The organism is Natronorubrum halalkaliphilum (genome assembly GCF_009834785.1).
Taxonomy (GTDB): Archaea; Halobacteriota; Halobacteria; order Halobacteriales; family Natrialbaceae; genus Natronorubrum; species Natronorubrum halalkaliphilum.
In genome coordinates, this window is the sequence record NZ_WUYX01000053.1 from 72,656 (window position 1) to 186,522 (window position 113,867).

The following is a 113,867-nucleotide window of genomic DNA, read 5'->3' on the forward strand; positions in this document are numbered from 1 at the left end:
CCGTCATCTTCGTTGATCTCGAGGTCGTCGATCGTCAACTGATCGACGTCCATCGTTTCGATCGTGAGGTGCTGGATCGTGAGTTCGTCAGCGTCCTCGTCGATCAGATCCTGGCCGTTAGCGTCGTCGTTCTCATCGTCGACGCCGTTGTCGTCGTCAGCACCGTTTTCATCATCTGCGTCAGTGTCGTTCTCTTCTGCATCGTTTTCGTCATCTGCGTCGTCCTCGTCATCGGCATCATCGACGCCGTTGTCCTCGTCATCGACACCGGCGTCTTCCTCATCATCCGTTACGTCTTCACCATCGAGTTCGAGATCGTCGATCGAGACGTCCTCGAGTTCGAGGTGCTCGATCTCGATGTCGGAGATCGTCACCTGATCGCCGTCAGCGTCATCCTGTGCGCCGTTTTCGTCGTCAGCGTCGTCGTTTTCCTCCTCGATCTCGTCGACTTCCTCGTCGAGATCGTCCTCGTCAATGTCGAGGTTCTCGACGTTTATCTCCTCGATCGAGGCCTGCTCGACGGTGATGTTCTCGAGCTGGAGGGTCTCCACCTGTACGTTTTCGAGCGTTGCGTTCATGTCTCCGGCGTCGTCGTTCGCTCCCGACGTTGCGCCTGCGAGGGCAGGACCCCCCGACATCGCAACCATCAGCGCGACGAAGATGACTCCGAGTGTCTGCGATCGTGAAACCATGCATTCGTTCCTACCGGCGGATCACCGCTAAAACGAGCCGACTGTTACAGTCTTCAGTCGGCGAAACACGCTGTTGGAACTCGTGCGATAATCGCTAATCCGTCGTTCATCGTACTCGGCTCGATGACTCTCATCGCGGCCGGACGAACGATGCTGATCGAAGCGAATCGGTATTGTGCCTGCGCTCGCCACCGACTTATGGCAACTGCCGCAGAACGTCCCGTTACCGGCTTTTCACACTCTCCGATAACTGATACGGGACGATGCAGACTGGCCTGACCGGGCGATAGCAAGGATAGCGGCGTGTCGCACGAACCAGTACGGATTCGTCTCGAGGAGCGAGCCGTCGGCTCCAGGCTGTGACGATCGGTCGCAAAAAAAGCGCAAGCGGAAACCGGTCGGCATCGCGCCGACCGCTGCGGTAGTGCGTCGATCGGCGACGGTGTGCCGATCAGTTCAGGACGCCGAGGATGCCGTCGTCATCTTCCTCTTCTTCGTCATCCTCGTCGTCGTCATCGTCGTCGAGGCCGTTGTCGTCATCGTCGGCCTCGTCGTCATCGTCCATTTCGGTGTCGTCAGCGTCCTCGAGGTCGGCTGCGTCACCGAGCGTCAGGGATTCGGCGGTTGCGTCACCGATGTCGATCGAAGACGCGGAGGCGTGCTCGACGGTTTCTTCGTCGTCAGCCTCGTCGTCATCGTCGACACCGACGTCGTCATCGTCAGCATCGTCAACGCCGTTTTCGTCATCAGCGTCGTCCATGCCGTTTTCGTCGTCGTCGGCATCATCGACGCCGTTTTCGTCGTCAGCGTCGTCGTCATCTGCGAGACCGTTCTCGTCGTCAGCCTCGTCATCTTCCTCGTCCGCGAGGCCGTTCTCGTCATCGTCCATCGCATCGTCTTCCTCGACGTGCTCGACGGTCATCGAGTCGATGGTGATCTCGTCAACATCGAACTGCTCGATGGTGAGCTCGTCGATATGTTGCTCTTCGGTGTCAGCGTCGTCGTCAGCCTCGTCAGTGTCGTTGTCGTCAGCATCGTCGAGGCCGTTGTCGTCAGCCTCGTCGTCATCGTCGACACCAACGTCGTTCTCGTCGTCAGCTTCGTCGTCATCTGCGAGACCGTTCTCATCATCGTCGGCTTCGTCGTCATCTGCGAGGCCGTTCTCGTCATCGTCGGCTTCGTCGTCAGCCTCGTCGTCCTCGACGGTCAGCTCGTCGATGGTGAGCGTCTCGACGTCCATCGTTTCGATGGTGAGCTCGTCGATGGTGAGCTCGTCAGCGTCCTCGTCGATCAGATCCTGCTCGTCGTCGGCGTCATCGACGCCGTTTTCGTCGTCGTCGGCATCGTCAACGCCGTTTTCGTCGTCGTCGGCATCGTCAACGCCGTTCTCGTCGTCGGCGTCATCCATGCCGTTTTCGTCGTCGTCAGCATCGTCAACGCCGTTTTCGTCGTCGTCGGCGTCATCGATACCGTTCTCGTCATCGTCGGCATCGTCAACGCCGTTTTCGTCGTCGGCGTCATCCATGCCGTTCTCGTCAGCGTCCATCTCGTCGTCCTCATCGAGCTCGAGATCCTCGATCGAGACGTCCTCGAGTTCGAGGTGCTCGATCTCGATGTCGGAGATGGTCACTTCTTCGTCGTCGGCGTCATCGACGCCGTTTTCGTCATCAGCGTCGTCAACGCCGTTTTCGTCGTCAGCGTCGTCCATGCCGTTTTCGTCATCGTCGGCATCATCGACGCCGTTATCGTCGTCAGCGTCGTCGAGACCATTGTCGTCATCGTCGGCCTCGTCAACGCCATTGTCGTCATCTGCGTCGTCAACGCCGTTCTCGTCAGCGTCGTCGAGCTCATCCTCGAGTTCCTCCGTGTCCGCGTCGAGGTCCTCGACGTTCAGCTCTTCAATCGTGGCGTTCTCGATAGTGACGTTATCGAGGTCCAGTGTCTCTACCTGTACGTTTTCGAGTGTTACGCCCATGTCTCCGGCGTCGTCGTTCGCTCCTGACGTTGCGCCTGCGAGGGCAGGACCCCCCGACATCGCAACCATCAGCGCGACGAAGACGACTCCGAGTTTCTGCGGTCGTGAAACCATGCACTTTCTCCTACCGGCGGATCACGGCTAAAACGAGCCGACTGTTACAGGATTATCTCGGTGAAACACACAGTTAGAAATCCTGCAACGGTCCCTAATCAGTTGTTCATCCTGTCGGAAGCGAGGAGAGTCATACAGGCCAATTCGGCGACCCCGTTGATCGAGAATTGCTCTTGTGCCTGCGCTCGCCACTCCGATACCACAATCGCCGGAGAACGGAACGTTTACCGCGCGAGTGTCGCGTCGCGGGCCCAACCCTTATCTGCGTTCGATCGGCCGCTCGGACGGAATCTTCACTGACTTACGTCCGACAGCCCAACCCACGAGCAATGCGCGAGTGCTTCGAAGTCAGGGATACGGATGTCGGCGGCCGAATCGGCGAGCTCACCGTCCCGCGAGCCGACGTAACCGTCGAAACGCCGGCGCTGCTGCCGGTGATCAATCCGAACTTGGATACGATCAGCCCCCGCCGGCTCGCCGCGGAGTTCGGCGCCGAAATTCTCATCACGAACTCGTATATCATCCACGGTACCGAGGACGTCCGCGAGGCGGCCCTCGAGGACGGCCTGCACGACCTCCTCGATTTCCCGGGTGCGATCATGACCGACTCGGGCTCCTTCCAGCTGTCCGAATACGGGGAAATCGACGTGACGACCGAGGAAATCCTCGAGTTCCAGCACGCGATCGGATCCGACATCGCAACGCCCGTCGACATCCCGACCCCGCCGGACGTCTCTCGCGAGCGCGCCGCGGACGAACTCGAGACGACTCAGGAGCGCCTCGAGATCGCCGATGACGCCGAGACGGGCGAGATGCTCGTCAGCGCGCCCGTTCAGGGCTCGACCTACCCCGACCTGCGCGAGGCGGCCGGTCACCACGCGGACGGGACCGGATTGGACGTCTTCCCTGTCGGCGCGATCGTCCCGCTGCTGAACGATTACCGGTACGACGACATGGTCGACGCCGTCGCCGCCGCCAAGCGCGGCCTGGGCGCCGACGCCCCGGTCCACCTCTTCGGGGCCGGCCATCCCATGATGTTCGCACTCGGCGTCGCGATGGGGTGTGACCTGTTCGACTCCGCCGCCTACGCGCTCTACGCCCGCGACGATCGGTACCTGACGGTTCGGGGAACTCGCCACCTCGAGGAGTTAGACTACCTGCCCTGTTCGTGTCCCGTCTGTACTGAACACTCGCCCGACGACCTCCGCGCGCTCTCGGACAAGCCACGGGAGAAAGAGCTCGCCGCGCACAATCTCCACGTCACGTTCGAGGAGATCCGCCGGATCAAGCAGGCCATCCGCGCGGGCAACCTCCTCGAACTGGTCGAACAGCGCGCTCGCGCTCATCCGACGATGCTCGACGGCTACCGCACGCTGCTCGATCACGCCGCACAACTCGAGCGTTCGGATCCCGTCTCGAAAGGGGCCTTTTTCTACACCTCTCACGAGAGCGCCCGCCGGCCCGAGGTGTTGCGCCACCATCAGCGGCTCGATCGGCTCTCGGTTCCGGACTCGCTGTTTCTCACCGAGGGCGGCCCCGCGCGCGGCGACGAGTTCGACGACTCCTGGCGCGTCGAGCCGCCCTTCGGCCCCTTCCCGCGGTCGCTCTCGAAGAGCTATCCGTTTACGGCCGAACTGCCCGCCCGGACGGACCGCGCGGCCCTCGAGGCCGCGGCCGAGGGCGTCGCGCGACTCGCCGAGGCGAATCCGGACGCCGAGATCACGCTGGGCCACGACGGGTGGCCGACGGCGGTGCTCGAGCGGATTCCGAGCGGTGTCTCCCTGATCGATCTGACGGACGACCAGTAGTCCGCGTGGGTTCGTGACCGGGACCGAGTGTAAACACGATAACGACAGCCGGTCTTTCGATGCCGTTCTAGGCGTGTACCAGACGGTATATTTTGTACACGGCCCAAGGATCAGTCGTGCTCGACCTCTCGACGACGAACGTATTCCTCGGAGTGCTCGCCGTCGTCGTCCTCGCGAGCGTCGGACTGTTCGTCGTCGACCCCGGCTCGACGACGCCCGACCCCGTCGTGTTCGACGATACGGTCCCCGTCGGGCTGACGCTCGAGGCCGAACGAGGGCTCGACGACGACGTCGAACTCCCCCGAACACAGGTGTTCTACTCGCAGTATCGGTACGTCGTCGGCTACTACGGCGTCGAGACGTTCGTGGAAACCCAGCGCCAGCCCGAACACGAACAGCGGTTCGGCTATCCGATGACGGTATACGTCTCCGACTACAGCGATACGGGTGTCGAACTGACCGAGGAAGGGCATCCAACCGCGGATCGGCAACCGGGCTGGACCGACGCCGAGTCGACGTGGTTCGTCGTCGACAGCGACGCCGTGACGCCCCACGGGAAAACCGTCGTCCCCTTCTCCGACCGGGAAGACGCCGCGGCGTTTACCGACGAACACGGCGGCACCGTCCACGACTGGGCGTCGATCCTCGAGACGCGATTCGACGGCGACGACGCGACGGTTGCGCGCGACCGCGTCGACGACCGCCACCAGCAGGCCGACGAGCGGATCGAAACGGCCGAACCGCTCGCGGATCGGCCGACGTCGATCGTCGTCGGTGACGATACGGAGACCATCCAGGAAGCGATTGAGGAAGCGCCGGCGAACACGACGATCGAGATTCCGGAAGGAACCTACGAGGAGACCATCGAGATCGACCGCCCGGTCACGCTCGCCGGCGACGGTGACGTGACGCTTCGGGGCGACGGGAACGGGACGGTCGCGACGGTAATCGCCGATCGGGTGGCGATCACGGGCCTCGAGATCGACGGCGTCGGCAACGTGACGACTGAGGGGCGGGAGTTACCCGTCGATTTCGACGACGACGCGTGGGATGCCGCGCCCACCCAGTTCTACGCCGGCACGGACGCAGGAATCGCGACGTACGCGGCGGACGAACTGCTCGTCCAGGACGTCCGCATCGACACGCCCGCGAGCGGAATCATCACCTACGCGGGAGCGGACATCGTGATCCGTGATGTCACGGTGTCCGGACCGGAGGATCCGTCCGATGGGCTGGCCGGCGTGCTGTCGTTCCAGTCCGCAAGCGTGATCGAAGCCTCGACGTACCAGGGCGGGAGCAACGGCATCTACCTCTATCGGTCGCCGACCACCGTCATCCGCGAAAATACGCTCGAGGGGAATCGGCTCGGGATCCACCTGATGCACACGGACGATGCTCTCCTGGCTGACAACGTCCTCCGAGGGCAGCAAAACACCGGGATCTACATCATGACCGGGCCCCAGCGGAACGCGGTCGTCGGAAACACCGTCCGGGAGACGGCGACCGGCCTCAGTCCCGGCGGGAGCGATACGTACGTCGCGGAGAACAGCCTCGTGGAGAACGAACTCGGGTTGCGGGTCGATACGACCGCTTCGATCTACGAGAACAACGTCGTCGCCGGAAACGATGTCGGTGCGGCCGTGTCCACCATCCTGCCGACGAACCGGGTGGTCGGGAACGACTTTGTCGCCAACGGCGAACACGCCACCGCGAGCGCCGGTCCGCTTCGGATCTGGAGTCACGGCGGCGACGGAAACTACTGGCAGGGCGGTGCCGGCGTCGCCGACGGCGACCGGGCCGACCGGTCGTACACTCCAACGGACGCGATCGACAGTCGACTCCATCGGACCGACGGAACCCAAACGCTTGCCCGCGCGCCGGCCCTCCAGGCCTTGGCCGGACTCGAGGGGTCGGTACCGGGCATGCGAACCGGCAGTATCGTCGACCAGGCCCCGACCTGTGAACCGAACAACCCGGACCTGCTCGAGCGCACCGGGTGGGCCGACCACGCCTGGCCGTGTTACGAGACGACGCGCACGATAACCCATGACTGACCACGAAACCGTACTCGAGGCGACCGGTATCGATCACGACTACGGGACGGTCTCCGTCCTGCAGGACGTCTCCGCCACCGTTCGTCGGGGGACGGTGACGACCCTGATCGGCCCGAACGGCTCCGGCAAGACGACGCTAATCCGGGCACTCGCCGGGCTTCACGAACCGACTCGCGGCGAGGTCACGTATCACGGCCCCCAGACCGCCCGTCGGATCGGCTACCTGCCACAACACCCCGCGTTTCGTCCCGGGTTCACGTGCCTCGAGACGCTCGAATTTTACGCGTCGCTCGTGGGGATCGACCGCAAAGCCGCGGCGGCGTACTTGGAGCAGGTCGGCCTCGCAGACGCGACCGATAGACCCGTCGAAGCGCTTTCGGGCGGGATGACGCGACTGCTCGGAATCGCACAGGCGACGATCGGCGACCCGCCCGTCGTCGTGCTCGACGAACCCGGAAGCGGCCTGGATCCGGGAATGAGCGCCCACGTGTTCGACGTCGCGGCCGACCTCGCCGACGACGGAATCGCGGTGCTGTTGAGTTCGCACGATCTGGAACTCGTCGAACGCGTCGCCGATCGGGTGCTGGTGCTCTCCGACGGACGGATCGTCGAGCGGGGATCGACGGCGACCCTCGAGGCCGAGTACGGCGCCGACTCGCTGTGGTCGGTTTACGAAAGCGTCATCGAGGGCGACCTCGACACCGTTCGCGTTCAGGGTGAGCACGCATGAGCGAGGACGGAGCGACGATCGGCCGGGACGAACGGTCTCCGACCGACCACCGGCGATCGACGGCACCCGGGTCGACCCGGCTCCTCGAGACGATCGTCCGACGAGAGCTGCGAACGGTCGCTCGCACCCGGACGTTCTTCGTGCTCGGGGCGGCCTTCGCCGCGGTCGTACTGGGCATCGCCTGGGTCGGCGAGAGCGTGCGAGCGGGCTACGTTCCGACGCTGGTCGACCTGCTCACACCGCTTGAGTTGCTCGTTCCGATCGTGGCTGTCGCGTTCGGCTACCGGGCCATCATCGGCGACGAGCAGCGAGGCGAACTCGACGTCCTGGAGACCTATCCCGTCTCGAGTCGCGAGATCGTCCTCGGCGTCTACGTCGGGCGAGCGATCGGCCTCCTCGCCGTCGTCGTCGTCCCGCTCGTCCTCGTCGGACTCGTCGTTTCGGTCACCGAGAGCGACGCTCTGCGGACCTACGCTTCACACGCGGGTGCCGACTCGCCGATCCTGTTCGCCCGGTTCGTCGTCCTGACGGCGCTGTTCGCGCTGACGGTGCTCGCCGTCGCCATCGCGGTTTCGGCAATCGTGGGCGGGACGCGAAGCGCGCTCGCGCTCGCGATCGTCGCACTCGTCGTCCTCCTTGTCGGGTTGGACCTCGCGCTCGCGTACGGGTTCTCCGCCGGAGTGATCGGCGACGCCGGACTCGTCCACTCGCTGGCGATCAGTCCGCTCAGCGCGTACAGGGGACTCGTTTTCGAGAGCGCCGTCGTCGTCGCCGCGGGCACCGGTCCGGCGGTCGCTGCGCCCGTCTCGAGTCTGCTGAGTTTCGTCCTCTGGACGGTTGCCTCGCTCGCGGTTGCAACGTGGGCGGTCAACCGGTGACGTCTTCGCTGTCTTTGCCGTCTTTGCCGTCTTCGCTCGTCTCGAAAAGAGAACTCCCCGCTTGCCGCATTTACATCAAGGACATGACGAGGTCCTGCGTCACCTCGTCGTGATCGTAGATTTCGCCGCCGTAATCCGCCTGGAACTCCGCCGCCTCGTCGGCGTTGCTGAACGGGACGAGCGACGCCCCCATCGCCCCTCCCACCTCGCTGTCGGCGACCAGCGTGAGTCCCGCCGCGTCGCCGAAGGCGTCGGCCTCGAGATGGCGAGTTGCCACGAGACCGTCTTCGTCCTCCTGAATCTCGTAGTCGACCGCGGAGTAGTCGGTCAGGTAGACGACCGTCGGTTCGGCCTCGGCCTCGTTATCGAAGGTAAACGCGTACGTACACAGCGAACTGCAGAACCGTGCCGGACGGTCCTCGTCGAGGATCTCCGTCGGGTCTTCGTAGTGCGTCTGGCCGGCCGGTCCAGCGTGACCGCCGATCCGCATCGTACAGTTGTCACAGTCGTGGTCGTCGTCGACTTCGATCGCGTCGGGGACGCTCGCCTCCTCGCCGTCGAGACAGCCGGCGACCGCGCCGAGACAGACTGCCCCGACGCTACCCAGGACGGTTCGACGGGTCACGATCCGACCGGTCGTGTCGGTTGAATCCATACTCGAGGTTGGCAGTCTCGAGGTAAACCAGATCTGGTCTAGTTCACGAAACGGGGCGTCAGAACCGCTCACGATGGTCGTCTTCGATAGTCCTACCAGACGCTACTTGATCGGGTCGTCCTTAGAGACGACCGATGCACCGACGATCGATTCTCGCTGCAGGCGCAAGCGTCGGCACTGGGATCGTGGCGGGCTGTCTGACCGGACGAATCGCCGGCGACGAGACGGCCGACGAGGCAGTACTCGGGCCGCCGGAGGAGGAACACGCACACGGCGACGACTACGCGTACCCGACGTACGGCGATCCGTTTCCGATCATCGAACTCCAAGATCCGCTGGCAGAGACGACCGTCGATACCGGGACGATCGACGACGAGTGTCTGGTCTGTACCGCGTTCTACGCGACGTGTCCGGCCGAGTGTATCCCCCTGATGAACGCCATCGCTACGGTCCAAGAACAGAGCGTCGAGCAGGGGATCGACGACGCGGTCCGATTCCTGGCGATCACCTTCGATCCGGACCGAGACACCCCCGAGGAACTCCGCAACCACGCCGCGATGGTCGAGGCCGACCTCGAACGGGGCAACTGGCACTACCTCCGACCGGCCGACGCCGCGGAGGCCGAGTCGATCGTCAACGACGATCTCGGGATCCTCTACGAGCGCGAGGGCGACGGACCGATGGTGGAGTTCGCCCACATTACGGTCACGTTCCTCGTCAACCCCGATGGCTACGTCGAACGGAGCTATCGGGGCGAGAGCCCGGACGTCGACCGGATCAGTGACGACCTCGAGGCAGTCGTCGACGCGGTGGAATGACACAGACGTGTCACGACCCCGGGCTCGACCCGACCGCCGTCGAGCCCGTCGGACTCGTGGTCTTCGTCCTGATCGGGCTGTTCGGCGGAGCCCACTGTCTAGGGATGTGTGGCCCGCTCGTAACCACCTACGCGGATCGGCTCCGCGATGGGGACGACGGGGCCCGGGGCCGCCGGGACGATACCGTCACGCTCCGAGCGGTCCGCCAGCACGCGCTGTTCAACCTCGGCCGAACGATTAGCTACGCGCTTCTCGGCGGGCTCTTCGGCCTCGTGGGCTCGCTCGTATTCGTCACGCCGCGGGCGGTTACCGGCGTCGTAACGGACATCCACGCAGTTGCCGGGATCGTCGTCGGGGGACTGATCGTCGCGATGGGGGTCCACTACCTGTTCGGACGGGGCGTATTCGGCGGCTCCGTCGGCACGTCGCTTTTCGACCCCGTTCTCGGTCGCGCACAGCGGTGGCTGCTCAAGCGCATCGACGCGTGGGTGAACGATGGCCGTATCCTCGGTCTGGGCGCGGCTCACGGGCTGTTCCCCTGTCCCATCCTTTATCCCGCCTTCCTCTACGCGTTCGTCCAGGGGTCGCCGATGGGCGGGGCCGCCGCACTGGCTGCCCTGGGCGCCGGGACGATTCCCGCGCTGTTCCTCTACGGGACGCTCTTTCAGTCGCTCAGCGTCGAACGGAGGATCGCGCTGCACCGCGTCCTCGGCCTGGTGTTCGTCGTGCTCGGCTACATTCCGCTCCAGCACGGTCTCGCGGTCCTGGGCGTTCCCGCACCGTCGCTACCGATTCCCTACTACCAGCCGTTATAAAACAGGTAACACCGGACTCGATCCGATCTCGAATCGCCGCGCCATCGGAACCGCCGAGAGGGCCATCCTACCGGGTTTTCAGTTGGACCACAGCAGGGTCGCGGTTGCATCGGTACCGACGGACAACGGGCCGTCTCAGGCTTCGGGCTGGGACGTGTCGGCGGCGACCCTGGCCGGTTCGCTCGCCGGCGTGCCGTCGACCGTAATCTCGAGGTTGTCACCGCACTCGACGGCGACCTCGTGGCCGTCGTAGGTAAACTCGAGACGGCCGTGTCGCGGCCCGCCGGCTCGCGTCGATTCGAAGAGCGCATCCAGTGCGTCGGGGTCGATAAACTCGTATAACGGCGGAAGTTCCGTCTCGGAAACACCCCGCTGGGTCGCGATCGCAGTGACGACGGCGATGCTTACGGAGCCGTCGAACCCGCTGTCAGCCGAACCGATGATGGATTTACTCACGCCGTACTCCAACGTTCGGAGGCATAAAAGGGTAGCGCAAAACCCCATTTGACCCCACAGATCCGTTCCGATAGTTTCGGTTTCCGAGATTCAAAGCCGGTTATCAGTGGCAATTCGCAGCCGTCGGAGCGCTTCGGTCAGCTGTCGGTGGTCGTGGTTCCGAAGTGGTCGAACGGCTGCCGGTATTCGGCTTTGATGAGTTCTTCTCCCTCGATGTCGAGCCCTGCCCGCTGGAGGGAGCTCACGGTCGTCGTGATTTCGTCGGTGTCCTCGGCGACGATATCGACGCGGAGGTTTCGATGGCCGGTCATGAGTTCCCGGACGGCAACGACGCCGTCGAACTCCAGTGCCCTGGCGGCCAACTCCCCCCGTTCGTGGATCGGGACCGTACACTGGACGGACATGTACATCGACTTCGCCGTCCGCTCGTAGTTGATCAACGGGACGTAGCCGCTGATCACGCCTTCATCCTCGAGGCGCTGAATGCGGTTCCGGACGGTGTTTGCCGTTACGCCGACTTCGCCGGCGATATCCGTTGCCGTGGTGTGGCGGGCATCCCCCTGTAGGCGATGTAGAATTCCTCTATCGACATCGTCGAGTTCGATCATAGCATTCGTTTCGTATCCAGCAGCAAGCGCTTTTGGTTCGGCCGGCGCCGCGACGACGGACACACCAGAACAGCAAAGGTACCGGGGTCGTCTGAATTGAGTATGCTCGGGGTAGCATCGCTCCTCCTCGGAGCGATCGTCATTGTCCTATTCGGCTCGTGGCTGATCAAACGGGCTCGTGGCGACGGGCGATCGACAGCCCAACAGGAGTCGTTCGAACGTCACAAAGCGGCCCAGGAACGCGATCCGCCGGTCGATATCGGCGACGTCAGGCAAGTCGCCGTCCAGGAGTTTACCGAACACCACTCCGGCGAGCAGCAGGCGCTGTGCAAGGTCGAAGGGTTCGTCGTCTTCGCCGAAGACGTTCCCCCTGGCCTCGAGGTCGGCGACGTGATCGAGGTCAAAATCCTCTCGTTCAACCGGGGCCACACCTCCGCGACGGCGACGATTCTTGACACCGTTTGATCGCCTGGTTCGGCAGTTCCGTCGAGTGCTGTCTGGGATCGGCGTTTCCCGGCGATTATGGCTATTCACCCTAGGAGTACCACGCTCTGCGCGCTCGGCCGCCGCAGGATTTTCGTCGACGCCTCGCTCACCCGGAGAGGGAAACGAGCGTCGCACCAATCACGACGACGAACGCCGACGCGCCGACGCGCCAGGTGACTCGCTCGAGTCGCCGCGGCAAGAAGAGCACGGAGCAGACGACCACGAGCAACGGCGTGAGTTGCAATAGCGGCATGACGAGGACGACGGGTGCGATCTCGAGTGCGGCGAAGTAGGCGACGAAGCCGACGGTCGTCGAGATACCGCCTGCGACGTACCACGCGGTGGACGCGGTTCGAACGGGAATGCGTCGCAGCGAGCGAGTCCAGGCGAGATAGCCCACGAACCCGATCGTTGCGACGCCCGCCATGACGACGATTCCGGGGAGAATCGCCGTCCCCTCCGCAAGTCCTGTCGAGATGAAGATCGGTTCGATACCGATGCAAACGGCGGCGACGAGGGGGAGCACGAGCGTCGCCCCGGTCTCGCGGATCGACTCTTCGGGACCCGTCGCCGCCGCAGTTTCCCACGAAACGACCGCGAGTCCGGCGACGATCAGCACGACTCCTGCGAAGTGGGCGGCCGTCAGTCGCTCCTCGAGCAGGAGTACGGCGAACACCGTCGCGAAGAGAACGTTCGAGGCGATCACCGGAGACGTGAGATTCGCGCCGATCTCCTCGATACTCTTGAACATCAGCAAGCGCGCGACGAACATGCCGGCGACGCCGGCCGCGGCGAACGAAACGAACGACCGCGGCGTGAAGAGATCGGTGTAGGGCGGCGAGTACAACACGAGAACGGGCGGAACGACCAGCGCCACGTTACAGAGCAAGACGACGAGAACCGCGTCGGTCACCTCCCCGTCGTCGGTCCCGAGGCGAATACAGAGAAACTGTCCCGCAAACCCCGCCGCGCCGACCGTCGCTAACAGGATACCGAGTACCGAATCCGACACCTCGAGCATACCCTACCGGTTTCGCGCAGACGCGGATAACCGCTCTGATAACGCTCGCGCCGGGTTGATGTCGCCACCCGCCGAGCAAGCGACTGCGGAACTGCGAGCCGCGACCCGCGAAACACGAACAACGCGCCGCGACCCGCGACCGACAGCCTCTTTCGCCCTCCCCGATCCAGTTCTGGTATGACCGACTACTTCGAAATCCACGAGCGCGACGGGGCTGCGCGCGTGGGTGAGCTCCGCCTCGAACTCGACACACCCCGAACGACCCCCGCGCTCGTCGACGATATCGTCGAGGACGCCGGCTCGCTCTGGAGCGACGATCGAGACGTGCCCGACGGCGACGAGTCCCAGCTTACCGTGCTCCCTCACCGATCGTTCCCCGGCGGCACCGCCGACGAGGTCCGGGAGTCGTTCGCCGTCGACTACCCCGACGTCGACTACCCCAGCGTCGCCGTCGTCTCGAGCGAGAGCCCCGCCGACCACGGAACGGACGCCTACGCCGTCTCGAACGTCCAGTCGATCACGGGCCACGGCGCGGCGCTCGTCGAAGCCGTCGTCGCCGTCCGCGAGGCGATCCCCGCCGACACCGCACTACTGTTCTCCGGCGTCGCCACGCCGCGCAACGTCGCCCTGCTGGCCTACGCCGGCGTCGACCTGTTCGACGAGACCGCCGCCGTCGTGAAAGGAACCGAAGGGCGGTATCTGACGACCGACGAGGCCTACTTCCTCGAGGATCTCGAGGAGTTGCCCTGCACCTGTCCGGCCTGCCAAAAGCCCCGCGAAGAATTCACCCGCGAGGACTGCGCCGCACACAATGCCAACGCCCTCGCAGCCGAACTCGGCATCGTCCGCCGGCGCATACGCGACGGCCGGCTCCGGGATTACGTGGAGGGCCAGGCCCGCCACGACCAGTGGCTCACCGCCGCCATGCGCGAACTCGACTCCCAGTGGGGGTACCTCGAGGAGCGCACGCCGATCCTGCGGGACGCCCAGATCAACGCGGCGACCGAAGACACCCTTCGGCGGGTCGAGATCCAGCGCTTTGCCGACCGAATAACGTCTCGGTACCGCAACCGATTCCGAAACCCGCTGGTTCTGGTCCCCTGTTCGGCGACCAAACCCTACAGCGAATCCCAGAGCCACCGCCAGTTCCACGACGCCATCCAGTGGCGCGCCCACCTCGTCTCCATGACGAGTCCGATCGGCGTCGTCCCGCAGGAACTCGAGACGACCTACCCCGCCCAACAGTACGACACCGTCGTCACGGGTCGGTGGTCCGAAGACGAGAAACAGTTCGTGAGCGCGGTGCTCCGGCGCTACCTCGAGCGCAACGAGTACCCGGAGATCATCGCCCACGTTCCGGGCGAGGGCTATCGCGACATCGTCTCCCGCGTCGAAGACGAGTTGGATCTCGAGATCACCTACACCGTCCCCGAAGGCGGTCACCCGACCGACGAAGAGTCGCTTTCGAACCTCTCTTCGGCGCTGTCGGGCGAGTTAAAGTACTCCAAGCGAGAACGCGAGCACAACACCGTTCGCGCCATCGCGGACTACCTGCTCGGCGACGGGGCGGGCGACGAGCTCTTTCCCGACATTCAGACGACGAGCCGGTACCCCAAGATCCAGGTGCGCGACGCCGACGAAACGCAGCTCGCGACGATGGTTCCCCAGTACGGGACGCTTTCCTTTACCCTCGAAGGGGCCCGGCAGTGGGTCGATAGCGACGCGCCGACCAAGCGAGTCGAAATCGACGGCTTCGTTCCCCACGGGAGCGTGCTCGCGCCGGGCGTCGTCGACGCCGACGAGGAGATCCGCGTCGGCGACGAGGTCGTCGTCGAGGGACCGAAGGCGTTCGGCGTCGGCCGCGCGGAGATGTTCGGCCGCGAGATGCGCGAGAGCACCCGCGGCATCGCCTGCGAGATTCGTCACGTCGAAGAGAAGTGACGATCCGGCGACGGCCGTATCCGCTCATCGCGGTGCTCACCGACCCGGACACGATTTGAGCTGGTGCTCGCGGTAGACGGCCGCCGGAACGGTCTCGCCGCAGAGGTCGCACTCGCGACGATCGCGGCGACCGTCGTCGGTGTCGTCAGTCACGGTTTGGGGTTCGATCGACGGCTACCTCGTCGTTTCGGAAACGCGCTCGAGACCGGTTCCGTTTCTGCGCTCTTTTCGCCGTTCGAACGCCGTTTCCGGATCCGGTTTTGCCGGTTTACGATGCGTATTCTGTTTACATGCTGGCGCTAACTAAGGGTCGACCTGCGAATGTGCTGTCATATGGGTGAGGAGAGTCCGAAGACGGTTGGAGTCCTGGCCGAGCCGTATCTCCACGAGTGGCAGGTCCGTGCACTAGAACGGCTCCAATCGGAAACCGACGTCGACGTTTCGCTGGTCGTGTACAACGCCAGCAACACGGAGTACGAAGCCGAATCGTGGAACACCAAGGACCGGCCCAGTCTCGACGACGTCGCGCAGTTTTTCGACGCCTTCCGGCAGGAGAAGGCGTGGTCGCTCGTCCTCGCAGAGCGGAACATCGGCCGACTGTTCGGCGACGAGCAAGAGCTCTGGTACCGACACTCCCTCGAGAACGTCGACTGTCTCGCCGGTGCCGATTTCCGCCCGTGTGAGCCACGCGTCGAGAACGGCTGGAGCGAACTGCCGGACGATATCGTTAGCCAGCTTGCAGACCGGTGTGACGTCGTGATCCGATTCGGGTTCGGCCTGATCCGCGGTGAGGTCCTGACCGCACCGAAATACGGCGTACTGAGCTTTCATCCCGCAGACATTCGGACGTATCGGGGCATGGGGCCGCCGGTGATCTTTCGCGACGGCCGGGAGCGCGCCGGATCGACGTTACAGCGCCTGGACGAGTCGATCGATGGCGGCGAAATCGTCGCCTACGACGAGGTGCATCTCGGCAATTGCCACACGCTCTGGGACGTTTTCGACCGACTCGCAGCGTTACAAATCCGTCTCCTGGCCGAGGGAATTTCCAACCTGGGAAAGCCGGCGTTCGAACCCGAAGTCGTTCCTGATGAACAGTTAGGTGACTTTTACTACCGGAAACAGCGGCGTACACCCCCGTTTGCGGGACGTGTCCTCCTGAAAAATCTCTCCGGACGCGTCCGACGACGACTCGAGCGAACCCGGTCGTCGGAGGGGGTGTTCGAGTCGCCATCCGATATCCCCGGTGATTAATACGGACTGCTGCCAGCCCGACAGATCGTCAGTGGCTCTCAGCGGCCTCCTCTCGTTCGTCATCGTCAGGTCATCTGAGCCGGCTTCCCGGCCGATTCGGCCTGGGCCGCCGCCGTGCTCGTCGCTATCGGACTCATCGTGACCAGACTCTCGATGATCTTCGTCGCGGTCGCTATAGTAGCCACTGAAAGTCAATGCACTCCTGATCGCACGGCTGTCGTGCGGTCAGTGTGTTAATAGTTCCAGTTGTTGCTATCGTCGAAGCGAAACCGTCGACACACCGCAGGATCCGATCGCACCATGGAATGCCTGATTCGGTTTTTGATTCGACGGCGTCCTCGAAACCGCTGGAGCGACGGCAACGGGGACGGGAATGGCGGCAACGGGGACGGGAATACGACAACAACGGCAACGGGGACGACAACGGCGACATCTCGCCGACCGCCCTACTCTCCGAGCACCGAATTGAAGAACTTCCGTTCGGCCGTCCGGAGATGCTGATTGAACGTCGCCGGCGCGATGCCGAGTCGCTCGGCGATCTCCTCGCCGGTACTTTCGCGGGGCCAGTCGAAGTAGCCCGCGAAGTAGGCCGTCTCGAGGGCCGCTCGCTGTTTCTCGGTGAGCTCCTCCTCGAGAACCGACGCCGATCCCGTATCGTTGGGTTCGCTGCGCTCGCTGGTTCGCTGTGCGAGGTAGGTGACGTCGTCGCGCTGTTCCTGGATGAGTTCGATCATCTGGCGCGTGTCTCGGCCGCGGGGGAGTTCGACGACGAACCGGAACTCGCCGTCGTCGACCGTCGCGGACTGGACCCGGCCGCCGTGGGTCGCGATCGTCTCGAACAGGGACACCGCAGCCGGAGCCACGAGTTCGAACTCGAACGCGTCGCGTCTGACGGCGAGGAACCGAACCTCGCCGAACCCGTCGGTTTCCTCGATCGTCTCGCGAAACACCTCCTGATCGACGCCTTCAGCCGAGCCGTAGGCCAGCAGGGTCTCGTCGCCCCGAATCAGCTGATCGAGTTCGATCGTACACTCCTCGGACGTGGAAAGCTGGATCAACGGTTTGGCCAGTTCCTCGACGCGGAACTCGAGTTCGATGACCGCGTCGCTGACCAGTGCGTCCTTCCGCTCGATCGCCGTGATCGCGTGGGCGATGACGTCGCCGATCCGGGCGAGAATCGTCGTTTCCGGCCCCTCGAAGGACCGTGGTGACGATGAGTAGACGTTCAACACGCCGTAAACGAGATCCTCGTGAGTGATCGGAATCGCCGCGGACGATCTGTAGCCGCGATCGAGCGCTGCATCGCGCCACGGCTCGTACTCGGCGTTGTCCTCGAGGTCGTTTGCGACCTGGACCGATCCAGTTCGAATGGCCGTGCCGGACGGGCCCTGTCCGGCCGCATCGTCTTCGTCGGCGCTGATATCGACGTCGTCGAGATAGCCGTCTTCGAGGCCGGCTGCTGCCTTCGGGACGACGCGATCGCTGCCCGGGTTGACGCCGCCGATCCAGGCGAACCGGTACGCGTCGGACTCGGCGAGGCGGTCACAGACCCGCTGTTCGAGGTCCGCCCGCGTCTCGGTCGTGATCACCGCGTGAGTGATGTCGTGTCCGATCCGATTGAGCCGGTTGAGCGCCTCGAGTTGCTCGCGCTGGCGCTGGCGTTCGTGCTCCTGGCGGGCCCGTTCGATCGCGTGGTGGATCGTCCGCACGAGCAACTCGCTGGTCACCTCGTCTTTGACCAGGAAGTCCTGTGCACCGCGCTGGATCGCCTGTACACCGACCTGCTGGTCGCGGACGCCGGTCAACACGACGATGGGCGTTTTCCCGCTTTCCTCGTGGACGGTCTCGAGGGTCTGTAGCCCCTCGCTGTCGGGCAGGTTCAGGTCGAGCAATACGACGTCGGGACCGGACTCGAGTCCCTCGAGGCCGTCCTCGAGGCGGGTCTCGCGGTTGATCTCCGGAGTCCGCCCCGCCGATTCGGTCGCACTGACACGCTGGGCGAGCTCTTCGGTGTCTCGAAGCATCTCCTGAATCAGGCGTGCATCGCCGGGGTTGTCTTCGATCAGCAGGATCTGTAACGTGTCGATTTCGGCGTCGGATTCGGTTTCGGTTTCGGACTGGGTATTCGTTTCACTCATGGCTGTCCTCTTCTGGGGGGAGCCGCACGACCGAGAACCAGAACTTCTCGAAGGCGCGAACGGTTTCGATGAAGTCGTCCGGATCGACCGGCTTCGTGAGATAGGCGTTTGCGTGCAGTTCGTAGGATCTGACGACGTCCTCTTCGGCTCGAGAACTCGTCAGAACGATCACTGGAATCGATCGAAGGTCGGCGTCCGCTTTGAGCTCTTTGAGGACCTCCTCACCGTCCTTCCGGGGAAGGTTGAGATCCAACAGGATGAGATCCGGTCGCGGCGCGTCATCGTACTCGCCGCGCCGGGAGAGAAACTCGAGCGCCTCGTTGCCGTCGGAGACGACGTGGAGGTCGTTCTCGATACGGCCCTGTTTGAACGCCTCTTCGGTTAGTCGGACGTCACCCGGGTTGTCCTCGACTAACAGGATCTGTGCTGGTTCCGGCAGAGATTGTCTCGAATTACTCATTGCTGTCACATGTCTTCGTAGGACCTGGTTCGCCGGTTTCCGGCGGTGCTGGCAACGTTACCGAGAACGTCGACCCCTCGCCGGGTTCCGATTCGACGCGAATGTCGCCGTCGTGTCGCTCGACGATGCGCTGACAGACCGCGAGTCCGATTCCGGTTCCGGGGTACTCCTCGATGCTGTGAAGCCGATCGAACACCTGGAAGATGCGATCCGAATCGGCCGGATCGATTCCAATCCCCCGGTCGCGAACTGAGATACTCCACTCTTGTCCGTTCTTTTCCGCGAACACTGATATACGTGGGGTCTGCTCACCAGCGTACGTGATCGCGTTATCAAGGAGATTCTGGAACACCTGCCGAAGCTGGTCCGGATCGCCGTACACGGCCGGCAGCGACTCGACGGTGATCTCGGCGTCGGTCTCCTCGATTCGCACCTCGAGGTCGGTCAGCACGTCCTCGAGGACGGCTTCGGTGTCGACGACTTCGAACGGATCGCCCTGCGTGTCGATCCGGGAATACGCGAGTAATCCGTTGATCATCTCCTGCATCCGTTCGGCCCCGTCGACCGCGTACTCGATGAACTCCTCGCCGTCCGCGTCGAGTTCGTCCGCGTATCGACGCTCGACGAGCCGCAGGTAACTCGAGACCATCCGCAGCGGCTCCTGTAAGTCGTGGCTCGCAGCGTAGGCGAACTGCTCTAACCGTTCGTTCGACGACTCGAGGTCGGAGACGAGTTCTTCGAGCCTGCGCTGGTTTTCCTTGCGCTCGGAGATGTCTCGACCGATTCCTGCCAGTACGGTGTTTCCGGCCGGGTTCTCGAGTCCCGTCGCGATGAACTCGTAGGGGATCGTTTCGCCGTCTCTGGTCACGACATCGGCTTCGACACGGGCGTTTCCCGTCTCGAAGACGTCCTGAATCGCAGTCGCGATCCGCTCCTGATCCGCCCCGGCGAAGAAGTCGAGCGGCGTCATCGAGTCGACCTCGGCGTCGGTATACCCCGTAACGTCACACAGCGTTTCGTTCCAGCGCTGGAACGAGCCGTCCTCGCCGAGGACGTAGAACACGTCGTCGATCGCGTTCAGCACGTCGTCGGTGTACTTCTTGAACCGCTCGAGTCGGGCCTCGCGTTCGCGGAGTTTCCGTTCCTGTTCCTTGCGGTCGGTAACGTCTTGGACCATGATCATCCCCGCGAACACGTCGCCCTGCTCGTCCGCGACCGGAACCGTATACGCGAGCCACTCGCGGCCGTGTAACCGGTACTCGAAGGACGTTTGCTCACCGGCCAACGCAGCCCGAAGGTTCGATTCAAACGTCGCCCGCGTTTCGCCCTCGTACCGTTCTCGAACCGTTTGGCCGACGAAGTCGTCGACCGACGTATCGATCTCGTCGAGGATCTGCCCGCCTGCGAGGGTGTACTGGAGGTCGTCGTCGAACAGCGCGACGATTCCGTTGGGGAAGTGTTCGACCAGCGTCCGGTACCGACGCTCGCTCACCTCGAGTTCCCGTCGGTACTGTTGACGCTCGAGTTCGTAGCTGAGCCACTGAGTCACGAGTTCGACGAAGCTCCGTTCGGCGGGCGTAAACGCCGTCGACCGGGCGGCGTCGTCGGCAAAGCACAGCGTTCCGTAAAGCTCGCCGTCGACGCGAATCTGGCCGCCGAGATAGCTGTCGAAATCCCACTTTTCGTAGGCGTGATCGTCCGCCCAGCCCTCTTCGGGGGCGTTCGTGAGCACGAGCAGCTCGTCGGCTTCGATCGTCCGCCGACAGTACGTTTCCGACAGCGACGAGATCGATCCCGGCTCCAATCGATCGTCGTCGCCGGTGACGTAGACGACCTCGAAGCGATCGTCGCGTTCGTCGATATCGGCCATGAATCCGACGTCCAGTCCCAGCCGTTCGCGGCCGAGTTCGAGCAGTTGTTGGACCTTCTGTTCGAACGTCAGTTCCCGATCAGCGGTGATCGAGTACAGCCGCTGTAGGGTCCGATTGTTCTCGTGGAGTTCCCGCTCGACTCGTTTGCGTTCGCTAACGTCTCGAAAGTAGACCGACAGCCCCGTCTGGGAGGGGTACGCGTGGACCTCGAACCAGGTCTCGAGGGGCGGAAAGTACTCCTCGAAGGACGTCGGCTCCTGGGTCTTCATCGCGTGTCGGTACTCCGTTTCGAACGTCGAGTCGACGGCCGCCGGGAACGCTTCCCAGAGGGTCCTCCCGATCAGCCCCTCGTCGTCGGGATCGATCAACGCTCGTGCACGATCGTTGACGTACGTGATGGTCCACTCCGCATCCAGTCCGAAGAACGCGTCCGTGATCCGGTCGACCGTCGTCTCGAGTTCGCCCTCGAGGCGTTTCCGTTCGGTGATGTCTTCGATAGCAAAAACGGCCTTTTGCACCTCGTCGCCGCTGGTTCCCAACGGTGCCCCGTTGACCGAAATCCAGACCCGCGTTCCATCCGGCTGCCGAACGTTCAGTTCGACGTTGTACACCGATTCCCCGCAGTCGACGACCTGTCGGAACGGCATCTCGGATTCGGGGACGGGATCGCCCGCTTCGTCTCTGGCGTCCCAGTCCGGAGCATCGTGTCTGAGCGACGTGATCTCGTCGCGACTCCGGCCAAAAATTTCTTCGGCGCGTTCGTTGGCGAACGAGACCTCACCGTCGTCGGTGATGACGGTGATCCCCATCGGACTCGTTTCGACGATCCGATCCGTGAACGCCGCCTCTATCTGCTGACTCCGGTGAGCCCGCCGATTCTCGATGGCGGAGGCGACGATATTCGCGACGTTCTCGACGAACGAGAGGTCGTGTTCGGTGAACTCGCGGCGATCCGTCGTGTGGGCGCTGATGACGCCCCACGGCTCCTCGACAGAGCCGATAACGGCGCTGATTCCGCTCGTAACGTCGTGGTCGGCAAGCAGGTCCGTAACCGAAAATCGATCCTCCGTTTCGACGTTCTCGACGGCGACCGGGCCCTCGGCGGCCAGCGTGTACCCCACCTGCGAGTCGGAATCGGTTGCGATCGTCGCCGATCCAGTGAGATCGTCCCCCCAACCGATACCCCGTCTGAGCGAGACTGCGTCGTCCTCCGGACGGACCTCGAAAATCGCACCGTGGTCGGCATCGAGCGTCTCGCGGACGGCGTTCACGGCGTCGGTCAGCAGGGAGTCGATATCGGACGACTCGAGCGCCTGCTGGCCGAGTTCGGCGACGACCTCCTGCTGTCGGACGCGAGACCGAAGTTGGCCTGTTGGGGGGTCGGAGGTTGCCATAATCGATTGCTATTCACAAGTCGGTTGACGAGCATAAATGTAGTGTTCGAAGAGACCCGCGGCTGCCACTTTCGGTGATTCCGGACAGTCCGGATCGTCCCAACAGTCGGCATCCCGAACGAGAGCGTGTCGCCGATAGTTACCGTCCCCACGGAGTCTCTCCAAACTCAGTGGCCGGCCCAGCGAGCGTAGGTCAGACTCGAGCGATCGAACAGTGGCGACAGCGACCGATTCCGGATCGGACTGCTCGATGGGGATTTGGCGATTCTATCAACACGATATAACAACAGCTGGAACTATTTGTACACCGTATCGCACCGCCCGCGGTTCTCACCCTTTGGGCTCCGAACCGCGATCCCGCCGTGAGATTGGGATTGAACCGACTCAGAGACCGTTATAGACGGCGATCGCTCCTCGCCGAAGAACAATCGGTACCCGGACGCCCTACCCGTAATCGACCGCCTCGTCGTCGACGACCCGGTACGTCCGCCCGCGGCGCTCGCCGACGGCCTCGATGAGGTCGTAGTGGACCATCTTCGTCAGGTAGTTCCGCAGCATTCGGTTGGTCTTCGGATCGTCGACCCGCGTTTCGTACGCGTCGTAGAGCTCCCCCGGTTCGATCTCGCCCCCATCCGCGATAATATCGTACAGCACCCGCTGATGTTCGATCAGTCCCTCGACGGTCTTGCGCCGGATCGCCGTTCGGGCGTCCGGAATCGCCGCCTCGAGTCCCGCGTCGGATACCGACTCGCGGCCCTGCTGTGTCCCTCGTCTGGCGGCCGACCGAAGGATTCCGATTCCGACCCGCGCGTCGCCCGATGCCGCGTCGGCGATCCGTCGGAGCTGATCGTCGGAGACGGCTTCCGGCTCGAGGGCTTTGTCCGCCCGTTCGGCGAGTATCGCGACGAGTTCGTCGGTGCCGTAGCGGTCGAACCGAACGCGGGTTCCCGCCCGAAGGCGCGAGCGGACCCGGTCGTCGAAGCTCGCGAACAGTTCCTCCTCGCGGTTGGCGATCAGGATAAGCGAGATGTGACCCAGCCGGTAGAGGTCGTACAGTGCGGCCGTCTCCTCTAACTGGTCGACTTCGTCCAGAATGGCGACGACCGGCCGGTCGTCCGTCTCGCGCAGTCGATCGAACAACTCGTCTTTCGGGGACGAACGATGAATATCGGCCGTTCGCCCGACTGCCTCGAGAACGCTGTAGAGGACTCGAAACCGAGTGTACTCCTGCCAGCAGTTGACGTAGGCGACCCGAACGTCGGGGTTCTGTTCGCGCAACTGGGCGAGCGTGTAGCGGGCGATACAGGTCTTACCGACGCCGGTCGGCCCGAAGCAGAAGGCCGGATCCGCCCGCCGGTCGTCCAGCAGCGGTTCGAGCGTTTCCGAGAGGAGGTTCACCTCGTCGTGGCGGTGGACCACCTCGCTGGGCACGAAATCCTCGCGCAAGACGCGCTCGTCGACGATCACACCATCTCGGTTAGACGGAGAGCATCTTAAACGACGGCGTCCCGGTTCCGATACTTCCGAAAGGAGATTTTGTATCGCACTATGTGATTTATATCGCCAGTTTTCGTTCAGTTCGAGCAGAACCGAAGGCTGACAACGGAGCGATGTCTGCCGATCCAGAAGAGCAGTAGTGGAACGCACCGTCAGAGCGGAGGAAGCGGTATCGGAAATTAGGTTCCGAAACTCGAGAGACGGTCTCGGATTGGGGGGCGGCTGCCCTGTTCTATAGTAGCCACTGGAAGTCAGTGCACACCTGATCGCATGACTGCGATGCGAATAGTGTGTAAACAGTTCCAGTTGTTACTATAAACGCAAGCGGATCACGCTGTGTTCACCGTGGAACTGCAGGTCCTAATTCTCGCCCCGAGCGCCATCACCGATATTGCGTCGGCTCGTGTCTTCGCACTCGAGACGGTGGATATCTTCGAGCAGTCGTCCCGGCACGCAGCTGTCGATAGCAGAACACCGCGGGTCGAGTAGCGATTCGATCGATTCGGAACGACGCGAACGCGTCTGGTAAGCAGACATTCCGAGCACGGTTGGGAGAACGCACGGTAACTGGTTTGGATCGACGACTGTAAAACCGGTTGATGCGCCCATCGACCCCCGGACTCGAGGCAGTCAAACGGGGATCCACGAGAGGTATCAGTAGATCGTCGTCGGTATCCCGTTTGTTTCATACGCGCGCGAACGACGACGCGACGGCGACGGTTCATACGGATTGCTGAACCGGTGTCCTGGTCCAACCACCGAGGCTGTGGATGTGTCGGTACTGACTTCCAGTAGATCGTGCCAGGCAGTACCGGAGTGCGACTGATTCAATCGATTACGAGTCAGGATCCGGTGCGCTCCAGCGAATCGTCCGCGGTCAGCATGTGACTGGCCGTTCGGGCCCCGGGCTTGGGGTCCGATTCAGCATCCACGACCTTCCGTTTGATCGAACCCCATCGCTGACCGAGACGGTGACTCGAGGCGACGGCGGAGAGATTGGTCGGACAAAACAATACACCGTATCCCCGTTGAGCGAACGGTCGGTCGATTGTGGATGGGGGATCAGTACGAACGTGACTTTCCATTTCGAGGGTGATTTCGCCGCAGTAGCGAACCGACCATACCAGTGAGACTGTAGCGACGGTCTGTGGTAAACCCCGAACGTCGACTGAGCGTCAGTCCCCGCCCAATCGCGTTACATGCGATCGGCCGAAACGCGTTGCGGTTGGGACTATGCGCTCTATTTCCGTTTAGACGCGTTTTGTCGCCCGTTGAGAGGTGTTTCGAGCCTGATTCGTCGAGGGATCATCCCTCCCCGCAACAGGACATAAATCATATGGTGCGATATTAAATGTGCCCTCAACCGTCCAGATCCGAGAGTCAAATCACCTCAGTCGCCGCTCAGCGTCATCGATCACACAACATCAAACCGAGCCGCTGTGACCGTCATACCGCAAGAAAGGTGTGCAACCGACCGAGTTCGACGGTTACTCGAGAACGAGTCAGACTACAAATACGCAGCGAACGCGTCGGCGAGTTTCGCTTCGGCGCGTCGCAGGTGGTGTTCGGTCGTCCGGCGGCCGATGCCGACCGCGTCCGCGAGTTCGCTGGTTGTCGTTCCCCGCGGGATTTCGTAGTAACCGCGCTCGTGAGCGAGGAGGAACACCTCGCGTTGGCGATCGGAGAGCGTCGGCAAGATGGCGTTCACCGAAAGCACCGGCGTCTCCGATTTGATCGTGGACAGTTCCTGTTTCGACTCGACGACGACGCTGTGGGCGGCCGAAACGTCGCTGTAGAACGCGGTCAGATTCGCCGGATCGAGTGCGAGAACGCGAACGATCTTGGCGCCGTCCGCGTATCGGAGCGGAGGCAAGAGCAGACAGTCGTTGGCCGCGAGATGGGGTTCGATCGCGTCGTCCGCGTAGTGTCTGAGACAGGCGTCCGTGATGACGGTTCGATCGCTCTCGTTTTCGATCTGCTCGTGGACGCCAACTTCGGAACGGACGCGATCCACCACGTCTGCCTGGTGTTCGCCGGTGATGTGGAGCAGGTCGCAGTGGTCGTTACACCAGAGTTCGATGCCGGTATCGGTTCCGGCGGTCGAACTCGCGTACGGACTATCGCTCTCGATGCGGAACACGGCCTTATACATGTGGAGCCCATCCTCGCCAGATTACTTAAAGGGATTTCCAAAGGGAGCATCCCGATTATCACTCTTGGGAATGGTATGCAGACGCATGGAGAAACAGCAATCGACGGGCGACACCGAACAGGGAATCGGGTCCCCATCTGCACAGTGGCTCGAGTACCAGGGTGCGCCGACCGGAACGGATATCGAGTGCAACGGCTGGCGGCAGGAGGCCGCGCTCCGGATGCTGAACAACAACCTCGATCCCGAGGTGGGCGAACGACCGGAGGACCTCGTCGTGTACGGCGGGACGGGGCGAGCGGCCCGAAGCTGGGACGCTTACGACGCGATCCTCGACGAACTCCGCTCGCTCGAGGACGACGAGACGGTACTCATCCAGTCCGGGAAACCGGTCGGACGGTTCAGGACCCACGAACGCGCACCGCGGGTGCTCATCGCGAACTCTAACCTCGTCGGAAAGTGGGACGACTGGGACCACTTCCACGAACTCGAGGCGAAGGGGCTCATCATGTACGGCCAGATGACCGCCGGCTCGTGGGCCTACATCGGAACGCAGGGGATCATTCAGGGGACGTTCGAGACGCTCGCCGAAGCGGCCAGACAGCACTTCCCCGACCGGGACGGGCTTCGGGGAACGATCACCGTGACGGCCGGACTCGGCGGGATGGGCGGTGCACAGCCCCTCGCCGTGACGATGAACAACGGCGTCTGCATCGCGGCTGAAGTCGACGAAGGCCGAATCGACCGGCGGATCGAGACCGACTACTGCATGACGAAGACCGACGACCTCGACGAGGCCATCGAACTGGCACGAAAGGCCGCAGACGCGGACGAACCGCTCTCTATCGCCCTTCACATGAACGCGGCGGACATGTTCGACGGGCTCCGAGAACGGGAGTTCGTCCCCGACGTGGTGACCGATCAGACGAGCGCCCACGACGAACTCGAGGGCTACTATCCGTCGGGGTACACCGTCTCGGAGGCCGACGCGTTGCGCGAAGACGATCCGGAACGGTACGTCGAGGAAAGTCTCGAGACCATGGAACGCCACGTCGAGGGGATCCTCGAGCTGCAGGATGCCGGCGCGGTCGCCTTCGAGTACGGGAACAACATCCGCGGACAGGTACAGGAACACCGAGACGTAGCGAACGCGTTCGACTTCCCGGGATTCGTCCCGGCGTACATTCGGCCGCTGTTCTGTCGCGGAAAGGGCCCCTTCCGCTGGGTTGCCCTCTCCGGCGAGGAAGCGGATATCCACCGAACCGACGAGGCCGTCAAGAACCTGTTCCCGGCGAAAGACCACCTCCATCGGTGGATCGACCTCGCACAGGAGCGAGTGTCGTTTCAGGGGCTTCCCAGCCGCGTCTGCTGGCTCGGCTACCAGTCCGGCGACGACCCCGACGGGCTGACCGAACGGGCGAGGTTCGCGCTGCGGATCAACGAACTCGTGGCGAGCGGCGAACTGACAGCGCCGGTCGTCGTCACGCGCGACCACCTCGACGCCGGTAGCGTCGCCAGCCCGAATCGGGAGACCGAAGCCATGAAAGACGGCTCGGGCGCCGTCGCCGACTGGCCCATCCTCAACGCGCTGCTCAACGCCTCCGCGGGGTCTGACATCGTGAGCGTCCACGACGGCGGCGGCGTCGGGATCGGGAACTCCCTGCACGCGAACAACCACGTCGTCCTCGACGGGTCGGAGCTGGCCGCCGAGAAGGCGCGACGCGTGTTCACGACCGATCCCGGAATGGGCGTCGTTCGCCACGCCGACGCCGGCTACGAGGAAGCCCTCGAGGAAGCGGCCGAGTCAAACGTCCACGTTCCGATGGAAGAGCGATGACGCGACCATCACACTCCGTCTGGGAGTCTCCCTCGAGCGATCCGAACGATGAGACGGTCGCGGATATCGTCGAGCCGGCGGACGCGAGCGATCTGGACGCGTTCGACGCCGTCTTCGTCGGTGAACCGTTCGACGGGGCCGTCATCGGACGCAAAGGGGCCAGCGACGGGCCGGCGGCCATCCGCGAGGCGCTCGCCGGCGTGAAAACCCACCACTTCGAGAGCGGGCCGATCGCCGCTCTCGGCGACTACGGGGACGTACGGGCGTCGACTCCCGATCTCGAATCCGTGCGCGAGGCGGTCTCGGCGGTCGCCCGAACCGTCCACGACTCGGCCGCGACGCCGGTCTTCCTCGGCGGCGACAACTCGCTGACGGTCCCGAACGTGGGACCGCTCGTAGACCGCGACGACGCGGACGCGGCCGTGATCAACCTTGACGCCCACCTCGACGTCCGTGAGCGACGGGGGACGCCGACCAGCGGGACGCCGTACCGCGAACTGCTCGAGTCCGGCTTAGCCACCTACACGTGCGTCGGCGCGCGCCACTTCGAGACCTCGACCGCCTACGCGGAGTACCTCGATGAGCAGGGTGGAACGATCATCACGGCGGAAGCGGTCGGTTCGAATCTCGAGGAGGCGATTCGCCGCGCTCGAGAATCCGTCGCCGAAGTCGACTCGGTCTACCTCAGTATCGACTGTGACGTCCTCGACGCGGCCCACGCTCCCGGGGTGAGCGCGCCGACGCCGGGCGGACTCACGCCGCGTGAACTGTTCCGGTTCGTCCGCGACCTCGCGGGCCACGACCGCCTCGCCGGCGTGGAAGTCGTCGAGTGTGCACCGCCGCTGGACGAGGGCGGAAAAACGGTCGACGCGGCGGCCAGGGTCGTCGCCCACGCGCTGTCGGGGATGGCGGCCGGAACTGAGCCCGGCGCGGCCGCCGGAGGTGAGCCGCGATGACCGACGCCGATACCGTCGTCTACGGCGCAGCCGAACTCATCACCGGGCCGGCGTCGGGGACGACGGGCGAGGGCGGCGACCATCCCGGCGGCGACGACGCTCCCGCGGATCCGGACGCCGTGCTCGAGCGCATCGAGGACGGGGCGGTCGCGGTCGCGGACGGCGAAGTCGTCGCAGTCGGGCCGACAGAAGAGGTCGTCCGCGAGTATCCGCCGGAGAACGCGGCCGACGCGATCGATGCGAGCGGTAAGACCGTGTTGCCGGGGTTCGTCGACAGCCACACCCACGCCGTCTTCGCGGGCGACCGGTCCGACGAGTTCGCCGCCAAACTCCGCGGCAAGCCATACCAGGAGATTCTTGCGGAGGGCGGCGGAATCCTCCGAACGGTTCGGGCGACTCGAAACGCGAGCAAGGAGACCCTCCTCGAGAACCTGCTCGAGCGCCTCGATACGATGCTGGCGAGCGGCGCGACAACGGTCGAGGTGAAATCGGGGTACGGTCTGGACGCCGAAACCGAGCGCAAACTGCTCGAAGTCGTCGACCGGGCTGACGACGAACATCCCGTCCGACTCGTGCCCACGTTCATGGGCGCACACGCGGTTCCGGGGGAAGCGGAGACAACCGCCGATTACGTCGACCGCGTGATCGAAGAGCAGTTGCCGGTAGTCGCCGAGCTCGCCGTCTTCTGTGACGTGTTCTGCGAGGAAGACGTGTTCTCGGTGGCGGACTCGCGGCGCCTGCTCAAGGCGGGTCGTGAACACGGACTCGAGCCGAAGATCCACGCCGAAGAGTTCGCCCGTCTCGGCGGCAGTCAACTCGCCGCCGACCTGAACGCCGTCAGTGCGGATCACCTGCTGCAAGCGACCGACGAAGACGCGGCGGCGCTGGCCGACGCCGGCGTTGCGCCGACGCTCTTGCCGGGCACGGCGTTCGCGCTGGGGACGGCCTACGCGGAGCCGCGACGGTTCCTCGCGGCAGGCAGCGAGATCGCTATCGCGACTGATTTCAATCCGAACTGTTACGCGCCGGGGATGGAGTTCGCGGCGACGCTCGCCTGCGTCGGCATGGGGCTGTCGCCGGCGGAGGCGATCCGAGCCAGCACCTACGGCGGCGGCGTCGCCCTTGGTGCGGACCGCCCGCGAATCGACGCGGTTCCCAGCGACTCCGGGACGCTTCGCGAAGGCGGACCCGGCGATTTGCTCGTCCTCGACGCACCGTCGCACGCGCACGTCCCCTACCGATTCGGGGACTCGGTCGTCGAACACGCGTTCATCGCCGGCGACCGCGCGTACGCCTTCCGGTCGGGGGTGAACCGATGACGGTCACGCTAGACGGAAACTCGCTGACGATCGAAGAGGTCGTCGCCGTCGCGCGGGACGATCGGTCGGTCGAAATCGGCGACGACGCTCGCACCCGCGTTCGTGAGTCGAGAGAACGGGTCGAAGACATCCTCAAGGCCGGCGATCCGGTCTACGGAGTCAACACCGGCTTCGGCGAACTCGTCGACACGCAGGTACCGGAGTCGAGGGTCGCCGACCTCCAGACGAATCTCGTCCGGAGCCACGCCGCGGGGACGGGGCGGGAGCTCTCCCGCGAAGAAGTCCGCGCGATGATCGTCACCCGGATCAACGCCCTCCTGAAGGGGTATTCGGGGATCAGACTCGCCGTCGTCGAATTGCTGGCCGATCTGCTCAACGAGCGCGTGACTCCGGTGGTTCCCTCGCGGGGGAGCCTCGGTGCGTCCGGCGATCTCGCGCCGCTGGCCCACCTCGCACTCGTGCTCATCGGAGAAGGGGATGCGGACGTCGTCAGAGACAGAAGCGACGACGCCGCGAACGAAACCAGCGAACGGCTCTCCGGCGAAGAGGCGCTGGCGGCGGTCGGACTGGAACCGGTCGAGTTGCGGGCGAAGGAAGGGCTCGCCCTCATCAACGGAACGCAGCTAACCCTGGGGATCGGTGCGCTACTCGTCGTCGACGCCGAGCGGCTCTGCCGTGGAGCGGACGTCGCCGGCGCGCTCACGACGGAGGTGACGATGGGAACGACCGCCGCCTGCGCCGAACCGGTTCACGACCTCCGACCGCATCGCGGCCAGTCGGAGAGTGCACGCGCGGTCCGCCGATTGACCGCGGAGTCCGACGTTGTCGAATCACACCGCAACTGTGACCGCGTTCAGGACGCGTACTCGATCCGGTGTCTCCCGCAGATTCACGGTGCCGTTCGCGACGCCGTTTCCCACCTCCGGGAGGCGGTGTCGGTCGAACTCAACAGCGTCACCGACAATCCGCTGGTGTTTCCCCGGGCCGATCTCGACGACCGCGCCTCCGGAACGGATCGCGCCGCGGTCGTTTCCGGCGGGAACTTCCACGGAGCCCCGCTCGCACACCGTCTCGACTACCTCGTCGCAGTGCTGACCGATCTCGCCGCCGTCTCCGAGCGGCGCATCGACCGGATCGTCAATCCCAACCTCCAGGAGCCCCACCTCCCGCCGTTTCTCGCCGGCGATCCGGGCGTCGAATCCGGGTTGATGATCGCCCAGTACACCGCCGCCTCGCTGGTGACCGAGTGCCGAAGTATCGGCCGCGCGGCGACGGACAACATCCCCGTCTCAGGCGGCCAGGAGGATCACGTGAGCATGAGCGCGACGGCGGCGATGAACGCACAACGGGTGCTTGAGCGCGCCCGACAGGTCGTCGCGACGGAACTCCTCTGCGGAGCGGAGGCCGCCGAGTACGTGGACGAGAAGCTCGGAAACGGAACGAGCGACGCCTACGAAACGGTTCGCGAGGTCGCCCGGCCGTTGTCGGGAGACCGACGACCCGACAGGGATGTCGCGGCGGTCGAAACGCTGATCGAAACTGGGCTGCTCGCGGCGGCGATCGACGAAGGTAAACGTGAACGGGACCGTCAACGGGACCGATAGTGCCGCACCTCAGTTCGAGTGCAACCTCGAATTAGCCAGACGGCTCGGCGTCGAATCCGACGCGAAACGGTCGGCGGAGTCGTGGAATTCCAGATTGGGATGCGGGCGACGAACGATACGGGAAGCATAATTATGTCGTCCGTCGGCGGCGATGGTCGTATGAGCGTTCATCCGACGTTTTCGTTCGACGACGAGATTCAACGAACCGTCTACGAGTACGTCGAGCGAAACGGTGCTGTCACTCCCGGCGAGTTGGCGCGCTCGATCCGAATCGACTCGGGACCGACGCACTCGAAACCCGCTCGGTCGGGCTCGTACACCGAATCGGAGTGTCTCTCGACGGACGACCTCGAGTCCTGTCTCGACGCGCTGAAAACCCAGGGCTATCTCACCGAGACGAACGGAAAACTTCGGGTCTCCCTCGCGGCGACGACGACCGAACTCGACCTCGAGGACGGCACCGCGAGCATCAGGCCAGCCCGGGAGGAAGACCGGGCCGGCATCATCGAGACCATGCGCGAAGTCGCCGGCGAGGAAACCTATATCATCGCCGAGAACGTCGCGACGCAACTCGAGCGAGAGTCGGCGCTCGTTCGGGCTAACGAGGAACACTCGCGGGCGATTTTCGTGGCGACATTCGAGTCTGAATCCGAAACCGACGCTGGTGCCGACACTGACGCCGACGACGAATCCGTAACGGGCGACGCCGAACCGACCCACGACCGCGACGCAACGAGCCGCGGCTCGCCGTCGAACCGAACGGTCGCCGGCTGGCTCCACGTCGACGCCCCCGAACTCCCGTCGCTTCGCCACACCGCCGAAGTAACCGTCGGCGTCGATCCGGAGTTCCGCCGGCGGGGGATCGGCTCGTCGTTACTCGAGTACGGCCTCGAATGGGCCGACGACGCCGGGTACCAGAAGCTCTACCAGAACCTCCCGACGACGAACGAGGCCGCGATCGAGTTTCTCGAGGCCAACGGCTGGCAGCGCGAGGGCGTCCACGAAGGCCAGTACTGTATCGACGAGGAGTTCGTCGACGAAGTGATGCTGGCGACCTGGCCGTAAGGAGCCAGATCGTACAAACGTATAGTTTTCGGCCGTATCTGAAAACCTCTGACATAGAAACATTGGTAATGTTAACTGTGCACACAATCAGTAGTTCCCGGAGATGATTGTCCTATGGGCCGAAAAGCACAAATAGTCATCTCTGATCACCGAATATCATCTCTTCCTGTCATTAGTGCCGGCTGGCCAGAATGTTGAAAAGTCTCACGTGAGATACATCACTATGGACAACTGGTCAGGCTCGAGTACAGTCAGAAATCAGTGGGGCTGCCACGAATGACATCGATGATCGACAGACGGCGGTGTCTGTCCGCGATGACCGGAGCCGGAATCGCATCGCTGGCCGGCTGTCTCAGCAGCGCACTGAACGACGACGAGGACGCGCGACCGGCCCTCTCGGACCGAACCTTTCGGTACGGTGCCGTCCTCCCGCTAACGGGTGAACTCTCGTTCATCGCCGACCCGCTCCAGAACGCGACGGCGTTGCCGGTCACCGAACTCGAGGCGTCCGGTCTCGACCTGTCTTTCGAGTACGAGGTCGCCGATTCCCGGACCACGCCGGGCGGAGCGGTCGACGCCGCAACGACGTTGATCGACGAGGAGTACCCGGCGATTATCGGGGCGGCGGCGTCCGATGCGACTCTCCAGATGACACAGCAGGCGACGATTCCGGCGGAGGTCGTCAGCTGTTCGCCCTCGAGTACCTCGCCGACGATGTCGATCCTCAACGACCGCGGGTACTCGTTTCGAACGGCGCCGGACGACTCGATGCAGGCGGTCGTCGCGGCGCAACTCGCGTCCACGGAGCACGATGCCGAAACTGCGGCGACGATCTACACCGCCGGCGACTACGGACGGCAGCTCTCCGGCGCGTTCTCGGCGTCCTTCCGCGGCGACATTCAGCGACAGGTTTCGTTTACGCCGGGAAGCGAGTCGTACGCGGAGCCGCTGAGTCAGGCACTTGCGGACGACCCGGACATTCTGTTCGTGATCAGTTACGTCGAGAGCGGTATCGAGCTACTGCAGGAGTATTACGGCGACCATCGGGGCGACGAGACCGTCTTCATCAGCGACGGGTTACAGGACGAATCGTTGCCGAACGAGGTAAGCGAGGTCGTCGACAACGTGTTCGGAACGGCGCCGACGTCGACCGGACCGGGCCAAGACAGGTTTGCGACGCTCTATCGCGACGAGTACGGGGACGAACCCGCGCTGTTCACTGCGAACTGTTACGATGCGACGGCGACCGTCCTGCTGGCGAACGCCGCCGCAGGGGAAAACGACGGGACGGCTATCAGAGGGGAGATGAATAACGTGACGTCGGGCGACGGCGTGGAGGTTCTGCCAGGTGAGCTCGCCGAGGGGATCAAGATCGCCGCAACGGGAGCCCCGGTGCGCTACCGCGGTGCATCCGGTGAAATCGAGTTCGACGTGAACGGCGACGGCGGCTCGATTACGTACGAATACTTCACGTACGATAGTGGTGGAATCGCCGTTATCGACGAGCGGACTCCCGAGGGGGCCGCAGAATGACCGGGCAGAGTTCGGAGTCGAAGACGAATCCCGAATCCGCCCCTGCGTCCGAAACGTCGGGCCTGACTCAGCTCTCCCAGGCGATCGTGCCGTCGATAATCCGCGAGAGCTACCGCGCGAAGTTCGTCATCTCGATCCTGCTCATCGTCGTCGTGCTTTCCGTCGTGGGCGGGATCGGATACGTCGACGCCGAACGGACCGTCGAGAACGACGCCGAGCAACAGCTGACGGCGACGGTCGAGATGCACGCGGATTCTATCAACGAGTGGACGATCGCGATGGAGTCTCACACCCGATCGCTCTCCTCGGCCACCGCGCTATCCGGAACCGACGCCGAAACCGCCGAAGCGCACGTGATCGAGACCCAGGCCAAGTTACCGGTCGACGTCAGGGCGATTCATATCGTCGACATGAACGGCGGGGAGATACTGACCAGCACCAACGGCGAACTCCGGAGTCAATCGCTCTCGAGCGTCGACGAGCCCTGGACCGACATCGAGCCGGGCGTCGATCTGACGGCGGCAAACGACGTCTGGAGTTCGCCGACGGCCTACCGGGCCGGAACGTTCGACGATCAGGTGATCTCGTTCGCCAGTCCGATCGAAGGTGACGAGGCGCGGATCGCCGTCGTCGTCGGAACCATCGAGTACCGCGTGGACGGGCTTCGCCAGCTCCACGAGGACCAGGAAACGATGATCCTCAACACGGACGGCGACACGGTGCTCGCAAGCGACGAACTCGGTGGGAATCCGGATGAAGAAGTGGTCGAAGCCCTCGGGGGCGTCCGCGACGGAACCGCGTTCGAGCGCGACGGCGACCTGGTGACCGCCTACGCCGCGACCGCGGACAACGACTGGGTCGCCGTGACGACCGTGCCCGGCGAGCAGGCGTTTGCCGCCAGCAACGCGGTCGGATGGACCGTGCTCTCGATCGTCGGCACCGGACTCGTCACGCTCGTCGTCGGCGGGTTCTTCCTCGCTCGACACACGGTGACACCGCTGAAAGATCTCCGGAACCGCGCCGAGCGAATGGAGAACAACGATCTCACCGTCGATCTGTCGACGGATCGGGTCGATGAAGTCGGGCGACTGTATCGGGCGTTCGACGAGATGCGCGACACCCTCCAGGCCCAGATCACCGAAGCGAAATCGGCACAGGAGGAGGCCGAAACCGCACAGGAAGAGGCCGAAACTGCACAACAGGAGGCCGAGGAGGCCCGGGAGGCAGCCGAGGCGGAACGCGAGCGGATGGCCGACGTGATGGCCGAACTGCAACGGGCGGCCGACCAGTACAGCCGGACGATGCGAACCGCCGCAGACGGCGATCTCACCGTTCGAGCAACCGTCGATACCGACAACGAGCAGATGCGGGAGATCGGCGAGGAGTTCAACGCGATGCTCGAGGAACTCGAGACGACCGTTTCGAGGGTCAAACAGTTCGCGGACGACGTTTCGACGGAAAGTTCGGACGTCAAAGCGTCGAGTACGGAGGTCCAACGCGCCAGCGAACAGGTCGCCGATTCCGTCCAGGAGATTTCGGATGCGACCGAACAGCAAAACGAGCGACTACAGACGGTCGAAACCGAGATGTCCGATCTCTCGGCGAGCACCGAAGAGATCGCATCGACCGCGTCCCAGGTGGTTGGCGTCGCGGAGCAGACCGTCGAATCGAGCCAACGGGGCCGAGAAGCCGCGGAAGAAGCGATCGAGGAGATGTCCGAAGTCGAGACCGAGGCCGAACGAGCCGTCGAGACGATCCAGTCCCTCGAGGACGAGGTCGAACAGATCGACGAACTCATCGACGCGATTTCGGACGTCGCCGATCAGACGAACCTGCTGGCGCTCAACGCCAGTATCGAAGCGACTCGAGCCGGCGCCGACGGCGAGGCCGACGGGTTCGACATGGTCGCACAGGAGATCAAGGAACTGTCCGCCGACGCGAAGGAGGCGGCGGGGGAGATCGAGACCCGTATCGAGACGATCCGTGAGAAGACCGACGAGTCCGTCGCCGTGGTCGAGGGAACGAGCGACAAGGTCGAGCAGGGGACCGAAGCCGTCGAGCCGGCCGTCGAGTCGCTCGAAGAGATCACCGACTACGCCGAGGACACGAACCACGGCGTCCGGGAGATCTCCGAGGCGACCGACGACCAGGCCGCATCGACGGAACAGGTCGTCACCGCGCTCGACGACGTCGCGAGTCGCAGCGAGGAGTCGGCAGCGGAAGCCGGAAACGTGTCCGCTGCCGCCGAAGAGCAGACCGCGTCGCTAACCGACGTGACACAGAGCGTGACCGCGCTCGCGGAACGGGCGAGCGACCTCTCGGAGATGCTCGACCGGTTCGACACGGCGAACGATCGAGGCGACGAGTTGCGCTACGACGAGACCGACGCCGTCGCCGAGCAGCGGTCGCCGTCTCTCGAGCGGTAACGAGACCTGAGACGGATTGCTGTAACTATGTACCGCTGATCACCAGGGACGGGTCGGTGATCGGCGGTCATTGACTACAGTAAACCGTATGAGACGGGAGACGCTCGAGAGTGGCCGTGGCGGTGGACGTGGCTTCGACAGCGTCGAAATGCCGGCGCTGTGGCCGTAGGCGACGATAGCAGTCTTCGGTTCGGTCTTTTTTCGGTATCGAACGCGGTATTAATACCAGTCTTAGTCGCAGACACAGCCACACTCAGTTCCGATCTCAGTGGTGAGAGCGGTAACAAGACGACCGACAGTCCGCCTCCGTGCGTGCCGAGCGCGGGCGCGGGTTCGTCGTAGCCGTAGTTTCTTGCCGGTCCCCGATCTATCACGACTCATGGACGAGATTTCACTCGGCGTACCGAAACCGGTGCTCGATCGACTGCCGGCCGACGAGGAGAACGTCGCGGCGGACATGCAGGAAGCGGTTGCGGGCTGGGAGCAACGCCTGAACCGAGCGATCGAGGACGCCGAGGACGACCGCGAGGCGGCGAGTCGCGTCCTCGAGGCGATCGATCGGTTCGAACAGCGCCACGGGACCTACGACGACCTCGTTCCCGAACTGCGAGCGTGGGGGCAGTCCCCGATCTACGCGATCGCGTGGCGAACCCTCTACGCCGACGTGATCGCACAGCTGTACGCCCACGACGAACTCGGCGACCGCCTCGAACGGGAGCGAAACCAGCGACTCGTCGAGGACGGGATTCGGCTGCAGGATATGTAGCGGTCGGTGAGTTCACGCCACGCTATCCGGGCGTCCGAGATATCGCGTGCGTACAGCCCAAGCGTTCAAATCCTCGCGGTCGATAGGGGACTGTATGGAGTTTGCAGTTTCACGGGACGGAACGGCGCTCGTCACCTTGCAGGGCGGCAGCGACACGACCGCCTGCGACGACGCGACGGCCGATTTCACGTCGACGCTCGAGTCCCTCGAAGCCGACGGCACGGTGGTGGACTGGACGATCGACGAGGCGGAAATCTACGAACACCCCTCGGGGCCGTTCGACCCGTACACGATCGCCGTCGAGTTCGCGGTCACCGTGATCGTCGACGCCGGAGACGCGGACGAGGCGGCCGAAGTCGGTGCCGACACGATCGACGACACGCTCGAGCGCGCCGATATCGACGCCGTCAGCTACACGTCCGCACCGGCGGCCTCCGCGGCCTGATCGATCGGGTCGTCGGTCGAGGACGACGAGCCGCTCGGGACGTCGACACAGGCCCGTTCGGGACAGCGAACAGTATATCCCACCACGCAACAAGCATCGTGTATGGAGATCGACTTGCGATTTTTCGCGACCTTTCGCGACGCCGTCGGCGAGAAGGACCGAACGCACGCGTTCGACGATGACGCGACGGTCGGCAACGTTCTCGCCGCGCTCGAGGCCGAGTACGACGGGCTCGAGGGACAGTTGCTCGAGGACGGCGAGGACGGCGTCGCGATCAGGCCGCAACTGAGCGTGCTCAAGAACGGCCGCGACGTGGTCCATATGGCCGGCGTCGAAACGGAACTCGATTCGGGCGACCGGTTGTCGGTGTTCCCGCCGGTTGCAGGCGGGTAGTCGGCTCGGCCTTCGGTGAGCGCCGCGAGTGTCCGATACTGTGAGTGGTGTTCTCGTACCCGCGACGCTCGGGTGGTGTTGCGAACGGCCCGCGCGAACGCCGCCATCGATTCGAGAACGATTTACGCGGCGGTAGCCGGAGAGTGAGTGAGAGCTTCGAAATGGTGGCAGATCCCGAAGCGAACGAAAAACGTGCTCGAGAGCCGAGCGAGGCGGTAAGCGAAGCAGTCGGCGAAAGAACAAGCGGAGAGCGAGACCCGAAGGCGGAGCGCATGACCTTCGAGTGGGACGGGATCCGGACCGGGTTCGTCACCTGTCTCCCGGTCGCGTTCGGCGTCGCCGGCTACGGCGTCGCGTTCGGCGTCCTCGCCAATCAGGCCGGGCTGAGCGTGGCGGAGGCGGCGCTGATGAGCGCGACCGTCCTGGCCGGGGCGTCCCAGATCATCGCCGTTGAACTCTGGGCGGAGCCGCTTCCGGTCGCCGCGATCGTCTTCACGACGTTCGCGGTCAACCTGCGCTACTCGCTGATGGGGGCGGCGTTACAGCCCTGGTTTCGGCGACTCTCGCCGAGTCGGATCTACGGGAGCCTCTTCTTCATGGCCGACGAGAACTGGGCGCTGACGATGCGCGACCTCAAAGCGGGGAGCGGCCGCGGCGCGTTTCTGCTCGGGAGCGGGATCGCGATGTGGGTGTTCTGGGTCGGTGCAACGGTACTCGGCGTCCTCGCCGGCGAATCGGTCGGTGATCCAACCCAGTATGGCTTCGACTTCATTCTCGCCGCGGTCTTCGTCGCACTCGCGGCGGAACTCTGGGAGGGGCATTCGACGCTGGTTCCCTGGGTCGTCGCCCTCGGCACGAGCGTCGTCGCCGCGGACCTTCTCCCGGGCCGGTGGTACATCCTGCTGGGCGGGCTGGCCGCGGCCCTCGTCGAGGTGATTCGCCATGATCGATAACGCGCTCTCGCTCGACCCGCTCGTGGTGGGCGTCATCCTCGCGATGGCGGCCGTCACGGTCCTGACGAAAGTCGGCGGGATCTGGGTCGTGCGTCGAATCGAATTGAGCGACCGACTCGAGGCCGGTCTCAACGTTTTGCCGGGCGCGATCGTGATCGCCGTCCTCGGTCCGGAGCTCGCGGCCGGCGGCCCCGCCGAGTGGGGCGCGGCCGGGCTCGTGTTAGTCGTGATGTGGCGAACCGAGAACATCCTGCTCGCGCTGGTCGCCGGCGTCGCGGCCGTCGTGGCGTTCAGAGCACTCATCTGAACGGGCGCGCTCGTCGTCACCGCCGTTCATACGGTTTACTGTGGTCAATGACCGCCGATCACCAGAGCCGGGGTCGGTGATCGGCGGTACATAGTTACGGCAATCCGTATCAATGGGCGACTTTATCGGCGTGGCACTCCAACTAACGCTATGACAACGCGCATCGAGCGCTCCTTTCGCGGCATCTCCGAACGGCTCGTGGTTCGATACCTGACGAACCTGGGTGGCGAACGGATCGCCAAAGACACCGTCGAGGGCGAAGACTGGACGGCGACGTTTTCCTCGGAGACGGTCGCGATCGGGCCTTCGCTGACGCTGACGGAGGTGACGATCGTTTTCGAGGAAGAGGGTGAGAGTGAGGGCAAGGATGAAGGAGAGAGCGGAGAGACGAACAGCGATACGGACGACAGCCTCGAGTCCCTCGTCGATAAGTTCGCACAGAAAGCGATGCGAGCGGGCGGATAAATGGCGAGCGAACCGATCGAGGGACAGGTACTCGTGCTCACGGCCGCGAAGGCGAGCGTCCCGCCGACTCGACTGCCGGACCTGGTCGAACGCGCCCAGGCAGTGCTGGAACCGGACCTCGAGCGATACCGTCGCGAGTACGAACGGCTGTACGAAGACGACGATCTCGAGGCGTTCGCCGTCGAGTGGGGTCACTGGGAAGCCCTCGCGCTCGACGTGACAGACCGGGAGCTGTCGGCGATCCGGCGTGCACACGAGGAACAACTGCTGCGAATCGGCCGTCGGACCGATCGCGAGGCGGAGTTCGAGACGACACTCGAGATTCGGGAGCCAGTCTGTATCGGGACGAGCGACGGTGGCGACGGCGGCGGTGACGGCGACGAGAGTCAGTAGGCCGAGATCGAGTCCCGATCCCGCGGCGAGCGGGAACCGGTACCGGCGGTCGATGGCAACTATAAAGAGCGTGTTCCTCCTTGCACGAATCACTGAGACGATGGCTATCGACCAGGAAAGCGAAATGACCGATACGGAGATAGATGACTTTCTCGGTCGTCACGAGACGGGGGTACTGTCGCTCGCACGCACCGACGACCCGTACGCGATCCCGATCTCGTACGGCTACGACGACGGCGAGCGGGAGTTCTATATGCGGCTGGTGTCGACGCCGGAAAGCGAAAAACGGGCGTTCCTCGAGTCCTCGCCGGCGGCACGGCTCGTCATCTACGACGAACAGGAGTCAGCCTACCGGAGCGTGATCGCCACGGGCACCCTCGAGAACATCCCTCCAGCCGAGTTGACGCCGGGCCAGATCGCCCAGTACGGCGATGCGAAGCGACCGTTGTTCGAAATCTGGGCACAAGGGAAAGCCGAACTAGATATCGAGCTCTACCGACTCGAGCCGGACTCGCTCAGCGGTCGGCGGACGGAGATCGACCGCGAGGTGTAACGCGTAACGCGAGCACGGACACGGACAGTCATCGCGTCTCGAGCACTCAGTTCGTTTGTTGTTCCTGTTGCTCGGCGAAGTCCGCGGCCGTAACGTCGGCGCCACAGACCGGACAGCCGTGTGTCAACGTTGCGTCACGCATCGACTCGTTGACTTCGATTGCTTGTTCGCATTCCGGACAGGTAAATTCGTATCTGCTCATGAGAGGGGTGGGAGTGGATTCGTGTGAAACGTGGGTCGTCTACGTTGATAGCTGTGCGTCCACTATATATAGGGTTGCGGTTCACCGCCGACCACCAGTAGTTCCCGAAGCTTTCTTGTGGCCTGAGTCGCGACGACCGCGTTCAGGAGTCATCGTACTCGAGGATCGCATCCAACAGCTTCGTCTGTGCGGCCGCGAGATGCTCGGTGAAGGTCGTTCCGGTAATGCCGAGTTCGTCGGCAACTTCGCCGGCGTTCGCCCGCTTCGGATGCTCGAAGTACCCCATCCGATGGGCCGTCTCGAGGACCTCCAGCTGCCGAGTGGTGAGCGTGCTCCGATCGACGAAGACGAGGTTCTGTTCGCCGTGGTCTTGCTGTGACTGGAGGAGTCGCTGGACGTCGAGATTCGAGCACCGGCCCTGCAGGTCGCCGATGATCGCCTGTAAGCTCTCCATATCCGATGCGTGGAAGGTCAGGTACAGCGCCGCCCCCTGCGTTCGGACGTCGATCACCGGCGAGTCGTGGCGTTCGATACACTCGCAGGGACAGCCGTGACCGAGCGCACGAGTGAACCGGTACACCTCGCTCGAGCCGTAGGAGAAGACCTGCGAGAGTTCGACGTCCGCGTCGAGAGTGAACTCCTCGGGATCGGGATACTCGTCGGCCTCGAGCATGAACTCCTCGGTGACGCGCTCGGGCGCGTCCGGGTTCGTGCTCCTCGAGACCGACTGGACGCGGCCGCTGACCGCCGCGGAGGCCTGCGTCACGACGCAGCCAGCCGGGTCGTCGATCTTCACCTCCGCGCGAATCCCCGTAGCCATTAGCTATTGATGTGAGTTCAGGCCCCCTAAACCCTGTGTCCGCAGGGGATCGCCGACGGATCAGTCGCCGGTCGTCCGACGGTTCGGGTCTGATCGCGTGCGGCCCACCATTTGACCCGTGTTACCGCCTCCCAAATATTGGCCGTACACCGACTCGAGCGCCGGATTTTCCACACCCCATATAAAGCACCCTGTATTTATTGGGCCTCAATTGGAGGGGGCTCCCCCGTTACTATGGAGTGAAGACGATGTCCGCTACGAACTCCACTACGAAGCGAGGATGGCCAGCAAACGACGACCCAGCCGACCCACAGACCGTACTCGGTGCGCTGGACGACGACGCCTGCCGGGCCATTCTCGAGGCAACGACCGAGGAATCGCTGACTGCGACGGAACTCTCCGAGCAGTGTGACATTCCGATGTCGACGGCCTACCGGAAGGTCGAGAAGCTGACGGAGGCCGACCTCGTCGAAGAGCGAGTCCGAATCAACACCTCAGGCAAGCACGCGACCGAGTACCGCAAGTGCTTCGACGACGTTCGCGTCTCGGTCTGTTGCGATAGCGGCATCGAAATCGAGATGACGAAGCCGAGCGCCGAGGCCGAATCCGGCGCCACCTACGCCGTTGCCGACGACTGATCCGCCGACAGCTCACGACGTGAGTGTCTCTCCGCGCTCCACTCGAGTGCGCTCTCGGCCCACGTCGTAGCGGACCACACGTTGCAGACGGGTCGTCTGCACCACTTCTTGTTCGACCCTTCCGGCATCGATCAGTCTCCGTCTCGAGCGGCACGGAAACGTCGCGAGGATATCGGTCGAACTGCCAACGCCCCGGAAATCGAACGCTAGCGACGGCGAATCATGTACCCGTTACTCCCCTCCCACTGGTTTGCAAATCCCATACCGTTCGCAGTTAAGGTAGCCTCCAGGTATTTGCCGACGATCGATTTCAACCGAAAATTGCGTCCGAAAGAGCAGTACGGGTACAGCGGCCCGAGAACCGACGATCAGTCGTCGGCCGGAGCCGCGGAGTCTCCGGCGGAGACGCCCGTTCCCGGTCCGAGATCGATCTCGAGTTCCTCGAGTTTCTCGTCGGGGACGACGCCGTCGACCCAGCCGCGGTGATCGTAGTACTCCGCCTTCATCTCCTCGAGTTCGCAGTACTCGCCCTCGCTGGCACCCTGACCGCGGATGCCGTCTTCGAGGAACCGTTCCGGCAGGGAGTCGTCGCTTCCGTCGAAGCCGGCGAGGTTGTTGTAGTAGCGCTCTAAGTTGTAGATCCGTTCGCCGGCCTCGAGCAGTTCCTCTTCGCTGACGTCCAGTCCGGTCATGCCGTTGTACTGGAGTACGTACTCCTCGATGCCCTCCGCGAACGCGTTGAACTTGCAAATGTCGAAGCTGTCCGAGATGGCGTGAAGATCCTGGAACTGGGCGGTGAGTTCGCCCTTCCCCTCGTACTCGTAGGGGTCGACCTTCTCGGGAACGCCCAGAATCTCGGCGGCGGGGGTGTACCCCCGAAGGTGACAGGCTCCGCGGTTCGAGGTGGCGTAACCGATGCCCATCCCCTTCATACAACGCGGATCGTAGGCGGCGATTGTCTGGCCCTTGACCGCAAGCGAGTTGTCGTGGGCGTCTTTGGCCTCCGCGACGCGGCGGGGCCCTTCGGCCAGCAGATCCGCGAGATCGTCCTCGCGGCGGGCGACCCGTTCGATCATGTCGATCATGGTCTCGTGGTCGCCCCAGTCTAACTCGCCGACGCCCTCGAGTTTGCCCTCCTCGGTCATCTCCATGGCCATCGCCATCATGTTGCCCGCGTCGATGGTGTCGAGACCCATGTCGTTACAGCGGTCGAGCATGAGCGCGATGGCGTCGCGGTCGGTGTGACCGGAGTTCGGGCCGAGCGCGTAGGCGGATTCGTACTCGTAGGACTCGGTGCGGACGTTCATTTCCTCGCCCTTGTGCATCGCCTGGACTTCGACTTCCTTCTTGCAGGCGACCGGACAGGAGTGACAGGTCGGCTCGTCGACCAGGATGTTCTCGCGGACGTTCTCCCCGGAGACGCGCTCGGCGTCGATGTCGACGCCCTCCGCGTCGCGCATGGCTTCGGTTGAGGTGTACTGCCCGTTCTTCGTCGGCAACCCGTCCATCTCCTCGCCGATGTTCATCAGGACGTTCGTCCCGTACATCGAGAGGCCGCCCTCGTTGGGTGCGGTGACGTCGGACTCCGTGATGGCCTGCATCGCCTGCTGATGGCCCTCTTTGAACGTCTCCTGATCCGCGGGCTGGGGCATCTTCGTCGTCGATTTGACGACGACCGCCTTGAGGTTCTTCGACCCCATGACACAACCCGTCCCGCCGCGGCCGGAGGCCCGGTCGTCCTCGTTCATGATACAGGCGTACTTCACGCCGTTCTCGCCGCCCGGACCGATCCCCATCACGCTGAGGTTCTTCCCGTAGGAGCCGTCTACTTCCTCCTCGAGCGCGTCGCGGGTGTCGTGAAACCCTTCACCCCAGAGATGAGAGGCGTCCCGCAGTTCGACCTCGCCATCCTCGACGACGGCGTAGACGGGATCGTCGGCTTCCCCTTCGAACAACAGGCCGTCGAAGCCGGCCCACTTGAGTCGTGCGCCGGACCAGCCGCCGTGGTGGCTGTCGGTGACTGTTCCGGTCAGCGGCGACTTCGTACAGACGGCGATCCGGCCGCTCATCGTCACCTGCGTGCCGGACAGCGGCCCGTTCATAAACGCGAGCAGATTGTCCGGCCCGAGCGGATCGACGTCCGCTCCCTGTTCGAAGACGTACTTTACCCCGAGCCCGCGCGCGCCGATATACTTCCTCGCGTCCTCCTCGTCGATCGACTCGTACGCGACTGACCCCTCCGAGAGATCGATACGGGCGACGTTGTCCTGAAATCCGCCAAGTTCAGTCATGATAACTCCTCGCTGTTCACTTCGTCGCCTATCCTGTTAGTCGTTCTCACTCCCCCGTAACCGAGTGTGGTTACGTGCGCGTGCTCGAACGATCAGGAGTAGTCCCCACCGAGTACTGGCAAGGGTTCGAATCGGTGACGAACCGCCGGTAGCAAATACTGCCGAATCGTAACTAATGGGAGTCCCCAGACGGCGCTATTCGAGCGATATTTGGTGCTCTCGGGCAGCTGCTGTCGCACTCGAGAATGTCGTCGCTGGGTCGACCCGCTACTGGGCCGACAACGATACCGAGCGGACCGCCCGCCGTGGGGGACGGGCCGTGCTTATAACAGCAGTGCGACGACGGCAAGGATGATGAAGATCAGCACGAAGATCCGCGCGATCTCCATCGAGATGCCGGCGACGCCGCGGGCTCCGACCGCTGCAGCGACGATCGCGAGCACGAAGAAGATGATCGCCCAGTACAGGAAGCCGCCGCCGCCCATCTGAAGTGGTACCGACGTTGCGATGTCGAGCATAACTCGAGCTATCACGAGGTGGTAGATAAATCTCGGCGACCGTCCAGACGCTAACTCCGGGCTACAGCCGATTAAGATGCCGTTCCGCCGGCGATATCAAGCCGAAGATTGCTTATCCGTGAAGAAGGCTCCACAGAGCTTCGCTTCGGCCGAGCGCAAGTGTTCGTGGAAGGTCGGCCGGGAGACGCCCATCGACTGAGCCAGTTCCTCCCCAGTCGTCGGTCGGGGCCACTCGAAGTAGCCGCTCAGATAGGCCCGCTGTAACGCGGCGAACTGGCGATCGGTAAGCTCGGCTTCGAGCCTGGCGGCGAACTCCTGGTGAGTCTCTTCCTCGCGGTCGCGTTGTTCGAACGAAATGACGTCGGTGCCCGCATATCGGTCTTCGACGGCCTCCACGACCGACCGAACGTTGGCCGACCGCGGAATCTCGAGCGTGAGACGTGCCCGGCCGTCTTCGCTCTCGATCGATTGGGTCCGGACGCCGCGGTCGGAGAGCCAACCGACGAGGTCGTCACCGCCGGACAGTTCGATCAGGCACTCGCCGTCGCGTTCGACGATGACCCGGCAGTCGAGGTCGGGAATCTCGGCGACGGCCGCGGTGAGGTCGTCGGCGGTGGCGTCGGGCCCGGTGACGGTAAACAGCGATGCCGTCTCGTCGCCGGTTCGGTGGACCGATCGACGGTACTCGAGGCGACAGTCCGCAATCTCGGAGAGGGCGACGGGGCCGACGGCCGTATCGGTGAGCGCAAGTTCGACGGCAACGACCGCGTTCGTCGCGAGCACGCGACTCGTCTCCCGGGCGTTGACGCCGCTCGCGACCGCGCGCGCGAGCGCTGAGAGGATCACGGTCTCGCGTTCGTCGATTGGCGGGTTGCGGTCCGTACAGACTGTAAGGACCCCGTACTCGATCCCGTTGTACGACAGCGGGAACGAGGCGTGGGTCGTCCCCTCGAGCGAGTCGGTGGCGATGGCGTTCTCGGCGAGGGTTTCGGCGGCCGGATGGTCGCCGGTCGTCGACACTCCAGCGTTACCGGCACACGCGCCGGTACTCGCCCGAACGTCGATCGTTCCCGTTGCGGGGTTTCGCTCGCCGATCCAGGCACCCTCGTAGGCCGACTCGGCGGCAATCCGATCGCACACCGCCTCCTCGAGTTCGTCTCGCGTCGTCGAGCCCGCGACCACGTCGGTCACGTCCTGGATCAATCCCTCGATCCGTTCGAGGATGTACTCGAGTTCCTCAGTTCGGCGCTCGAGTTCGAACTCGGCCTCCTTGCGCGCCGTCACATCGTTCTGGAAGCCGACGTAGTGGGTGACCTCGCCCGCATCATCGCGAACGGGGGCGATCGTGACCTCGTTCCAAAACTCGGTGCCGTCCTTTCGGTAGTTCTTGAGTTCGACGGTCACCGGACGGTCCTCGTCGATCGCCGCCGCCATTTCGGCGATTGCGTCTTCGTCGGAGTCGTCGCCCTGTAGGAACCGACAGTTTCGCCCAATGACGTCGTCGTAGCTGTAGCCGGTCATTTCCTGATAGGCGTCGTTGATGTAGACCAGTGGATTGTCCTCGAGATCCGGGTCGGAGATCGTGATCCCGACCGGGGCTTCGTTGATCGCTCGCTCTTTGACCACGCGATCGGTTTCGCTGACCGTGGTTCCGTCAGTGACACCGGTGTTCGAGACTGTGTTATCGGTACGGTCCACGTCACCGACGCGTTCGAACACGATCGTTGCGCCCTCGGCCGAGCGATGGACGCGGGCGTTGAATCGCTTCCCGTCACCGCTCTCGGCGTCGTCAGCGAGCGCGACGTGGCGAACGGTCCCGACCGCCGTCTCGTCGATCGCTGTCTCGAGTCGCGTCCAGTGTTCGAGTGCAGTCGACGCGTCCCAGTTGCCAGCACCGCTACCGGTACCGGCATCAGCACCGACTTCCTCCCGTGCCTCCTCGACCGGAAGTTCGAAGAGATCCCGTGCCACACCGTTAGCGTACGTAATCGTCCCGTCAGCGACGGCGACGACGGGGTCGACTACGGCCTCGAGTGCGGTGGCTGCCGGGGTTGCACGTCCCCCATCATCAGACGCCGCATTGGCGTTCTCCATACCCGTTCTAGGGAAGGCGATACCCTAAGAACCCTGGTTATCGGACGGACGAATCAGTTATCGGACGGATCACCACGCATGTTATAAATCTCCGTGACCTATGATAGCACATGTCTAGCTTTCGATCACCGTTCGAGCGACTTCGAGCGAAGTTCGACGAGTCGGAGCTGAAATGCCCGGCGTGTGGCTACATGGATACTGACGGCGGCTGGCGCGTCAGTACCTCCGGCAGTCGCGTCCAATACCAGTTCATCTGTCCGACCTGCCACGCCATCGAGACGCGTGAAATGCGCCTCGAGTAGGGACCGATGCAGTCGGTCGTCGGAGGCGTTCGCTCGAGGGCGAGTCGTCCTTCGACGGCACTATCGCCGGTGAGCGAACGCGATTTTGTCGTCAGTTCCCAGACGAAGGCGCTTTAGGCGCTGGGCCGCTTGCCTCACACAATGAGTAAACCCACGCCCGACGTCTACGAGCAGGGCAAGGGCATGGACGCCCACAACCAGGCGATGCGGGAGATCCGCTCGCGCAAGGAGGCGAGCTACGACCCCCACGAGCCGACTCGCGTCTGGCTCGACGAGGACAACACCCCCGGCGGCGTCAAGCAGAGCCTGACGATCATCTTAAACACCGGCGGCTGCCGCTGGGCCCGCGCCGGCGGCTGTACGATGTGTGGCTACGTCGCCGAAAGCGTCGACGGCGGCAGCGTGAGCCACGAGGCGCTGATGGACCAGATCGACATCTGTCTGGAACACGAGCAGGAACACGGCGACGAACCCGCCGATCTCATCAAGATCTACACCTCCGGCTCCTTCCTCGACGAGCGGGAGGTCGGCGCCGAGAGCCGCCGCGCCATCGCCGAAACCTTCGGCGACCGCGAACGGATCGTCCTCGAGTCCCTGCCCGACTTCGTCAGCCGCGAGAAAATCGGCGACTTCACCCAGTACGGGATCGATACGGACATCGCCATCGGCCTCGAGACGGCGACCGACCGCGTGCGTCACGACTGTGTGAACAAGTACTTCGACTTCGCCGACTTCGAGGACGCCTGCGAGGAGGCCGCAGTCGCCGATGCGGAGGCGGGCGACGATGTCGAGGCGGGGATCAAAGCCTACCTCCTGATGAAACCGCCGTTCCTCACGGAGTCCGAAGCCGTCGCGGACATGATCTCGTCGATCGAACGCTGCGCCGACGTGGAGGGCTGTCACACCGTCTCGATGAACCCCTGTAACGTCCAGCGCTACACGATGGTCGACGAACTCTACTTCAACGACGGCTACCGGCCCCCGTGGCTCTGGTCGGTCGCACACGTCCTCGAGGAAACCGCGGACGTCGACGCCATCGTCGTTTCCGACCCGGTCGGACACGGTTCCGACCGCGGCCCGCACAACTGCACGGAGTGTGACGACCTCGTCCAGAAGGCGATCAAGGATTTCGACCTTCGACAGGATCCCTCCGTCTTCGAACAGGTTTCCTGTGAGTGTGAGCTTACCTGGGAGACGGTTATGGAGCGCGAGCGGAGTTTTAACCAACCGCTGACTCGATGACTCGCTACTCCGCTGACTCGCCCCCTCGCCACATCGGCACCTCGCCGACTCACCGGCCCGTGATGGCCCCTGGCGAGTGCGCGAAAGCCGGCCGCTCACCGTTCATTCTCCCATAAGATAGATTACCGCCCCCGGCTAGGAACGACGTATGTCCGGACCGGGGTATACGATGGCTGATACGGTTTGCTGTAACGATTTACCGGTGCAACCGCAAGACGGTTCGCGGTCGCACCGCCAATGACGGACAGTGGACCGTATGAGGGGTAATTCGATGGAGATCGACATTCGCTCCCTCGAGACGTACAACGAACTGGCGCGGGAGGGAACCGAATCCGCGGCGACTGCGCTCCGGGAGCTGACGGGCGTCGAGACGCGCGTCGACGTAACCGACGTCTCGCTGCTCTCGGTGTCGGATCTCCAGTACGAGTTCGCCGGTCGAACGTTTGCAGGCGTCGAGGTTTCTCTGGGTGCGCCGCTCTCCGGAGAGACCGTCCTCGCGTTCGACGAGGCCGGACGGGACGCCATCACGAGCGAGCTGGTGCCGACCGACGACCCGGAGCGGGTCGAGGAAGCGATCGCGGAGGCCGGGAACATCATGGTCAACGGGTTTATTAGCGGCTGGGCGGACCACCTGGACACGAAAGTCGAGGTCTCACCGCCGACGTACGTCGAGGGAACCGGAATCGACGTGCTCCCAGAGGCGATGCTCGCGGGCAAAAGCCAAAGCGAACGCAAAGGCGAGCGCGGCAGTCCCGACGCCACGACGAGCGAGCGCGACGACGTCGATGGCGAAAGCGAATCGAACGGAGAGTACGTTTTCGTCTTCCGCAGTCGCGTCGAAGCCATCGGCGAGGATATCGACTTCCGGATGCTGCTGTTTCCGAAAATCGAATCGATCGAGCAACTGCTCGAGAGCGACGGCGACGGCAACCCCGACACCGACGCCACCGGCGGGAACGACGGCGGAAACGGCATCTCGCTGGACAAACTCGAGGTCTTCACCGAGATGACCGAACGGGGCGCGACCAAGGCCGCCGCGAACGTGACGACGATGACCGGCCTCGAGACCGCCGTCGAGGTGAACCAACTGAGTTTCATCCCCATTGCCGACATCCCCGCACAGGTCGGCGACGACCGACGAGTCGGAACCGCCGTCGAGTACACCGGCTCGCCGAGTGGCTACCTCGCGATCCTGTTCGATCCGGCGTCGGCGCGGGAGAGCGTCGACGCGTTGTTGCCGGTCGAGAGCGACGGCGAGTGGGGCGAGCGCGACCGGGAGGCCCTCGAAGAGCTCTGCAACATCGTCGCGAGCGGCTTCCTCGACGGCTGGGCGAACGTGCTCGAGACCTCGATCAAACATTCCCCGCCGCGGTTCATCGCGGACATGGGCTCGTCGATCATGAGTCCGATCATCGCCGACATCGGCCGAACGGAGAACTACGCGTTCCTGCTCGACTCGACGATCAAAACCGGCGACAGCGACTCGCTCCAGTGTCAGCTGTTCGCGCTCCCACGCCGCGACGAGTTGGCGACCGCGCTCGAGGAGTTGCTCGTCAACCGGGCCGGCAAAACGCGCGCGGATCCCGACGAACTCTTCGAGTAGGTCCCGTAAACATTCGCTGTCTGCTCGCCGCCTTCGGCGGCTCCTTGAGGGAGGCGGCCCGATTTCACGACGTGACTTGCAGACCCAGCCCGCGTGTCCACACTCACCACAACCTAACAGGTCGTTTCTCCGTCTGCGGTCGTGATCTGCAACTCGCCCGTACTCGGATAGAACAGGACTTTTCGACCCGCGTCGCCGCCGACATCCGTACCACACAGCGGGATGTTCCGGGCCTCGAGAACGGTCTGTGCAGCCTCGACGTTGCGTTCTCCGATCGGCCGGTCGAAGCTGTCGAAGCCGATCATCGTCGCCCCGCCGGCGAGTTTCGCCCACGCCCGGGTCGAGCGACCGCCGGCGGATTCGAACGCCGAAAGCAACGCCGCGATACCGAGATCCGCGAACTTTGCGTCGGGATGGCCGCTGGTCCCGTCTGCGGCATCCGGTAACATGAAATGGAGGAGCCCGCTCACGCACGCCGTTTCGTCGTGGATCACGACGACGCCGCAGGAGCCGACGCCGCTGGTTCGTAACGGTCGCTCGTCCGTCGACAGGGCGTATTCGGCGACGCCGACCGGGATTGGGTTCGGATCTAATTCAGGCACACGACCACCGTGGAGCGAATCTCCGAGTTGAAGTCGTCGTTGCCCGGTAGTATGGTTTCTGGCCGCGATCGAGTGCCGACGGAGATTCAGTTGTCCGCTGGCGGTTCAGCGGCGCTACGCTGGGTCAGCGCAGTCTCCGCTCGCGGAACTTGAATCTCGACGACCGTGCCACGCGGCTGGTACTCGTCGAACGAAAGTTGGCCGCCCGATTGGGAGACCACCCAGTTGACCAGCCAGAGCCCGAGCCCGCTCGCGTGTCGCAACTGCGTAATCTCGCGTTCCTCCTGGAGCAACTCCCGTTCCTCGTCGGGGATTCCGGGTCCGTTATCGGTGATCGAAAGTGTGACGAAATCGTCGGTGGTGGGATCGGCCGCGTCGTCTGCTCGCTGCGTCGAGAGACGCACGTCGATAGTCGGTGACTCCGCGTCGTTGTGTTCGACCGCGTTCTCGAGCACCTGGAAAATAGCCGTCTGAATGTACTCGTCGGCGCGGACGAACGTGCGGTCGGGTATCGTACAGCTGACGTCGACGTCGCTGTAGACGGACTCGAGTCGATCGGTGGCCCGTTCGGTCGCGTCGGCGATATCGATCGGGCCGATCGTCGATTCGCTCCGCTCGAGCGTTCGTTCGACGGCTCGCGTCTTCTCCGCGAGACTGATGAGTTCGCTGGCTCGCTCCTGAATCGTTTCCACGTACTCGGTATCGTCGTCGTCGACGGCGTCGACGAGCATCTCGGCGCAGCCGTTGATGATGTTCATGCCGTTTCGCAGATCGTGGCGCAGGACACGGTTCAGTATCTCGACGCGTTTCTGTCGCTGTTTCCGCTCGGTGATATCGGTGTAGACGCCGAACGCGCGTTCCGACTCGTCGTCGATCTGCATCGGGACGACCCGCATCATGAAATCTCGCAGGCCGTCGGCCGTCCGCCGTTTGACTTCGGCTTCGACGGGGTCCCCGCTGACCCCGTGATGGTTCAGCGTCTCGGCGGTCTGGGTTCTGTTCGTTGGAACGATGAACTGATCGAGCGGTTTGCCGAGCACCTCCTGTTCGTCGTAGCCGAAGACGCGCTCGAAAGCCGAGTTGACGTCCTCGATAATCGGCCCGTCGTCGTGCAAACGCGTATTGACAACGGCGTCGGGGACGTTCTCGAACAGCGCGAAAAACCGGTCGCGCTCCTCGGTGAGCTCTGCCTCGAAGGCCAACCGGTCCAGAGTATCGGTCACGTGAGAGAGCAGTAATTCCGCGAGTTCTTCGTCGGCAGAGTCGAACGCGCCTCGCTCCGTCGAAACCGCCTGAAAGACACCGTGGTCACCGATCGGAACGCTGAGTATCGACCGGTAGGGGTCGTCATCTTCCGTGTCAGTCGCTTCGCGAATGTCGTCTATATGGTATGTTTGCTGATTTCGATACGTTTTCCCCGCGATACCCTCCTGGATGTGGGTCCGGTCGGAATACTCCCCGTCATCGATCGGCGGCGCAATCGCCTGCTTGACGAGATATTCGCCTTCGCGACGACCGACGAGGCACACGTCGAAGTTCAACACGTCTTCGGCCGCCTCGACCGAAAGATCGAAGACCGCCGCCTCGCTCTCACAGTCGTCGAGTCGCGACGCGATTTCGTGGAGGCTCTCGATCTTCGCCTTCCGGTCGACGAGTTCTCGTTTCATCCGTTTGCGGTCGCTGATATCGCGAACGATACCGACCGTTCCCACGAGGTCGCCGTCGGAGTGCAACAGCGTCACATTGACCTCGCTCGGGATGCGCTCGCCGTCGCTCGTTTCGACGGTTACCTCGTAGGTCGCGACGGAATCGTCGCCGGCTGAGACGAGTTCGCGAACCCGTCTCCCCGCGTGTTCGAGACTGTCCTCAGTGAGCGTCTTCGAGACGTGTTCGCCGAGGAGTTCGTCGCGGTCGTAGCCGGTCACTGCCGTCAGGGTATCGTTGACGCTAACGAAACGGCCGTCGCGATCCAGCGCGTAGACACTGTCACCGACGGCCTCCACGATCGCCTTCGTCCGCTCGAGTTCGCGTTCGCGGGCGGCCCGGTCGAGCGCCGCTTCGGCCGTCGCGGCCAGCACGTGAACGAGGTGCATGTCGACGATATCGAGTTCCGTCTCGCCCGTCGACGCGACCGTCAACAGGCCGTGCTCGCCGAGGGGGTGAACGATCGCGTTCCCGACGCTCGTCGCGATATCGTAGGGAACCATGTCCACCGCAGCGTCGTCGATGATCGACGGCTCCTGGTCCTCGTAGACGGTCCAGAGAATCCCGTCACCGGGTCCGATCGTGGGGAGGTCGTCGGTCTGTTCGTCGAGTTGGCCCGTCATCGCGGCGATCTCGAGGCTGTCAGTGTCTTCGTCGTAGAATCGAAGTCCCGCGAGCGACTCGTCGATGACGCGATCGGTCGCATCGACGACGAGGTCGCCGATTTCGGCCATCGATTCGGCCCGCATCAGATCGTGTGTCGTTCGCTGGAGCGCCTCGAGTGCGTTCGCTCGTTTGAGATCCCTGGTAACGTCCTGTGCGAACGAGAGGACGCTGACGACCTCGCCGTCGTCGTCGATCAGCGGCGTGTTGAACCACTCGCAGGTGATCGTCGTCCCGTCCTGGCGAACGTTTCGATTGACCTGGCGCTTGGCAGTTTCGTCCAGATCACCGTCGACGAGAGTCTCCCAATGATCGGCGACATCGTCACGCCTCGCGTCGGGAACGAGCAGCGACATGCCGGACTCGCCCATCGCTGCCTCGGCGGTGTAGCCGAACAGTTCCGTCGCCGCCGGGTTCCAACTACACACCTCGAACTCGAGCGTCCATTCGATGATCGCGAGCGGGGACTGATCGATAACGAGGTCGAGTCGGTCGATCGGATCGGCGAGTGATCCGCCGGATTCGGGCGTGGTCTCATCGCGGGAAGCTCCGCTGGCCGACGAATCGGGGATGAAATCGGGATCCCCGTTGCGTTCGCTCGCGGCCAGACGAGTCGGCGGGGGTTCGGATTCGGCTGGCACCGACTCGGCGTCGGCGAGCAGGTCGTCCACCCGCGTTACGAGGGTCTCGACGCCTTGTGAACGAGGGATGTAGCCGTCGGCGCCGGCAGCGATCACCTCGCCGGCGAGCGTTTCGCTTCCGTTCTCGGGGAAGACGACGATCGGTACCTCCGGTCTGCGGTCTCGAATCTGCGTGCAGAGATCGACGCAACTGGTGTCGGGGAGCGCCCCTGCGATCACCACACACGCAGCGGTCGACAGCCGGGCTAGACAGCCGGCTGCAGACCCGACCACTGTGGTCGAAAAGCCAGTGTCGCTCATGGCCCCACTTACGTCGAGTGTCCCCCCGGAATCGACGTAGATGAGGCGTGTCTCGTATTCCATAGTGCGAGTTCTCCGACAGGTCGCGTATCCCAACCAACGAGCCACGGCGGATTACGGTTTGACCTGCCCCCATTGCGGAGTCATATAGTAGCCGTTACTATCGGGAGTCTCGTCGGACACGGAATAAACATAGTGGCCGAATCAGACACCGGTTTCAGCCGATTCGAAACCGCGAAGGACGCCCTGCCCGTCGGTAGAACCGATGTCGGGCAGCGTCGCCCGCTCGGGATGGGGCATCAGGACGGCGACGGTCTCCCGCTCGCCGAGGACGCCCGCGACGTTATGCTTCGAGCCGTTCGGGTTGACCGCCGGCCCCGTTTCACCGTCTTCGTCGCAGTACCGGAAGAGGACGCGATTGTCGTCCTCGAGCGCATCGAGTCGGTCGTCGTCGATCTCGTACCGTCCCTCCCCGTGGGCGATGGGTACCTCGATGACCTCGCCCTCGTCGTAGTGGGCCGTCCACGGTGTGTCGTCGCGCTCGACGCGGAGATAGACGTGTTCACACTGGAAGCGGGCGCTCCGATTGGTCGTGAACGCGCCCTCGGTGAGTCCGGACTCGCAGCCGACCTGTGCGCCGTTACAGACGCCGAGGACCGGCGTACCGTCGGCCGCAGCCTCGCGCACGTCGTCCATGATCGGTGCGCGGGCCGCCATCGCACCCGCACGGAGGTAGTCGCCGTAGGAGAACCCGCCCGGAAGGACGACCCCCGTCGTTTCCTCGGGGAGGCCGTCTTCGTGCCAGACGATTTCGGCGTCGATACCGAGGTGCTCGAGCGCGCGCTCGGCGTCTCGATCGCAGTTCGAACCGCCGAACCTGATGATCGAAACGGTCATCTATCGCTCGTCGACCTCCACGTCGTAATCGTGGATGGTCGGATTCGCCAGGAGCCGTTCTGCCATCTCGCTCGCGCGCTCGCTCGCGGCGTCGGCCGACTCGGCCTCGAGGTCGATTTCGAAGCGGTCGGCCGAGCGCAGATCCTCGAGTTCGAAGTCCAGACGCTCTAAGGCCTGTTTCGTGGTTTCGGCCTCCGGGTCCAGCACACCGTGTTTGAGTCGAACAGTCACCGTCGCGGTGTAGGCGGTCATCAACTGATACCCCGTAACCGTGCTCAAAAACGCTTTCGCCTCGCGGCCGTGATACACGTTCGTGGATATCGTCGCCCCATTAGGCGGAAACCGGCGACTGACGTCGTTGGAGTGCGCGTCAGCTACTCTACCTACAGCTATACTGCTCGAGAGAACATTGCCTCGAGCGTGGTGACGGTCGAGTGGTACAGTTGGACGAAGTAGTACTATTACAGACACCAACTCTCGGGAGATGTGGATTTACTAAAAGGAGCCATTCAAACGGCGCATTTTCATACTATGGGCCGGATGCGCGGATCGTTGCTCGACGGAAACGAGCAGAGAGACGATCCGGCCGATCTCGGCGGGTGGTTTTTGTGTTGATTCGTGGACAATAACCTATGGCCGAGGAACGACCGGTGATCCGCGTGTCCACACCGGCGGTAGCCGTCACCGTCGTCGCGCTTCTCGGAACGCTCGTTACGCTCGCGACCCTCCAGTCGCCGGTCGCCATTCTGCTGGTGATCTTCGGATTCATATTCGGCGACAACCTGCTCAGACACGTCACGACGGCGATCGACGACAATAGCGCCGAGTCGATGGCCGAGCGCGAATCGGCCGCGAAAGCGGAGCCGGGAGACCCAGAGGACGCCCTCGAGCGATTGCGCGTTCGATACGCCGACGGCGAACTCTCCGAAACGGAGTTCGAACGCCGACTCGAGGTGCTCCTCGAGACCGAGACGGTCGCGGATGTCGAACGATACCTCGAGGACGACGGCGACCGAGCGAACGGTCGCGAACGGAAGACCGAACCCGAACCCAAACCGGACCGCGAACTCGAGCGATCCTCCGGGTGAGCACGGGGATGCAGACGGACTGCTGGACCGAGTTACAGCACGCGCAGAGCGGCCGCGGGGCCACCGGAACTGACGACGGCAGCCGTCTCAGACCAGGAGCCGTCCGACCCACGCGATCACGAGCGCGAAGCCGATTGCAGCGCCGACCTGTCGGGCGAGCATCGCCGCGACGAATCGGACCGAAACCTCCCGTGCGACCGTGATCGCGGTGACGAGACACGGGAGTAACACGCCGGCGAGGTAGACCGCCACGAGCACGTCGACGGGCGAGAGGACGGCCAGTCCCACCGTCTCCGCAGTCAGCAGCGCGATGCCGTCCTTTCGAATCGCCGCGAAGACGATCGGAAGCGCCGCCTCGGTCGGCAGGGCAAACGCGGTCATCGCCGGCTCGAGGACGGACCCGAATCGGTCGAGGAGACCGACGTACTCGAGCAGCGCGGCGGCGATACAGATCCCGACGAAGATGGGCAGTGCGGTCGTGACAAAACTCGCGATCGAACTGCGGGCCTCGCGCCAGATCGCGCTCGGACGGGGCCACTCGAGGAAGCTCCGACGATCGACGGCGAGATCGGTCGTTCGCGCGTTCGCCGGCGCGATTACCCTGACGTAGAGGAGCGTCGTCGCGACGAGGATCGCGAGGTACGGAACGACGAGCCAGGCCATTCCTACCGCCGCGAAGACGGCGAGAGTGGCGGGGAACTGGTAGGAACATGCCGAACCGAACGAAATCGCCGAGATGGTGGTACACCGGGTACAGTCCGAACACCCCCGCGTGCTCGTCACCGCCGGCACGTTACAGCCAAAGCCCATGACGACCCGAACGAGGTCTCGGCCGGTGAGTCCGACCCGGCGCATGAGCGGATGGAGCGCCGTCGTCACACACATCGTGAGGCCGCTCGCCGAGTACGCACCCATGAAGAGCGCGAAGATGAGCATCGTCGGGAGCGCCCAGACGAACAGAAACGGCCCCATCGAGAGCAGGCCGTAGTCGCCGCCGAGTACGGCCGCGAGCGGCCCCGGTAGTGTTTCGGCCCAGGCGACCGCGGGCTCGAGTGCGCTGCCCACGAGCGGGTCGAGTTCCCCGGCTACGGTATTGGCGAACCAGACGGCGACGGCTGCGGGTGCCAGCAAGACGAGCGCGCTTACGACCGGGCCGAGCAACGGGTGCTCGAAGATTCGCACGGGCGGTTCGATCGTCCACCCGGCCCGGACTGCGGTCCCGCCCGGGAATTCGTCCGCGTGGTGCAGTGCCTCGAGGATTCCCCGTCCGTCGGTGACCGGGGGCTGGCCGGCGGCGGGCGTGCCCTCGGCCGGTCCATCGTCGGCTGACCTGCCCCCTCGAGCGCCGCCGTCCGTCGCGACGCAGGAGAGCCGCCGTGCATCGACCGGTAACACGGGAACGCCGAGGTCACCCTCGAGAGCGGTGATCACGCTCGTCGCACCGTCGGTAGCCCGCACCTTGTCCCAGTGGGTGACGATCACCGCACCGAGTCGCCCCTGGACGAGGGGCAAGAGGTCGGCGAGTTCCCGGTCGAGGTCGGTCGCGGAGACGACCAGGGCAACGGTCTCCGCGCGCTCGAGGGACGCAAGCGCCTCGCGCGTCGTCTCGGTGTCCGCTTCGAGGGTGATCCCGGGTGTATCGATCACCTCGAGGTCGTCGGTCCGGTACCGTTCGCTCGCAACCGTCGAACCGCCGACGTTCGCGTCGGCCGGGATTGCGCCGGTGAGCCCGGCTGCGAGCGCCGATTTGCCGACGCTCTCTTTCCCGACCAGAACGACGCGGTCCCGGTTCGTCCGGCTCATGCGGGACGAATCACTCCTCGTGGCACGGCTGTGGAGTGAGTCGCGGCGAGAACGGGGAGATCTGAGTCTCAGATCATATTCGAGAAAACCGTCTCGCCGCCATATTAATAATGTTGCTAGTTCGAATAATAACTTCTATTACTGTGGTGGAGGTATTGTTAATCAGATGCCCGACAACTCGATTCCCGTCACAGTACTGTCCGGTATCCTCGGCGCCGGCGAGACGACCGTTTGCAACGTCCTGTGCGAGAGCGACGACCGCGACCTGCCCGTGCTCGTCAACGACACGGGCGAGGTGAACGTTGGCGAGATTCCGGAGGAATCTCGAGAAGACGAACGGGGAGTGAAGCGACCCGTGAGCCGCGCCGAACTCGCCCGCGAGCAGCAGTTCGACGGAATCGCCGTCGAGTCCACCGGCATCGCCGAACCGCTTCCCGTCGCCCAGAGGCTCACGCTCGGATTCGACTCTGCAAGGACACGGAAGAAACCGAAGCAGAGGCGTGGACAGAGCCAGAGTCAGTACCCGCTGACCAGCACAACCACGCGGAGGAACTCGGTATTGCGGACTGACGCGAGCCTACGATGACCGAACGAAACACCAAACCCGATGCAGACCAGCCGGCGACCCCCGACCCACAGTCGGCAGACGGCGATATCTCGCCGTGTTATCAGGCCTACCTCGAGCGCAACAACCACCGGCCGGATAGCTGTACCATCTACTCGGCGGTCACCGCAGGCACTATCGAAGAGACGTGGATCAAAGCTTACGGGTCGGCGTTCGTCTCTCGAGACGAGATGCGCTGACGAGACCGGCATCGAAACGCCCCGCGCGCCGAACGAGACAACTCGAGCAGCAATCGACCGTCCATCACACGGAGCGAGACGAGGCTATCGACCGTCTCGCGTCGCCGGGCGGCCGACCTCGACCGACCCAATCCGAACCTTGATGCCGGCGATAGCTCGGTTGTGCTTTTTATCCCTGCTCGTCGGTAGTCGATCCCGTATGTCCTACAGCTGTTCGAACTGCGACGAGTCGTTCCAGTCCGCGGCGGGCGTCACCCAACACGTCGCGTTGCATCACAACACCTGTGCCGTCTGTGACGACTCGTTCGACCAGACCGACGACTTACGCGAACACGTCCACACGACACACTGAGAAACCCCGGAGCCACCCCGTTGTCTTTTTTTGACGCGAGGATAGCTCACAACTCAACAGTCACAGTAGTCGGGGTCACAGCACTCGAGGTCCTCGAGAAACATCTGCTTCTCTCGATAGGCCTCGAGCGGCCCGGTATCGACGCCGAGCCGGTCGCCGATGGTTTCGGCGACGACGGCGAACCGTTGCCGGAACTTGTAGATGAAGCAAAACTTCTGGCCGTCGTGGGCGACCTGCGGTCCGGTAAGGAAGAGGCCGGGAGTCTCGGTCGATTCGTCTCGATCGGTCAGCTCCGGGGATCCGTTCCTCTCCATATCCTCCTCTTCGTCCCCCTCCCCACTTCCATAGTCGAACAGGTCTTCGACGAGTGCGAGGCTGCCGTCGAATCCGGTCGCCAGCAGCGGCGGAGCGCGGGAACGAAACCAGTCGCCCGCGGTCGTTCGGACGACGTAGCCGTCGTCGTCGGTTCTGACCGGCCCCGTTTGCGTGCGATCGATCGCGTCAGCCCGAGCGCCGGTGACGAGATCGAGTGCCCGACCGTCGGTCAGCGCCGCCTCGAGTCGCTCGCTCGTCCGCGGCGAAAGCACCTCGCTCGGATCCGGGCTGCGATACTGCCACGGACCGTCGTCGTCGAGAACCGTGACCGAACACCCGGCGTCGACGAGCCCCAGCGCCGCGTCGATCCCGCTCTCCGCGCCGCCGACGATGACGATATCGTCGGTGATGGGGCCGGCGGCACCCGCACCGTCGGCCGCGACGCGTTGTCGCCCGGACCGATCCGGTTCGGTGGTGGACGGCGACTCGGCGGCGTCGCCGGAGCGGTCGGCCGACCACCGCTCGGCGTAGGCCGCCCACGAGTCGACGGTCGAAACGTGGACCGCGTGCTCCGCGCCGGGAATCGAGCCGTTCGACGGGTAGCCGTACTGGCCCGCCGCCCAGACGACGTACTCGGACTCGATGGGGCCCTCGGTCGTCTCGAGCGTAAATCGACTGGTATCGGGTTCGACGTCACGGCTCGGATCCGGCGAGGCGCTTCGGTTAGGGACGACGCGGTCGACCTCGATCCCGGCGTGGATCGGGAGGTCGTGAAACGCCGCGACTGCCTCGAGGTAGTCGGCGTACTGGTCGCCGGTCGGATGCTCGCAGTCGAGTGCGAGCGCCGGCGACGTATCGAGCGTGATCGCGTTCAGATCGCGCACTCCGAAGGCGTTGGCGGGGAACGACGGGGTCAGGAGCCGCATTTCCTCGGGCCACTGCCGAAAGGAAGCGCCGATGCAATCGCGTTCGAGGACGACGAACTCGACGTCGATGGCCTCGAGTGCGACCGCGGTTCCGATGCCTGCAGGTCCGGCACCGATGATCGCGACGTCGGGCGTCGTGGGAAGGGTCATACGCTACTAGTAAGTCTCCTCTCCGTATTAATAATTCTTGGTTAGATGTTGCCAACTGTTCGTAAATAGCTACCACCCAATAGTAGTCTCTCGTTCGCAGGAACATCTACAGAAAGCAGGACTTTTGACCACACGTAGACTGAATTCCGTAGTGATGGAACGCATTTCGCTCGAGCGGAGGTGGTTGCGATGACGACTGACATAACCGAAATCACCGTAATCGGAGACGACGACACCGGGCTGGTCGCCAACGTGACCAGCCTCCTGTTCGAGCGCGGAATCAATATTGAAGACCTCGATCAGGCAGTTCGGGACGGCGTCTTCCGGATGTACCTCGCCGTCGACACCTCGGAGATGGTCTGTACGGAGGAAACCCTCCGACAGGACCTCAACGACCTCGGCGACGACCTCGGGCTCGACGTCCAGGTCCGGTTCCCCGCCGACCGGGAGACACAGCAGATCGCCGTCCTCGTCACGAAAGAGAGCCACTGTCTGGAGGCGCTGTTCGAGGCGTGGGCTAACGACGAACTCGGTGCCGACATCGGCGTGGTGATCGGCAACCACGACGACCTCCAGCCGTTGGCCGAACACTACGACGTGCCGTTCCACGACATCGGCGACGAAGGCGGCCAGCAAAACGAGGACGAACTCCTCGAACTCCTCGCCGACTACGACGTCGATCTGATCGTGCTGGCGCGATACATGCGCATTCTCAGCCCGAACGTCGTCTTCCGCTACGAGGATCGCATCATCAACGTTCACCCGTCGCTGCTGCCCGCCTTCCCCGGCGCGGAAGCCTACCGGCAAGCGATCGAGGAAGGGGTGCGCGTAGCCGGTGTCACCGCACACTACGTCACGACCGACCTCGATCAGGGGCCGATCATCTCCCAGCGAGCGTTCGACGTACCGGACGACGCTGACCTCGACGAGATGAAACGCCGGGGCCAGCCCCTGGAGGCCGACGCCCTGCTCGAGGCGGTCAAGCTTCACCTGAACGGCGACATCTCGGTCCACCGCGGTCGAACGTCGGTCCGAGAGAACGCCACGCAGTATCAGCTCGGTCTCCCCGAAGAAATCGACGAGTTCACGCCCGATCGGCCGGTCGACGGGATCGGCAGTGTGGTCGCCAAGGATCGGTAGCGGTCGGGAGTCTTCGATTCCCGCCATCACGGACCGCGTCGTTTCCGAACGTCCTCGAAGCGCTCAGTTCGTTTCCCCGCAGAGACGGCGAACCGCGGCCCGACGGGACGACGGTACTGTCCGTCAGGAACGGGCGACCGTCTACGGACGAGAGCAGGTTGCGGACCACTACGTCCGCGGTACGTCACGTATCCATTCGAACGGTCACGACGGGGACCGGACTCCTGCGCACGACTTTTTCCGCGACGCTCCCCATCACCAGCCTGCCCGCTCCGGACCGCCCGTGGGTCCCCATGACGATCGCGTCGATTTCCTCGTCCGCGGCGTACTCGAGGATCTCCACGTCGGGCTTGCCGTACTCGATGGCCTCGACTGTCTCGAGGTCGTGCTCCGCGGCCAGTTCGACGACCTCGTCGATAGCCTCCTGTCCTTCCGTTTTCTGTGCGTCCACGACCTCTCCGTGTTCGGCTGACGCCGGTTCCGGACCTGCGGTAAATCCTCCCAGCGGGATGGGTTCGACGGCGTACACGGCGTGGACCGTCGCGCCGTGTTCGGCCGCCAGTTCGACTCCTTTCTTCGCGGCGTTTCGTGCCGGTTCGCTCCCGTCCGTCGGAATCAGGATTCGCTCGAACATAGTAGGATTACCAATGCTACGAGTTACCATATATCTATATTCGGTTCCCAATTATTGGTACTACAACGCTTTGTCCGGGAGATTGAAACAAATCACTGCTATCTTTCAGCAGGGAAAGGGGCGTCAGGCTGTATTCGTCGTCTCCCAGACCTCGAGACAGTCGTCGCTACAGAAGTACTCGTACGCCGCTTCTCCCTCCTCGAGTGACGTCACGACGCGTTGGTCGGAAGACGATGCGACGAGTTCGCCACAGCTTCCACACGCCGGGGAATCCTCGTCAGTCGAATCAACCATCGAGTGAGTGAAAGGGCAAGACACACTTGAACGAACCTGTTGCGGCGGTATCAGCCAGCGGCTGGAATACGGCGTCTTCAACGCCGTGAACCGAAATCGAGTTTCGACGAATGGGCGATCGTTCAGCGAGGATTGACTTCGGGGGTGGGCACTCAGTTGCAAGGGTGGACGGCGGTCGCGAGCCAAACCCGGTTGCCGGCCGTGTTCGGACAACTCGAGTACGGATTCCGGCGGCAGTAGCCTTATCGAGGGCGACGGCGTAGTTTGGTATGCGATGTCACAGCAAGAAATCCAACAGGAGCTGAACGTCGACCAGTACACGCTCGGACTCGTCGGTCCCGACCAGGAGTGGGCGGGCACCGTCGCTGACGGCGGGACGATCACGACGTACACCCCGCCGGGCTGTTGGGGCCCGATGGTGACACCCGAGTTCCACGGCGGCCACGAGGTCACTCGTCCGGTTCGCGTCGAGGGCGCGGAGATCGGCGACGCCGTCGCGCTCCACATTCGAGACGTCGAGGTGACGAGCATGGCGACGAGCACCGGGTCGATGGCCGAGCGCGAGGGCGCCTTCGGCGACGACCCCTTCGTCGATCACCGCTGTCCCGAGTGCGGCACCGAATGGCCCGAGACGGTCGTCGAGGGGACCGGCGAGGACGCGATCAAATGCGCCGACTGTGGCGCGAACGCCTCCTCTTTCGGCTTCGAGTACGGCTACACCGTGGCATTCGACGACGACCACACCGTCGGGGTCACGGTCGACGAGAACGGCGCACACGAACTCGCCGAAAACGCCGACGAGGTGATGGATATTCCCGAAAACTCCCGTCAACACCCGATCTTGCTGTACGAGCCCGGCGAGATGCCCGGCACCCTCGGACGGCTGCGTCCGTTCATCGGAAACGTCGGGACGACGCCGCCGGTCACGATGCCGGACTCCCACAACGCGGGGGATTTCGGCCAGTCCCTCATCGGCGCCGAACACGACTACGGCGTCGAAACCGAAGACGACCTCGAGGCCCGCACGGACGGCCACATGGACATCCCGCAGGTCCGGGCGGGCGCGACGCTCATCTGTCCGGTCAAGGTCGACGGGGCCGGCGTCTACGTCGGCGACCTGCACGCCAACCAGGGCGACGGCGAACTCTCCCTGCACACGACGGACGTCAGCGGCACCGTCACGATGGACGTCGAGGTCATCGAGGACCTCGAGTTAGACGGCCCGGTTCTGCTGCCCCCCGAGGAGGACCTTCCATTCATCAGCAAACCCTACAGCGACGAGGAACGCGAAGCGGGGGAGAAACTCGCCGCCAAGCACGGCGTCGACCTCGCGGACGATATGGGTCCCATTCAGGTGGTCGGCTCGGGCGCGACCGTCAACGACGCGACCCAGAACGCATTCGACCGCGCGACGAAACTCCTCGACATGAGCGAAGGCGAGGTCCGCTCGCGGTGTACGTTCACCGGCGGCGTCCAGATCGGGCGCCTCCCCGGCGTCGTCCAACTCGATATGCTCGCGCCGATGGCCGTGCTCGAGGACCGCGGGATCGCCCACCTGGTTCGCGAGCAGTACGGGCTATAGTGTCGCGGCCCGACAAGAGGGGCACCGTCGTCAGTTCGTGACGGTGAACTCGTCCAGTCGCCCGTTCAGCTCCGTCGCGGTGTCCGACAGCGACCGTGCGGCGTCGGAAATCTCCGAAACCGTCGCGGTCTGTTCTTCGGCCGCCGCGGCGACGCTGTTCGTTTCTCTGAGGGTGCGCTCGCTCCGTTCGGTCGCCTCGTCGACCATCCCGACGACCTGCTGGCTCGTGTGTGCCTGTTCGTCGGTCGCCTCGTTGATCGACTGCACACCGTCGTTAGCTTCCTGGACGTGGTCTGCGACCTCGTCCAGCACGGTCAGGCTCTCCTCGATCGTTTCGGCACCCTCGACGATATCCCGCTGCATGCCCCGAATCTCCTCGACGGCCTCCTGGGCGGCTGTCTGGACGTCGGTCACCATCTCGTCGACTTCCCGCGTCGCGTCGCCGGTCTCGTCGGAGAGCGACTTGATCTCGTTTGCGACGACCGCAAATCGGCTCCCGTCCTGGCCCGACCGAGCGGCTTCGATCGACGCGTTGACCGCGAGCAAGTTCGTCTCCTCCGCGATCTCGTCGATCAGTTCGACCACGTCGCTGACTTCCGCCAGTTCCGCGTCGAGCGCTTCGATCCGATCGACGACCGTGCTCGAGCGACGCTCGATGCGCTCGAGTTCCGCGAGCGCGCTGGCGGCCGTCTCTCGGCCGGACTGTGATCGCTCGGCCGCCCGGTCGGAGAGATCCGCGACGCCGTCAGCCGTCGCGGCGATCTCCTCGATCGTCGCCGACAGATCTCCCATCTCCCCGAGGACTTCCTCGAAGCGCTCGTTTTGCTCCTCGGTCGCGATTGAGATTTCTTCCGACGAATCGCTGACCGCCGCGCTCGCGTCCTCCATCTCGGCGACGCTCGTCGAGACCTCCGTCCCGACCCGGTCGACTTCGTCCGCGAGCGTCTGGACGCCGTGGAGCGTCGCTTCGACGTCGTCGAGCATCGCGTTCAACCCGTCGGCGATCTCGGCCATCGCCTCGTGGTCGCTTTCGACCGTCGCGCGGTGGGTGAAGTCACCGTCTGCACAGCGCTCTAGGACCCGGCGAATCCGTTCAGCGTCGGCCTCCAGCGTTTCGTTTCGCTGCTCGACCGCCGTTCGCTGCCGTTCGATTCGTTCGCGGCTCGTCTCGAGGTCGTCGATCCGACGCTGGAGCCCGGTCTGCATCGCCGCCAGCGACTCGCCGAACTCGCCGGGGACGTCTTCGTCCAGCACGTCGGCCTCGAACTCCTCTCGAGCGAGGGCGTCGGCCTGGTTCGCAACCGTCGTCAGCGACGCGTGCATCGTGCCGAACGAGCGCTGGAGCCGGCCGATCTCGTCGGCCTGCTCCGTCTCCGGTGGCCGCCGGTCGAGATCGCCGTTCGCGACGTGGTCGGCGACGTCCTGTAGCTCCTCAAGCGGCCGGATGACGTCCGATCGCGCGATCAGAATCGTGTTGACGAACGCGACGACCGCGAGGACGAAGACAACGCCGGTGAGCACGATCTGTGCGGTCGGAAAGACGGTAAACGCCTCCCTCGGGCCGAGAAAGACGAGCGGTAGTGCGAACACCGCCAGCGTCGAGAGAAACTGTAGCAACACCGCTGCGGTCATCTTCCGCTCGACGCTCCCGGCGATTCCAAGCCGATCCATCGTTCCCCACAACAGCGATTCGTACCGGTCCCGGACCGACCCAACGGAGAGCGCTGACAGCTCCGTTCCCGCAGTAGAACGCGTTGACATACCAGCACAACTCGCGCTACGGTACTTATACTGGTCGAGAATTACCACGTTCGTGTAATATCCGGTACGGCGGGAGAAGAACGCGTGCGGGCGTTGTTTCCGGTGTGCAGCCTCCCCCGCCGCCGGCGAACGGGAACGGAGTGACTCGAGAACGAGTCGCTCGTCGGCCGGAAAGAAAACCGCCTCGAGAACGCTCCGAGACGCCTCGAAAAATCGGGATCAGTCGTCGCTCGGTTCGGCGCTGGTGGTCGGCGACGAGGAAGACGGCGCGTTCAACTGGTCGGCCCACGACGAGGAGACCAGCGGTGCGACGGCGAGAAAGACCATCGCGAGAACGAACACCGTAAGCATAACGCTCGCGACGACCGTGACACCGGCCGTGAGGTTGAACAGGACGATACTTGCGCCAATTCCACTGGAAGCGAGGGTCATCGACTCTCTACAGAGAGATATCGAGTCCTGGCATATGAGGATTACTGTGTCAGCCGGCGGATGGTAAGCGATACCGAAGTGCACACAGGTCGGTTCGAACGCGTGACTGAACGTCGGTCCCGGCCGTCGCCGGAGCCGGACACCCGTGACAGCATTCGGAGACGAACGCAGGAGCTGTGAGCAGGCAGGTGCGAGCGGCTACAGACGCTGCACCGCGCCGATCGCACTCGAGAGCGGCGGCGCCTCGAACAGTTCCTTTCCGGTGTAGGCGTTGGCCCCCGCACAGTACAGATCGCGAGCGGTTTCGACGACGCCCTCCTCGAGCGGTTCGGGTTCGACATCACAGAGCGACTTCCAGTCGGCGATATCCTCCCGTTTCGCCTCGGCCTTCGCGGCCTCGACGGCCTGGACCCACTCGGGTTGGGTGCGCTTGTGATACTGTCGAAGGACCTCCTTGGAGAGTTGGGTCCCCTCGTAGCTAAAGCGGTTTTCGTCGAAGGTGCCGACGACGTCGGCGACCCGAATCTCACCCTGGTAGTACAGACACTCGATCTTGCCGTCTTCGTGGACCAGATCGGCCGCCTCGGCCTGTTCGGTGACGATCCGATTGACTTCGAGCGCGACCGACTCGAGGTCGTCGATGCTCGCCTCGCCCGCGATCGAATCGGCTTCCTCGCGGTCGAGTTGTCGATCTCCCTCCTCGTACTTCGTGGTGAATTCGACGATCGGTTCCGCGAGATCGACGGCCTCCTCGGGCCACGCCTCGAGGTCGAGTCCGTGATCCGCCGGCTCGGTCCGGCGGCGGAGACTCGAGCCGACCGGAACGCGGTTTCGGAAGACGACCTCGAGCGGGATGAGATAGTTCTCGCCGGCCGCCTCGTGGTAGCGGTCGTAATCGTATTCCCGCCCGTCGTTGGGGAGATCGGGAACCTGCGTGAGGTCGATGGCCATCTCCCAAGGCGGGCGGGACGCATCCTCGAGTTGGAGTACGTCGCCGTTCTCGACGACGCCGCGGTAGTGGGTCGGGACGCCTTCGGACTCGAGGAGTTCGAAGTTGAACGCGCCCATCGTACAGAGGCTCGCACCCTTTTCGGGAATCTGATCGGGCATCTGTCCCCAGTCGAACACCGAGTACGCGTCGGTGAAGACGAACGAACCGCGACCGAGCGAGTCGGACGTAGCCGGTTCCTCGATTCGGAACTCCTTGACGCTCGTCACGAAATCCACCTCCGGAGCGTCGAAATCGACGTTCCTGCTGGACGGGTCGAAATCACGCCTGGCACCTCGAGTCGGAATGAGCAGCGTCGTTCATATCGAAATCCCCGGTGCGGTGACTCAAGAAGGTTTCAGTATCCGTCGGCTCGCCTCTTCGATAGGTATTTCGCCGCGCGTTCGTGTATGAGCGTGCCAAACTCGGGAGCGAAGGGGCCACAAACTCTTTTTGGTGACGGCGGAATCTTCACCAAAATGGCAACAGTATGGCAGCGGCTCGTCCCCGAACGGATTCGGGCGAGTTACGTCGCGAAGTTCGCGCTGGTAATTTGTGTTGTATTGATCGTTACTGTCGCTGCTGCGCTCTTTTTCTACGCAGACATCACCGGGCAGATCACGGACAACGCGCAAGACCAGATGGAGCTCACGGCCGAAGACGAGGCCGGCGAGTTCAGCGCGCTGATTGAGAATCACGAACAGACCGCGTGGACGCTTTCCTCGACCGAGGTGCTGCTCAACGGCTCTGACGAGGAAATCGAATCGAGACTATCGGACGAACGTCGGAACGCACAGGGAACGATACATTCGATACATCACTTCGATCTGGACACGAATCAAATCACCCACAGTAGCGATGCCAGTGCGGTCGGAACGGACGTGTCGACGTTCGAGATGGATATTCACGTGACGTCTCTGGGCGGCGACGAAATCGTCCAGCTAGAATACAGCGGCAATCTGAACGTCGATTCGACGTTCACCGATGCGTTCGAACACGACGGTGAGGAGTTTATCGCCTTCCTTAGCCCGGTCGAAGATCAGGATACCGCCGTGATGATTATGAGTTCCGCCACCGATCTGGCAGCAGCTTCCAGCGGATCGAACGAAGACGGCTACACCGAAATCATCGATAGCAGTGCCGGCGACGTGATGATGTCCGAAGACGAGACAGCCATCCGCGAACCGTATCGTGGGGGGCTCGAGAGCGAGGTACTGAGCGCGATGACGACCGAACTCGGCGAGGGCGGGCTCAACGAAACGGATAACGACGACTCCGGCACCATCGAGTACGAGGATACCGACGAACTCGCAGCCTACGCGACCGTCCCGGGAACGGACTGGGTACTCGTCTCACATACGCCCCAGTCGAACGCCTACGCGCTCGCCGATGACGTTGCGACCTCGTTGGTCGCCCTGATCGGGATCGCACTCGTCGGCTTCCTCGCCATCGGTGCGACGATCGGTCGCTCGACGGCGAACGCGATGGACGAACTATCCGAAAACGCCACCGCGCTCTCTCGAGGCGAGACGGACATCGATATCGCGACCGAGGGCCGGATCGACGAGGTCGGACACGTCCGCGACTCCTTCGAGGGAATCCGCCAGTACCTGGAGACGGCGTCCGATCAGGCCGACGCGATCACCCGTCAGGAGTTCGACGACCCCGTCCTCAAAAAGGAGGTCCCCGGCCAGCTCGGCGAGTCACTCGAGGTGATGCAGGCTGACCTCGAGGCGTACATCGACGATCTGGAGGCGTCCAAAGCCGATGTCGAGGCGTCCAAAGAGCGGGCGACCGAGGCGCGCCGCGAAGCCGAAGCGCTCGCCGACTCCCTCGAGCGGACGGCCGCCGAGTTCGCGGCCGTGATGAACGAGGCCGCCAACGGGGACTTCACGCAGCGACTCGACGCTGACGTCGACAACGAGGCGATGGCCGAGATCGCAACCGCGTTCAACGAGATGCTCGAGGATCTGGAGGGGACGATCGTCGACATTCAGGCGCTGGCCGAGGACGTCGATCGCGTCAGCGCGGACGTGACGGGACAGGTCGAGGAGATCGAGAAGGCGAGCGGAGAGGTCAGCCGCTCCGCCGAGGAGATCGCGACGGCGACGGCCGAACAGAGCGATCGGTTCCAGGAGGTCTACGGCGAGATGAACGATCTCTCGGCGACCGTCGAGGAGATCGCGGCCACGGCCGACGACGTCGCGAGCGTCTCCGACAAAGCCGCCACGCAGGCCGACGTCGCCGGCGACGCGAGCAGCGAGATCCGGACCGAAATGAACCACCTCGAGCAGCGGGCCGAGGCGATCACCGAACAGGTCTCCCAGCTAGACGCGGAGATGGGCGAGATCAGGGAGATCGTCGATCTGATCGACGACATCGCCGAGCAGACGAACCTGCTCGCGCTCAACGCGTCGATCGAAGCCGCTTCGGCCGGCGAGGACGGCAACGGGTTCGCCGTCGTCGCCAACGAGGTCAAGTCCCTTGCCGAGGAGACGGGCGACGCGACACAGGAGGTTGACGACCTGATCAGCAACGTCGAAGCGTCGGTCGATCAGACCGTCGCGGAGATCGATCGCATGCGCGAACAGGTCGACGACGGTGCCGACGTCGTCGACGACGGCATCGAAGCCATCGACGCGATCACCGAACAGGTCGCGGAGGCGAACGCCGGCGTCCAGTCGATCAACGAGGCGACCGACGAACAGGCTCGCGCCAGCGAACGGGTCGTCACTATGGTCGACGAAGCGACCGACAGCAGCGAGGAGACGAAAACCGAAACGGAAAACGTCGCCGCGGCGGCCGAAGAACAGACCGCGACCGTCTCCGACGTATCGACCGGCGCGCAGTCGCTCACCGAGATGGCCGACGACCTCCGGCGCTCTCTCGACGAGTTCACCGTCAGCGAGGCGGGCCACGATATCGACGAGGACGATATCGTACTCAGAGACGAGTTCGAGGACGACACCCGGAACTCAGACGGCGATATCGTGCTCAAACACGACGAGAACGAGCACTAACTCGAGGCGAACGAGGAGGGCCAACAGTTACGAGGCGACCGACGCTACCGAGCCACCGATCGGACACGAGGCTCGCCCCGTGTCAAGACACCACGCTTTTCTCACTGTACCGGTATCGTTTCACCGATGGAGCGACCGGTGACCGAGGCCGATCTCACGTTCGATCACGTTCCCCAGACCGATCAGTCGTTCGAGAACGCGCTCGCCAAAGCGCGCGCCGGCGACCGACTGACGGTCGCGGACGCGATCGAGTTACTGACGACGGGTACGGAGGACGGCGGCATCGACCAGCGACGCAAGGAAAAGGTCCTCGAGGCCGCCGACCGACGCCGCGCCGACATCGTCGGTGAGGAGGTCACCTTCACCGCGAACCTGAACAACAACGTCACGACCGCCTGCAACGTGGGGTGTCTGTTCTGTAACTTCAAAGACGCTGCACACACCTTCGAGCGTGACACCGAAATGGAGAGCGCGGGCTTTACGAAGACGCCGAGCGAGTCCCGCGAAGTCGTCGCCGACGCCGTTTCCCGCGGGATCTACGAGGTCTGTTCGGTCTCCGGTCTCCACCCCGCGTTCGCCCTCGACGAGGAACACCGCGAGATCCTCGAGGCCCACCCCGATCCGAAAGCGGTCAATTACAAGCCGCCCGAACGGTACGAGACCAGCCCCGGCACCTACGTCGAACAGCTATCGGCGATGAGCGTCGACGGCGTCCACGTCCACTCGATGACGCCCGAAGAGGGGTACCACGCCCGCCGCGGCACGGACTGGTCCTACGAGGAAGTCTACGGTCGACTCAAAGAAGCCGGTCTCGACACCGTTCCCGGCACGGCCGCCGAGATCCTCGTCGACGAGGTCCGGGAGGTCATCTGTCCCGGCAAGATCGGCACCGAGGACTGGCTCGAGGCCATGGAGGCCGCCGCGAACGTCGGACTGGGCCTCACGGCGACGATCATGTACGGCCACGTCGAGAACGAGGCCCACCGCGCCATGCATCTACAACGGATTCGTGACCTTCAGGAACGCGTCGACGGCGCGATCACGGAGTTCGTCCCCCTCTCCTTTATCCACCAGAACACGCCGCTGTTCGAACACGACGTCGTCTCCGGCGGCGCCTCCCAGGACGAGGACGAACTGATGATCGCCGTCTCGCGACTCTTCCTCGACAACATCGATCACGTTCAGTCCTCATGGGTCAAGTACGGCGACGAACAGGGGCTGAAGATGTTGAACTGCGGGGCCGACGACTACATGGGAACGATCCTCTCCGAGGAGATTACGACGCGGGCGGGCGGAACCCACGGCGAGTTCCGCTCGTTCGCGGACTACGTCGAGATGATCACGTCGATCGGTCGGATCCCGGTCGAGCGCTCGACCGACTACGAGTCGCGCCGCGTCATCGACCCCGACGACCCACCCTTCGGTCCGCAGCTCGGACCGAAGGCGGACGGGACGCCGTTGCTCGGTGCAGACGACCTCGAGGACGGAACGGTCGCGGCCGACGACTGAGACGGTTTGCTGTAACGATTTACCGGTGGGACCGCAAGCGTCCTGCGTCCCCATCGGAAATGACATGGATCAGGCAGTATGAGACGGACCGCTGTACGTCAGTAACGGGAACGATCACGAGCGGTCTTGCGGTCGTCCCCACAGGTCCTCACGGGACTCGCAGATGGAGCGAAACCGGCTGCCAGCAGTTCGCCCGAGGGCGACCTTTTTGCGGCTGTCGGTCGTGGCCCTCGATATGAACCACCTCTTCCAGACCGACGACGACAGCTGGCGACTCCCCAATCACGCCCACGTCGTCGTCTACGAGCGCGAGGAAAGCGATCGCGGCCTGCTGACGATCTACGACTGCGGGGCCGCCCAGAAGCCGCCGAAAGCGCAGTTGCTCGGCACCCTCGAGTCGATCGATGCACCCGCCGAAGTCGAACCGCAGCCGACGGGGAAAATCGTGAAACTCCGCGACGAAGCGACGCTCGAGGAATCATCCCCCGATCGATTCCGAATCGTCGAGTCCTGACGGTGTTGGCGGTTCGCGGACGGGACCGCTCATACGGCCGCCTGTACGTCGGTACCGGCGTAACCACGACGTCCGTGGTTCTCCGGGAACTCGATACACCAGTCCGTATCAGTCGGTAGTCTCGGTGGCCGACACGATTACCTCGTCCTCGAGCACCGCTCGATACCGCTCGCCGGACTCGGTATCGGCCTCGAGCGCCCGACGGATCGCCGGCGAAATCCACGTCCGATCCGCGTTCGGGTCGCGGTGGTCGGCTTCGCTCGCACCCGCACCTGCGGTCCCGTCTGCGGCCACGCCGTCGAACCCGTCGGTCCGCAGGTCGGCGGGCAGAAAGCGTTCGTAGACCGGTAACCGTTCACCGAGGGGGAGGTCGGCGGAGGCTGCGATCTCCTCGAGTTCGCGCAGCGCGGGCCACTTGTAGTCGGGGTTGATGTGGTCGTCCGTGATCGGCGACACGCCGCCGAGGTCGTCGACGCCGCAGTCGATCAGGTCGCGAGCGGGCGCGAGGTTCGGCGGCACCTGTACCGAAACCTCCTCGGGGAGGGCGACGCGGGCCATCGCCGTCGCCCGACGCATCGTCTCGAGGTCGGGCGAGCCGTCCGACCAGCGCTCGTTGTTCGCCACGGGCTGGACGATCACCTCCTGAATGTGGTCGTATCGCTCGTGCAACTCGCGAATTGCGAGCAGGCTCTCCGCGCGGTCGCGCCACGTCTCGCCGATGCCGACCAGAATCCCGGTCGTGAAGGCGACGTCGAGTTCGCCGGCGTTCCGGATGGTTCGCAGTCGCTGGCCCGGCGACTTCTTTCGGGGGCCGGCGTGAGCGCCGACCTCGGCGGTCGTCTCGAGCATCACGCCCATGCTGGCGTTGATGTCCGCGACGCGGGCCATCTGCTCGCGGGTCTGATCGCCCGGATTGGCGTGGGGCAACAGACCTTCCTCGAGGGCAACCTCGCAGGCCTCGCGCAGGTAGGTGTGGATCGAGTCGTGGCCCCACTCCTCGAGTTGGGCGTGAATCTCGGTGTAGCGGTCGTCGGGGTCATCGCCGAACGTAAAGAGCGCCTCCGTACAGCCCGCGTCGGCCCCGCGTTTGCAGATGTCGCGGACCTCCTCGAGGGTGAGCAGAGAGGCCTGGCCCGGTGCGTCGAAGTAGGTACAGTAGGTGCAGGTGTAGCGACACGCCGTGGTCAGCGGAACGAAGACGTTACGCGCGAAGGTCAGCGCTGGCGGCGCTTCGACGTCGGCGGGCGTGACGGAGAGCAGGTCGTCGGTCGCCGCGTCGTCGATCGCAATGTCGACACCGTACTCGCTCGCCCCGGGGAACATTACCTCGGGATCCCGTCGCTCGACACATAAGGGCTTCCTTCGGCCGAGGGTCACGTCGGTTTGGATTGGGACTGGTAACCATGGCGGTGACGAGCACCCCCGCAAAATAATCCTGCCTAACTTTGGGTCGACTCCCCGACCCGAACGACGCCGACGCGTCCATCCTGGGTCTCGAGTTCGAACCCGAGCTCGCGAAGACGCGTCGGCGCGCAGTTGGTTTCGTTCCCGTGGATGAGCACTTCGACAAGGTCCTCGGGCTCGTCGATATCCGTTCCGAGGCGGAAGGAGTCGACGGTCTCGAGGCGGAGTCCGCGCTCGCGAGCGATGGCGCAGTGGTCCAGATACGACGCGCCGTGGTAGTCCACTCGAAACGCGGGATGGCGAACGACGAGCGCGTTCGTGCCGCCGCCTCGTCCCGGCGCGATGGTAACCTCGGCGTCGTCACCGTGTGCAAAGAGGGCCTCGAGCGTCTCGGGCGTCGTCAGCGCGAGATCGGCCATGACGACGGCGACGGGGTCGTCGTCTTCGGCGCTCGGAAGGCGGTCGTTGACCGCCTCGGTCAGTGGCCGGTCGTCCACGACGACCGAAACCGACTCGAGAACGCGGTCGTCGACTGTGAGTTCGGCCTCGAGATCGAACGGTGCCGTCGCCACTACCGTCGGCTCGTGGCCCGCCTCGACGACCGCACACAGGACGTCGGCGAGCATGGCTCGGGCGACCGCCGAGCGCTCTACGGGCGACAGGACCGACTCGAGCCGCGTCTTCGGCTCGGTCGCGGCGAACGGGACGACGACGTGCATCGATCGGATCTAGTCAGGACACGGGCAAAAACACGTCGGACTCGCGCGAAAGCGGATAGAGAAATCGTCTTTCGCGTTGGGGAGCGACGCCGAAACCCGTCCGTCGTCTCACACTATCGAACGACCACCATCGTGCCCCCCGACACGAGTGCGGTCGCTGGCGTCGTCGGGTGTCGAAAGAAGTGCGAGCCTAGAACAGCGGCTCGAGTTCGTCCTCGTCGTCTTCGACGAGTTCTTCGAGGTTCTCCTCGCTTTCGTCCTGGATATCGTCCATGTTGTCCTGTGCTTCGATGGCGACCTGCTGGAGGCGCTTGATCCGCGGCACGTTCGTCACGCCCGAAAGCAGGATTGCCGCGGCGACTTCCGGCTCCCCGCGGGGGAAGTCGCCACCGCGGACTTCCATGCTCCCGGTTTCCTCCTCGAGCCACTTCCGCCCGCGCTCGATGCCTTTCCGGTTGAGATACTCCGATGGACCGGAGAGCACGAGCAGGGCACGCTCGGTTCCCTCGATCTCACACGGTAGCGTCAGCCGGCCGAGTGCGGCCTTGCGAACGAGACTCGTGATGCGGTTGGTCGTGTTCGCCGCGTCGAGATCGTCGTCGCCGCCGGCGTCACCGGTAAACCGCGAGAGGAGGCCGCCGCTCGAGTTCATGTCGACCTCCTCGCTTGCAAAGCCGACCGTGGAGACACCACCACCCGAGAGGGTGTTGATGATCTCGGAGGAGTCGACGACGCTTTCTGCAACCTCCTGTCCGTCGCCGACCTCCCCGGCGCCGAAGAGGATGCCGAATCGGCGGACGATCTCCTCGTTGATCTGATCGTACCCGCCTTCGACGGACTCGCCGGTCTGTCGCCACGAGTCGTTGTCGAAGACCATCAGATTGTCCACTTCGCGGACGAACGTCTGGAACGAGCGGGCTGCGTTAAGCGTATAGATGCCACCCTCGTCCGTTCCCGGCAGAACGCCGAGTCCGTAGACGGGGATGGTATAGATGCGTTTGAGGTGTTTTGCGAGGACGGGCGCACCACCCGATCCGGTCCCACCACCCATACCGGCGACGACCAGAAACGCATCGACCTCGTGGGTCGGAATCGCATCGATTGCGTTCTGGACCTCGTCGATGTCCTCTTCGGCGATTTCCGCGCCGAGTTCGTTGTCTGCACCCACACCGTGACCCTTGACGCGGGCCTGTCCGATGAGGACGCGATTCTCCTGTGGTATATTCTCGAGGCCGATCAGGTCCGCTTTCGCGGAATTAACAGCGATCGCCGCACGGACGATTCCGCTGTTCGTCCGATCGTCGTAATCGAGGAATCGATCGACGATCTTGCCACCAGCCTGTCCGAATCCGATCATCGCCAGCTTCATTGTTTGTCAGGGGGCTCCGTTGGATTGGTACCAGAGTGATCAAGGACATAAGTCTTTTGTTGACGTGAATTTCTCGTCTCTTTTTTAGTCCCCGAAAACCGCCAGACTGCGGCGGATTTCATCGAATTTTTATGATCGATAAATCGACACTTACCGTCGGATTTCCTGTTCTTATATTAATATTTGGGCCGAATAGTACACCCTTAAGTTAGCGGCGGTCCAGATCGTGTTTTTTCGGAGACAATTTGTGTGTGTTTCGAGCGTGACTCGAGCCCGGTCAGACGGATTTCGCTCGCGATTCGGGTCTCTCACGCGACCCCAGACCGAGGTACGCGCCGAGGGTCATCAGTTCGTCCTCGGTCACGTCGAACGCGACGACGTCGTTCGTGACGACGGTGTTGTTCAGTTCCAGCGCTCGAGCTTGATCCGGGCCAAAGGGAACGAACGGGACGGGACCGACCGCTGCGAGCCCGAGTTTCGCAACTGCCATCGGGACCGAGACGATGGTGACCGACTTCCCCGCTGCGGCGTAGGCGAGTTCCGTCGCGTCCGCCAGCGTCACGATCTGCGGGCCGGCGATCTCGTAGGTTTCACCGACGTGAGTACCGTCCTCGAGCGCGGCCGCGAGCATCGGAACCAGGTCGCCGACCCAGATCGGCTGGAACCGCGTCTCGCCGCCGCCCGGCAGGCCCGTCAGGTAGGGGGTCGTCAACTGTTTGGTGAACTCGAGGAACTCGGCGCCGTCGCCGAAGACGACGGAGGGGCGGAAGATCGTCCACGCGAGGTGTGAGTCCCGGACGATGTCCTCGGCCTTCCCCTTCGTCTGGAGAAACGCCGTCGGTGCGTCCGGATCCGCACCGAGTCCGCTCATCTGGACGAATCGATCGACGTCTCCGTCTTCGGCGGCCCGAACGAGATTCGCCGTGCCGCCGAGGTGGACGGTCTCGTGGTCGGTGTCGTTCGGCGGTTGGTACAGCGGCGAGAGCGAGACGAGGTTGACGACGGCGTCGTGGCCCGCGACGGTGTCGGCGATGGAGTCGTACGCGCTGACGTTCCCCATGGCGCGGTCGACCCCCGCGGGAAGATCGCCGTCGCTGGGATCGCGAGCGAGCGCCGTCACGTCGTGGCCGCGGTCGTCGAGTTCCGTACAGAGATTCGTGCCGATAAAACCGGTGCCGCCTGCGACGAGGACCTTCATACGTCGGATATGACCACGCAGCGATAAATAGCTGATCGCCTCCGTGGTTTGGCACGCGACGATTCTCGACAGATAGTTGTAGCTCTCTCTACGAGGTGTGTCCATGCTGGTCACGCTCGAGGGACTGGACGGGAGCGGGAAAACGACGGTCTGGGAGGCGCTACGGGACGATTACCCCGAGGCCACGTTCACGCGGGAACCAACGAACGACTCCTGGTACGGCGACGCCGTCTACCGATCGATCGAAGACGACGACGCCGACTCGCTCGCCGAACTCTTCCTCTACACCGCCGACCACGCCGACCACCTCTCGCGAAAGATCGAACCCACGCTCGAGCGCGGCGAACTCGTGATCTCGGACCGCTACTCCGACTCCCGATTCGCCTACCAGGGCGCGACGCTCGCGGCGTCGGAACGCCACGAACTCGAGGATCCGCTCGAGTACGTCGTCGACATTCACGCCCCGTTTTCGATCGAACCGGATCTGACGATCTACCTCGACGTCGACCCGGAAACCGCCGCGGAACGGGCGGGTGCGACGAACAAGTTCGAACGCGCGGAGTACCTCGAGTCCGTGTCCGAGAACTACGAACGGCTCCTCGAGCGCGATCCGGAACGATTCGTTCGCGTCGACGCGAGTCGGAAGCCGGATGCAGTCCTCGAACGGGTACGGGAAGCCCTGGCCGGCGCAATTCCCGACGCCTGACCGGCCGCGGGACGCGAGTCGGCGACGCGACATGACGAAATCACTTTTACCTGTCCGATACTCATCCCGCCCATGCACCGGGTTATCGGCGAGCAGGATATCGAGCAGACGCGGTGGTCGGTAGACGACGCCCTCGCGTGTTACCGGGATCTGGTACGCACGCGGCGGTTCGACGAGCGAGCACTGGCCCTGCAACGGCGGGGCTGGATGAGCGGCTATCCGCCCTTCAAGGGACAGGAAGCCTCACAGGTCGGGGCCGCCCACGCGCTGGCTGACGACGACTGGCTCGTCCCGACCTACCGATCGAACGCGATGCAGATCGCCTACGGCGTCCCGATGAGCGACATCCTGCTCTTTCGGCGGGGCCACCCCGAGTACGTTTCGGACCACGACCTGAACGTGTTCCCGCAAGCGGTGCCGATCGCCACGCAGATCCCTCACGCGGCGGGGATCGGGATGGCGATGGAGTACGACGGCTCGACCGACCGCGGCGACGGTCGGGGTGACGGACACGCAGTCTGCTGTTACTTCGGCGACGGCGCGACCTCCGAAGGCGACTTTCACGAGGGACTCAATTTCGCCGGGGTCTTCGACGCCCCGGTCGTGTTCTTCTGTGAAAACAACCACTGGGCCATCTCGCTCCCTCGAGAGCGACAGACCGCCAGCGACACGATCGCCCAGAAAGCCGCGGCCTACGGCTTCGAGGGCGTGCGCGTCGACGGCAACGATCCGCTCGCCGTCCGGTCGGCCGTCGCGGACGCCCTCGAGTCGGCACGGAACGGAGACCCCGTCCTCGTCGAGAGTCTGACCTATCGGCAGGGTGCCCACACCACCAGCGACGATCCCTCGCGCTATCAGGACGAGCGGGAGGACCTTCCAGACTGGCGGACCGCGGATCCGCTCGAGCGATACGGGACCTACCTCCGCGAGCAGGGCGTGCTCGACGACGAGTTCGTCAGCACCGTCGAGGCGGAGGCCGAAGCGGAACTCGACGAGGCGGTCGAGGTCGCCGAATCGACGCCGGAGCCGACCCTCGAGGACGTCTTCGAGCCCGTCTACGACGAACGACCGCCCCGGCTGACGGCACAGCAGCAGTGGCTCGAGGAGTTCACGGCCGACCGGGAGACGGAGGATCTCGAGCACTGAACGAGCCGCGTTCGACGGCGGTTCGGTTGGCGAAAGAAGGGGGAAACGAAACGTCTTCAGTCCATCGCGATGTATGTCTGCGTGTTCTCGACGCCGTCGATCCCCTGAATCTGGGTCGCGGCGATGTTTTTGACCGCGGCCGGAGTCTCGACCTGCGCTTTCGCGATGATGTCGACGTCCCCCGCGACGATGTGGGCCGATTGGACGCCCTCGATCGTCTCGATGCTGTCTCGGAGCCGATCCGCCTCGCCCGTGTTCGCCTTGATCATGACAAATGCCGTAACCATCAGTTGACACCTCCAGTGCCTGAGGTCGCGTCCGAGCCCGCGTTCGCGGCGGCTTTCCCCGGCGACTCGCCGACCAACAGCTGGCGCACCTCGCTCAACACGTCGAAGTCAGCGAGCACGACGAGTCGATCGCCGTCCTCAAGCGAGAGATCTTCGTCCGGAATGCCAAGCGGCTGGTCGTGCTTGCCGAAGGCGAGAACGGTCGCGTCGGCGGGCAGTTGCAGTTCGCTGATCGTGTAGCCGTTGACCGGGGCGCCGTTGGTGATCGTGAGTTCGACGACCTGTAAGTGCGGGGCGATGTCCGCGATCGCGCGAATCGTCCCACCGAGCAGGGCGTTTTTCGCGCCGATCGCGCCGAGCCGTTCGGGATAGATCACCTCGTCGACTTCGTCGGCGTACTCGCGGTAGATCTCCTCGCGGTAGGCTTCGTCGATCCGCATGATCGTCCGGCAACCGTAGTGGTTGGCGATCATACAGGCGGTGAAATTAACGTTCAGGTCGCCCGTCAGCGCACCGAGAGCGTCGGCGTTCGTCACGTCGGCCGCCTCGAGGATCTCCTCGCGGGAGCCGTCGCCCTCGACGACGCTAAACTCCTGTGTGCGGGCGCGTCGGATCTTCGACTCGTCCCGTTCGATCAGCGTCACCTCGTGGCCTTCATCGCGTAAGACGCGCGCGGTACGTAGGCCAACTCGTCCTGCCCCGATAATCACGAACCGCATGAACACGAGTACGCCCGCCCTCGTCAATAAGTTTGCCCCCGTATACCATGCCATTCGTTCGAACCGATCAGTCGGCCGGGCAAAGTTTTTAGTCGTGAGAAGCTGTACCACACTACCGACAGATGGTTCACGCGTTTATCATGGTGAAAACAGCCGCTGGAAAGTCCGAGGGGCTCCTTACGTCGATTAGAGACATTGAAGCCGTCTCCGCCGCCCACATCGTCGCCGGCGCCTACGACATCATCGCGGAAATCGACGCCCCCGAGGTCTACGACGTTCTCGAGACCGTTTCTACGAACGTGCAAGCGCTCGAGGGCGTGAGCGACACGAAGACGTACATCGCGATGGACTGATACGGTTTACTGGAGTCAATGACCGCCGATCACCAGGGACGGGGTCGGTGATCGGCGGGAAATAGTTACAGCAATCCGTATGAGACCGAATTTTGCGCTGCGCGGGTTGCTGTGGACCGAACCCGCCCCAAGTTCGATTACTCGCCTCCTCGCTTCCCGTCGACGCTCGCGTCGGCTCGAGCCTTTCGCTCGCCGGTGTGATACGCGTGGAACGGGTCGTCGATCATCGGCCGGTCGGAATTTTGGCAAGGGCAGAACCGACAGCGTAACCGTTCGCCGCCGGTTGCGGCGCGAAAAAACTGCATCAATTACCCCGGGAGGGTATCACATCGGCATGCCGCCGCTTTCCGTATCGCCGTCCGCGGCCTGCTGACCGCGGCTCTGAGCGTTCTCGAGCAGCGTCGCCGCTGCACCCTGATACTCGTATCCGGGAATGATTCCCTGCGCGTACGTTCCCTCGACGTACTCGATGAGGGCCTTGGCGTCTTCGACACCCTCCCCGGCGTCCCAGGCGACGTACTCGAGGGTCACGGTGACCTCGGTGGCGTCGCGGTCGACCACGGGCTCCTCGTGCGTGCTCGTGTGTGCGACGGTAAAGACGTCCTCCAGGCGGCGCTCGAGGGTCTCGAACCAGCCGTCCTCGACGACCGTGGCGACCGTTTCGTCCGCGACGGCGGCATCGAGCGTCGGCAGAGAGACGGTGACGTGGAACCGTCCGTCTCGTTTGCCGTCCGCCTCGGTCGCCCCGACGGTCGTGTCGAAGACGGTCGTCGTGAGTCGGTACGAGTCGGCGACCGATTCGAACGCGTCGTGAGACTCGAGTTGGCGCGCGACAGAATCTGGAACTTCGGTCATTGTCGAAATAACGGGCGTCAGTAAAAAGGGTGTTACGCACCGCCGAAGGATCAGCCCCGTCCGGGAAGGGTGAGCGAGGGCACGTCTCGGAGCTTGCATCGTGCTACTCCGTCATCGTACGAAACAGTTACAGCGTCGAAATCGCCCGACTGCGCCGGGATCGTTTCACGATCGTAGTCGGCGGTTTCCGTTGCAAATGCCCTGCATTACTACAACGGACATTGCCGTTTTCAGTTGGCATGAGTCTCGATAGACACGCCGCCGAACGCCGCCGGTTCGCCCGCCTCCTCGGTATCGACGGAGAACTCGGGTGTGGATTGCCGATCGGATCCCACTCGAGTCAGTCCGCCGAGGCGGACGGGGGGAACACGGACGACGCTCCTCGCGATGCCAGCGATGCGCCCGACGAAACCGACGACTCGATCGACCGACGCTCTCTCAGCTAGTCGATCTCGCGATCGCCGAGGAACGAATTAAGCGCCGTCGCAACTTCTTCGAAGTCCTTCAGCGTGAGACCGTCCGTCGTGACCAGCACACCCTCGCTGTCGTTGGTCACGCGGATCAGAAAGCCGTTGTCGAAGACGCGAATCGTGTAGTTGTAGTCGCCGAGTTCGGAGTTCTCGTAGGCCGTCTGGGCGGTCGTAAAACCCCGCCACTCGTGGCCGATAAACGTCGAGAGATCGGCATCCCGCTCTAAGTCCTCGCGGAGATACAGCTGTTCGTAGTCGTCACGAGTGAAGTAGGTCGCCGATCTGAGGCTATCGCCGACGGCCGTCCGGCAGGTCGTCACGATCTGCTCCGCCGCCTCGTCGGTAAGTAACCCTGTCGCCATATCCGATGGATCGAACCCCGACACCTTAACCGCAGGGGCTGTTGTCGGTCCGGTAAACCACTGAAATGCTGAAACGTTACCCACTGAAACACCGAAACCCTGAAAACGAAACCGAACGGCTACGCCGATCTCATGCCGACTCGAGTGCCTGCTCGAGATCCGCGATGATATCGTCGACGTCCTCGATGCCGACGGAGAGGCGCACGAGATCGTCCGTGGTGCCGCTTGCGAGTTTCTCCTCCTCGGTGAGTTGCTGGTGGGTCGTGCTCGCGGGGTGGATAATCAGCGACTTCGCATCGCCAACGTTGGCCAGGAGACTGAACAACTCGACCTCGTTACAGACCGTCTCCGCGGCGTCGTAGCCGCCCTCGAGTCCGAACGTGATCATGCCGCCGTAGCCACCTTCGAGGTACTTGCTCGCTTCTTCGTGAGTCTCGTGACTCTCGAGGCCGGGGTAGTTGACCCACGAAACCTGCTCGTGGCCTTCGAGGAACTCCGCGACGGCCATCGCGTTCTCGCAGTGTTTCTCCATTCGCAGGGGTAAGGACTCGAGTTTCTGGAGCGTCGTCCAGGCGTCGAACGGCGACTGTTGGTTACCCAGGTCGCGCAGGCCACGGGTTCGCGCGACGACGGAGAACGCCATGTCGCCGAAGGTTTCGTAGAAGTTGACGCCGTGATAGGCCGGGTTCGGCTCCGATATCTCGGGATAGTCGCCCTCGTCCCACGGGAACGAGCCGCCGTCAACCAGTATCCCGCCGACCGTCGTCCCCGCGCCGTGGATCCACTTCGTCGTCGAGTTCCAGACCAGATCTGCGCCGTGCTCCAGCGGCCGGCACAGATGCGGCGTCGCGAACGTGTTGTCGACGAACAGCGGCACGTCGTGATCGTGGGCGATGTCGGCAATGCGTTCGATGTCGGGCGTCACGAGCGCGGGATTCCCGATCGTCTCGAGGTGGACGAACGCGGTGTCGTCATCGATGGCCTCCGCGTAGGCGTCGTAATCGAGGGTGTCGACGAACGTCGTCTCGATGCCGCGCTTGGCGACGGTGTGCGTGAGATAGGTGTAGGTTCCCCCGTAGAGCGAGGACGCCGAAACGATGTTGTCCCCGACGTCGGCGAGGATGAACGTCGCGAGGTCGAAGGCGGCCATTCCCGACGCCGTGGCCAGCGCGCCGACGCCGCCCTCGAGCGTCGCGATGCGTTCCTCTAACATCGCGTTCGTCGGGTTCATGATCCGCGAGTAGATGTTGCCGGTCTCCTCTAACCCGAACAGGGCGGCCGCGTGATCCGTATCCTCGAACTCGTAGGAGGTCGTCTGGTAGATCGGCGGCGCTCGAGCCCTCGTCGTCGGATCGGATTCCTGGCCGGCGTGAATGCTGTTCGTGGCGAACTCGTGGCTGTCTGGATCGTCGCTCATACGAGTTTCCTGGTATCGAACCGTTGTAAAACCGACAGTGGGAGCAAAAACGGACGACATCTCGAACGACCGCGTTCCCGCCGAAAGACACGGCCGACCGATTACAGCGGCTTCGCCATGTGTAACACGTCGAACGGAGCATCCTCGAGCGGTCACACCCGCGTTTTCCGGTAGCCGCGTCGGCGGTAGAGAGCCGGCAGAAACGGGTGGCCGTCGAACGTCCGCAGCCGAATCCGCTCGGCGTCCGCCTCGCGCGCGGTATCCTGACGACGCGACCTGATCGAGCAACGCGCTCCCAATCCCTTCGCCGCGGGCCTGCGGCGGCACCGCGAAGCGGCCGAATTCTGGATCGCCCTTTTTCCCCGCCTCCCGGTAGCGGAGCATCCCGGCGAGTGCGCCCTCTCGAATCGCGACGTACACCCGCGCGTCGTGGATCCACTCCTCGAGGTCCGTGCGGGTGGTTCTCGCCGCCCGAGACGGAAAGCCGAGGTCCGCGTTCGTGGCGTACATCGCGACAGAGCCGCGCGAGCGCCGCCGTCTCCTCGAGCGTCGCGATGTGCTCTCTAACATCGCGTTTGTCCGTATCAGGACGGGTCGGGAGCCTGAACCGCGGCTTCGACCGATTCGCTCACGACCGGAAGGCGAACCGAAACCGCAGTCCCGGTTTCATCGGTATCGAACTCGAGGTCGCCGCCGAGCGCTGTCACGCACCAGGTGACGATCCACAGTCCCAGTCCGCTGCCGTGCTCGAGCGCCGTTTCTTCGCCCTGCTCGAGGACGCTGCGTTCGTGGTCCGGAAGTCCTGGCCCGTTGTCGCGGACGGTAACGGTGACGGTCCGGGCCGGCGAATCGCCGCTGACCTCGACCGTTACGCGGGGCTTTTCCGCAGTACTGTGGACGAGGCCGTTCTCGACGAGGTTCGCGAAGGCGAGTTCGAACAGGTCCCGATCCGCTCGCACCGCGAGGTCGTCGGGAACCGCCACCTCGACGCGGCCGTCCCGTGACGCCTCGATATCGGCGGCGACCGACTCGAGGACGTCCCGGACCGCGAGCGGTGGTGGCGAATCGGTCGCGGTGTCGATCGCTCGTTCGAAGTCGCGGGCCTTTTCGCCCATCTCGATCACCGCGTCGACGTCGTCGTGGACGGATTCGAGCGTCGCCGTGAGGTCGTCGTCGTTGGCGCGGTCGGCAGCCAGAGACACGTAGCCGCGGACGGCGGTCATATCGTTTCGCAGGTTGTGGCGCAACACCCGGTTCAGGATCGCGAGGCGCTGTTCGCGCCGACGTTGGTCGGTGATATCCTGTAAAATGACGGTGTGACCGACGGCTCGTCCCGCCCCGTTTTGCAGCGCGGACGTCGACGCCGCAAGCTCGCGGCGTTCGCCGCGACTGGTGTGCGTAACGACCTCCGTCCGGCCGTCGTCGATCGACAGTTCGGTGACGTGTTCAAACGGTTCGCCCAAGACGTCGGTCGCCGTGACGCCGAACAGGGCTTCGGCCGCCGGATTGCAGTCGACGATTCGCTCGTCGGTGTCGACGACGAGAAACGGGTTCTCGAGGTCTTCGACCGCCGACTGGTCGGCGGTTCGACGGACCGACGGGCTGTACGTAAACATCCGGCCGCCGACGAACGCGTAGGCGTCGAGTAGCACGTGCGGGAGGAACATGGCCGCAGAGAGGTTAAGCTGCGGAACCGGCCCGATTCCGAAAAGCCAGACGAGCAGAGCGATCCCCGGAGGCAGCGTGCTCAGGCCGACGGCGAGGGCCTCCGTTCGGTACAGCGGACCGTAGCTGACGACCGTGTCGAACAGGAGCAACGTCCCCGCCGCTGCGAACACCGTCCCGCTCATGATCGCGAAAAACGCCAACGCCTCGAACTCGTAGGCGACCGTTGCCGCTCCGAAGATCGGGTCCAGCCGGAACTCGCTCCAGACGAGTTCGTGGAGCGGGTTCGTCGCGACCAGCACCGTCGTGAGGACCGGGACGGACACCAACGCGCCGAACCACGGCGTTTGCACGAGTCGTCCACGACCGGTGTACTCGAGGCCGAACGCCAGAAACGGCAGCCCCGTCCAGGAAATCCCGACCCAGGTCGCGACCTCGAGCCACCACCGCAGGGTCGGATCGAAGACGAGCAGCGAGACGCCGTATGACAAACACCACACCGCTTGCGCGACGAGCGTGAGCAGAAACCAGTTCACGCCCGGTCTGCCGCGGTGTCGCCAGAGATACGAGAACAGGACCACTGTCCCGACTCCGGAGAGGATCGAGGCGGCGGCTGGCCACGGGATCGAGATCATGCGATTCGGACGTACGAGTAGAGCAACGTCGGTGTTATCCGTTGTGGCCAACCGGGGCGGTCGTGCGCGAGCACCAGACCGAGGACCGTAGCATGTGACCTGGAGGTCCCCCGGTTTGAACGGGTTCGATCGGCGAATCGCTCTCGAGTGGATAGCGACCCGCGCTGCTGGTACTCGAACTCACGAACGAACGGGAAAACGAACCCCCAACAGCCCCGAGCGCCTTACTCGAGCAGCGTCTCTCCGGTCATCTCCGGCGGTTGATCGAGACCGATCAGTTCGAGCATCGTCGGCGCGATATCGGCGAGCGTGCCGCCCTCGCGGATCGTTCGGCTGCCGTCGGTGCCGTCCGAAGCACGGTAGAGCAGCGGCACGAGGTTGTAGGTGTGTGCCGTGTGCGGATTCTCTTCGGTGCCCATATCGTCGGCGTTGCCGTGATCCGCGGTGATGAGAACGTGCGCGCCGGCCCCCTCGAGCGCATCGGTGAGTCGCCCGAGTTGCGCGTCGACGGCCTCGACGGCCTCGATGGCCGCCTCGTAGTCGCCCGTGTGGCCGACCATGTCGGGATTGGCGTAGTTGAGTACGAGCACGTCCGGATCGTCGGCTCGAACGGTGTCAATCGCGGTGTCGGTCACTTCGGGCGCGCTCATCTCGGGTTGTAGGTCGTAGGTCGGTACGTCGGGACTTTCGACGATCTTCCGAATCTCGCCGTCGAACTCGACCTCGCGCCCCCCGTTCAGGAAGTAGGTGACGTGGGCGTACTTCTCGGATTCGGCGATCCGGAGCTGCGTCTTTCCGTGATCGGCGAGCACCTCGCCGAGCACCTGTTCGGGCTGGTTCGGCGGGTAGGCGATCGGGAGGTCGAACGTTTTGTCGTACTGGGTCAGCATGACGACCGCCGTCTCCGGCGGGCTGGTCTCGAGTTCGTCGATCCAGTCCTCGGGTCGGATATCCGCGAGCATGCGAGTCAGCTGCCGTGCGCGGTCCGAGCGGAAGTTAAACCAGACGACCGAATCACCGTCCTCGAGCGCCGGCTGCTCCGAGATCACGGTCGGCTCGACGAACTCGTCCATCACGTCCCGGTCGTAGGACCGTTCGACCGCTTCCACGGCGGACTCGGCGGTCCAGTCGCCCTCGCGGTTGACGATAGCATCGTAGGCCCGCTTCGTCCGCTCCCAGTTCTGGTCGCGATCCATCGCGTAGTATCGACCTGAAACGGTGGCCACGTCGCCGGTTCCGTGTTCATCGACGACGTCCTCGAGCGCGGCGAGATACTCTCGCCCACCCGTCGGCGAGGTATCCCGGCCGTCGGTGAACGCGTGGGTGACGGCCTCGACGTCGCGGTCGGCCGCCAGTTCGATCAGGGCGTGGAGGTGCTCGTGATCGGCGTGGACCCCGCCGTCGCTGACGAGGCCGAGGAAGTGGACGCGGCCCCCGTTTTCACGGGCGTGATCGAAGGCCGAATTGATGGCGTCGTTCTCCCGAAACGAACCGTCCGCGATCGAGTCCGAGATGCGCGTGTACTCCTGGTGAACCACGCGTCCGGCCCCGATGTTCAGGTGTCCAACCTCGCTGTTTCCCATCTGGCCGTCCGGAAGCCCGACCCGTCGGCCCGCGACCTCGAGGGTGCCGTACGCCCCCTCGTCTGCCAGCCGGTCGAAGTTCGGCGTTGCGGCCGCTTCGACCGCGTCCCTGCTCGTCCCGTCGCCGAGTCCCCAGCCGTCGAGGATGATCAGCGCTGCGTCCATGTGCGACGGGTCACCTGCGCTCCGTAATTAGCTGTCGTTGTCGCGCGAACGGGTGCGGCGAGGCGAACGAACTCGCTCCCGGCCCGAATCGGGGCAACCGGAACGCTGAATTGTCGCTCGTCCCAACCTCCGGTATCCGATGGGCACGGACATTCCGGAGGGCGCTCCGATCGTCCTCTTCGACGGCGTCTGCAACCTCTGTCACGGCTTCGTGCAGTTCATCGTCCCGAGAGACACGGACGGGCAGTTTCACTTCGCGTCGCTGCAATCCGAGGTCGGGCAAGAACTGCTCGCCGAGCACGGCCTCGAGAACCACGACCTCGACTCCGTGGTCCTGATCGAGGGGGGCGACGCCTACGTCAAATCCGGTGCGGTGATCCGCATCGCCCAGCACTTGGGCGGGGTCTACCGGCTGCTCGGGCCCACCCGATTCCTCCCGCGTCGTTTCCGTAACTGGGTCTACGATCTCGTCGCCGAACACCGGTACCGGATCTTCGGCAAGAAAGAACAGTGTATGATGCCGACCGGGAACGTCCAGGAACGAATTCTCGAGTAAGCTGCCGGCGAGAGCCGGCGGTTAGTCCATCGATCCCGACCCCGCAGTCGCAGTAATATCTTCGCGCCAGGTGCCCGTCGCGGTCACGCGGTCGCCGTCGATATCGAGATCTCGCTCGTCGGCGGAGGTGCCGATGACCTCCTCGAGCGCCGCCTCGTCCGGATCGTCGACGAGCGCCGCGAACTCCCCGGTGGCCGTCTCCGCGTCTGCGGCAGTGAGCGACGAGACGACCCCCTCGGCGTCCTCGAGTCCGTCGAACGTGAACTCGGGGTCGGACGGGTCGCCGTACTGGCCGACGACGATGTCGCCGCCCCCGGCAGTCTCGAGGAGCCACTCGAACGGCTCTGACTCCTCCGTCGCCCGCTCAACGTCGCCCGCCGCGGCGCCGACGGTCGTCTCGAGCGCCGTCGTCGGCTCGGTCTCGCTGCCGAGTTCCGCTGCGGTGGCAACCGCGAGTGCATCGTCGTCAACGGCAATGGCGGCGTCATCGGTCCCGTCGACCGGAGTGTAGACATCCGCGCCTGCGATTTCGTCGGTCGACTCGAACTGTCTGATGAACTCCGCTTCGGGCTCGGCAGTGAGTTGCGCGTCGATCTCTTCCGGCATCAGGTCTCCCGTAACGACGAACGCGGCGGGCGTTTGCAACAGGCCGTCCACGGTCGATTCGAACGCGCCCTCCTCGAGGAGTCTGCCGAGCCGGAACTGGCCGAGCGAAAGCCCGACGAACAGGTACGTCGAGAGCGCGGCCTCCGAGACGGGCCCGACCATCGGGTCCGTCTCGTACTCCGACGGAACCTCCTCACCGGGGTCCGCCTCCTCGAGATCGGCCTGAACGACCTCGCTGAGGGCACCCCAATCGAGGTACGCGAACTCGAGCGCGCCGTCCTCGAGCGTGAGCCACTGGTCGTACGCCGGGAGATCGTCGTCGGGGTCGTCCTGAGCGACAACCGCGGGTCCGGTAACAGTCGCCGTCGCGGTGGCCCCTGCGAGCCGCAGCGCGTCTCTTCGACTCAGTATCATGAAACGATTCCACACCGCCGATCTGAATATAGCCCGTCCCCTCGTTCATCGCACGGTGAGTGTTAACGGGTGGGTGTCGGGAGCGACAGCACGTGGGCGAGAGAGTGGGCGGCGATTTCAGATGTCCCGGCGCGTGAAAACAACAGTGGCGACGACGATCAAAACGAGAAAGACCGCCAGGAGGAGGCCGGCGTCGAGGAACGCGTACTCCTCGTGGACGAGAATGTCCGTCTCCTCGTAGTATCGGCTCGGGGTGAGCGTACCGATCCACTCGTAGTCCGGATCCACGCGGGAGACGCTGTCGACCAGCCAGAGGACGAACACCAGGGTCAGTGCCGTCGCTCTGGCTCGTCTTACGTGATCAACGACGACGGACAGCACGAGGCCGATCCCGGCACAGACCAGCAGGTAGGGAATCGATAGCAGGTGGACCATCGCGAGCGCGACGGGGTTGAACGATTCGCCGATGACGAGCGCGCCGACGTAAACGATGATCGGGACCCCGACGTTCAATGCCACCACGGGGACCCACAGGGCGGCGACCTTCTGGAGGACGACCGACTCCCGCGAGACCGGGTTCGAAAGCGTGAGGTCCATCTTTCGGTCCTGGACGTCGCTTGCGATCAGTCCGGCCCCGACGTAGGCGAAGTAGATCGCGAGGAGGAGGCTCCAGAAGAACGAGTAGATCTCGGCGGCGATGAACCCCTCGATGGTGTGGAGTTGCTCAATCCCGAACATGTCGAACATGTACTCCGGGAACGCGTCCTCGAAGACGTCCATCTCCTCCTGTATCCCTGGGAACATCGAGAAATAAAGGGCCGATAGTACGGCGAAGACGGCGATCAGGACGACCGATCCACGGACGCGCTTTCTGGACTCGAGGCGGAGGATAGCCGTCATGCTAGATATCCCTCCGGACGAAGGCGAGGACGGCAACGCCGACCAGAACGAGGAACGTCACGAGGAGGATCGTAGCGTCTATCAGGGCATATTCCTCGCGGACGAGGATCGCCGACGGATCGTAGTACCGACTCGGAGTGATATCGCCGATCCATTCGAAGTCGGGGTTCATCTGAGAGAGGCCGTCGACCAACCAGAGCGCGAACACCAGGACCAACGCCGTGGTCTGGGCGGTTTCGACGCGATCGACAACGACCGAGAGGAGGATACCGATCCCGGCACAGACCAGCAGGTAGGGAACCCCGAGCAGGTGGACCATCGCGAGGGAGACGAGATCGATCGGCTCACCGAGGGCGGCCGCGCCGGCGAACAAGACGGCCATCATCCCAACGTTCAACGCCACGACGGGGACCCACAGGGCGGCGACCTTCTGGAGGACGACCGACTCCCGCGAGACCGGATTGGAGAGCGTGAGATCCATCCGTCGCGTCCGGATATCTCGCGCGATCATGCCCGCACAGACATATGCGAAGTAGATTCCGGCCAGTAGAATCCAGATGAACGGAAAAATGTAGCCGCCGATGAACCCCTCGATCGTGTGGAGTTCTTCGATCCCCAGGAGGGTGAGCAAGTAGTCCGGATACACCTCCTCGAACAGCTCCGCCTCCTCCTGAATGCTCGGGAAGACGACGAAGAAAAACGCCGAGAGCACGACGAGCAGTCCGGTCAGGATCACCGTTCCCCGGACCAGCTTCCGCGACTCGACACGCAGGATGGCCGTCATCCTGTCTCTCCGGGGGTGCTGTCCCCGTAATAGTGCTTGAAGATATCGTCGAGCTGTGGATCGGCGATCTCGACATCCTCGACATCGAACCGTACGAGGTGCCCCAACAGCGCGTTGGCCTCGCCGGTGTACGTGAACCGAACCGTTCGGTCGACGGTTTCGACGTCGATCATCGCCGGCGTCGTGAACCGCTTCTCGTCGACCGGCTCGGCCAGGTGCACGCGAACGTCCTTTCCGCCGCGCTCGAGCAAGTCGTCGATATCCTCGAGGGCGACCAGCCCGCCGTCGCGAATGATCCCCACCCGGTCGCAGACGCGCTGGACCTCGCTGAGGACGTGCGAGGAGAAGAAGATCGTCTTCCCGGCGTCTCGTTCGTCCTCGAGGAAGGCGTGGAGTCGGTCCTGTTTGAGCGGGTCCAGCCCTGACGTCGGTTCGTCGAGGATGACCAGCTCCGGATCGTGCATGAACGCCTGGACGATCCCGAGCATCCGCTTGTTCCCGTGCGAGTACGTCTCGACGGGCTTCTCGAGCGGCGGATGGAACAGCTCCAGCAGCTCCGCTCGCCGTTCGTCGCCGCGCATCCGGGCGAAGTAGTCGAGGACCTGCTGTCCAGTCAGGCGCTCCTCGAATCCGAGTGAATCCGGCAGATAGCCGATATCGGCTTTCACCTCGGTGAGCGCTCGTCGATCGGTAATGTCGGCGCCGAGCACGTCTGCGGTACCGGCGGTCGGTTTGATCAGGCCGAGCAGCAGCCGAATGGTCGTCGTCTTCCCCGCACCGTTCGGGCCGAGATAGCCGAATATCTCGCCGGCGTCGACGCTGAAGCTGACTGCGTCGTTAGCGGTGACGTTGCCGTATCGCTTGGTGAGGTCGTCGAGCCTGATCGTCGTCGCGTCGCGGTCCGAATCGATCTCGGCAGTTTCGGTCTGAGCGCACATAGCTGATCACTAATTCAACGGGACCGGAGAACCGTCCGTTCGTCTCACCCGAGCAAACGTCAACCAGCTATAAAATGCTCTTCACGCTAGCGGTGACTGTCTCTACGGGATGAAGACAACCGCTCAGACTCGAGACCCGGTCAGAAAAATCACGCCGAACAGTCAGTGTTCGAACGTCGCACCGCAGTCGCCACAGACGGTACCGTGACCGGGCGCGGTCCGCTGAGCGAGGACGGCGCCACAGTCGTCACAGATCATGTAGAGTCGGTGCTCCGGCGGGACGCCGGCTTCGAACGTCAGACTGATCCAGGCGTCGGCGTTGGCCTCGTCGTAGAGCGTAATTTCGGCACCGTCTCGCCGCCAGTTGATCGGATCGGCCTCGGTCTCGGTTTCGGCCGCTTTCACACCACGTTCGGACATCGGGATATCGTCGTTCATCCGCCACCCACATATAATTTTTCTGATAATAGTTTACACGCCCTCGAGTTAATACGAGACTACCGAGCCGACCGCTGACTTTTTGCGGGTGGACTGTGCGCCACAGCATATGACACTCGATCCGGTTCACTTCGACGGCATCGCGCGGCTCGCGAGACGGATCGATCACGGGGCCGACGAGCGCGACCGCCGCGCCTTCGCCGAGACGGTCTGGGCGGAGTTCCTCGACCCGCTGCTCGACGACGGGAGAGTGGTCGTCGACCCGGTCGGTGAACGGGTCCGCCGACACGTCGACTGCGAGGACGTTGCCCTCCACGACCGACCGTTCCCGACCGAGCACGGTCTCGACGCGGGGACGATCAATCCGACGACGTTCAAAAACGGCCTCGTCATCGACATCGCGCAGGCCGCGATGAGCGCGACGCCGAGCGACCTGGACCTCCACCGCTCGCGGACCACCGTGATGACGGTCCACTCGAACGACGAGACGATGACCGTCGACGAGGCGTGGGGGAAGTTCGACGAGGGCTACAGCCGGAGTCGCGCCGTGAAGATTCCGCCGCTACCGCGGTTTGCCGAAGGCGTCGTCCACGCACTCGCGCTCTACCTCGCCGAGAGCAAACACGCCCGCGATCACGCCGAAACTGTCGAAGACCTGCTCGTCCTCGACGGCCCGCTGTATCCCCGCGGACTGCTCCGCTGGGCCGACCAGCATCCCGACCTCGCGGACTTCCTGCTCGAGGATCCAAGGCCGACAACGGTCCTCGAGAACTACATTCGACTGGTCGAGGAGTTCGTCGACCGGGACGTGCCCCTCGTCGGGTTCGTCAAGAATCCGGCGACGCGCGTGATCACCCGAACGCTGAAGAACAAGCGCGATATTGACGTCGCCACCCCGTGGACCGACGATTCGGCGCTGTTTACCCGGCTGCTCGAGCGCGGCGAGTACGTCTCGGACGTCGACGGCGAGCGCTGGGAGCGAGACACGTCGGCGCTGACCTACACGAACTGGTTCCGCTCTCGGGGCGGCGTCGATCGGCCCCTGTCGGTCGACGGTGACGCGCTCGGCGTCGAGCGCAACCGTCCGCTCGAGGACTACGAGGTGACCTTCTGCATCGTCTACGATCCGCGCGACGATCTCATCTATCGGGTCGAAGCCCCCTACGCGTTCATCCGCGATCCGGAGACCCGCGAGGCGCTGACGATCCAGCTGTTACAGGACGTCGCCATCGCCCACGGACCGCCGACGATCATCGAGAAGGCCGACGAACTCGCCCGTATCGGCCAATCGGAGAAGCGATCCCTCCGCGAGACCCTCGAGACGCAGTTCGACACGTCCCAGGACCGGACCTACGACGATCACCGGTGGGACGAGGAGTATTAGGCGCCGGCATCGACTCGAGCCGACGGTACTTCTTCGGGGCGGCCACCGATGGTAACAGTCGCGTTCCCACCAACTACCACGAGCGTTTCGACGTACTCGAGCGGCGACGTGTTCGACCCGCGTACCGGTGGGACTTACCGCTCGGTGGCGACATCGCCCCGTTCAACGTCGAGTTCGACGGTGTCCGGATCGACGCCGATGCGGGCGAACTGCGTCCGGAGGTGTTCTTTGGCGCTCTCGATGGCCTGCTCGCGCGTATCGAACCCCCGCGGCATCGGCGATTCGAACGCGAGGTTGACCTCGCGGTCGTCGAGTTGCTGGATCGAACCGCCGCTGTCGACCTCGTAGAACTCGTCGCAGACCCACACGTACGCGGCGTCTTCGTCGGGTGCGCCGCGAAAGGAGGGCGCTTGTTCACCCCGTTCGTACAGCGTGCCAGTGAGTTCGGTCCCGCCGGCACGTCCGCGTACCAGAATCATACGCGGTACTAGGACTCGCGACCGCAAAAAGACCGCGGCGCATACCCAGACGCTGCGAGAGGACCCGCACTTTCGGCGGTCAAGTCCGAATCGGCGACGCGGAACCGCCGTCTCTTCCGACGATGATCGGTTGGAAAAACCGATTATGGGAATTATATTACGTTTTCAGGAGTCCGTACCATTCCCGCTATACAGGTATTTCAGCCGTCCTCGGGAGTTATTCTGGTATTACACGAGTAAGCTCTCGTTCTCGAGCCAAATCGTTTTGGAAACGGGCTTATGCCCACTGCACCAGTTGGAATGAGTAATGAGTTCGAAAGCCTACTTCGGCGGTGACCGCGAGCGGGACCCCCTCGAAAACGTCCCGACGGAGTGCTACGACGTGCTTCGTCACCCGCGACGGCTTCGCCTGCTCGAGGTTCTCGGTACCCACCAGACTCGTCTGTCGCTGACGGAACTGACGACGGCGATCGTCGAGAACGAGCAGTTCGACGTCTCGAACGGGCAGGCCCGACACCAGGTTCGGATCAGCCTCGTTCACAACCACCTCCCGCGGCTGGCCGAGTACGACATCGTCGACTGGGACACAGAGACCGGTGCCGAGCTCGTCGACGAGCCGCCGATCCACCCGGCCGACCTCTCGGCGCTGCTCGAACTGTGTGACGGCGAGGACGGGTCGGAGCTGCTCGAGACGCTCGTCCACCCGGTCCGAATGCGCGTGCTCTCCGTGCTCGCAAACCACGCCCAGCCGCTGTCGATCGAGCAACTCGCTTCGGAACTCGCCGAGTACGACATCGCGTCGCTGCCCGACGCCGAACGCGGGAAAATCTCGCTCTACCACTCCCATCTCCCCATGATGGCCGAACTCGGCGTCCTCGAGTTCGACCACGAGTCCGGACTGGTCTCCCGTCGCGACCAGCCGATGCTGATTATCCAGTAATCACCGCACTGGCCCGCCGTCGTGGCACCGGTCTTTCTCTCTATCTCTCTGTCCCCGTTCGCCGGCGTGTGACCCCCAGCACAACCGGGTAGTGGGCAGCCCTTGCTCGCCGAACGCTCGTTTTCTCGAGGATATGGTAGATTAGGCCCCGCTAATCGTCGACTACTGAGCGATAGTTCCGCCGGTCGCACTCGCGTTCGGAGGGAAACGCGTTTGAGGGCCCGGCCGGATGGACCTGATATGACCGATCTGGGTGACTTCGGCGAATTCAACGCCGATTCGGATGCCGATTCCGGTGCGACAGACGACGTGGCGACCGATACCGAGGAAACGGGATCGTCCGCGTCCAGTACCGACGCACCGACAGGTGAGAACGGGAACTCGAGCGACGACTTCGAACCCACGCCCGTCGAACCGCGCGGCGAGGACGTCGGTATCGGCACGATCTGCGTCTCCCAGGGACTGCGCATCGCCGAGGACGAAGACGACACGACGCTGCGCGCGTACGTCACGCAGGGGAACCGGTCGTCGATCCGCATCGGGAGCTACCTGCTCGCGCCCTATCCCGACGGAGAGACGCTTTTCTGTCGGATTACGGGCCTCGAGTACGCCCAGCAGTACCACGCCGACGATGCGACGGAGATCCACGCACGCCGGGCGATGCGAACGGACGAGGTCGACGAGGCCGATTACAAGTTCGTCGCGAGTCTCGAACCGGTCGCCGTGCTGTATGACGATGACGGCGAATTAAAACGGCGGATGACCGACCGCGTTCCCAAACCCCAGACGGTGATCCGGACGGCCGACGACACGGAAGAGATCAAGACCGGACTGAAAATGCCCGAAGACGGCGTCTTTCTCGGACACCTTTCGGTCGGCGGGGAGAAAGTGAGAACCGCGGCGTCGCCGCCGACGATCGATTACCGGCTGAAAGACGACTACGAGGCCGGCGACCCGCTCGTCTTTCGCCACACGCTGATCGCCGGCGGGACGGGCTCCGGGAAGACCCACGGCGCGAAGAACATTCTCCGACAGTATCTCGCCGACGGCCGGACGTATCCCATGGACGACGGCCGCGAGGTCGGTACCGCGGTCGTCCAGTTCGACCCCCAAGACGAGTACGCCCAGATGCACGACGACAACGCCGGGCTGGACGACGACTTCGCGCGGCGACTCGAGCGCGAGGGAATCGCCTACGGTGGTCACGAGGACACGACGGCGTTCGTTCCGAAGGTCGGATCGGCGTCGTACTCGGCCGGCCACCACCGCGCGGAGCAGGTCGAGTTCACGATCCCGTTTTCGATGGTCCACGAGAATCCGTGGCTGGTGGCGGGGAGCGGGCTGAACGACAATCAGTACGGCGCGCTCGTCAGCGTCCTCCTGCCGCGGTTCCGAAAGCAGTACGGGGACGGCGGCACCTACGAGGAGTTCACGACGTTCCTCGACGACCCCGCGCTGCGCGAGGAACTCGACGAGTCCGGGCGCGTTCACGAGGCGACCTTCGACGCCGTCCGCCGTCGCGTGCTCGGCTTCGGTCACGTCTTCGACCAGGACGCGCGGCCGATCACGGAACTCGTCCACGAGTTCGTCCGGCCCGGCGGGCTGACCGTCGTCCCGACCTACCACATCAACGATACCCGGGCGACGGAGGCGATCGTCCTCGCGGTCTCCTCGCTGCTGATCGACCAGAAGCTCTCGAACGATCCGACCTACGACCGGATCAAGGAGACGCCGCTCGTCCTCGGGATGGATGAGGCCCACAACTTCCTGACCGACGCCGATTCGGTGCAGGCGGGCAAGGTCATCCGGAAGTTCACCGAAGCGGCCAAACAGGGCCGCAAGGAGCGACTCGGCCTCTTTCTCATCACGCAGGATCCGCAGGACATCCACGACGCGGTCTTCAAGCAGATCAACACGACGATCGTCCTCAACCTCGGCGACGAGGACGCCATCAAGAGCGTGAACATCCCGAGCAACCTCGAGTCGAAGGTGCCCTACATGGAGAAGGGGCAGATGGTCGTCTACTCGCCGGACAACTCCGAACCCGTCGAGTTGATCGGGCTCTCGAAGTGTCTGACCCGTCACGGCCGAGAGTAAGCAGAAGGCCAAAATCGAAGCGGCATGCTGTAGTTCGAGCCGGGATCACCCCGACTCGAGCAGCGTCCGCTCGAAAAAGTCCCCGACTTCGTCGGCGATCGTCTCGTTCTTGCTGACGAAAAAGTGATCGGACGGCAGTGCGGTGACCGCGTCACCGCGCGCTCGAGCGCGCTCGACGATCGGTTCCCAGTCGACGGTCGAATCCCGTTCGCCGTAGCAAACCTGTACCGGACACGCGAGGTCCTCGAGGGCTGCGAGTGCATCGAGATCGGCGGCGATACGGGCCGTCGGTGCGAGGGTGGAGACGGCGGCGACTTCGCGGTCGACGTCGGCGGCTGCGAGCAGGGCCAGGCTCCCACCGAAGCTGTAGCCGAACAGGCCGATCGGGACGGCGGTATCGTAACGGTCGGCGGCCCATCGAACGGCGTTACGGACGTCTTCGCGCTCGCCGTAGCCGTCGTCCCACGGCCCGTAATCGAAGCGGAGACAGGCGACGCCGGTCTCGCGAAGCCGCTCGCTCACCGCGACGAGACGAGAGTCGGTTCGGCTGCCGCCGTGTTGGGGGTGTGGCGGACAGGCGACGACGATCGCATTCGGGTCACCACCGCCGCTGCCGCCCGGTTCCTCGAGCGTCCCGCGGACGTCGCGACCACCGGGAACGAGCACGTCGGTCATGGCTCACCCGTCACCGCGAGGGATAATCAAATCAGCGAGAGAGACCGGTCACGGGGTCGGTTTCGTCGCTGACTGTCGTTGATGTGATGTTTTTAAGGGTAACGAGCGATACGTACGAGTATGGGCATCCTCTCTCGGACCTCCTACGTCATCCGGTCGAAGATCAACTCGGTGCTCAACCGGGCCGAGGATCCGACCGAAACGCTCGACTACTCCTACGAGCAAATGCGCGACCAGCTCCAGCAGGTCAAACGCGGTATCGCCGACTTGACAACGCAGAAAAAGCGCCTCGAGATGCAGAAACGACGCCTCGAGGACAACGTCGATAAACACAACGAACAGGCCCGAACGGCGGTCCAGCAGGGCCGAGAAGATCTGGCGCGACGCGCCCTGGAAAAGAAGAAGACGAAGATGAACCAGATCGAGGATCTGGAACGCCAGATCTCGCAGCTTCAGAGCCAACAGGACAGCCTGATCGATCAGAAAGACGAACTCCAGACCCGCATCGAGGAGTTCCGCACGAAAAAGGAGACGATGAAAGCCCGCCACGAGGCCGCCAAGGCGAGTTCGACGGTATCGGAGGCCATGACGGCCACGGGCGAAGAGTTCGAAGACGTCGGCCGCGCGATCGAACGCGCCGAGGAGCAAACCGAGGACATGGAGGCGCGGGCCGCCGCCCTCGACGAACTCCACGAGTCCGGCGCGTTCGACGACGTGCTCTCGGACAAGGACAGCATCGACCGCGAACTCGAGGAGCTCTCGACCGGCAGCGGCGTCGAAGCCGAACTCGAGACGCTCAAATCCGATATGGGTCAGTCAGACTCGGAATCGGGAGCAGCGTCGGAGCCGGCATCCGATGTGGACGCCGAGGTCGACGAGGACGAACTCGAGGACCTCGAGGCCGACGTCGACGACAGCGAAGTCGAGGCCGAACTCGCGGAGCTACAGGACGAAGAAAACACGTAATCCACGCGCTCGAGAGAGTGGGTCTCGTCATGGCCCCCGATTGTGTCCAATGCCACGGCCGCTCGCTCACAATGTATAGAAGGGGAACGACTACCACGGTCGGCGTGTAATCGGTCCCTATGGCATCGGAACCGGGGTTCGATTCACTCTCGCTCACGAATCAGGTTGTCCTGCTCGGCGTCGCCGAGTTGCACCGATCTGACGAAACGCCAGTCCAGACGCACGTGCTTCGACACGCGTGTACGACCCAACTCGAGGCGATCGATACCGAGGTCGTCGGCACGCTCACCGAAGCTGACGTTATGCGCTCGTTGTACCGACTCGAAGACGAGGGGTTCGTCGAGGAAATCGAAACGGACCAGGTGTCACCGACCGGAAAGGGACGGCCGGCATACACCCTCGACGTGCCCGTCGAGACGGTCTACGAAAGTGTCGACGACGAACTCATCGAGGACGATCTCGACCCAGATCTCGAACTCGAGTGAGGCGACTCGAGTCGCAAACTACTACTCCCGCGCGTCTCGCGGTTTGAACCCGAACCGCTTGGCGAGCGTCGAGATAACGCGGTCGTGGAGATACCAGAGGATGGCGACGGCGACCACGATGATAGCCGCGTCCTCGATCCCGCCCATCAGGCCGAGCGCGACGATCAAAGTCGTCGCACAGGCCGCCGCGTGGTTCGTCTTCGTCAGGAGCATCGTGGTCGTCGTGAGCATCATCGCGATCGTCGCACTCGCCATCAGGTAGACGAGTTCCCACGAGAAGGCGATATCGGGACGGTCGAAGACGACGTACGCGCTCACTTCGTTGCCGACCAGCGCGTACGCGATCATCCCGCAGACGACGGCGACGGCGTGGCCGCCGATCACGTGGTAGCCGCCTTCCGCCCGCGGCTGTTCACCGGTCGCCATCAGATACGCCGACGGCCCGAGGCTCGGAAACAGAAACGGCCGACCGGTAACCAGCGTTATCATCCCGAGAACCGTAAAGTGAAGAAAGACGTTAACGGTCGCGCTATACTCGTCTTTCAGATCGAAATCGGCGTCCGGATCTTCGATCTCGAGATCGACGTCTGGCACGTGGGTCGAAACGACGATGTGGACGGTCAAAAACGCTCGCGCTGCAGGTCGATACGTCGGCTATCGGTGTTAAAATAGCGAATCGGCGAGCGGACACGCGGGGCGACGTAGCGTAGCGCCCGCGTTCTTTTGACGCTCGCCAACCAACCCTCTTTGTGAGCGGACGACGAACCCGACGACGGCTGTTGACGACGAGCGTCACCGCTTTCGCGACCGGTTTCGCCGGTTGTCTGAGAGGACCGGTGGGCGATGACGATCCCGATCTTGGGGACCCCAAACCGTACGTCGAGGTCGAACTCTCGAGCAGCGGCGACGAGCACGTCGATCCGCCGGTCGTCCACCTCGTCGACGGCGGAACCGTCGAATGGGTCGCCAACGACGGCGATCACGAGATCGCCGCGTATCATCCCGACAGCCACGGCACTCAACAGCGAATTCCCGGCGACGCCGAGCCGTGGACCAGCGGCGAGTTGGCTCCGGGGGACTCGTTCGACCGCATCTTTGACGTCGAAGGCGTCTTCGATTACGTCTCAACGCCCTACGAATCCGAGGGCGCGGTCGGCAGTATTGTCGTCGGCTGGCCGGATCCGGACGAAGCGCCGGCCCTCGAGGAACCGGTCGAGACGTATCCCGATGCCGCCGTTGACGCACTCGAGCAGCGCAACGACCGGGTTCGAGACCTGCTCGAGGAAGTCCACGAGTGACAACGGCGTCCAGACTTGGTTCCGTTCCTCGGGACCGAACGTCCGACGGGACTTACGTCGGCGTTCCGAGTGCCGTAATATCGTAGTCGGCGATATCCTCGGGCGACTCGAGGATGACGACCTGAAACTCCCAGTCCTCCTCGCCCTCCAGATCGCCGGTCGTATCGAGATAGCGGCCGAGTTGCTCGCCTTCGTCGTTGTACACCCGAACGCGGACCTCTACGAATTCGACTCGATCGCCGCCCGCGTTTTCGACGGTTCCCTGGACGGTCGAACCGTGGTAGTCGTCCTCGAAGACGAACTCGTGATCGGTAAGCGAAATTACGTCAAGCGGCGTGACCCCTTCGTTGATCTCCTGTTCGGCGAGGGACTGCGCCGCCGTCATCTGCTCGGGCGAACGTTCGTCGCCGTCGATCTCCCCGACGTCACCGGACTCGTACTCGGGATCACCGTCGATACTGGCGCCGTCGCCGGTACACCCAGCGAGGGCCGTTCCCGTTCCGGCACCGAGTGCGGCGAGGACGCGTCGGCGACTCAGTGCCGGTCGCGTCATCGTTTCCGACCCCGCGTTCGGCGCTGCAATCGCGGTAGCGGGCGTTTTGCGTGACTCGTCATGATCGGATCGACAGTACGGACGCATTTCAGTGTAGGCCTTGAACCGTCAGTTTCCGGCGGTACTCGATGACGACCGAGACCCCGGAATCGGTTCGAACTCGTCACAGTACGGCGACGAACACGATATCAGTGTGTGCAACGCAGGCGCTTATTGTCGGCTGCGGTAACTGTGAGGATATGGGGTCTTCCGAGGCCGACGAAACGCTAGAGTCCTACGGAGCCGACATCGGACAACGGACGGACTCGGCTACGCGAGTCAAAGAGTGGATACTGGTCGATGGGGACCGACTATTCATCGCATCACTCATCTCCCTTGTGGTCTTTTTGCTGTTTCTCTCGCTGAACGAGATCGGATTCATCTCCTTTACCAACGACGACTCGATCACGCGACTCGCCGGCGGAATGATCGCCGGAACGTTTTCGCTGGTCACGCTCGTCGTCTCGATCAACCAGCTGATCCTCTCTCAAGAGTTCGCGTCCGCCGGCGACGCTCGCGATCAACTCGAGGGAGTACTGAACTTTCGGACCAACGTCGCCGAAGCGGCGAACGTGCCGGCGAGTCCCGCTTCGCCGTCACGTCTCCTCGAATTGCTTGTCGAGTCAAACCGATCGTACGCGAGAGAGCTTGCCGAGGCCGTCAGCGACTACGACGATCCAGAAACGAGGGAGCTGATCGTTCGGTATGCAAACACTGTCGAAGAGAACGCCGATCGCGTAGACGAAACGCTCGAGCACACGAAATTTGGAACGTTCAAGTCGGTGTCGGCCGCAATCGGCTACGACGCCGCCTGGCAGCTGTATATCGCCAGAAATCTCCACGGACGGTACGAAGAGTCGCTGTCCGACGAGGCGCTCACGAAATTGGACGCGTTAATAAATTCTCTCGAGCTGTTCGTGACGACTAGGGAACATTTCAAGACCACCTATCTGCAGAAGGAGCTTACTCGATTCTCGCAACTAACCATCTACACCGGCGTGCCGGCGATTCTATCAGCGATGATGATCGGCTTTATTTACGCGGATCTCACCGGGCCAACGATCAGCGCCGTCTACCTCCCGGTCGTCATTAGTGCGCTCGTCGCGGTCGTGGTCTTACCTCTCGCCCTCCTCACGGGGTTTATTCTCCGAACGGCGACCGTCACTCGGCGAACGGCCTCCGTCGGCCCGATGTTGCCCCAGAAGGATCCGGACGCGGGTCCGTTCGACGTCACGGACGATACTGTCGATAGCGGTGCCAGTAACAGTAACACCAACAGTAACAGCGGTTAACATATCGGGCCACCGGCCTAACCACCGGTTCCGAAAACGGGTCCGTGATCGGCGTTCCGGCGTCGTTGCCCTGATCGAACACCGACCGCCCGACGGCCCGTGTGCCAACGTTGATCGTCGCCCTCGAGTTCGCGTCGATGGCCGTCGGTGTGAGTCGTCTCGTGGCCGCTGTCGTACCGTTCGTCTCGTTCCGAGGGATCATCGTCGATACGGACGCAAATCCCGGTTGGCTCGGGCCCAATGAGGGCGGATGTGCGGCCTGTGGGCCCCGAATACCGCGAAAGCGTTTTTGACGGTGCGTGGACACCCACAGTATGAGCGACGGCGAACGATTCGACGAGGAGGTGACGCGGAGCGACCTCGTTCACGAGCGGCTTCGCGAATCGCCGCTCAAGCGGTGGATCGTTCTCGACGGCAATCGGTACACGCTCACGGCGCTGTTCTCGCTCGCCGTCTATCTCGTCTGTATCGGCATCGGCTTCGCCGGCTGGTCTACACGTTCCGGATCGCCCCCGGTCGCGAGCCACACGGCCGACTTCGGGCCGTTCGTTCCGCGCGTCGATTTCGAAGAATGAGCGCGAAAAGCGCGAAAAGCGGGCGCTGCGGACCGACGGCCGGAACCGATCCGGCTACTCTCGAGGCGAGTCGCCGGCCTCCTCAAACGGGGCGTCGACCGCTTCCGCCTCGGCTGCGATTTCGACGATCAGCGCGAACAGCGCGCCGAGCAACAGGCCGTAAAGCAGGTGTCCGACGAGCGTCCCGAAGGCGAAGGCCGGGAAGCCGGCGTCGCCGATACCGAGGGACATCCAGATCGGCAACACGATCACCGGAAGGACGGCCCAGACCGCCAGCCCGTAGACGAACCCGGCGAGTGTCAGTCGCAGGCCGGGACCCATCGCGTCGATGAAGCCGGTCTCGACGTCCGCCATGAGCGTCCCGAAGATCGGGCGTCGGGTGACGAGGAGCCCGAAGATGCTCCCGAGGACGAGTCCGTGTCCCAAGTGGAACAGCCACCCGGCGGTGCCGGCGGGCTCCAATCCGTAGATCGCGGGAATCCCTTCGGAGATGATCGTCGGATCGACCAGCCACAGGAGGACGCCGAACAGGAGCGAGCCGATCGCCCCGCCGACGGCGCCGCCGACCAACCAGTTGAGAGAGCCGCCGATACCGAACGTGGTCGGACTGTTTACTTGGAAGCTCATCGTACCGATGGAAGGACAACGACTGCAAAAAGTTCGTCACCCGTTCATCGGTTCTACGGTCCCTTACTATCGACCGGTCACGTCGATTGATCCGGTTATCGCGTATTAACTCGAGCCGGTCGACCGCCATCGACGTTCCCGGCAATGATTTCGACGGGTGACTGATACGGTTTACTGTAGTCAATGACCGCCGATCACCAGGGACGGGGTCGGTGATCGGCGGTACATAGTTACAGCAATCCGTATGAAACGACCCCGGAGCCGTCGTCTTCCGGGAAGGGTATTTTGCCCGACGATATCGTCCCGTTCACTCGTTGATGAGCGACGCGAACTCGAGCGACGATGACGGGTCGGAGGGAAAGGGTAGACTGGGTGGCCCTCGGTTGTGGGTACTGCTGCAACTGAACCGGTGGGCGTTTACGGCGACGATTCTCCTGATCGTGTACGTTGTCCTCGTCGCGTTCAGTCTGGTCGACCTCACGCCGTTGCGGACGATCGTCGAGAATCAGGACGGGATCGAATTCCTCTTTTCGGCGTTTATCGGCGCGATCATCACGGGCACCTCGATCGTCGTCACGATCAACCAGCTCGTGCTCTCCCAGGAACTCGGCGCGGTCGGCCAGCAGCGCGATCGAATGCAGGAGTCGATGGACTTCCGGCAGGACGTCGAGGATACGATCTCCGAGGACGCGAGCCCGCCGGAACCAGCCGCCTTCCTCTTCGAACTCGTCGACGGCGTCTCCGAGCGGGCAACGGAACTCGAAGAGGAGATGGAAGACGAGCGCGACGAGGAGTTGCGAGAGAAGATCGCCGACTACGTCGAAGACACGACTGGGAACGCAGAAAGCGTCAAAGAGGACCTCGAAGACGCCCAGTTCGGTTCCTTCGAGGTCATCTGGAACGCGCTCAACTTCAACTACTCGCGGAAGATCTACGACGCGCGCAAGATCCGCGACGAGCACGACGACTCGCTCTCGGACGAGGCGAGCGAGAAGATCGACCACATGATCGACACGCTGAAACTGTTCGGGCCGGCCCGCGAACACTTCAAGACGCTGTACTTCCAGTGGGAGCTGATCAACCTCTCGCGGGCGCTGCTGTACATCTCGGTGCCTGCGCTGACGGTCATGGCGATCATGATCATGTACGTCGACGGGAGCACCTTACTGGGGACGACGCTCGGCGTCGACAACCTCGTCTGGATCACCAGTGCGGGCTTCGTCGTCGGCATCTCGCCGTTCGTCGTCTTCATCACCTACATCCTGCGGATTGCCACCGTCGCCAAACGAACGCTGGCGATGGGGCCGTTCATCCTCCGGGAGTCCGAGCGGGACGAGGATCTGGGCTGATTCGCCCCGCTGTCCGGACACTGAATCACCTCGCGTCGCTGGCTGCGAGCCTGCCGTAGCTATTTCCGCCCAATCGTGGTATCCCCGCGAGCAATGAGCGGCGACGGCTCCCAGCCCAGCGACACGATGGCCGAGCGCAGCGAGGATCCCACCTGGAAACACGAGCTTCTACTGAACGCGAACCGGTGGCTCGTCACCGCGGTTCTCATGCTGTTCGTCTTCGTCGGTCTGCTCGTCATCAGCGAGGGGAGCCCCGTCTCGCTTCGGGCGCTGATGGGCGAAAAGGAGCCCGTCCACACCCTCTTCCAGGCGCTCGTCACGGCGCTGATCACCGGCGTCACCCTCGTTGTGACCATCAACTCGCTGGTGCTATCCCAGGAGCTCGGAGCCGTCGAAGACCAGCGCGGACGACTCGAGGGAGCCATCGACTTCCGCGAGGACGTCGAAAGTTCGATCGACGCGCCGATCAGCCCGCCGGAGCCGGCGTCGTTCGTCCAGTCGATCATCGCCGCCTCCGAGGAGCGCGCGACCGACTTTCGCGAGGCCGTCTCCGACAGCCGCGACGAGGAACTCAAAGACCGCGTCGACGACTTCGTCGACAACCTGACGACCCACGCCGATTCGATCCGGGACGATCTCGGCAACGCACAGTTTGGGACCTACGACGTCGTCAAAGCCGCACTGGACTACAACTACTCCTGGAAGATTTTCCGGGCGCGGCGGATCAAGAACGCCCACGTCGACTCCTTCGACGACGAGGCCCGCGAGGCCTACGACGAACTCCTCGAGTCGCTCAAACTGTTCGGCCTCGCCCGCGAACACTTCAAGACGCTGTACTTCCAGTGGGAGCTGATCAACCTCTCGCGGGCGATGATGTACGTCGCCGTTCCCGCGCTGGTCGTGGCGATGTCAATGTTGCTCTTTTTCGACGCCGACGCCGTGACCGGAACCGTACTCGGCATCGACGCGATCGTCTGGATCGTCGCCGTCACCGCGACCATCGCCGTCACGCCGTTCCTCCTGTTGATCGCCTTTATCCTGCGGATCGCGACGATGGCCAAGCGGACGCTGGCAATCGGTCCGTTTATCCTGCGGGACTCGAGTCGGGGCGAGGAGATCGACTGGGAGTAGGGTTGCTGTTAGCCCAATTACTTCGGACTCGTCGCCCAAGATATCGACATGACGAGTACCGCGTCCGATACCGTTCGCGTCTGGTTAGTCGAACGAACGTACTCCGACGACGAGCAGAATCTGATCATCCTCACTTACGCGACCACAGACGGCGAGCGCTACTTCCGCAAGGAACGCGCACTCACCTCGTTTACGGACGCTCGAGACACAACCGCCGCGGTCGACGCCGATCCCGATAATCTCGGGAGCGTCGACGATTCGGATCTACGGGAGCAGTACGCCGCCGAAGCCCGACGAATGGCGGATGCTCACGATCCTGACGACGTCATCTAACTGGTCTACCCGATTGGATCTTCCGCTGGATCAGCGAGTGACGGCGTCAACGAGAGAATCGATTGAGAGGCGGCGACACTCTCCCTTGCCAGTGTGAGCAGTACGTTCGTTTGCCGCTACACTCCGGAACAGAACCGATGGCGGCCCTGTGTCTGTCGAAAACGCGGTTACAGCGGCGCGCCGACCAACACCAGTTTCACGCGTTCGTCGCTTCGGTTGCAGATCTGGCGAGACTCCCCGGGATCGATGCGGATCAGTTCGTCTTCCTCGAGGGTCACCGTCTCGTCCGCATCGGGTAACTCGATCTCGGCGGTGCCGACGGCCACGTAGTAGATCTCTTCCTGGCCGCTGTCACTTTCGTCGTGTTCCATCCCCTTCCCGTCGGGCTCGAGTTCGAGGATCGAGAACCCGACGTGGTCGGATTCGAGCGTCTCCTTGAGGAACCACATGCCGCCCCACTCCTCGTCGATGACTGATTCCGGATCGGTTTTGGCTGCGGTGTTGTAGCCCATACGCGAGGCATCGACCGCAGCGGATAAATCGGTGGGGAAGCGGAACTCGAGACGGGGACACAGCGGGACACTACCGAACGGAGCAGTGACGAACGGCTCAACAGCGACTGGTTCGACTGATCGGTGAGAGCGGGTTCGCGGTCCGGTACCGAACTGGCAGACAGTCGGTGGTCGGGACCCAATAGGTGATCGGAACGGCTGCAACCGGTCCGACTGCTGGCGGAAGCGAACGAATCCGACGACTGTTAGGGCCCGACCCCGCTATCACCACACGTGACCGTGGCGTGATCCTCCTGATCTGCGGACCGCCGGGTGCGGGGAAGACCACGATCGCCGCGCGACTCCGTCGGCGACTCGAGTCCCGCGACCGGCCGGTTCGACTCCACCACTCCGACGACTTCTCGAGTCGGACCTACGAGCAGTTGTACGAGCGGGTCAGCGACGACCCCGCGGACGCGATTACCATCGTCGACGGGACCTTCTACCAGCGCGAGTGGCAGGTGCAGTTCGAAACGCTCGGAACCGTCCGGTTCGTCCACGTCACGGCGAGCCTCGAGACCTGCCTCGAGCGAAACCGATCGCGGTCGGATCCGATCGAAGAGCAGGGCGTCCACGTCGTGTACCGGGAGTTCGACGACCCAGAGGACGCACTCGAGATCGACACGGACGCGTGTGGGGTCGAAGCGGCCGTCGATCGGATCGTCGCTTCGCTCGATGCGTGAAACGCACCCCGTTCTCACCGCTTCCGAAGGCTACAGCCCTGGTATCAGCGCCGCGAGATCCTCCGGCCGCTGTTCCGGGACGAGGTCGTCGGGAAGGACGTCCCAGCCGAGTTCGTCGGAACCGGGCTTGGCGTCGGTTTCGAAGCCGGGATCGTCGGCGGGTTCCTGCTCGCGGTACGCCGCGGGCGGGCCGTCGTGGGCGTAGACCCCCTCGGGATGATCGACCGACCAGACGTGCATCATACACGGCGTTCGGCAGGGCAACTGCAGGTCGCCGTCGGCGAAATCCTGCTCGTAGGCCTGTCGGTAGTACCACCACGCGAAGCGTCCGGGGAGGCCGGCGTGGTAGTGCCACGGCGAACAGCGGTCGTCGCTCCCGTGGCCTTCGTGATCGTCGCTCCCGTGATTCTCGTGATCGTCGTGACCGCTATGGCCTTCGTGATCAGTCCCACCATCGGATCCAACGTCGTCTCCGTCGTCCGCATCCCCCTCGTCGTACACCGCCGGCGGCGACTCGAGCGACTCTCCGCCTCGAGTCGCGACGAACATGACACCGATCGAGCGCCACGACTCGTTGTCGACCAGCACCGACTCCGGCCGGTCGGGGTCCATGACGGTATCGTCGCCGACGTAGTCCGGATTGATCCAGTGAGACCAGCCGTCCGCGTCCCGATCGAGCGTATCGAAGTACGGTTTGTACCCCGCCTCGACCAGCGCGCCGGCATCGGGATAGCGCTCCTCGAGCGACGCCCGAACCGCCGTCTGTAGTTCGACGGTCTCCGGGTGGTCGTCGTCGCAGCCGTCCGTGCTCGCCCCCGCGCAGTGACCCATACTCGGTTCGAGCGTCGCGTCGGGACAGCGACGGTCGAACCAGTCCCGAGAGCCTCCGGTACCGCCGTCGGCACTCACCAGTCCCGTTCCCACCGCCGAAAACGCGGCCGTCCCCGCCGAAACTCGCAGAAGCGCCCGCCGCGAGACGTTCAGACTGCCGTTGCTGTCGTGCATACCAGCAACCCCACACCGACGGTCGTGGTAAACCCCAGTTAGGGATTCGCGTGACTTTCTGCTCGCGTGGCTACTCGAGCGTCGCGCCCGTTCCCGATCGGTCGAGCCCGGCGAGGTCGATCCGACCGTCGGGCATCGCAACGCCGTCGTAGGGGTCGCGGTCGAGCAACAGCGATCCGTCGAGGTCGGCGTAGTCGAGCAGCGGCGCGAGGTGTGCAGCCGCGGCGATCGAGGCGTTAGACTCGGACATACAGCCCAGCATGACCTCGAGGCCGTGTGCGCGAGCGGTGTGGATCATCCGCATTGCTTCGCGCAGCCCGCCGCATTTCATCAGTTTCAGGTTCGCGATATCGCAGCGGTCCGCGATCTGTGGGATGTCCTCGAGTGTTACACAGGACTCGTCGGCGGCGATCGGCAGCGCTGAGCGCTCGGTGACGAACCGCAGTCCCTCGGGGTTCCCGGCGGGGACGGGTTGTTCGACGAACTCGAGGTCGAACTCGGCGAGGCGGTCGATCTTCGCGACGGCTTCGCGCGGGGACCAGGCCTCGTTCGCGTCGACGAAGAGGCGAACGTCGGGGGCGACCGAGCGAATCGCTCGAACGATCTCGATGTCACGATCCGTGCCGAGTTTGACCTTCAGGACGTCGTGGCCGCGTTCGAGTGCGGTTTCCGTCTTCTCGCGCATCGTCTCGATGTCGTCGATGCCGATGGTGTAGGAGGTCTCGAGCGTGTCGGCGGGGTCGAGTCCCCAGTAGCGGAACAGTGGCACGTCGAGTCGCTTTGCCACGAGGTCGTGGAGTGCGATGCTGACGGCACAGCGGGCCGCCGGATTGCGCTCGATCGTCTCGCGCATGCGACGTTCGATCCGCGCCAGACTGTGCGGGTCGTCGACGTCTTCGACGACGGCGAGCAAGTCGGGGAGCACGGCTTCGACGGTGGCCGGGGTTTCCCCGTAGTGGGGAGAGGGGCCGGCCCCGCCGATCCCCACCCGTCCGTCCTCGTCTTCGATGTGTACCGTCACGACCTCGGCCTCGGTTTCCGTCCCGCGAGCGATCGTGAAGGGGTACTCGAGGGGCAACGAGCGCCGCTGGAAGGAGGTCTCGAGGGGCATCTCAGAGCACCTCCTCGAGGACCGCGTCGGTTCCAAAGCGGATGACGTCGGTGGCGGGGACGCCGAGGTCGCTGGCGTACTCGTCGACGGCCTCGCGGGCGGCTTCCTCGTCGTCGAGACCGGACGTGTTTATCGCGCCGGCGACGACCTCGCTGTCCGCGACCGGCGCAGCCAGTCCTTCGTAGAGATCGACGTACGTCTCGAGGGCGGGAAGCGAGAACGATTCGTAGCCGTGGATCGCCTCCTGACCGGCGTTGTGACAGAGGACGAGCGTGTCCGCCATCGAGCCGTGGAGAATGCCGCAGGTGACGGCGGAGTAGGCCGGATGGACGATACTCCCCTGACCCTCGACAAAAAGGTAGTCGTGATCGTCGCCCTTCTCGAGGATCATCTCTTCGACGGCTCCCGCGGTGAAGTCCGAAACGACGCGATCGATCGGGTTCCCCCACCCCTCGATCATGATCCCCGTCTGGCCGGTCGGGATGACGACGGCGTCGTGGCCCGCGTCGCGGGCCGCTCGAGCCAGTTCCATCGTTGTCGTCATCTTGCCGACCGAGCAGTCGGTGCCGACGGTGAGCACGATTTCGGCGTCGACCTCGCCGGCGACGCCGTCGCTGACCGTGAGATCTGCCGGCGGTTTCCGAACGTCCCGCAACTCGCAGTCGTGTTCGGCCGCGAGTCGAGCGAACTCCGCGTCGTCTTCGAGGAAGTAATGGAGTCCGGAAATGACGTCGCAGCCGTACTCGAGGGCGGTTCGGACGTCGTCGCGCCAGCTCTCGTCGAAGCCGCCGCCGATGGGTGCGATACCGATCAAGAGAGCGTCGACGTCTGCGGCCGCGAGATCCGCCATCGATTCGTAAATCGGTGCGTCCTGAACGTCAGGAACGAAGTCAGAGACCCGCCGTCCAGCGTTGTCGCGGTCGAGAACGCCGACGGCTTCGTAGTCGGCGTATCGAAGCACACCGAGTGCGGTTTTGGCCCGGCCCGGAAACATCTCGTGAGCGAGAATTGCGACGCGCATACCGGATCATTGCGGACGACCTATTTATGAGATACGAGTTCGCTTGACAGGCCCGCTCCGCAGTTTGCCGGGCGTTCGCTCGCCGCGACACACCCCTCGAGACGGACGTCGTACGGACTGTTGTAGGCCATCGTCGGTGCAACCGTGATACGCCGGCGGTTGCACCGGACCATCGGTACAGCAATCCGTATCAGAGAAGTCGCAGTTCGGTCGTCCAGAACGATCGGTGGGCGTCCTCGAGTGCCGATTTCGGCTCGCCAGTCGCGTCGACGGCCGCGGTGCCGGCCGGCTCGAGGGTCGCCTCCTCGACGAGGGTGTCGACGACGCCGCGCTGGCCGACGACGAACAGGCGATCGGTATCGTCTTCATCCGCGTTCGCATCCGTTGTGAGACCGTCCGCAAGGGCGTCCGCACAGCGCTCGAGGTGGTCGTCGATCTGATCGTCACGGATGCGTTCGAACCGGGCCTGCGAGAAGCCCCCCTTCGAGTGGCTCCCCTTGACGTCGCTCTCGAAGCCGCGGTAGTCGACGCGGTCGTCGCCCTCGTAGACGCCGAGTGCGAACAGATCGGTCCGGACGAGCGCGAGCGCGTACCGACCGGTCGGCAGGAACCACTCCCGCTCGAGGGAGAACCGATCGTTCCAGGCGATCGCCTCGGTTGCATCGCGGTCGGGGACCGCCGGTGGGTCGAGCGTGGCAGCGACGAGGCCCGCGTCGTCGACACACAGCACGCAGGGAGCAGCATCGTCGACGAGCGCGATTCGGGAATCCAGGACGCCCTCGAGATCGCCATCAAGCTCCGTCTGAAGGGTATCGACGCCGTCGTCTTCGTCGATAACCGCCGTCAGCGCACCTTCCGGCTCGGTCCGAACCGACGTCAGCCGATCGAACACCTCCGCGAGTCGGCTGCCGCGAAGCTGTTCGCGACGGCGAAACTCGAGGCCGGTCTCGTCTTCGGTTACCCGCTCGAGTTCACCCTCGAGCTGGGCGATACGGTCCTCGAGTCGGTTCAGTTCCTCCTCGGCGTCCTGTCTGGCCGTGGCCGCCTCCGACCGGCGTTCGGATTCGGCTTCGTAGCGGTTTTGCAGTCGCTCGTTTTCCTCCTCGAGTTCGTCGATGCGCTCTTTGAGCGAGGCGCGGCCGAGCAACTCGTCGAGCATCTGGTCGAAGGGGCGAAGCGAGAATACTTCTAGGTTCCGGCGTTTCGCAGTTCGTCGTCCGAGTCGGACCAGTCGGACCAGTCGCCGGGGCAGGTGAATCTGAGCAACTGTTTGGCGCGCTCGCGTCTGGCGAGCCACACTTCACGGAGGGAGGGCGGGTTCCGAACGTCGGTCCCCTCCAGCATCGATTCGGGCAGCGCGAGCGTGTTCGTGGGGACGTTCTCGTTGCCGTGGACGGGGAAGTGTCGGGACTCGAGTTTCATTACCAGCGGCGTGTCGAGGCGTTCGACGCCGTCGCCGGTCGCGTACACTTCCTCGTTGATCCGTTCGTGCTGGTCGCTGTGCATGAGGGCGTGGTCCCCGTCCGTCGGGGTCACGTAGAGTCGTCCGAGATAGTAGCTCTGCGAAAAGACCTCGAACATGCTACTTGTACACATGGTCTCGCGAGATATAACTATTTCCGGATAGATTTAAACCGGAGGACAATCAGTGCAGTAGGTCGATACGGATCCAGTATAATAGCAAACGATCGGTCACTATTTCTGCGGCCTAGTCATCAAATAACCACACCGTGAACAGTTCAACAACCGTGCGAACAGTTGCCAGTGTTTTCGGATCCGATCCGACAGTGTTCGCTACTGTGCTCGGTACGCGATTCGGCTCGCGATTACTCGCATTCGGACTCGAGTTCGGACGATTCGGTATTGAAACGACGATGACTCCGGACGCCTTGAACGCTCGGATCCGATCTGTGCCGGTTTCGGTCTCGATTGAACGGTCCGAACGAAGGTCACTCTTTTTAGTATGTTCGCTACTACGGAACGAGTAATGACGACCACTCGGTTGGTTGTGCTCCTCGTGCTGGTCACTACCGTCGGACTCACGGTCGCTCCCGTTGCGAGCGGTGCCGTCGCAGACGCGCTTGTCGATACCGACGACGCTGGTGACGGTGCCTCGGAGACCAACACCACTGTTTCGACGTTCATGCAATCCAGTGCAGCCGATACCGAGAACGCGGTCGAATCCGGAATGTTCGACGCGAAGTACAACGCTGCCGAGGACGACGAGCAAGGCGACATGGTAGTCGATCGAACGGCGACGCTCGAGAACCGACTCGACGAACTCGAAGCCGAACGCGAGGCTCTCAACGAGTCGGGCGACGACCTCCACCCCGGTGAGTACCAGGCCCGGTTGGCGAAACTCGGTGCCGAGATCCGGTCGCTCGAGACCGAACTCGATAAAACCGAGCAGCGAGCCGTCGAGACCGGTGTCGACGACGAGCGACTCGCCAATCTCCAATCGAACGCCTCGAATCTCACCGGGTCCGAAGTGGCCCAACTCGCACGCGGCCTCGCCGGCGGGAACGGGACGCCCGGTGGACCACCGGACGACCCCGGGAATCAATCGGCTGGTAACGGTCAGGGACAAGGACAGGGGCACGCGAGCGGACCGCCGGGGAATGCAAACGGACCGTCGGACGGTGATTCGGGAAACAGCTCGCACCCTGGTTCTGGCTCCGGTAACGGTCCACCGGGGGACGGTTCCGACGATGACTCTAATCCCGGTGCTGGATCCGGTAATGGCCCACCAGGAGATGATTCCGACGATGACTCTAACCCCGGTTCCGGCTCCGGTAACGGCCCACCAGGGGACGGTTCCGACGATGACTCTAACCCCGGTTCTGGCTCCGGTAACGGCCCAGATAGCGACACCCAGTAGCCGCCTGCAACCAACGACTCGGACGCAGCCGACGCGCGGTCGCATTGT

Annotated in this window: 107 protein-coding genes and 3 pseudogenes; 55 read left to right on the forward strand and 55 right to left on the reverse strand. The window is 63.7% G+C overall.

The genetic code is table 11. The annotated features are described in order from the left end of the window. Positions 1-692: pseudogene (locus tag GS429_RS22250) on the reverse strand (hypothetical protein); the annotation flags it as partial. Positions 693-1,143: 451 nt separating this feature from the next. Next, positions 1,144-2,781, reverse strand: a complete 1,638-nt coding sequence (locus tag GS429_RS15975) for a hypothetical protein (RefSeq protein ID WP_160066338.1) — start codon at positions 2,779-2,781, stop codon at positions 1,144-1,146. A gap of 329 nt (positions 2,782-3,110) precedes the next feature. Here GS429_RS15975 and tgtA point away from each other — a divergent pair, with 329 nt between their 5' ends. The 4 genes from tgtA to GS429_RS15995 all read left to right on the forward strand — a co-directional run bounded on the left by tgtA (position 3,111) and on the right by GS429_RS15995 (position 8,251). Continuing rightward, on the forward strand, positions 3,111-4,589 hold the full coding sequence (gene tgtA, locus GS429_RS15980) for a tRNA guanosine(15) transglycosylase TgtA (RefSeq protein WP_160066339.1): 1,479 nt from the start codon (positions 3,111-3,113) through the stop codon (positions 4,587-4,589). Between the two features lie 116 nt (positions 4,590-4,705). Then, positions 4,706-6,643, forward strand: coding sequence for a NosD domain-containing protein (locus tag GS429_RS15985; protein WP_328821435.1), 1,938 nt, complete (start codon positions 4,706-4,708; stop codon positions 6,641-6,643). Beyond that, on the forward strand, positions 6,636-7,373 hold the full coding sequence (locus GS429_RS15990; protein ID WP_160066341.1) for an ABC transporter ATP-binding protein: 738 nt from the start codon (positions 6,636-6,638) through the stop codon (positions 7,371-7,373). Before GS429_RS15985 ends, GS429_RS15990 begins: the two co-directional genes overlap by 8 nt. After that, on the forward strand, positions 7,370-8,251 hold the full coding sequence (locus tag GS429_RS15995) for an ABC transporter permease (protein WP_160066342.1): 882 nt from the start codon (positions 7,370-7,372) through the stop codon (positions 8,249-8,251). The genes GS429_RS15990 and GS429_RS15995 overlap by 4 nt, the downstream gene beginning before the upstream one ends. 70 nt (positions 8,252-8,321) lie before the next feature. Here GS429_RS15995 and GS429_RS16000 read toward each other — a convergent pair whose 3' ends face one another. After that, positions 8,322-8,906 (reverse strand): nitrous oxide reductase accessory protein NosL, encoded by a 585-nt coding sequence (locus tag GS429_RS16000; RefSeq protein WP_160066343.1) that lies wholly within the window; start codon positions 8,904-8,906, stop codon positions 8,322-8,324. 134 nt (positions 8,907-9,040) lie between these two features. Here GS429_RS16000 and GS429_RS16005 point away from each other — a divergent pair, with 134 nt between their 5' ends. Together GS429_RS16005 and GS429_RS16010 are read left to right on the forward strand one after the other, a co-directional pair. Next, entirely contained in the window at positions 9,041-9,724 is a 684-nt protein-coding gene (locus GS429_RS16005) for an SCO family protein (protein WP_160066344.1), read from the forward strand. Further along, positions 9,721-10,539, forward strand: coding sequence for a sulfite exporter TauE/SafE family protein (locus GS429_RS16010; protein ID WP_160066345.1), 819 nt, complete (start codon positions 9,721-9,723; stop codon positions 10,537-10,539). Before GS429_RS16005 ends, GS429_RS16010 begins: the two co-directional genes overlap by 4 nt. Before the next feature lie 135 nt (positions 10,540-10,674). Here GS429_RS16010 and ddfA read toward each other — a convergent pair whose 3' ends face one another. Continuing rightward, positions 10,675-11,043 carry a DdfA family disk-determining factor gene (ddfA, locus tag GS429_RS16015; RefSeq protein ID WP_160066346.1) on the reverse strand — a complete coding sequence of 123 codons (369 nt, stop codon included), beginning with the start codon at positions 11,041-11,043 and terminating at the stop codon, positions 10,675-10,677. A gap of 89 nt (positions 11,044-11,132) precedes the next feature. Further along, positions 11,133-11,603 (reverse strand): Lrp/AsnC family transcriptional regulator, encoded by a 471-nt coding sequence (locus tag GS429_RS16020; protein WP_160066347.1) that lies wholly within the window; start codon positions 11,601-11,603, stop codon positions 11,133-11,135. A 102-nt stretch (positions 11,604-11,705) separates the two neighbouring features. Here GS429_RS16020 and GS429_RS16025 point away from each other — a divergent pair, with 102 nt between their 5' ends. Further along, positions 11,706-12,068: a TRAM domain-containing protein gene (locus GS429_RS16025; RefSeq protein WP_160066348.1), complete on the forward strand. Its 363-nt coding sequence runs from the start codon at positions 11,706-11,708 to the stop codon at positions 12,066-12,068. A 127-nt stretch (positions 12,069-12,195) separates the two neighbouring features. Here GS429_RS16025 and GS429_RS16030 read toward each other — a convergent pair whose 3' ends face one another. Further along, entirely contained in the window at positions 12,196-13,110 is a 915-nt protein-coding gene (locus tag GS429_RS16030) for a DMT family transporter (protein ID WP_160066349.1), read from the reverse strand. A gap of 177 nt (positions 13,111-13,287) precedes the next feature. On the opposite strand from GS429_RS16030, the gene arcS reads away from it, so the two are divergent. Both arcS and GS429_RS16040 read left to right on the forward strand, forming a co-directional pair. Next, entirely contained in the window at positions 13,288-15,051 is a 1,764-nt protein-coding gene (gene arcS / locus GS429_RS16035) for an archaeosine synthase subunit alpha (RefSeq protein ID WP_160066350.1), read from the forward strand. Positions 15,052-15,384: 333 nt separating this feature from the next. Beyond that, on the forward strand, positions 15,385-16,305 hold the full coding sequence (locus tag GS429_RS16040) for a formyltransferase family protein (RefSeq protein ID WP_160066351.1): 921 nt from the start codon (positions 15,385-15,387) through the stop codon (positions 16,303-16,305). Between the two features lie 446 nt (positions 16,306-16,751). On the opposite strand, the gene GS429_RS16045 is transcribed toward GS429_RS16040, so the two are convergent. From GS429_RS16045 to GS429_RS16065, 5 genes are all read right to left on the reverse strand, one after another. Next, positions 16,752-18,443: a bacterio-opsin activator domain-containing protein gene (locus GS429_RS16045; protein ID WP_160066352.1), complete on the reverse strand. Its 1,692-nt coding sequence runs from the start codon at positions 18,441-18,443 to the stop codon at positions 16,752-16,754. After that, complete coding sequence (locus GS429_RS16050; RefSeq protein WP_160066353.1) at positions 18,436-18,903, reverse strand: response regulator; 468 nt, start codon at positions 18,901-18,903, stop codon at positions 18,436-18,438. The genes GS429_RS16045 and GS429_RS16050 overlap by 8 nt, the downstream gene beginning before the upstream one ends. After that, the gene (locus GS429_RS16055) at positions 18,896-22,168 is read right to left on the reverse strand and encodes a PAS domain-containing protein (RefSeq protein ID WP_160066354.1); all 3,273 of its coding nucleotides are present in this window, start codon (positions 22,166-22,168) and stop codon (positions 18,896-18,898) included. The genes GS429_RS16050 and GS429_RS16055 overlap by 8 nt, the downstream gene beginning before the upstream one ends. Before the next feature lie 444 nt (positions 22,169-22,612). Then, complete coding sequence (locus GS429_RS16060) at positions 22,613-23,635, reverse strand: Cdc6/Cdc18 family protein (RefSeq protein ID WP_328821437.1); 1,023 nt, start codon at positions 23,633-23,635, stop codon at positions 22,613-22,615. A gap of 1,537 nt (positions 23,636-25,172) precedes the next feature. Next, positions 25,173-25,817, reverse strand: coding sequence for a helix-turn-helix domain-containing protein (locus GS429_RS16065; RefSeq protein ID WP_160066355.1), 645 nt, complete (start codon positions 25,815-25,817; stop codon positions 25,173-25,175). Positions 25,818-25,902: 85 nt separating this feature from the next. Here GS429_RS16065 and hutU point away from each other — a divergent pair, with 85 nt between their 5' ends. From hutU to GS429_RS16140, 15 genes are all read left to right on the forward strand, one after another. Further along, positions 25,903-27,651 (forward strand): urocanate hydratase, encoded by a 1,749-nt coding sequence (gene hutU / locus GS429_RS16070; protein WP_160066356.1) that lies wholly within the window; start codon positions 25,903-25,905, stop codon positions 27,649-27,651. Next, positions 27,648-28,607, forward strand: a complete 960-nt coding sequence (gene hutG / locus GS429_RS16075; protein ID WP_160066357.1) for a formimidoylglutamase — start codon at positions 27,648-27,650, stop codon at positions 28,605-28,607. The genes hutU and hutG overlap by 4 nt, the downstream gene beginning before the upstream one ends. Beyond that, on the forward strand, positions 28,604-29,926 hold the full coding sequence (gene hutI, locus GS429_RS16080) for an imidazolonepropionase (protein WP_160066358.1): 1,323 nt from the start codon (positions 28,604-28,606) through the stop codon (positions 29,924-29,926). Before hutG ends, hutI begins: the two co-directional genes overlap by 4 nt. Then, the gene (hutH, locus tag GS429_RS16085; RefSeq protein ID WP_160066359.1) at positions 29,923-31,530 is read left to right on the forward strand and encodes a histidine ammonia-lyase; all 1,608 of its coding nucleotides are present in this window, start codon (positions 29,923-29,925) and stop codon (positions 31,528-31,530) included. The genes hutI and hutH overlap by 4 nt, the downstream gene beginning before the upstream one ends. A 159-nt stretch (positions 31,531-31,689) precedes the next feature. Then, positions 31,690-32,595: a GNAT family N-acetyltransferase gene (locus GS429_RS16090; RefSeq protein WP_160066360.1), complete on the forward strand. Its 906-nt coding sequence runs from the start codon at positions 31,690-31,692 to the stop codon at positions 32,593-32,595. Between the two features lie 276 nt (positions 32,596-32,871). Continuing rightward, positions 32,872-34,128, forward strand: a complete 1,257-nt coding sequence (locus GS429_RS16095) for an ABC transporter substrate-binding protein (RefSeq protein ID WP_160066361.1) — start codon at positions 32,872-32,874, stop codon at positions 34,126-34,128. Continuing rightward, positions 34,125-36,554: a methyl-accepting chemotaxis protein gene (locus GS429_RS16100; RefSeq protein WP_160066362.1), complete on the forward strand. Its 2,430-nt coding sequence runs from the start codon at positions 34,125-34,127 to the stop codon at positions 36,552-36,554. Before GS429_RS16095 ends, GS429_RS16100 begins: the two co-directional genes overlap by 4 nt. 379 nt (positions 36,555-36,933) lie before the next feature. Beyond that, on the forward strand, positions 36,934-37,320 hold the full coding sequence (locus GS429_RS16105) for a DUF7971 family protein (RefSeq protein WP_160066363.1): 387 nt from the start codon (positions 36,934-36,936) through the stop codon (positions 37,318-37,320). 94 nt (positions 37,321-37,414) lie between these two features. Beyond that, entirely contained in the window at positions 37,415-37,765 is a 351-nt protein-coding gene (locus tag GS429_RS16110) for a hypothetical protein (protein WP_160066364.1), read from the forward strand. A gap of 102 nt (positions 37,766-37,867) precedes the next feature. Then, positions 37,868-38,158 (forward strand): ubiquitin-like small modifier protein 1, encoded by a 291-nt coding sequence (locus GS429_RS16115; protein WP_160066365.1) that lies wholly within the window; start codon positions 37,868-37,870, stop codon positions 38,156-38,158. Positions 38,159-38,319: 161 nt separating this feature from the next. Then, on the forward strand, positions 38,320-39,111 hold the full coding sequence (locus GS429_RS16120; RefSeq protein ID WP_160066496.1) for an AzlC family ABC transporter permease: 792 nt from the start codon (positions 38,320-38,322) through the stop codon (positions 39,109-39,111). Then, positions 39,101-39,418, forward strand: a complete 318-nt coding sequence (locus GS429_RS16125) for an AzlD family protein (protein ID WP_160066366.1) — start codon at positions 39,101-39,103, stop codon at positions 39,416-39,418. Before GS429_RS16120 ends, GS429_RS16125 begins: the two co-directional genes overlap by 11 nt. A 150-nt stretch (positions 39,419-39,568) precedes the next feature. Further along, entirely contained in the window at positions 39,569-39,883 is a 315-nt protein-coding gene (locus GS429_RS16130; RefSeq protein WP_160066367.1) for a MoaD-like domain-containing protein, read from the forward strand. Then, complete coding sequence (locus tag GS429_RS16135; protein ID WP_160066368.1) at positions 39,884-40,276, forward strand: DUF8048 family protein; 393 nt, start codon at positions 39,884-39,886, stop codon at positions 40,274-40,276. Positions 40,277-40,376: 100 nt separating this feature from the next. Further along, a complete protein-coding gene (locus GS429_RS16140) occupies positions 40,377-40,829 on the forward strand; it encodes a pyridoxamine 5'-phosphate oxidase family protein (protein WP_160066369.1) in 453 nt (150 codons plus the stop codon). A 46-nt stretch (positions 40,830-40,875) separates the two neighbouring features. Here GS429_RS16140 and GS429_RS16145 read toward each other — a convergent pair whose 3' ends face one another. Together GS429_RS16145 and GS429_RS16150 are read right to left on the reverse strand one after the other, a co-directional pair. Further along, positions 40,876-41,031 (reverse strand): DUF7560 family zinc ribbon protein, encoded by a 156-nt coding sequence (locus tag GS429_RS16145; RefSeq protein WP_160066370.1) that lies wholly within the window; start codon positions 41,029-41,031, stop codon positions 40,876-40,878. 142 nt (positions 41,032-41,173) lie between these two features. Next, positions 41,174-41,851 carry a helix-turn-helix domain-containing protein gene (locus tag GS429_RS16150; RefSeq protein ID WP_160066371.1) on the reverse strand — a complete coding sequence of 226 codons (678 nt, stop codon included), beginning with the start codon at positions 41,849-41,851 and terminating at the stop codon, positions 41,174-41,176. Positions 41,852-42,099: 248 nt separating this feature from the next. Here GS429_RS16150 and GS429_RS16155 point away from each other — a divergent pair, with 248 nt between their 5' ends. Further along, entirely contained in the window at positions 42,100-42,489 is a 390-nt protein-coding gene (locus tag GS429_RS16155; RefSeq protein ID WP_160066372.1) for a winged helix-turn-helix domain-containing protein, read from the forward strand. A gap of 368 nt (positions 42,490-42,857) precedes the next feature. On the opposite strand, the gene GS429_RS16160 is transcribed toward GS429_RS16155, so the two are convergent. From GS429_RS16160 to GS429_RS16170, 3 genes are all read right to left on the reverse strand, one after another. Further along, positions 42,858-44,780, reverse strand: a complete 1,923-nt coding sequence (locus tag GS429_RS16160) for an aldehyde ferredoxin oxidoreductase family protein (RefSeq protein ID WP_160066373.1) — start codon at positions 44,778-44,780, stop codon at positions 42,858-42,860. Between the two features lie 323 nt (positions 44,781-45,103). Beyond that, the gene (locus GS429_RS16165; RefSeq protein WP_160066374.1) at positions 45,104-45,298 is read right to left on the reverse strand and encodes a DUF1328 family protein; all 195 of its coding nucleotides are present in this window, start codon (positions 45,296-45,298) and stop codon (positions 45,104-45,106) included. Positions 45,299-45,394: 96 nt separating this feature from the next. Next, the gene (locus GS429_RS16170; RefSeq protein ID WP_160066375.1) at positions 45,395-47,392 is read right to left on the reverse strand and encodes a bacterio-opsin activator domain-containing protein; all 1,998 of its coding nucleotides are present in this window, start codon (positions 47,390-47,392) and stop codon (positions 45,395-45,397) included. A 110-nt stretch (positions 47,393-47,502) separates the two neighbouring features. Between GS429_RS16170 and GS429_RS16175 the strand changes: the two genes are divergently transcribed. The 3 genes from GS429_RS16175 (at position 47,503) to GS429_RS16185 (ending at position 50,539) form a co-directional block, all read left to right on the forward strand. Beyond that, positions 47,503-47,694 carry an HVO_0649 family zinc finger protein gene (locus GS429_RS16175; RefSeq protein ID WP_160066376.1) on the forward strand — a complete coding sequence of 64 codons (192 nt, stop codon included), beginning with the start codon at positions 47,503-47,505 and terminating at the stop codon, positions 47,692-47,694. Between the two features lie 141 nt (positions 47,695-47,835). Continuing rightward, the gene (locus GS429_RS16180; RefSeq protein ID WP_160066377.1) at positions 47,836-48,936 is read left to right on the forward strand and encodes an archaeosine biosynthesis radical SAM protein RaSEA; all 1,101 of its coding nucleotides are present in this window, start codon (positions 47,836-47,838) and stop codon (positions 48,934-48,936) included. A 271-nt stretch (positions 48,937-49,207) separates the two neighbouring features. After that, complete coding sequence (locus tag GS429_RS16185) at positions 49,208-50,539, forward strand: chemotaxis protein CheC (protein WP_160066378.1); 1,332 nt, start codon at positions 49,208-49,210, stop codon at positions 50,537-50,539. A 113-nt stretch (positions 50,540-50,652) separates the two neighbouring features. On the opposite strand, the gene GS429_RS16190 is transcribed toward GS429_RS16185, so the two are convergent. The 4 genes from GS429_RS16190 to purS form a co-directional block, all read right to left on the reverse strand. Next, positions 50,653-51,141: a chemotaxis protein CheD gene (locus GS429_RS16190; RefSeq protein ID WP_328821438.1), complete on the reverse strand. Its 489-nt coding sequence runs from the start codon at positions 51,139-51,141 to the stop codon at positions 50,653-50,655. An 86-nt stretch (positions 51,142-51,227) separates the two neighbouring features. Further along, complete coding sequence (locus GS429_RS16195) at positions 51,228-54,512, reverse strand: PAS domain S-box protein (RefSeq protein ID WP_160066379.1); 3,285 nt, start codon at positions 54,510-54,512, stop codon at positions 51,228-51,230. A 141-nt stretch (positions 54,513-54,653) separates the two neighbouring features. Then, a complete protein-coding gene (gene purQ, locus GS429_RS16200) occupies positions 54,654-55,346 on the reverse strand; it encodes a phosphoribosylformylglycinamidine synthase I (protein ID WP_160066380.1) in 693 nt (230 codons plus the stop codon). Then, a complete protein-coding gene (gene purS / locus GS429_RS16205; RefSeq protein WP_160066381.1) occupies positions 55,347-55,598 on the reverse strand; it encodes a phosphoribosylformylglycinamidine synthase subunit PurS in 252 nt (83 codons plus the stop codon). 380 nt (positions 55,599-55,978) lie between these two features. Between purS and GS429_RS16210 the strand changes: the two genes are divergently transcribed. After that, positions 55,979-56,434, forward strand: coding sequence for an SHOCT domain-containing protein (locus GS429_RS16210; RefSeq protein WP_160066382.1), 456 nt, complete (start codon positions 55,979-55,981; stop codon positions 56,432-56,434). 87 nt (positions 56,435-56,521) lie between these two features. On the opposite strand, the gene GS429_RS16215 is transcribed toward GS429_RS16210, so the two are convergent. After that, positions 56,522-58,237: a nucleoside recognition domain-containing protein gene (locus GS429_RS16215; protein WP_160066383.1), complete on the reverse strand. Its 1,716-nt coding sequence runs from the start codon at positions 58,235-58,237 to the stop codon at positions 56,522-56,524. A 166-nt stretch (positions 58,238-58,403) separates the two neighbouring features. On the opposite strand from GS429_RS16215, the pseudogene GS429_RS16220 reads away from it, so the two are divergent. From GS429_RS16220 to GS429_RS21960, 3 genes and pseudogenes are all read left to right on the forward strand, one after another. Beyond that, a pseudogene (locus GS429_RS16220) lies at positions 58,404-58,709 on the forward strand (GTP-binding protein); the annotation flags it as partial. A gap of 110 nt (positions 58,710-58,819) precedes the next feature. After that, a complete protein-coding gene (locus tag GS429_RS16225) occupies positions 58,820-59,041 on the forward strand; it encodes a DUF7511 domain-containing protein (RefSeq protein WP_160066385.1) in 222 nt (73 codons plus the stop codon). 199 nt (positions 59,042-59,240) lie between these two features. Further along, positions 59,241-59,393 (forward strand): C2H2-type zinc finger protein, encoded by a 153-nt coding sequence (locus GS429_RS21960; RefSeq protein WP_201294039.1) that lies wholly within the window; start codon positions 59,241-59,243, stop codon positions 59,391-59,393. 53 nt (positions 59,394-59,446) lie between these two features. Here GS429_RS21960 and GS429_RS16230 read toward each other — a convergent pair whose 3' ends face one another. Beyond that, positions 59,447-60,784 (reverse strand): NAD(P)/FAD-dependent oxidoreductase, encoded by a 1,338-nt coding sequence (locus GS429_RS16230; protein ID WP_160066386.1) that lies wholly within the window; start codon positions 60,782-60,784, stop codon positions 59,447-59,449. Between the two features lie 189 nt (positions 60,785-60,973). On the opposite strand from GS429_RS16230, the gene GS429_RS16235 reads away from it, so the two are divergent. Then, positions 60,974-61,924 carry a formyltetrahydrofolate deformylase gene (locus tag GS429_RS16235; RefSeq protein ID WP_160066387.1) on the forward strand — a complete coding sequence of 317 codons (951 nt, stop codon included), beginning with the start codon at positions 60,974-60,976 and terminating at the stop codon, positions 61,922-61,924. 184 nt (positions 61,925-62,108) lie between these two features. On the opposite strand, the gene GS429_RS16240 is transcribed toward GS429_RS16235, so the two are convergent. After that, complete coding sequence (locus GS429_RS16240; RefSeq protein WP_160066388.1) at positions 62,109-62,558, reverse strand: universal stress protein; 450 nt, start codon at positions 62,556-62,558, stop codon at positions 62,109-62,111. A 123-nt stretch (positions 62,559-62,681) separates the two neighbouring features. After that, a complete protein-coding gene (locus GS429_RS21965; RefSeq protein ID WP_201294040.1) occupies positions 62,682-62,852 on the reverse strand; it encodes a DUF7576 family protein in 171 nt (56 codons plus the stop codon). 274 nt (positions 62,853-63,126) lie between these two features. On the opposite strand from GS429_RS21965, the gene GS429_RS16245 reads away from it, so the two are divergent. Next, positions 63,127-64,434: an acetamidase/formamidase family protein gene (locus GS429_RS16245; RefSeq protein WP_160066389.1), complete on the forward strand. Its 1,308-nt coding sequence runs from the start codon at positions 63,127-63,129 to the stop codon at positions 64,432-64,434. Between the two features lie 30 nt (positions 64,435-64,464). Here the strand turns inward: GS429_RS16245 and GS429_RS16250 are convergent, their stop codons facing one another. From GS429_RS16250 to GS429_RS16260, 3 genes are all read right to left on the reverse strand, one after another. Then, complete coding sequence (locus GS429_RS16250) at positions 64,465-66,195, reverse strand: methyl-accepting chemotaxis protein (RefSeq protein ID WP_160066390.1); 1,731 nt, start codon at positions 66,193-66,195, stop codon at positions 64,465-64,467. Positions 66,196-66,414: 219 nt separating this feature from the next. After that, positions 66,415-66,627 carry a hypothetical protein gene (locus GS429_RS16255; RefSeq protein WP_160066391.1) on the reverse strand — a complete coding sequence of 71 codons (213 nt, stop codon included), beginning with the start codon at positions 66,625-66,627 and terminating at the stop codon, positions 66,415-66,417. Between the two features lie 198 nt (positions 66,628-66,825). Beyond that, a complete protein-coding gene (locus GS429_RS16260; protein WP_328821439.1) occupies positions 66,826-67,845 on the reverse strand; it encodes a phosphoribosylaminoimidazolesuccinocarboxamide synthase in 1,020 nt (339 codons plus the stop codon). 249 nt (positions 67,846-68,094) lie between these two features. Here GS429_RS16260 and GS429_RS16265 point away from each other — a divergent pair, with 249 nt between their 5' ends. The 3 genes from GS429_RS16265 (at position 68,095) to GS429_RS16275 (ending at position 72,658) form a co-directional block, all read left to right on the forward strand. Beyond that, positions 68,095-70,635 carry a methyl-accepting chemotaxis protein gene (locus tag GS429_RS16265; RefSeq protein WP_160066392.1) on the forward strand — a complete coding sequence of 847 codons (2,541 nt, stop codon included), beginning with the start codon at positions 68,095-68,097 and terminating at the stop codon, positions 70,633-70,635. A gap of 126 nt (positions 70,636-70,761) precedes the next feature. After that, positions 70,762-72,144 (forward strand): 7,8-didemethyl-8-hydroxy-5-deazariboflavin synthase subunit CofH, encoded by a 1,383-nt coding sequence (gene cofH / locus GS429_RS16270; RefSeq protein WP_160066393.1) that lies wholly within the window; start codon positions 70,762-70,764, stop codon positions 72,142-72,144. Positions 72,145-72,379: 235 nt separating this feature from the next. Next, a complete protein-coding gene (locus GS429_RS16275) occupies positions 72,380-72,658 on the forward strand; it encodes a hypothetical protein (RefSeq protein WP_160066394.1) in 279 nt (92 codons plus the stop codon). Positions 72,659-72,766: 108 nt separating this feature from the next. Here GS429_RS16275 and cofG read toward each other — a convergent pair whose 3' ends face one another. From cofG to GS429_RS16295, 4 genes are all read right to left on the reverse strand, one after another. After that, positions 72,767-73,981: a 7,8-didemethyl-8-hydroxy-5-deazariboflavin synthase subunit CofG gene (cofG, locus tag GS429_RS16280; RefSeq protein WP_160066395.1), complete on the reverse strand. Its 1,215-nt coding sequence runs from the start codon at positions 73,979-73,981 to the stop codon at positions 72,767-72,769. 116 nt (positions 73,982-74,097) lie between these two features. After that, positions 74,098-74,781, reverse strand: a complete 684-nt coding sequence (gene cofC, locus GS429_RS16285; RefSeq protein WP_160066396.1) for a 2-phospho-L-lactate guanylyltransferase — start codon at positions 74,779-74,781, stop codon at positions 74,098-74,100. Between the two features lie 190 nt (positions 74,782-74,971). After that, positions 74,972-76,150 carry a tubulin/FtsZ family protein gene (locus GS429_RS16290; protein ID WP_160066397.1) on the reverse strand — a complete coding sequence of 393 codons (1,179 nt, stop codon included), beginning with the start codon at positions 76,148-76,150 and terminating at the stop codon, positions 74,972-74,974. A gap of 277 nt (positions 76,151-76,427) precedes the next feature. Next, on the reverse strand, positions 76,428-77,348 hold the full coding sequence (locus GS429_RS16295) for a complex I NDUFA9 subunit family protein (protein ID WP_160066398.1): 921 nt from the start codon (positions 77,346-77,348) through the stop codon (positions 76,428-76,430). 103 nt (positions 77,349-77,451) lie between these two features. Between GS429_RS16295 and tmk the strand changes: the two genes are divergently transcribed. Both tmk and GS429_RS16305 read left to right on the forward strand, forming a co-directional pair. Then, the gene (gene tmk / locus GS429_RS16300; protein ID WP_160066399.1) at positions 77,452-78,054 is read left to right on the forward strand and encodes a dTMP kinase; all 603 of its coding nucleotides are present in this window, start codon (positions 77,452-77,454) and stop codon (positions 78,052-78,054) included. 72 nt (positions 78,055-78,126) lie between these two features. After that, complete coding sequence (locus tag GS429_RS16305; RefSeq protein WP_160066400.1) at positions 78,127-79,200, forward strand: thiamine pyrophosphate-dependent enzyme; 1,074 nt, start codon at positions 78,127-78,129, stop codon at positions 79,198-79,200. Between the two features lie 56 nt (positions 79,201-79,256). On the opposite strand, the gene GS429_RS16310 is transcribed toward GS429_RS16305, so the two are convergent. Then, the gene (locus GS429_RS16310; RefSeq protein WP_160066401.1) at positions 79,257-79,487 is read right to left on the reverse strand and encodes an Lrp/AsnC family transcriptional regulator; all 231 of its coding nucleotides are present in this window, start codon (positions 79,485-79,487) and stop codon (positions 79,257-79,259) included. Next, positions 79,487-80,206 (reverse strand): potassium channel family protein, encoded by a 720-nt coding sequence (locus GS429_RS16315; RefSeq protein WP_160066402.1) that lies wholly within the window; start codon positions 80,204-80,206, stop codon positions 79,487-79,489. The genes GS429_RS16310 and GS429_RS16315 overlap by 1 nt, the downstream gene beginning before the upstream one ends. A 122-nt stretch (positions 80,207-80,328) precedes the next feature. Between GS429_RS16315 and GS429_RS16320 the strand changes: the two genes are divergently transcribed. Beyond that, positions 80,329-80,559: an Lrp/AsnC ligand binding domain-containing protein gene (locus GS429_RS16320; protein WP_160066403.1), complete on the forward strand. Its 231-nt coding sequence runs from the start codon at positions 80,329-80,331 to the stop codon at positions 80,557-80,559. 324 nt (positions 80,560-80,883) lie between these two features. On the opposite strand, the gene GS429_RS16325 is transcribed toward GS429_RS16320, so the two are convergent. Further along, the gene (locus GS429_RS16325; RefSeq protein ID WP_160066404.1) at positions 80,884-81,414 is read right to left on the reverse strand and encodes a DUF5813 family protein; all 531 of its coding nucleotides are present in this window, start codon (positions 81,412-81,414) and stop codon (positions 80,884-80,886) included. 239 nt (positions 81,415-81,653) lie between these two features. On the opposite strand from GS429_RS16325, the gene GS429_RS16330 reads away from it, so the two are divergent. Further along, a complete protein-coding gene (locus tag GS429_RS16330) occupies positions 81,654-81,860 on the forward strand; it encodes a hypothetical protein (protein WP_160066405.1) in 207 nt (68 codons plus the stop codon). On the opposite strand, the gene GS429_RS16335 is transcribed toward GS429_RS16330, so the two are convergent. From GS429_RS16335 to gpmI, 5 genes and pseudogenes are all read right to left on the reverse strand, one after another. Next, positions 81,857-82,246, reverse strand: a complete 390-nt coding sequence (locus GS429_RS16335; RefSeq protein WP_160066406.1) for a DUF7522 family protein — start codon at positions 82,244-82,246, stop codon at positions 81,857-81,859. The genes GS429_RS16330 and GS429_RS16335 overlap by 4 nt on opposite strands. Positions 82,247-82,376: 130 nt before the next feature. Next, positions 82,377-83,663, reverse strand: coding sequence for an O-acetylhomoserine aminocarboxypropyltransferase/cysteine synthase family protein (locus GS429_RS16340; protein ID WP_235920835.1), 1,287 nt, complete (start codon positions 83,661-83,663; stop codon positions 82,377-82,379). A gap of 276 nt (positions 83,664-83,939) precedes the next feature. After that, positions 83,940-84,233: pseudogene (locus GS429_RS22710) on the reverse strand (GNAT family N-acetyltransferase); the annotation flags it as partial. Between the two features lie 14 nt (positions 84,234-84,247). Continuing rightward, a complete protein-coding gene (locus GS429_RS16345; protein WP_160066408.1) occupies positions 84,248-85,963 on the reverse strand; it encodes a histidine kinase N-terminal 7TM domain-containing protein in 1,716 nt (571 codons plus the stop codon). Between the two features lie 224 nt (positions 85,964-86,187). Then, positions 86,188-87,711 carry a 2,3-bisphosphoglycerate-independent phosphoglycerate mutase gene (gene gpmI, locus GS429_RS16350; protein WP_160066409.1) on the reverse strand — a complete coding sequence of 508 codons (1,524 nt, stop codon included), beginning with the start codon at positions 87,709-87,711 and terminating at the stop codon, positions 86,188-86,190. A 139-nt stretch (positions 87,712-87,850) separates the two neighbouring features. On the opposite strand from gpmI, the gene GS429_RS16355 reads away from it, so the two are divergent. Next, complete coding sequence (locus GS429_RS16355; RefSeq protein WP_160066410.1) at positions 87,851-88,267, forward strand: thiol-disulfide oxidoreductase DCC family protein; 417 nt, start codon at positions 87,851-87,853, stop codon at positions 88,265-88,267. Positions 88,268-88,288: 21 nt separating this feature from the next. Here GS429_RS16355 and GS429_RS16360 read toward each other — a convergent pair whose 3' ends face one another. From GS429_RS16360 to GS429_RS16380, 5 genes are all read right to left on the reverse strand, one after another. Then, positions 88,289-89,287 (reverse strand): hypothetical protein, encoded by a 999-nt coding sequence (locus tag GS429_RS16360; RefSeq protein ID WP_160066411.1) that lies wholly within the window; start codon positions 89,285-89,287, stop codon positions 88,289-88,291. A 117-nt stretch (positions 89,288-89,404) separates the two neighbouring features. Further along, complete coding sequence (locus GS429_RS16365) at positions 89,405-90,187, reverse strand: ABC transporter permease subunit (RefSeq protein ID WP_160066412.1); 783 nt, start codon at positions 90,185-90,187, stop codon at positions 89,405-89,407. Position 90,188: 1 nt separating this feature from the next. Beyond that, entirely contained in the window at positions 90,189-90,971 is a 783-nt protein-coding gene (locus GS429_RS16370; RefSeq protein WP_160066413.1) for an ABC transporter permease, read from the reverse strand. Beyond that, complete coding sequence (locus GS429_RS16375) at positions 90,968-91,909, reverse strand: ABC transporter ATP-binding protein (protein WP_160066414.1); 942 nt, start codon at positions 91,907-91,909, stop codon at positions 90,968-90,970. Before GS429_RS16375 ends, GS429_RS16370 begins: the two co-directional genes overlap by 4 nt. Positions 91,910-92,071: 162 nt before the next feature. Then, positions 92,072-92,347: a hypothetical protein gene (locus tag GS429_RS16380; protein WP_160066415.1), complete on the reverse strand. Its 276-nt coding sequence runs from the start codon at positions 92,345-92,347 to the stop codon at positions 92,072-92,074. Positions 92,348-92,456: 109 nt separating this feature from the next. Between GS429_RS16380 and GS429_RS16385 the strand changes: the two genes are divergently transcribed. Then, a complete protein-coding gene (locus tag GS429_RS16385; protein WP_160066416.1) occupies positions 92,457-93,731 on the forward strand; it encodes a DNA double-strand break repair nuclease NurA in 1,275 nt (424 codons plus the stop codon). 134 nt (positions 93,732-93,865) lie between these two features. Here the strand turns inward: GS429_RS16385 and GS429_RS16390 are convergent, their stop codons facing one another. After that, positions 93,866-94,210 (reverse strand): DUF7113 family protein, encoded by a 345-nt coding sequence (locus GS429_RS16390; RefSeq protein ID WP_160066417.1) that lies wholly within the window; start codon positions 94,208-94,210, stop codon positions 93,866-93,868. Positions 94,211-94,517: 307 nt separating this feature from the next. Between GS429_RS16390 and GS429_RS16395 the strand changes: the two genes are divergently transcribed. Beyond that, complete coding sequence (locus GS429_RS16395) at positions 94,518-95,150, forward strand: DUF7344 domain-containing protein (RefSeq protein WP_160066418.1); 633 nt, start codon at positions 94,518-94,520, stop codon at positions 95,148-95,150. Positions 95,151-95,390: 240 nt separating this feature from the next. Then, positions 95,391-97,247 carry an ATP-binding protein gene (locus GS429_RS16400; RefSeq protein ID WP_160066419.1) on the forward strand — a complete coding sequence of 619 codons (1,857 nt, stop codon included), beginning with the start codon at positions 95,391-95,393 and terminating at the stop codon, positions 97,245-97,247. Between the two features lie 45 nt (positions 97,248-97,292). Here the strand turns inward: GS429_RS16400 and GS429_RS16405 are convergent, their stop codons facing one another. Continuing rightward, the gene (locus tag GS429_RS16405) at positions 97,293-97,922 is read right to left on the reverse strand and encodes an alpha/beta hydrolase (protein WP_160066420.1); all 630 of its coding nucleotides are present in this window, start codon (positions 97,920-97,922) and stop codon (positions 97,293-97,295) included. Between the two features lie 120 nt (positions 97,923-98,042). On the opposite strand from GS429_RS16405, the gene GS429_RS16410 reads away from it, so the two are divergent. Both GS429_RS16410 and GS429_RS16415 read left to right on the forward strand, forming a co-directional pair. Next, positions 98,043-98,888 (forward strand): PspA/IM30 family protein, encoded by an 846-nt coding sequence (locus tag GS429_RS16410; protein ID WP_160066421.1) that lies wholly within the window; start codon positions 98,043-98,045, stop codon positions 98,886-98,888. A gap of 119 nt (positions 98,889-99,007) precedes the next feature. After that, positions 99,008-99,373 (forward strand): hypothetical protein, encoded by a 366-nt coding sequence (locus GS429_RS16415; RefSeq protein ID WP_160066422.1) that lies wholly within the window; start codon positions 99,008-99,010, stop codon positions 99,371-99,373. A 21-nt stretch (positions 99,374-99,394) separates the two neighbouring features. On the opposite strand, the gene GS429_RS16420 is transcribed toward GS429_RS16415, so the two are convergent. Then, positions 99,395-99,967 (reverse strand): HPP family protein, encoded by a 573-nt coding sequence (locus GS429_RS16420; RefSeq protein WP_328821440.1) that lies wholly within the window; start codon positions 99,965-99,967, stop codon positions 99,395-99,397. A 242-nt stretch (positions 99,968-100,209) separates the two neighbouring features. Between GS429_RS16420 and GS429_RS16425 the strand changes: the two genes are divergently transcribed. Then, on the forward strand, positions 100,210-100,671 hold the full coding sequence (locus GS429_RS16425) for a cupredoxin domain-containing protein (protein WP_328821441.1): 462 nt from the start codon (positions 100,210-100,212) through the stop codon (positions 100,669-100,671). Positions 100,672-100,723: 52 nt separating this feature from the next. On the opposite strand, the gene GS429_RS16430 is transcribed toward GS429_RS16425, so the two are convergent. After that, complete coding sequence (locus GS429_RS16430) at positions 100,724-101,224, reverse strand: FxLYD domain-containing protein (protein WP_160066424.1); 501 nt, start codon at positions 101,222-101,224, stop codon at positions 100,724-100,726. A 239-nt stretch (positions 101,225-101,463) separates the two neighbouring features. On the opposite strand from GS429_RS16430, the gene GS429_RS16435 reads away from it, so the two are divergent. Together GS429_RS16435 and GS429_RS16440 are read left to right on the forward strand one after the other, a co-directional pair. Further along, the gene (locus GS429_RS16435; RefSeq protein ID WP_160066425.1) at positions 101,464-102,555 is read left to right on the forward strand and encodes a DUF7972 family membrane protein; all 1,092 of its coding nucleotides are present in this window, start codon (positions 101,464-101,466) and stop codon (positions 102,553-102,555) included. A gap of 314 nt (positions 102,556-102,869) precedes the next feature. After that, a complete protein-coding gene (locus tag GS429_RS16440) occupies positions 102,870-103,130 on the forward strand; it encodes a DUF7972 family membrane protein (RefSeq protein ID WP_160066426.1) in 261 nt (86 codons plus the stop codon). A gap of 54 nt (positions 103,131-103,184) precedes the next feature. On the opposite strand, the gene GS429_RS16445 is transcribed toward GS429_RS16440, so the two are convergent. After that, positions 103,185-103,757, reverse strand: coding sequence for a hypothetical protein (locus tag GS429_RS16445; protein WP_160066427.1), 573 nt, complete (start codon positions 103,755-103,757; stop codon positions 103,185-103,187). A gap of 317 nt (positions 103,758-104,074) precedes the next feature. Here GS429_RS16445 and GS429_RS16450 point away from each other — a divergent pair, with 317 nt between their 5' ends. The 3 genes from GS429_RS16450 to GS429_RS16460 all read left to right on the forward strand — a co-directional run bounded on the left by GS429_RS16450 (position 104,075) and on the right by GS429_RS16460 (position 106,570). Then, on the forward strand, positions 104,075-105,106 hold the full coding sequence (locus GS429_RS16450; RefSeq protein WP_160066428.1) for a DUF7972 family membrane protein: 1,032 nt from the start codon (positions 104,075-104,077) through the stop codon (positions 105,104-105,106). 93 nt (positions 105,107-105,199) lie between these two features. After that, positions 105,200-106,237, forward strand: a complete 1,038-nt coding sequence (locus GS429_RS16455) for a DUF7972 family membrane protein (protein ID WP_160066429.1) — start codon at positions 105,200-105,202, stop codon at positions 106,235-106,237. A 48-nt stretch (positions 106,238-106,285) separates the two neighbouring features. Further along, on the forward strand, positions 106,286-106,570 hold the full coding sequence (locus tag GS429_RS16460) for a DUF7967 family protein (RefSeq protein WP_160066430.1): 285 nt from the start codon (positions 106,286-106,288) through the stop codon (positions 106,568-106,570). A gap of 167 nt (positions 106,571-106,737) precedes the next feature. Here the strand turns inward: GS429_RS16460 and GS429_RS16465 are convergent, their stop codons facing one another. After that, entirely contained in the window at positions 106,738-107,082 is a 345-nt protein-coding gene (locus GS429_RS16465) for a cupin domain-containing protein (protein ID WP_160066431.1), read from the reverse strand. A 263-nt stretch (positions 107,083-107,345) separates the two neighbouring features. On the opposite strand from GS429_RS16465, the gene GS429_RS16470 reads away from it, so the two are divergent. Beyond that, the gene (locus GS429_RS16470; protein WP_328821447.1) at positions 107,346-107,804 is read left to right on the forward strand and encodes an ATP-binding protein; all 459 of its coding nucleotides are present in this window, start codon (positions 107,346-107,348) and stop codon (positions 107,802-107,804) included. Between the two features lie 30 nt (positions 107,805-107,834). Here the strand turns inward: GS429_RS16470 and GS429_RS16475 are convergent, their stop codons facing one another. From GS429_RS16475 to GS429_RS16495, 5 genes are all read right to left on the reverse strand, one after another. Then, on the reverse strand, positions 107,835-108,809 hold the full coding sequence (locus tag GS429_RS16475) for a hypothetical protein (RefSeq protein ID WP_160066432.1): 975 nt from the start codon (positions 108,807-108,809) through the stop codon (positions 107,835-107,837). A gap of 70 nt (positions 108,810-108,879) precedes the next feature. Continuing rightward, positions 108,880-109,920 carry a dipeptide epimerase gene (locus GS429_RS16480; RefSeq protein ID WP_160066433.1) on the reverse strand — a complete coding sequence of 347 codons (1,041 nt, stop codon included), beginning with the start codon at positions 109,918-109,920 and terminating at the stop codon, positions 108,880-108,882. A 1-nt stretch (position 109,921) separates the two neighbouring features. Next, positions 109,922-110,941, reverse strand: coding sequence for an N-acetyltransferase DgcN family protein (locus tag GS429_RS16485; protein WP_160066434.1), 1,020 nt, complete (start codon positions 110,939-110,941; stop codon positions 109,922-109,924). A 190-nt stretch (positions 110,942-111,131) separates the two neighbouring features. Further along, positions 111,132-112,100, reverse strand: a complete 969-nt coding sequence (locus GS429_RS16490) for a Vms1/Ankzf1 family peptidyl-tRNA hydrolase (protein ID WP_160066435.1) — start codon at positions 112,098-112,100, stop codon at positions 111,132-111,134. Between the two features lie 29 nt (positions 112,101-112,129). After that, a complete protein-coding gene (locus tag GS429_RS16495; RefSeq protein WP_160066436.1) occupies positions 112,130-112,522 on the reverse strand; it encodes a DUF5802 family protein in 393 nt (130 codons plus the stop codon). Positions 112,523-112,928: 406 nt separating this feature from the next. Here GS429_RS16495 and GS429_RS16500 point away from each other — a divergent pair, with 406 nt between their 5' ends. Beyond that, positions 112,929-113,819, forward strand: coding sequence for an ABC transporter C-terminal domain-containing protein (locus GS429_RS16500; protein ID WP_201294041.1), 891 nt, complete (start codon positions 112,929-112,931; stop codon positions 113,817-113,819). Positions 113,820-113,867 lie beyond the last annotated feature (48 nt).

Coding starts and splice junctions, on each gene's coding strand:
- GS429_RS16005 (WP_160066344.1), top strand. CDS start 9,041: ATGCACCGACGATCGATTCTCGCTGCAGGCGCAAGCGTCGGCACTGGG.
- tmk (WP_160066399.1), top strand. CDS start 77,452: ATGCTGGTCACGCTCGAGGGACTGGACGGGAGCGGGAAAACGACGGTC.
- GS429_RS16325 (WP_160066404.1), bottom strand. CDS start 81,414: ATGACCGAAGTTCCAGATTCTGTCGCGCGCCAACTCGAGTCTCACGAC.
- GS429_RS16030 (WP_160066349.1), bottom strand. CDS start 13,110: ATGCTCGAGGTGTCGGATTCGGTACTCGGTATCCTGTTAGCGACGGTC.
- GS429_RS16375 (WP_160066414.1), bottom strand. CDS start 91,909: ATGTGCGCTCAGACCGAAACTGCCGAGATCGATTCGGACCGCGACGCG.
- GS429_RS16215 (WP_160066383.1), bottom strand. CDS start 58,237: ATGAGCCGGACGAACCGGGACCGCGTCGTTCTGGTCGGGAAAGAGAGC.
- GS429_RS16440 (WP_160066426.1), top strand. CDS start 102,870: ATGAGCGACGGCGAACGATTCGACGAGGAGGTGACGCGGAGCGACCTC.
- GS429_RS16100 (WP_160066362.1), top strand. CDS start 34,125: ATGACCGGGCAGAGTTCGGAGTCGAAGACGAATCCCGAATCCGCCCCT.
- GS429_RS16250 (WP_160066390.1), bottom strand. CDS start 66,195: ATGTCAACGCGTTCTACTGCGGGAACGGAGCTGTCAGCGCTCTCCGTT.
- gpmI (WP_160066409.1), bottom strand. CDS start 87,711: ATGGACGCAGCGCTGATCATCCTCGACGGCTGGGGACTCGGCGACGGG.
- GS429_RS16345 (WP_160066408.1), bottom strand. CDS start 85,963: ATGATCTCGATCCCGTGGCCAGCCGCCGCCTCGATCCTCTCCGGAGTC.
- GS429_RS16295 (WP_160066398.1), bottom strand. CDS start 77,348: ATGAAGGTCCTCGTCGCAGGCGGCACCGGTTTTATCGGCACGAATCTC.
- GS429_RS16095 (WP_160066361.1), top strand. CDS start 32,872: ATGACATCGATGATCGACAGACGGCGGTGTCTGTCCGCGATGACCGGA.
- cofC (WP_160066396.1), bottom strand. CDS start 74,781: ATGCACGTCGTCGTCCCGTTCGCCGCGACCGAGCCGAAGACGCGGCTC.
- GS429_RS16185 (WP_160066378.1), top strand. CDS start 49,208: ATGGAGATCGACATTCGCTCCCTCGAGACGTACAACGAACTGGCGCGG.
- GS429_RS16310 (WP_160066401.1), bottom strand. CDS start 79,487: ATGGTTACGGCATTTGTCATGATCAAGGCGAACACGGGCGAGGCGGAT.
- GS429_RS15990 (WP_160066341.1), top strand. CDS start 6,636: ATGACTGACCACGAAACCGTACTCGAGGCGACCGGTATCGATCACGAC.
- GS429_RS16265 (WP_160066392.1), top strand. CDS start 68,095: ATGGCAACAGTATGGCAGCGGCTCGTCCCCGAACGGATTCGGGCGAGT.
- GS429_RS16370 (WP_160066413.1), bottom strand. CDS start 90,971: ATGACGGCCATCCTGCGTGTCGAGTCGCGGAAGCTGGTCCGGGGAACG.
- GS429_RS16140 (WP_160066369.1), top strand. CDS start 40,377: ATGGCTATCGACCAGGAAAGCGAAATGACCGATACGGAGATAGATGAC.
- GS429_RS16125 (WP_160066366.1), top strand. CDS start 39,101: ATGATCGATAACGCGCTCTCGCTCGACCCGCTCGTGGTGGGCGTCATC.
- GS429_RS16460 (WP_160066430.1), top strand. CDS start 106,286: ATGACGAGTACCGCGTCCGATACCGTTCGCGTCTGGTTAGTCGAACGA.
- GS429_RS16195 (WP_160066379.1), bottom strand. CDS start 54,512: ATGGAATACGAGACACGCCTCATCTACGTCGATTCCGGGGGGACACTC.
- GS429_RS16255 (WP_160066391.1), bottom strand. CDS start 66,627: ATGACCCTCGCTTCCAGTGGAATTGGCGCAAGTATCGTCCTGTTCAAC.
- purQ (WP_160066380.1), bottom strand. CDS start 55,346: ATGACCGTTTCGATCATCAGGTTCGGCGGTTCGAACTGCGATCGAGAC.
- GS429_RS16405 (WP_160066420.1), bottom strand. CDS start 97,922: ATGACCGACGTGCTCGTTCCCGGTGGTCGCGACGTCCGCGGGACGCTC.
- hutU (WP_160066356.1), top strand. CDS start 25,903: ATGGAGAAACAGCAATCGACGGGCGACACCGAACAGGGAATCGGGTCC.
- GS429_RS16170 (WP_160066375.1), bottom strand. CDS start 47,392: ATGGAGAACGCCAATGCGGCGTCTGATGATGGGGGACGTGCAACCCCG.
- GS429_RS16500 (WP_201294041.1), top strand. CDS start 112,929: ATGACGACCACTCGGTTGGTTGTGCTCCTCGTGCTGGTCACTACCGTC.
- GS429_RS16230 (WP_160066386.1), bottom strand. CDS start 60,784: ATGACCCTTCCCACGACGCCCGACGTCGCGATCATCGGTGCCGGACCT.
- GS429_RS16390 (WP_160066417.1), bottom strand. CDS start 94,210: ATGATTCTGGTACGCGGACGTGCCGGCGGGACCGAACTCACTGGCACG.
- hutI (WP_160066358.1), top strand. CDS start 28,604: ATGACCGACGCCGATACCGTCGTCTACGGCGCAGCCGAACTCATCACC.
- tgtA (WP_160066339.1), top strand. CDS start 3,111: ATGCGCGAGTGCTTCGAAGTCAGGGATACGGATGTCGGCGGCCGAATC.
- GS429_RS16480 (WP_160066433.1), bottom strand. CDS start 109,920: ATGCCCCTCGAGACCTCCTTCCAGCGGCGCTCGTTGCCCCTCGAGTAC.
- GS429_RS21960 (WP_201294039.1), top strand. CDS start 59,241: ATGTCCTACAGCTGTTCGAACTGCGACGAGTCGTTCCAGTCCGCGGCG.
- GS429_RS16490 (WP_160066435.1), bottom strand. CDS start 112,100: ATGCTCGACGAGTTGCTCGGCCGCGCCTCGCTCAAAGAGCGCATCGAC.
- GS429_RS16065 (WP_160066355.1), bottom strand. CDS start 25,817: ATGTATAAGGCCGTGTTCCGCATCGAGAGCGATAGTCCGTACGCGAGT.
- GS429_RS16475 (WP_160066432.1), bottom strand. CDS start 108,809: ATGCACGACAGCAACGGCAGTCTGAACGTCTCGCGGCGGGCGCTTCTG.
- GS429_RS16305 (WP_160066400.1), top strand. CDS start 78,127: ATGCACCGGGTTATCGGCGAGCAGGATATCGAGCAGACGCGGTGGTCG.
- GS429_RS16290 (WP_160066397.1), bottom strand. CDS start 76,150: ATGAAGCTGGCGATGATCGGATTCGGACAGGCTGGTGGCAAGATCGTC.
- GS429_RS21965 (WP_201294040.1), bottom strand. CDS start 62,852: ATGGTTGATTCGACTGACGAGGATTCCCCGGCGTGTGGAAGCTGTGGC.
- cofH (WP_160066393.1), top strand. CDS start 70,762: ATGGAGCGACCGGTGACCGAGGCCGATCTCACGTTCGATCACGTTCCC.
- GS429_RS16495 (WP_160066436.1), bottom strand. CDS start 112,522: ATGTTCGAGGTCTTTTCGCAGAGCTACTATCTCGGACGACTCTACGTG.
- GS429_RS16135 (WP_160066368.1), top strand. CDS start 39,884: ATGGCGAGCGAACCGATCGAGGGACAGGTACTCGTGCTCACGGCCGCG.
- GS429_RS16335 (WP_160066406.1), bottom strand. CDS start 82,246: ATGGCGACAGGGTTACTTACCGACGAGGCGGCGGAGCAGATCGTGACG.
- GS429_RS16040 (WP_160066351.1), top strand. CDS start 15,385: ATGGGTGAGGAGAGTCCGAAGACGGTTGGAGTCCTGGCCGAGCCGTAT.
- arcS (WP_160066350.1), top strand. CDS start 13,288: ATGACCGACTACTTCGAAATCCACGAGCGCGACGGGGCTGCGCGCGTG.
- GS429_RS16160 (WP_160066373.1), bottom strand. CDS start 44,780: ATGACTGAACTTGGCGGATTTCAGGACAACGTCGCCCGTATCGATCTC.
- GS429_RS16120 (WP_160066496.1), top strand. CDS start 38,320: ATGGTGGCAGATCCCGAAGCGAACGAAAAACGTGCTCGAGAGCCGAGC.
- GS429_RS16150 (WP_160066371.1), bottom strand. CDS start 41,851: ATGGCTACGGGGATTCGCGCGGAGGTGAAGATCGACGACCCGGCTGGC.
- GS429_RS16025 (WP_160066348.1), top strand. CDS start 11,706: ATGCTCGGGGTAGCATCGCTCCTCCTCGGAGCGATCGTCATTGTCCTA.
- hutH (WP_160066359.1), top strand. CDS start 29,923: ATGACGGTCACGCTAGACGGAAACTCGCTGACGATCGAAGAGGTCGTC.
- GS429_RS16435 (WP_160066425.1), top strand. CDS start 101,464: ATGGGGTCTTCCGAGGCCGACGAAACGCTAGAGTCCTACGGAGCCGAC.
- GS429_RS16360 (WP_160066411.1), bottom strand. CDS start 89,287: ATGATACTGAGTCGAAGAGACGCGCTGCGGCTCGCAGGGGCCACCGCG.
- GS429_RS16175 (WP_160066376.1), top strand. CDS start 47,503: ATGTCTAGCTTTCGATCACCGTTCGAGCGACTTCGAGCGAAGTTCGAC.
- GS429_RS16385 (WP_160066416.1), top strand. CDS start 92,457: ATGACACTCGATCCGGTTCACTTCGACGGCATCGCGCGGCTCGCGAGA.
- GS429_RS16235 (WP_160066387.1), top strand. CDS start 60,974: ATGACGACTGACATAACCGAAATCACCGTAATCGGAGACGACGACACC.
- GS429_RS16145 (WP_160066370.1), bottom strand. CDS start 41,031: ATGAGCAGATACGAATTTACCTGTCCGGAATGCGAACAAGCAATCGAA.
- GS429_RS16010 (WP_160066345.1), top strand. CDS start 9,721: ATGACACAGACGTGTCACGACCCCGGGCTCGACCCGACCGCCGTCGAG.
- GS429_RS16485 (WP_160066434.1), bottom strand. CDS start 110,941: ATGCGCGTCGCAATTCTCGCTCACGAGATGTTTCCGGGCCGGGCCAAA.
- GS429_RS16330 (WP_160066405.1), top strand. CDS start 81,654: ATGAGTCTCGATAGACACGCCGCCGAACGCCGCCGGTTCGCCCGCCTC.
- GS429_RS16320 (WP_160066403.1), top strand. CDS start 80,329: ATGGTTCACGCGTTTATCATGGTGAAAACAGCCGCTGGAAAGTCCGAG.
- GS429_RS16050 (WP_160066353.1), bottom strand. CDS start 18,903: ATGAGTAATTCGAGACAATCTCTGCCGGAACCAGCACAGATCCTGTTA.
- GS429_RS16450 (WP_160066428.1), top strand. CDS start 104,075: ATGAGCGACGCGAACTCGAGCGACGATGACGGGTCGGAGGGAAAGGGT.
- GS429_RS16105 (WP_160066363.1), top strand. CDS start 36,934: ATGGACGAGATTTCACTCGGCGTACCGAAACCGGTGCTCGATCGACTG.
- GS429_RS16340 (WP_235920835.1), bottom strand. CDS start 83,663: ATGAGCGACGATCCAGACAGCCACGAGTTCGCCACGAACAGCATTCAC.
- GS429_RS16415 (WP_160066422.1), top strand. CDS start 99,008: ATGGCATCGGAACCGGGGTTCGATTCACTCTCGCTCACGAATCAGGTT.
- GS429_RS16000 (WP_160066343.1), bottom strand. CDS start 8,906: ATGGATTCAACCGACACGACCGGTCGGATCGTGACCCGTCGAACCGTC.
- GS429_RS16430 (WP_160066424.1), bottom strand. CDS start 101,224: ATGACGCGACCGGCACTGAGTCGCCGACGCGTCCTCGCCGCACTCGGT.
- GS429_RS16245 (WP_160066389.1), top strand. CDS start 63,127: ATGTCACAGCAAGAAATCCAACAGGAGCTGAACGTCGACCAGTACACG.
- GS429_RS16365 (WP_160066412.1), bottom strand. CDS start 90,187: ATGACGGCTATCCTCCGCCTCGAGTCCAGAAAGCGCGTCCGTGGATCG.
- GS429_RS16090 (WP_160066360.1), top strand. CDS start 31,690: ATGAGCGTTCATCCGACGTTTTCGTTCGACGACGAGATTCAACGAACC.
- GS429_RS16400 (WP_160066419.1), top strand. CDS start 95,391: ATGACCGATCTGGGTGACTTCGGCGAATTCAACGCCGATTCGGATGCC.
- GS429_RS16395 (WP_160066418.1), top strand. CDS start 94,518: ATGAGTTCGAAAGCCTACTTCGGCGGTGACCGCGAGCGGGACCCCCTC.
- GS429_RS16445 (WP_160066427.1), bottom strand. CDS start 103,757: ATGAGCTTCCAAGTAAACAGTCCGACCACGTTCGGTATCGGCGGCTCT.
- GS429_RS16315 (WP_160066402.1), bottom strand. CDS start 80,206: ATGCGGTTCGTGATTATCGGGGCAGGACGAGTTGGCCTACGTACCGCG.
- GS429_RS16180 (WP_160066377.1), top strand. CDS start 47,836: ATGAGTAAACCCACGCCCGACGTCTACGAGCAGGGCAAGGGCATGGAC.
- GS429_RS15995 (WP_160066342.1), top strand. CDS start 7,370: ATGAGCGAGGACGGAGCGACGATCGGCCGGGACGAACGGTCTCCGACC.
- GS429_RS16210 (WP_160066382.1), top strand. CDS start 55,979: ATGGCCGAGGAACGACCGGTGATCCGCGTGTCCACACCGGCGGTAGCC.
- cofG (WP_160066395.1), bottom strand. CDS start 73,981: ATGTTCCCCGGGGCGAGCGAGTACGGTGTCGACATTGCGATCGACGAC.
- GS429_RS16225 (WP_160066385.1), top strand. CDS start 58,820: ATGACCGAACGAAACACCAAACCCGATGCAGACCAGCCGGCGACCCCC.
- hutG (WP_160066357.1), top strand. CDS start 27,648: ATGACGCGACCATCACACTCCGTCTGGGAGTCTCCCTCGAGCGATCCG.
- GS429_RS16355 (WP_160066410.1), top strand. CDS start 87,851: ATGGGCACGGACATTCCGGAGGGCGCTCCGATCGTCCTCTTCGACGGC.
- GS429_RS15975 (WP_160066338.1), bottom strand. CDS start 2,781: ATGGTTTCACGACCGCAGAAACTCGGAGTCGTCTTCGTCGCGCTGATG.
- GS429_RS16380 (WP_160066415.1), bottom strand. CDS start 92,347: ATGAACGACGATATCCCGATGTCCGAACGTGGTGTGAAAGCGGCCGAA.
- GS429_RS16455 (WP_160066429.1), top strand. CDS start 105,200: ATGAGCGGCGACGGCTCCCAGCCCAGCGACACGATGGCCGAGCGCAGC.
- GS429_RS16240 (WP_160066388.1), bottom strand. CDS start 62,558: ATGTTCGAGCGAATCCTGATTCCGACGGACGGGAGCGAACCGGCACGA.
- GS429_RS16275 (WP_160066394.1), top strand. CDS start 72,380: ATGAACCACCTCTTCCAGACCGACGACGACAGCTGGCGACTCCCCAAT.
- GS429_RS16165 (WP_160066374.1), bottom strand. CDS start 45,298: ATGCTCGACATCGCAACGTCGGTACCACTTCAGATGGGCGGCGGCGGC.
- GS429_RS16465 (WP_160066431.1), bottom strand. CDS start 107,082: ATGGGCTACAACACCGCAGCCAAAACCGATCCGGAATCAGTCATCGAC.
- GS429_RS16055 (WP_160066354.1), bottom strand. CDS start 22,168: ATGGCAACCTCCGACCCCCCAACAGGCCAACTTCGGTCTCGCGTCCGA.
- GS429_RS16110 (WP_160066364.1), top strand. CDS start 37,415: ATGGAGTTTGCAGTTTCACGGGACGGAACGGCGCTCGTCACCTTGCAG.
- GS429_RS16020 (WP_160066347.1), bottom strand. CDS start 11,603: ATGATCGAACTCGACGATGTCGATAGAGGAATTCTACATCGCCTACAG.
- GS429_RS16115 (WP_160066365.1), top strand. CDS start 37,868: ATGGAGATCGACTTGCGATTTTTCGCGACCTTTCGCGACGCCGTCGGC.
- GS429_RS16410 (WP_160066421.1), top strand. CDS start 98,043: ATGGGCATCCTCTCTCGGACCTCCTACGTCATCCGGTCGAAGATCAAC.
- GS429_RS16130 (WP_160066367.1), top strand. CDS start 39,569: ATGACAACGCGCATCGAGCGCTCCTTTCGCGGCATCTCCGAACGGCTC.
- GS429_RS16045 (WP_160066352.1), bottom strand. CDS start 18,443: ATGAGTGAAACGAATACCCAGTCCGAAACCGAAACCGAATCCGACGCC.
- purS (WP_160066381.1), bottom strand. CDS start 55,598: ATGACCGCCTACACCGCGACGGTGACTGTTCGACTCAAACACGGTGTG.
- GS429_RS16155 (WP_160066372.1), top strand. CDS start 42,100: ATGTCCGCTACGAACTCCACTACGAAGCGAGGATGGCCAGCAAACGAC.
- ddfA (WP_160066346.1), bottom strand. CDS start 11,043: ATGGGGTTTTGCGCTACCCTTTTATGCCTCCGAACGTTGGAGTACGGC.